This window comes from Veillonella montpellierensis, assembly GCF_947090115.1.
GTDB classification, from domain to species: domain Bacteria; phylum Bacillota; class Negativicutes; order Veillonellales; family Veillonellaceae; genus Veillonella; species Veillonella montpellierensis.
Genome location: NZ_CAMUMS010000009.1, coordinates 1 through 115,343, shown reverse-complemented (window position 1 = coordinate 115,343; position 115,343 = coordinate 1). Strand labels below are relative to the sequence as shown.

Below are 115,343 nucleotides of genomic sequence, written 5' to 3'. Positions count from 1 at the left end.
CACCCCATCACTGCCTTCGATGGCAATGCGTTTCGTTTCACCATCTACACCTGTTGCTTGTGCTTCTACCTTGGTATACGTCTCTCCATTTTTAACCGCAAGACCCCATTGATCGGCTTGTTTTGCCAAGGCACTGTCATCGAATTTCAAGGTGACATCAGTGCCTTTCGCCGAAGTGGTGATGTACGTATCATCGCCTTTGATGTTGAACTTAACATTCCCATCTTTTAGCGATTGTGCCGTTGTACTCTGATTGCTATCGGCACCAAGAGCAATGGTATGTGCCACTTGTCCTTGTATGGTAGTTACATCCGAAGCTTTTGCTACCCCTGCTATGGTTACCGTTTGTGCATGCGATGCATCCGTATCGGCAGGATTTTTTACAATCAACTTAACTGTATTGTCATCATTTACCGCATAGCTACCATCTGTATTGTTATTCGGATTTGCCACAAGTCGATAGTCTGTACTAGATTTGTTTGCAATTTCAGCGGATATCGTTTTCAACTGATCTTCTGTGACGGCACGACCTGATACAAAGGTTGGACTTGTTACATTCCAGTCTTTGTTATCTAATCCTGTGACAAAGTTACCAGGGGTTTCCTTTGCTCCCTGTGCTGGTGTGGTGCCATTGGCACTAGGGGTAACGGATTGATGACCTACAACTACACCAGCTGCATCAACTTTACCTGGCGTAATCGTAGTAGTCGTATCTCCTTGTTTAACTTCTACCTTTGATAAGTCTGTAACTTCATCATGCAAACTGTAGGTAAAGTTTTTTCCATCTTGCTTAATGGCAAGATTTTTACCAGCTTTAAAGGTTACCGTATTATCATTAGTAACACGCTCAACAGTAGCTTGTGTATCCGTAACACGTGTGCCACCATCCACATCGGACGTAACATTCCAACCTAAGTTTTCTTTTAAATCTTTGGCAGTCATGTTCAAATCATATACATTGACCACACCAGTTGGAGCTATTTTTGCCGCCTCTTTTAGTTTATCTGTATAGGTAGCATTGCCGCCACTAGAAGCTGGTACTTTATTGATACTCGATCCTACATTCGATAATGTAGGAGCCGTCGCCATAGACGAGGTCGTACTTCCCGCTCCATCTACAAGGCGTGTCCGTACATCAGTAACTGGTTTATCTACACCAGTCTGTGGATGTTCATTTGTATAAAATTTGCCATCTGTATGTTTATACACACGATTACCACTAGCATCAGTATACACTACGGGAATGGTATTAATAATTTCTTTACCACTAATCGTTACTGTACTACCCTTAGCAGTAACAGAAATTCCATCAGCCCCTACAAGATCAACGCGTTTATTGGTTGTGCTTGGCGTCACACTATGTATAGTGTCGCTAGAGTCTTTAGCCCCCAAATTCCATGTAATAGCATCTAGCTGCGATTTATTAACTGCATCGCTACCGTTTACCCCGGCCTTCAGATTCGTAATCGGCTTATTATTCATATCAATGTTGGCATAAGAAATAGACGGACCTGCCTCATCAGTTGCAGTATCACCATTATATTTATAAGTGTTAAAGCTTCTAGATTTTAAATCTGATTTGAGGCCAAGCAATATTTGTTTACCATGAGCTGCATCATCTCTTGCAAAGGTGCCAATATTATTTGTTTCAAATCGACCAGCACCAGCCCCCCATTTTTCATTAACTGCACTACCTACTATCGCCACTTGTGGACTTGCTTTAGTTGGCGTAACTACGCCATTATTATCGCCTTTGAAAGTCGGTGTAAATACATTACTAAGTGTATTTTTCACAGTATCTGTTAAACCTACAGAAAGGGCATTACCATTCGCACTAGTTACAACATAACCAGATTCTCCTGTTATTTTTAACGCATCTCTATGAACTAGTAAATCACCGGAAGTTTTTCCATCCCCTTCAATCTTAAGGTTTAGTCCTTTCAATTGAGCCACGTTCACTGCATCTGTATCTTCTGTACCAGCAGATACATTCGTAATTTGACGTGTTTTACCTTTCGCTCCTACCGACACAGCTCCTAAGCCCGAAGTAGAGGCAATACCGCCCGCTGTGACAGGACTATAGGTATTTGTTCTACCTTTTGCAGGATCCCATCCGACAACACCTTTTTCCGTATTTGCTACCGATTGACTTCCAAGAGCAACGCCATCATTTATTCCTACTGATGTGCCATCACCGATGGCAATCGAACTAGTACCACTGGCATAGGAATTATTGCCAATAGCAACGGAATTAATAGCCCCCGTACCAGCTTGATAACCAATAGCAACCGTATTATTGCCTACACTTCGTGCGTAACCACCAATCGCTACAGAATTACTCCCCACAGCACCCTCATTATGATAGTTCGAGCTAGTTGCTATACCATGAACTACCTGATTAGAGCCTTCACTTCCATTTGTTGACAAGAAATGTACTGTTGCCGCATTAATTTTATCGATCGTATTTTGTGTTAATCCTACAGAAATCGTATTATTTTCTGCGTTTGTAGTGATATATGTACCGTCACCTTTCACAGTTAGTGTTTGGTCAAATAATCGTACATCCGCTTTCTTCTTATCCGTAGTATTACCAGCAATTTTCAAATTAATCGCTTTTACCTGTGCTACATTTACCGCATCTGTATCTTGCGTACCGCCAGCTACATTCGTAATCTGTCGTGTAGAATTTCCACTGCCCACAGATACTGCACCCAATCCAGAAATTGCTGCGGCCCCATTCGTTATTCCTTGATAATTATTGCGTCGCTTCGTTGCCGGATCCCATGCACGTACACCTGCAGGAGTACTAGCTATCGCAGCTGAACCAAGAGCAACCCCATCGTTAGTGGATACCGTTGCACCTTTACCAATAGCCGTTCCTTGGCTATTGTTGATCGTACTGCCTTGACCGATAGCAACACTATGAGCGGCACCATTTTTTATTTCTGCACCTGTACCGATAGCAACACTTTCTTTAGCATTAACTTTTGTGTTAGTACCCATGGCAATCGCTTCTTTTTGATTCGTATAAGCATATCGTCCGATAGCAATACTATTAGCGCGAATTTTTAAATCACTTGGATTCGTACTATTGTCTTCGACCTTTGCACCAGATCCAATGGCGATAGAATTTTCTCCCAATGTGTTCGCACCAGAGCCAAATGCTATCGCATCGCCACCTTTGGCCGTTGCACTTTTACCAATTGCTACATCTTGATCTCGTTTTGCTAGTGCTCCTGCACCAATCGCCACCGCATTATTACCTGACCATGTTCCATTCCAGGTAGTAGCCTTATCATTGTCATCTGCTTTTGCTACAGCGCCATCACCGATAACAACGGAACTACTACTGTTAGCAGTAGCAAGGCGACCAACAGCAACGGATCCCTCCTTTAACGCATTGCTACGAAATCCGACGGATACAGCATCTTTTGCCGTTTTAGCTGTTCTTGCCTGCGTGCCGATTGCCACCGCGTTCGCATTGCCCGTATATGAAGCGCTACCAATGCTAATGCTATCATTACCATATGCACCTGCGCCATAACCTACGCCAACAGCCGTTTCTCCTATCGCTTTTGCAAAAGGACCTAATGCCATTGCCCACTTGCCACTTGCTTGATCATTATTATAGTTAGAAGAGCGGTCTTCAATATCTATGCCATTTTCTGCGTAGCCCGCCTTCATCTTCGTATTTTCATCGGTCTTGTTTTTACCGCCGTTTTCCTTGCGATTATTATCCACCGACAAGAAATGAGCATCGTAAGACTTCCAATCGCGCAATTGTGCTACGGTAACCACATCATTATCTAACGCACCAGGAGCTACATTCGTAATGCGGCGAAGGGTATGTATTGTTCGTTTAACCCCATCTACATCACTGGTAACTTCTTCGCCACCAACAGATACAATGCCACGATTTAAATCATTTAATTCTTTTAACTTGTCATTAAGTCTTGAGCCTTTTGGTAAGTACGCTGGCACCTTAATGCCATCTTGTTCCTCTAATATGACGGCGCCATGTGCATCGTATTCATATAAATTTTTAGGTTCTAGTATAGGATCATAAGGGTCAACGCCCACTTTCAATTTAGGTGCTAATCCACGGTAATAATCGGTCGACCCATAGCCAAGGACCACATTATTATCGCGATCTGCATGGGCCCCTTTACCAATTACCACTGCTCGGTCCACCATTTGATACGCCCCATGGGCTACGCTACCAGAACTTGCACCGTTCCCCATGACCACGTTATCCTCGCCATAAGCTTTCGATTTCGTTCCGATGGCAATTGAATCTTTCCCTTGTACATGCGACGTATTACCGATGGTAATCGCATTTTCTGAAGCAGAACCAATCGTGGAGTATTGACCAACGGCAACGGAATTTTTAGAATGCGTTGTAATACCATTCCCCATAGCAACAGTGTGAAACGAATTCTGATCCACTTGTACATTGGTACCGATACCAACACTGCCCTGTGCCAAGGTTTGTGATTGAGCACCAATCGCTATCGCTCGTTTCGCACCAGTGCCTACTCGCGCCGTACTTCCCAACGAAACACTATCTTCTGCGCCTTCTTCTACGTTTGAACTATCGCCGATAGCGATGGAACGATTCGCATTTTGCTCTACTCTACTTTTATTACCTAAGGCTACGCTATTTTCAGATAATACGAGCGTGTCTACACCAATACCGGAGGAGTTATCTCCTAACACCGCCGCTCGGTTACCTACAGCGATATTATTCTTTCCATACGTACTAGACAATGTGCCTAACGCAAGGGAGTTTTTATTGAACGCTTGCGCCCCTGTACCAATCGCCACCGATTGAGCCGCTTTTTCCGTAGTATGCGCAAGAGATCCTAAGGCAATGCTAGCATCACCTTTGGTAAAGGCACCTACACCCTGTGCAACACTGGCATTCCCACTGGCCGATGTGTAGTTACCAATAGCGATGGCATTGTCGCCCTCTTTCGCCACATTTTCAATAAAATTATCTGCCACATTCGGATTTTGTATGATATCTTTCGCCACGTCTAAATTTAATGCATTGTGTGTAGAGTCTGCCACATAGGCTTGATTGAGTTTTTTATCCAATAATTTGGATACACCGCCCTGTTCTCGTAAGGCCTTTGCTAATATATGATCGCCGCCCTGTTCACCTGCAGCAGAATTTGCATCGCCTACTAGAGCCGCATAGTCTGGCGAATATACCAATGCTTGTTGGTAGGAGCCGATTCTTGCATTCGATACGTTAATGGCGCCTGTTAATTGTTCTACTTTCTTCGTATCACCCTTCTGTGTAGCAGTAAATAAATCGTGTTCAAGTTGTCTCTTGTTTTCTTGTTCTGCAGATAATTTAGAAAAAGTATCAAGAGTATTCGCGTTTAAACGACTACTCATTCCTTCGATTGTCGAAATCAAGTTGTTACGTGGTCCAAACTTGGTATTGGCAAAGGTGTTATAGCCAATTGCCAAGGAGGATTTTCCCGTTGCCTGTGTATTAAATCCGATTGCATTACTACCGTCTTCATTCGCACCAGAGCGGGCCCCTAGGGCTACAGAAAAATTAGATTTAGAGGTAGATTTAAACCCAATGGCAACATTATCATGCGTATCTGGTGCATACACAAACTTACGAAGTTGATTATCCCAACCTATTGCTTTAGACGCTGAATCTGCGTATTGACCTAGTGCAATAGCTCCAACACCAATTGCTTTAGAGTTCCCCCCTAATGCAATCGCCCCAGCTCCTCGTATAATCGTATCCTCACCACCAGTAATATTACTTTCCTGATAGGTAACGTATCCTCGATTGACTGCTAACTCACCTTGTGCATTGCTACCTGAAAAATATGTCGTTTTCGTTGCTAATGGCTCATGATAGAATAGAGCATACAATTGTCCTAGCGTAAGCTTTAATTCGGCTGGCGTCTTACTCAATATGGTTTCTGTCTTTTTCTTCGTTGTATCGCCATATGTGGCGCCAGGTGCCAGTCCAGCTTGTTCAAACGCCAATCCTAGCAATGAAGGTGGGATGACCGCTTGTACCATGGTAGGCACACTGACCCCAATACTCCCCGTAATCAAGAAGGCAATTACCGCCCCTTTGCTATACCGTCCTTTATCCTTTAATGCCCGTTTTAAAAAACGTTCACATTCCAAGAAAATTTGACTCGATTTCATACAACCTCCATACTACTATCTGTTGTTTATTTACAATACATATCTGTATTAGATAATTCCAATTTTAAAATATCTATTTTATTATTATATCGTAATCATCTAATGATTTTCAATTGTATTCATACTATTTTTATGCGATTTTTTCTTAGTTGTCAAACAGTTCTGATACAGACCCGTAATATGGATGTAGTAAGGATTTTCTATCGATTCATAGGATGGATAACAGAGGATACTGTTTGTGCCACCCTAGTATAGCTACGTGCATATCGTTGATGGCCTCTAAGAAAGTATCAATACATATCCTACCTCTAACCTACCTAATACTAAACGCCACCTGTTTTACGTATGCGAATGGCATCTCTAAAATACTGCTGAATGTATCTAAGCGATACGGGGTAGTAATGATTTGCATCTACGCCTACATCATACCGAAGTATACCGTTTGCACGATTTTCCTCATTATATCGTCCGTCAGAATGAATATGTCCATGCAAATGAATGCTACTATTATGACGACTTCGATTCCATTCCATCAAAGGATAATGCATAAGGACATATTTTAATTTTTCATGATTCAATTCTCGATAATCACAAATATCTTCAAACAAGCTCGTATCATTCTCCACATCATGATTACCACGAATCAAAATTTTACGACCTTTTATTTTCCCAATTAACACATTCGCCTCTGATTCTGGTATGCGATGGGTCACATCACCCAATATGTATAACATGTCATTTGCATGCACTACCGAATTAAAATTGTGAATGATTTCTCGATTCATCGATTCCACATCCTGAAAGGGCCTATTTTGAAATTGTATAACACCTCGATGCCCTAAATGTAAATCACTGGTAAAATATATTTCCATAGTTATAACACCACTTCCCCCATACATCTATCTATAACATATTTTTAAATCTGATTTCATATTCCGAGCTTCTTGTAACCACGTTCGAAACTACATCGCAAAGGATCAACGCTATGTATATGTTTCATACGTTCATTTTGATACGGTACATACTGACTGTCTTCTTTGGCTAACAATATCATATATAATATTATTTCTCTATTTCACTTTCCCATGGTTCATCGGGCTTGACTATCACGACTTAAATTTTCTATTTTCTTAACACACAACAATTTCGGCATGTGTAAGGCTAAATGGTCCGCATACTGCAAAAGTGAGTTATAATAGGCCTAGTATGGCGAAAGCTACAAAAATATGCGCTAATAGATGCAAGTCAAAGCTTCCTATCAACGGGAATTCGTCATCGTTTAAGTGACTTTATATATTCTTTTTGTTTCGTTGTAATGCGCTTACTTTCACGTGCTTTCTGTATTGCCTTATTATGAATCCATGTATCTAAGCGCTGTTCTTCAAAATATTGTATAGTCGCATCCCACTCTTTCGCCAAGGCCGTTGCAAAAAACCAGGCGATCATCATCCGAACGTAATATTCCTCACTCTTAACAGAAAGGGATATTTCCAAATAGGCAGGTTTACAATCATCATCAAGAAAGTAAGACATTAACATCTCAATTCCAAAGCGGATAGTATATTCCTTTTCCGATTTAGACCATTCTTTAATTTTTTCCAACAGTGCTGTTGTATTCTTCTTGAATATCTTAGGAGACATACTATCGCAAACAGCCCAATTATCTACATAAGGCAAAAATTCATCAACCGCATCAATACAGGTATCATAGTCTTTTATTCCAGAAATTAGGAGTCCGTGAAGCATATTTTCATCATAGTATGTATGTGGTAAATCCTTAAGAAATTTTGATGTTTCTGGATCCCCTACAATTCTTTTAGCAAGCTTTCTAGCCTCTGGAACTCTAACCCCTATAAATAGGTTTCTCGGAATATTTGGGACCAATTTTGCCTGAAAATCAGCGTATGAACTATCCTGCAATGCCAATAATTCTTCTTTGATATTCACTTCTGTCACGCTCCATTCGATTTCTATTTATCGCTTACCATGGATTGTATAAGATAGATAGTCTTCATCACTTTGTAAGTCTTTTAATATTTCTAGATAGCTTATCATCTTATCTTTATCTGACAATTCATTTTTGACTCCTTGGTGTTTTTTGCTCCAAGGTCAGCAAATTCTTTCACTTTCTTTTTATCAAATTTACCTTCAATAACTCCAAGTTTTTTTAAGATTTCTTCAAACTTTGAGATTATCTCTTTATTTACACTCACTTTTTGTCTAAGTGGTCTTTCAACTGTCACTTGCTAGTAACCAAATTCTTCATTGGCAAATAGTTTACTCTTGTCATTTTCTTGAAAATTTAGATATAAATTCAAAATTACCAACCCCATCAGTAAAAGAGTTGAACCATTATGAACTTCTACAACGCAAAACCCCATTTCTGTATTTTTCATTTTGGATATAGCATTTAATAGAAATAAAAATTGACCCTCAGAAACATCGGATATCTTTCTAAAGTCGGTCTCTTCATTATGAGTCGTGATGAATCATGTCTTTGATATTCTTTTTTAAATCTCTGTCTGCTCCTTGTCCCATCTTTTCAAAATCAGTATATCCATATTAGCAAATAGATAATTATTTCGTAAAACTATTAAGACTTTTATTTAGCGTATAGTTCATACCCATTTTTGTGTCTTCTAATGTTGCTCCTCCAGCTGCAATCAATGCATTAGCTAGTCCACCTTCTACATAATTTTCTTCCATCCCATCATAGTGTTTATTATTATACTCTTAATGCTGAATAATAGGCTATAATTTGAGCTTGAGCATATTTATCGTGAGCATTTGCATACAATAAGCCTCATAAAATTAGTTTGTTGTAAAATGTGTAACTGACACCTCTCTTATTCATAGTGTAACGAATGAGAGAGAACTGTTACAACTTCACTATATCACTATAAATGCCTGACACTATATAAACACACTGTGGAATAAATTTTTAGTGGGTAGCCTTACAAAAACGCTTAAACTCACAATCTATTTTAGCATTCAATTTCATATTACAATTAACCTACTTCGACTGCTTCTATTTCTTTTACATTTATTTCTTTAGTTAGTAAAACACTAATAATTTCGTGTAATGAGGAGAATTTTCTTCCAGAAATCCAACCTCCTTTTTCAATGTAACCATTTATACAGTACTTACAAAGTTCTATATATACTTGATTATCAGATCTATTGTTATTCTCTATCATATTAAAAATAGTATTATCCAGTTCCCTTGCACAAAACATATCTATATTTGATATTTCATAAAATTTACTATCTATTGTAGGGATTTCTTTATTGAATCCATGTATCCTTATATTCTTTCTTATCTCTGAATTATTTCTTAATTTTTCAATATCTTTAATTTTGTTCCATATGATTTCATGTATAATGATCTTATTGCACTTTAACGCACACTCTTTATCGCCGTAAAAATTATAAATGATTTGTTTATCATTAGGTATTCTGACTTTAATTTTGAATAATAATTCATTAAATACATGGTGCGTTTTTTTTAATCTCACTCCATATATGATATCTATGAATTCTTCTATATATTCCTCGACTTGTTCCATAACTAGCATAGGCCGATTTTTAATTATTTTTATATCATCTAAAAACATTATTTTTTATCCTCCACATCCACTTTGTCAACCCATTCAGCATCACCAGAGCCATTTTTAGTCTGTAGTAGTCAAACATTTGTGACACAGGCTCCTAATGATGTACGTAAAAAGTACTCTGCTATATATTCATTAGATGATGGAAACCCCAACACTTTTTATGCTATGTTATTATATCTACTTGCATACCGTCGATGGACGTTTAAGAAGGTATCGATACATAGATTGTTTGCAACCTACCTATACTAAACGCCACCTTTTTCACGTATTCAAATAGCATCTGCGAAATACTGCTGAATGTATCTAAGCGATACGGGATAATAATGATTTGCATCTACGCCTACATAATATCGAAGTATATCGTTAGCACGATTTTCTTCATTATAGTGTCCATCAGGTTGAATATGCCCATGTAAATGAATGCTACTATTATGACGACTCTGATTCCATTCTTCTTGTAAGCACGCTCGCGCCTCCCATCGCAAAGGATCTCTGCATCCATATTTTCACAGTTCATACATCTATATTTTCATAGTTCATTTTTATATCATACATACTGTGTTTCATAATCGTACCAATAAGCATTTCTGTCTATCGACTATACACTAATTTCTTCTTTTTTTCTCTTCAAATAGGAGACCTCATTTACTATTGCAAACTTTATTCTGCCTGTGCATCAAAGGATTGTTTCACAATTTCCATGATTTGATCTAGTTCATCCTGATGCTCCATAAACAATTCTACATCGCCATTTCCCCAACGTCCTAAACCGGTAATATCCTTACAAATACCGTTAGGATCATTAATCTCTGAAAACTTCATATTAATCGAGATGCGCAATCTTTGTTTCTGAAAAACAATATCAACAAAATTGGTGTCCAGTTTATAGGCAACATACAACTTTTTGTATTCCTTCTTTACCGCTGGAGATAAGTTCATAATGCGCTTATCTAACGACTCGAACAGCATTCTTGTAAAAGCATTCACATCATATGTTTTTAAGGAATATTTCTGCACTATTTTTTCTTCTACTTGATAGGGCACAAGTTCCGCAACTGTTAAAGTTGGATATGGCCAGATAACTTCTGCTTTCTTTGCTAATTCGTTTGCTCTCTCTTGGATATGTTTTTCATTCCACGTATTTTGCAAGACCACATATTTATTAAGTCTAAGTGCACTTTCTTTGAAACCACCCGGCATATCCATCTTTTCCAAGAAAGGCCTGTCACTCATTTCAGAATTATATGCAGTCAAAGTAAGATTGCCAATTGTATGTAAATACTTTTTCTGAACCTTCTGCCACTCGGCGCCAAGATCAGCTTGCCACTCTAACGGAAGATGTTTGTTCTGCGGCATAATATGCTCAATCGTATAATTTTCTATTACAATTGGCGCTTTATTTTCAAAATTTTCCAAACGACTAAGAATATAATTTCTAGCACGCATATTATAAATATCACGGCTTGTAAATGCGCTTTCAAACTTATCGTTATCCGGAAATTCTTTATATGTATCCTGCATCACGAAAAATGCCTTAACAGAATTCATATAATCATCTGGTCTAATATAATTCTTCAGTGTTACAAATGTTTTGTTCATTGAGTTGGTCGGAATCTCACAAATTGCACGTCTCAGAACATAGCTAATGCAAAGCTTCAAAATTTTCTTCAGTTCATCTGATGAAATTAGTTCTTCTACGCAATCATGATGAATTTTCAGCAAGAACGGGTAAGATACTTCCATTCTTAAATCGATAATGTCCTCATACAACTTCTTTAAATCCGTGTCAATATTTCGCTTGAATACAATGTTTGTATAATATTTTGCATATTCAAGCAAATCTTGACATAATTCTCTGATAGTTCCAAATTCACAATTTAAATGATACAATTTAAATTCTTCATATACACGTCCTTGCTTTGGAATACGAGAAAGTTTCATAGTCAAGTAGTGACGGAAGAACCCATCCATTACTGTTCCTTGTGTCTCATACATAAACAACTGTTCCATAGGTCGCCAAAAATGTTCATACACATAGGTTTGTTCCGATGGATCTAATCCCATCAAAACATAGTTACGAATCAAATCAGATGCAGAAAGTTCCTTACCGGTGGAGTTCAAACTTTCAAAAATTGCCTGTGCATCGTCAACAGCACGATCTAATGTGATATTAACAATTTGTAATTTTCCAATTGACTCATATACCTCTGCAAGCTGAATTTCTTTATCAGCCAACTTGCTAGCAAAAAAGCTGTAATTTTCAATCAATCTTGATCTAGTGCCTTCTGCAATTGGCTTTTCCTCAACAAGGCTTATAAGAATATCTCTATCTATTTCAGTCAGCAGTAACTTATATCGTTCATCACCACTTTCATACTCGTTTTTTAGAAGCATATTATCTATACGACGAGCATTGATTGTTGTGTCATTCGGATTCTTGATTGCATAATCGCGTAAAGCTAGAAGAAGCAGTGTTAAGGTAGTCATTCGCTGTTGGCCGTCAATAATCATATATTTCTGAACACCTGTTGGCATTGCCTGTTCAGCAATATTAACAATCGAACCTACAAAATGGCCCACTTTACCTTTTCTCTGCATTTCTACAATATCGTTCCAAAGTCGTTTACACTGATCTATATCCCAGCTGTAGAATCTCTGATACACAGGAATCAAGAATTGCTTATTTCCGTTCAATATCTCATAAATATTGCCTTTACGTGCATCCATATCGCACCTCCATTACTTCTTTTCTCCATAAGAAACCGTATCTTCTGCTACTTTGCTTAGTTCTATTTCAAATACATATGCATAGAGTTTTTCCTCTTTTCGTGATTCCACATTATCCGTCCAAAGCTCACGCTGACTAATTACTGTGCTTATTGCAAAATCATAGTCTCCCAGCGGATACTTATATTTCTTAAGGAGTCGCTTAACCATCTTACGCATCTGCGCTCTAGCAGTTTCTTTCTTCTACCAATCGATAGTGCAATTCTTACGAAGCATTTCTGTAAGTTCTCTTGTCAGAGCAATTAATGCATCATTCTTATAAAAGCCATTTAATTTTTATTTACCGCTTACTGTAGATTTTTCTCATCAATGCCACACACTCCACATGTATGGAGCTCCCCAGTAATATATCTAATGCACGGCATGGATATAGGAACCTCTTTTAACGATAGGAGCAGCTATCCCCAAAATACTTATGATTGGCTATTTACTATTTTTTTTGTTGTACTAATCACTTTGTCTTTATACTTAACTACATCGGCAATCGTTAGCTTTTCAATAGCTCGAATGTAGCGTTCCATATAATCAAAATCAGGTTCGCCATCGGCAGTGACGGGGAGAGTGATTTCACATGTCTTTACTCGTTCCCATGTTGCTTTTTTATCATAAGAAAACTGCTCTCTCGTGATTTTTTCAATACATTTTGTCAAATACAAAAGTATTTCCTCCGAACAAACATCTTTAATAGGTTTTATTAAATATGCATCCCATAAAACAGCTACTGAATGAGGTTGTGCATAGACTTTTCCTGTTGCAACTGCACCATTCTGAATAACATCAATGCACATTTCTTGCGTATTCCATTCAGATTTACGACCATAAAACATAATCCCGTTATCACCTAACTTGGCATTAACTAATGGAACACAAAATTCCTGATTAAAAACAGTTGACGTATCTTTTCGCTTATTAAAATTATCTTTTTTACACTTTGCAAACACACGTTTAAAAATGCTACTAACTACAAATTTCTTAAACCTTAGCGTCCCATTTTCACAATTAGTTTCCAAAGATCCGTTTTCATTACGTGCCGATTTTCTAGAGAGAGAGAGTACTTTCTTGTCTTCATCTGTCAGTTCATAATCATCAAGGTTAGTTACTTTTAGATAAGCCTCCAGCTCCTTGATGCGATCTTCCTCCAGCTCCTTGATGCGATCTTCCATATACTGCCAGTCAATATCATCTACCGTGTATTCGTGATTAGGGTCGGAATGCTCGATGACCGGGAGTTCTACCATCAATTCACGCACTAAAGCTCGATTAAATTTGACAGCATAACTCCATCCAGTACCAGATGCTTTTCTAATGGATGAAATCACATATAAATACCTTTTTTCATTCCAAACTTCATAATTATGTGGGTACATCCCTTGAACATGAGGATAACCAATAAAAGGTTTTGCTTGATAGAACATCGTATCTGCACCTGTTGTGGTATCAGAAAATGTAATTATCTTTCCTTCTTCCGTTGGTTCAAGTCCACAATAGCCACCAATGCCATTATCAGAAGAAGAATTAGACAAAACAGGAGTAACACCTTGAGTTGCAAATAAATCATAATTTTTCAGTTTATATGCCTTTGTTGGATGAATGTCAAACAAATCACCAATTCTAAACTCCTTATTCATCCCACTTCACCTCACCTTTTAGTATGGCACTCACTTTCCACGCTAAATAATCGGCTACTGTTTTCTTGAAATCTTCTTCCGTAGGTGTCGTATCAATCTTTTTATGCTGATTAAATGTCCAATCATCACCATTAAGTGTAATGGTATCTTTTATTACAAGTTCATTTGCTTCGGTATAATAATCAGTTTTTGCCCTTTTACCAAGGCAAATCGCCACAATTTCGTCGTATCTCTCTAGAGCATGGTCAACATTTCGCAAATTCACTTTTTGTGTTGACTTTTTGCGATTTTGTCTTGCATACCCATCTTCACTAAAATCAATGAACGTCACTATGTCATCTGCTTCATGTGGACGATTTACCTGAAATAAATAGATAGCGGTTTGCACAGAAGACTTACCGTTAAATAAATCGGTCGGCATATGGATACTTGTAAGCAATGTATTTTTTTCTAATATTCGTTTAGCATACACATCACCTTGACCGCTACCTGCATTTTCTTGAATTAAAACAGCACCGTAACCTGTTTCCATTTTTGATAAGGCTTCGTCTACAAAGTTAAGGCCTTTACCCGGTGCAGAGTAAGGCGGATTTAATAAGAATACGTTCGCTGGAAAGTTATGCGATTTCATGAAATCAGGTGCTTCCTTATGTGAGTCACCACAAATAATTTGTGAGGAACCATCCCCCATAAGAATCATATTCAGCACGGCTAAAATATAAATATTTCCAAGAATCTCAATACCTAACAGTTGATTTTGCTTAATATTTTGAATCTTACAGTCTAACGCCGTATTATCTTTGATAGTGTTCTTTGCATCATCAATCATTAGTTCCATAGCAGATACAAGAAATCCAGAAGAACCCATACAGGTATCCCATACGAACGAGTCTTTATTGGTTCTGGTAATTCGTGCCATTAAGTTTGTGACAAAACGCGGAGTTAAAACGACATCGTTTTTTTTGTCGTTATCAATCGAAACCCAGTCATTGAGTGAGTTTAGAATTTTACCTGTAAAATCTAAATGAATGTGACTTTCAAGTAGTGGTAAGATCTCTTCTTTCACCTGTTTGTAGACGGATTTAATTACACTTTCGCCATTCACAGGCTTCCAAAGATCCTGCTTTTTAAATACAGGCTTTAAGTAATTATTAACCATCTCAATCTTATCGCTTGGGCATTGCTTTTTTCGTAAGAATGAATTAGTACGATCAAGGATTTTTTTACCATCATTCTCAAACTCATCGTCATTACTATGAAAATCAGTCACCTCAAGCGATTTTACACCTTCTGTCGTAAGTCCTACCATAATCAAACCACAGAAGAAATAAAGTTTATCATTGGTAGAAAGTAAATTTTTAATCGTCGCATCATCATAAATTCTTTGATGAATGTTTTTAATGCTTTGTTCCAGCAACTCTTCTTTATCGCGTTTCAGTTTTTCAAGCTCTTTATCAGTAAGTAAGAGCCTATCCAACAAGTTATATAAAGAATCTATATTTTCACTTTTCATTTGGGAAAATTCAAAATTAAGAATTTCTTTAGGCACTTTACCGTTCTTTTGAGAGACATAATAAGCTTTAAGCTCAGGATTTGCAAGCCTCCCATCTTTTAGTTCCCAGCCATTAATGCCGATTATGATAACTTCGTTATAAGTGCCCTCATCAAGAATCGCCAGTCCATAATGTAAAGCACCATTTACAGCATATTGCTGTACCACACTATGAGGATTTTTCCCTTTACTTATAAGCTCAATATCGCCATCTTTAGTAAGCTTTTCAAGTTTATTTTTAGTCCCTTTGGCTTCAATCATCACTGGAATATCACGACGTGTTCTATTTTGTAAAAGCAATTGTATATCGGGATAATTATTACCAGAGCCACCAGACTTACTGTCTGCCTCTTTTAGTGCTTTAGTAATAGAAGGATTTATTTCTTCGGTCTTACCATAATGTCTAATATTCAATGTATCAAGCTGTGCTTTATAATATTCTTCAACTTTTTCTTCAATACTTGCCATAATTACCTCCTTATATCCATCCTGTACATTCAATCTGTCTCGTCACTACACTTAGACATTAGGCAAACACACTCTACATGACTCGTCATAGGGAACATATCCACTGGTTGAATGAGTTTTGTTACATAGCCGTATTCTTTTAAAATCGCTATATCACGCACCATAGACGCAGGATTACAGGACACATATACCAATCTACTAGGCTGCATGGCTACGGCTGCTAGCAAGACTGGTTCTTTACAGCCTGCCCGAATGGGGTCAAAGACAATCACATCTGGGCGAACGCCTTTTTTATACAGTTGTGGCATTACATCTGCCGCATCACCAACAATAAATTCACAGTTAGAAAAGCCATTCGCCTTGGCATTTGCTCTCGCATCAATAATGGCTGGCTCTACAATTTCAATACCAATAACACGCTTTGCCTGTTTAGCCAATAGTAACGATATCGTTCCCGTTCCACAGTACGCATCGATAACCGTTTCATTACCAGTTAAGTCCGCCAATTCTAAGGCTGTTTGATATAGGACGCGTGTTTGTTCTGGATTCACTTGAAAGAACGAATGAGGTGACAAGGTAAATGTTAAATTATCGATAGTATCCTCAATGGTTTCATTGCCATATAATAAGGTGTTTGTGGGCCCCATAATCACATTTGTCCGTTTAGGATTATAGTTCTGCACAATCGATGTAACCTTTGGCAATCGCTTCCGAATCATCGATACCCATGTATCTGCTTGAGGCAATGTGCTAGTAGCCGTTACTAGTATAATCATCCATGCATCATGACCAATACGTCCAACAATATGTCGCAAAACACCTGTTCCCGTAGTTTCATTATACGGTTCTATCTCTAATTGACATGCAATATCATAGCAAACCTGTGCAATCTGATTATTTTCTTCTCTTTGAATATGACACGACGTACCTTGCACGATATCGTGTGAGCCCGTTGCATAGAATCCCATACGAATTGCATCGATTGTACCGCCTACAGGCATTTGCATTTTATTCCGATAATGCCATGGGCTAGTAGGTCCCAATGTAGGTTGCACTACGTCAGGACACATATGTCCCATACGTTCCACCATATCCTTTACTTTTTGTGTCTTCAAGTCTAATTGGCCATGATAGGAAATATGTTGCAATTGACAGCCCCCACAATTGCCATATATGTCACACATAGGCTCTACTCGTTCTTTACTAGGTTCTATGACACGAATTAACCTCGCCGTGGCATAGTTCTTTTTCACCACTTGAATTTGGCATTCCACCACTTCATGTGGTAAGGCAAACGGTATAAATATAGTAAAGTTATCAATTCTACCTACTCCTTCACCACTAGTCCCCATGCCATGAACAGATACGATATAGGTATGGCCAACAAGCACTGGAGCTGGCAAGTAATTCACCGCCCCAGTGCTTGTACATGTAGATTTACTTTTTTTTGTTTTTTTACGTACTTTCATATGCTTAGTCATGACTTTCACCAATTCTATTTTTATACTTAACAATAGAAGCGAGTAGTAATACTATAATGATGCAAAGCACCTTAATCCATATTTCATACCCCATAATGTAGGGTTGTAACAAAGCATCTTCTATAATCATTTCGCCTGCCACCCAACCTAATAAAGCACCACCGGCATACAGAATAATTGGGAACCGATTAATAATCTTAGCAAATAAAGCGGAACTAAAAATAATGATGGGTACGGTAATCAACATACCTACAATAACAAGTTCTAAATGCCCTTGTGCCGCCGCCACAACGGCTAACACATTATCAATACTCATCATCGCATCAGCCATAACAATTGTGATAATAGCACCACGCAACGAATTTCTAGCTTTAATATCTTTGGTTTCATCGCTATCTGCTAACAGTTGTATAGCAATCCATAACAGTACGAGTCCACCAATAATATGTAGAGCAGGAATAATATGTAAGGCTTCTACTAATACAGTCGCCATCAACAATCGTAAGGCAATGGCACCAAAGGTCCCCCAAAAGATAGCTTTTTTCTGTAAATCTGGATGCAATTTTCCAGCAGCCATACCGATAACAACCGCATTATCTCCTGCTAACAAAATATCAATAATAATGATTTTACCAATAACTAACCACGTGGCGATTTCTAAAAATTCAGTCATACTCTTTCCTCTCTATTCTATCCACTTGTCGCTGTAACATCCACTTACCATAGCCTCGTAAAGAAAGCGTTACACATGTAGTATATATTTATTATATACCATTACGCATAGTATCACTATACGCACAATCTAATGAGCGATGTACTTCTATCGATTATGTCACCTATAGATAGGTATTTATGCTTTTTTCAAACGATTGGTGATGATGGCAGCACCGACCACTAGGATAACACAAGCAATGCTAATGATGGTTTGATACGCCGATAGCATGCTTTCTACAATTGGGTCTTCTAACATCATACCTGCTCCAACCCAAGCTAATATAGCGCCACCTACATATAAAATAACAGGGTACCGTTCAATAAGATCTACAAATAAGGTACTACCCCATACAATGATAGGTACGGTAATCAACATGCCAATGGCTACAAAGGTCATGTGTCCATCCGCAGCGCCTACAACGCCTAGCACATTATCAACACCCATAATACCATCAGCAATAATAATCGTTGTAATAGCTCCTAATAAACTATCTTTTGCTTGTACTGTATGTTCTGAGTTTTGATCTAATAATAGTTTATAGGCTATCCAAAGTAACAACACACCGCCGATCAATCGCAATGCAGGAATCGTATTAATTGCTTCTATAAAAAGAAATGCCATTACCAAGCGCAATAGGATGGCACCAACAGTGCCCCAAAAAATAGCACGTTTTTGATATTTGGGTTGTAAATTTTTAGCCGCCATACCGATAACAATCGCATTATCGCCGGCCAATAAAATATCAATGATTAAAATTTGCAATAATACTAATAACCCGGTTAACGAAAACATTTCCATGTTATATCCTCCATCCATAACTGTGGCGTATCCACTCCCCTACATCGAACATCATCGATAATTTTATTATACCATGATTCATCATGCATCACATATAAAAATGGTATGCCTACAGTAGTTATCCCCTTATCTGTACGGATAAGGGCATCAACATACCCATAGGCATACCTATATATTATTGGTACTGCATTGCTACTCGTTAACGCGCTATGACTGCATACGACAAGACGTTATCATATAATACTTATAGCACCTACGTTAGATGTAAATATCTCCATGCCATACGCTACCTATACGATTCTACTTTTTATGAGCAGTATATTTAATTTCAAAGGCTGTTAAAATACGAGTTAATCGTTCATCAAGAAATGTACCTGCTTGTTGTCTAATAGCATCTGGTACACCATAATAGGCCTCTGCTATACTACCCGTAATAGCTGCAATCGTATCGCTATCACCACCGATAGAAATAGCATTACGAATGGCATCCTCAAAATTTTTGGATTCAAAAAAGGCTGCGAATGCTTGTGGTACACTGCCTTGACAAGAAACATCAAACTTATAGGTATCTCGTATCGCATCTAATGTAAAATCGATAGGATAATAAGCATCATTAATATATGTATATATTTCATCCATACTCTTGCCCGTACGCGCTAAAAATACGGCAACCGCTACCGCTTTGGCCGCTTTAATGCCTTCTGGATGATCGTGCGTCACAGCCGTCACTGTCTGTGCCAGATCCATTACTTCTTCTATCGACTCCCCTACATAACCGCATCCACCGACACGCATAGCTGCACCATTCCCCCAACTATTATACGGCTCTGGTGTTTTACTTTTTAACCATGCTTTAAAACGTTTCCCATAACCTGCACGTGGATATGCGTTACCAAGTTCTTGCATGCTCTTAATGGCATACGATGATAATTCATCATAGTTTTCACAAGCCATTAATGCGTCACAGACAGCTAAGGTCATCACTGTATCATCAGTAAATCGACATCGTTTACCAAAAAAATCAAATTCTTTCGTTTTGATATTGTGCCATTCAAAACGTGACCCCACAATATCACCAATAATTGCACCAATCATAGTATCCCCTCCTTAACATGTAACTAGTATATGAAAAATATGTAAATACTATTATATAAAAACTACTATACTATGTAAATACTAAAACGATACTATATAATTCTTACTTTCAATGCATCATTGAACTTACTAGAATACTTCTCCATATGCCATATGTATTGATAGTAACATGTGTCATACATGTTTGACTACTACAGAGAAAGACACTGTATCAGCATATCAATTCATTGCAGAAATAATTATTTTTTGTTACAATAATATGTATTGTAAGGACTTACTATTGTCATCATTTCTATGTAACAATGTGACAACTAAGTCCTTTTCTTGTTTTTCTATTATCAATCTATTAGAAAGGACTGTATAGCCATAGACTATACAAAATACTTATATATGAAACAAACCTATACGTATCTACAAAAGATCATTCAGTTTTTAAAACTATTTACGCCTATGGCGATTACACAGTTTTCCTTATTGGCTGGATCTTTCGTAGCTTTATTTTTAAGTGGTCAATATAGTACAGCTGATTTAGCCGGTGTATCCATTGGCTATAATATTTGGATTTCTATTTATACAGGGTGCATGGGAATTCTCTTAGGGATTACTCCTATTATATCTCATCTATTAGGAGCTAATAAGTTACAATCTATGCGCACGATTATTCAGCACGGTTTATATGTAGCTACTGCTATGGGAATTTTCCTATTGCTTGTTTGTGGCTTATGTATGGATAATTTTCTAACCTTTTTACATATGGAATATGATGCCTATGTGGTCGCTCTAAAATATTTAGGTGGTATCGCGATTGCTATTCTTCCTTTGCTATGGGTATGTGTTCTTAGAAACACGGTAGATTCTCATGGATACACACACTACTCTATGTATGTCACTGTATTCACTTGTATTATTAATATCATATTTAACTATATTTTTATTGCCGGTCGATTTGGGTTACCTGCACTAGGCGGAATGGGTGCCGGTTTTGCAACCGCTCTTTCCGTATGGCTTAATTTTCTTATCTACTGCGCTATTCTTACATACAATAAAGCCTTTCGCCATTATAAAATTTTCACACACTGGAGCTCACCACAATGGACCTATATTCGAGAACAATTAAAAATGGGTATCCCCATCGGCATATCTATTTTCATGGAAGTAAGTATTTTTTCTATTGCTGGTCTCCTCATGGTTCATTTTGGCACTAATTATGTTGCTGCTCATCAAGCTGCGTTAGGATTTACTAATTTATTTTACTGTTTTCCTTTAAGTATTAGCATGGCTTCTACGATTGCCGTTGCCTTTGAATTAGGCGCCAATCGGCCTAAAGACGCCTTGCACTACTCCTATGTAGCTCGTGGATTAGCCATTGTCATTGCCATCGCTATATGTTCTTATACATTTACCCATATGGAAAGTATCGCCCATATGTTTACCAATGATAGTACCGTAGCCACATTAATCATTAGTTTCTTAAGTTATGCCGTATTCTTTGCCGTCATCGATGCATTCGGCACCCCATTACAAGGCATTTTACGAGGCTATAAAGATGTGAAAATCATTTCCTATATTGCCATTTTCTCCTATTATGGAGTAGGCTTACCAATTGCTTATTTTCTTAGTCGCACTCCATCATTTGGTCCCTATGGTATTTGGGTAGGTCTATTGAGCAGTGTCATCATAGCAGGTGTTTTATTCACGTTCCGTACCTACTATATTCAACACAAGATTTCCCCTCTATCTCATAAAAACAGAGTACAATAATCGTTTCTATACCCCAAAATTATACTCTTACAATACTGTAGATTTTATAATCACCTATCTAATTTGTATACTACGACTCATACACCGCTAGTATACTGGGATAGGTGATTTTTATGTCACTTATTGCCATTTTTCTAGTCAATGACCTAGTCGCCCTTTCATCCTCTATTAGTGCCAGATATATATAAATTACATATTTTTATGAGACAAGATTACTCCGTTAGCGACACTTTCATTTCTCTATTAATGCAGATATATAAAAGACCACTGTATGATGCAATGATAATACTAATTGCATCATACGGTGGTCATGTAGTATGTGACTTAGAACTTGCCACATGGAAAATAGGTACATGCTCATACTACGGTCATACATCATATTACTGTGATAGTAAGTATGTAAAACCTATCCGTCTATAGCCGTCATGTCTTAGCATTTGTAGCTAACACGTCTTGTTTATCCACTTTTGATAAGCGAAAGAACTGATATACTTTTTCCGCACTAGCCTTATTCATTCCTTCTGCCTGTGCCAATTCTTCTACACTAGCTTCTCGCATAGCTTGCAAGGTAGGAAACGCCTTATGCAATCCTTTCCGACGTTTTGGTCCAATTCCCTCAATATGGTCTAACACAGAAACTAAATTTCTCTTACCTCGCAATTTTCTATGATAGGTGATAGCAAATCGATGCGCTTCATCTCGTATTTGTTGTAACAGCTGTAATTCAGGAGAATGATGTGATAAGATGATACTTTCTGATTGTCCTTCTACAAAGACTTCTTCAATGCGCTTAGCCAGTGAAATAACTGGTACATCGGTAATGCCGACTTGACGAATTAATGATATGGATGCATGTAATTGTCCTTTACCTCCATCAATGATAATTAAATCTGGTTTGGGCCAATCCACCTCATTGCCATATCTGCGTTCCATAATTTCTGCCATCGACTTAAAATCATCTGGTTTTCCTTGTACCGTTTTCAGTTTAAATCGCCGATATTCTTTCTTCGCTGGTTTGCCCCCTTCAAATACTACCATAGAGGCCACCGTTTCAGCTCCCTGCGTATGAGAAATATCAAAGCACTCCATCCGCTCTGGCAAACGCGGTAAATCTAGCACTTGTGCTAACCGTTTTACAGCGCCTTCCGTTTTATCAATCTGATGTTGCCACTGTCGCCTTCTTTCCTGTAAAAATGACTGCGCATTCGCCGCTGCCATTTGCAATACATCTTTTTTATAGCCTCGTTGCGGTACTGATACTTCTACTTGTTGCCCTTTTCTATGAGAAAACCATTCACTCAATAACGCTTGTTCAGAACTCATCATAGGTAATAATAATTCTTTCGGAATAAATGTAGACGCCCCGTAATATTGTTTAATGAATTCTGTCATAATCACTTCTTCACTATCGCCATTCGTATGAGTAAAATAATTTTGTCTACCCAATACGCGTCCAGCCCGTATAAAAAATAACTGTACGCATACTAAATGATCATCAGAAGCGATTCCTAGCACATCCATATCACCGCGTTGTGTAACCATTCTTTGTTTCTCTTGTATTTTTTGAATTCTTTGCCACTGATTTCTATATACAGCGGCTGTTTCAAAATCTAATTCTTCTGCAGCCTGTTCCATCTTTTTTCGTATATCATCTACTAAAGAAATTGATTTTCCTTCAAAGAGTTGTATGATTTGATCAATATAGGTTCTATACGTATCAGCCGTAACATACTTTGCACAGGGAGCCTTACAATATCCCATATGGTACTGCAAACAAGGTCTATCTACTTGCATCGATTTACAGGTGCGAATGGGAAACGTTTGATGAATGATTTTTAATGTTTGATGTACGGCGGTAACATCTGTAAAGGGGCCAAAATATTTAGCCCCATCCCGCTTCATCTGCCGTGTCATAAACACACGAGGAAATTCTTCCTCTACCGTGACTTTTATATACGGATAGGTCTTATCGTCTCGCAGCATAATATTATATTTAGGCTGATGTTCTTTAATTAAGGTACATTCTAAAATTAATGCTTCCATCTCTGTTTTTGTTTGTATAATTTCCACATCCACAGCATGCTTCATCATAGCTGCCACTTTAGGAGAGCGATTACTATCTTGCCGAATATAGGAACGTACACGATTGCGTATATTAATCGCTTTTCCCACATATATAATGCGCTTATACGCATCATGCCATAAATACACTCCCGGCGTTGTCGGTAAATGACGTACCTTTTCTAATAATTCATTCGTTATCATCGCTTCCCTCCTTTCATGAAAGCTACGGCTACTGTCTAATAACAGGTATGCCTATCGATTGATGCAAGGCAACATGCCCTATAGATAGTACTAGATTGTAATCCACCATCGTAAAATAATACATAGATAATTATCTACTCGTTAGCATTTTCTTTCATATACGCCTTAGTTCGTTCTAATACAGGGCCTAAAAATCTCCCTGTATAACTTTCTTTTACCATAGCAATTTCTTCTGGTGTACCAGTGGCCACAATTTTGCCACCACGGCTTCCCCCCTCTGGCCCTAAGTCAATAATATGATCTGCTGTTTTAATCACATCCAGGTTATGCTCAATAACAATGACTGTATCCCCTGCATCAACTAATTGTTGCAATACATATAAAAGCTTTCTAATATCTTCTGCATGAAGCCCCGTCGTTGGCTCATCTAAAATATATACGGTCTTTCCTGTACTACGGCGTGCTAATTCTGTAGCCAATTTAACACGTTGTGCTTCGCCTCCCGACAAAGTAGTGGCTGGTTGTCCTAATCGAATATAACCTAACCCTACCTCTTGTAATGTCACTAATTTACGATAAATTTTAGGAATTGAGGCAAAAAACTCTACTGCATCATCTACGGTCATATCTAACACATCGGCAATGGACTTGCCTTTATACGTCACTTCTAAGGTTTCTCTATTATAACGAGCCCCTTTGCAGACTTCACAAGGTACATACACATCTGGTAAAAAATGCATTTCAATCTTTATAATGCCATCGCCTCGACAAGCTTCACAACGACCACCTTTTACATTAAAACTAAATCGTCCTTGCTTATAGCCACGCATTTTAGCTTCTGGCGTTTGACTATATAATTCGCGAATGGCATCAAAAACACCCGTATACGTAGCAGGGTTTGATCGTGGTGTACGCCCAATAGGACTTTGGTCAATATTAATCACTTTATCTACATAGTCTATTCCTCTAATGTCTTTATAGGATCCTACAGGATGATATGTTCTATGTAAACGATTTGATAAGGCTTTATATAATATATCGTTAACCAACGTCGATTTACCTGACCCACTAACGCCCGTAACAACAGTCAACACGCCTATAGGAAATTTAACCGTCATATTCTGTAAGTTATTCTCTTTAGCTCCACGAATTTCAATACATTCCTTGCCAACTTTTCGCCTAGTTTCTGGTAATGCAATATACCGATGACCACATAAATATTGACCTGTAATAGAATTCTTACAGTTCATCACTTCTGTTACCGTACCTGCTGCTACTACTTGTCCACCATGTTCTCCTGCACCTGGCCCAATGTCCACTAAATAATCTGCTGCACGCATAGTATCTTCATCATGCTCAACAACTAATACAGTATTACCTAAATCACGCAGACCTTGTAAAGTAGCAATTAAGCGATCATTATCACGTTGATGTAGCCCGATAGAAGGTTCATCCAAGATATATAATACTCCCACTAGTCCAGACCCAATCTGTGTAGCCAACCGAATGCGTTGTGCCTCACCACCAGACAAAGTACCTGCACTACGGCTAAGTGTTAAATAATCTAATCCCACATTATTTAAAAAGCCTAACCGTGCTTTAATTTCTTTTAAAATCTGTTCTCCAATCACTAATTCGCGATCGGTTAATACTAATTGATCAAAAAAAGCGACCGCTTCTTGAATGGTAAAATTCGTTACTTCTTCAATCGTCTTATGCCCTACTAAAATGGATAGTGCTTCTGATTTCAATCGCGCTCCATGACAAGTAGTACAAGGTTTCACAGACATAAATTTTTCAAATTCTTCACGAAGAGAATCACTTGTAGCCTCACTGTGACGACGTTTTATCATCGGCAAAATACCTTCGTACTCTGTATGAAAGCTCTTTACTTCACCACGCATATTTTCATAGTCAAACGTAACTTTTTCTGTAGATCCATGCATAACTTGTTTCTGCAATGATTTTGAAAGGTCTTGAAATGAATTATCTAAGCTATACCCATGTTGTACTAACAAGCCTTCTAATTGACGCATAAACCAAGCATTAGGATTGGCACTTAACGCAACTACCGCCCCATCTCTAAATGGTATTGTCTTATCTGGTATGACGCGCTGTTCATCAACTTCCATAGTACTTCCCAATCCAGAGCAAGCAGGACAAGCACCAAAAGGACTATTGAAGGAAAACATGCGTGGTTCAATCTTAGGCATCGAAATATGACAATCGGGACATGCAAAATGTTGACTATACATATGCTGCAATCCATCTACCTCTTGCACTAATACGAGTCCATCGCCCCATTGTGCAGCGGTTTCCATCGAGTCGGCTAAGCGAGTTTCAATACCTGGTTTCACCACAAGACGGTCAATGACTACTTCTATATCATGTTTTTTATTTTTATCTAATTGAATATCCTCATCCAAAGTGAATACGGTACCATCAATACAAACACGGGCAAAGCCCTCTTTACGCATACGCTCCAATAAGGCTTTATGCTCTCCTTTTTTGCCACGAATCAAGGGTGCCTCTACAATAATTTTTGTCCGTTCTGGTAAACTCATTACATCATCTGTCATTTGTTGTATCGTCTGCGATGTGATTGGCTTACCACAACTTGGACAGTGAGCATGTCCAATACGCGCAAATAATAATCGTAAATAATCATAAATTTCTGTCACAGTACCCACAGTAGATCGCGGATTACGACTCGTCGTTTTTTGATCAATCGAAATAGCTGGAGATAAGCCTTCAATATAATCCACATCTGGTTTATCCATTTGTCCTAAAAATTGTCGTGCATAAGCCGATAAGGACTCCACATATCGCCGTTGACCTTCTGCATAAATCGTGTCGAATGCTAACGATGACTTACCCGATCCAGACAAGCCAGTCAATACAATCAACGCATTGCGAGGTAATGAAATATCTATGTTCTTTAAATTATGTTGTCTTGCTCCTTTTATAATTAATTCGTCTCTCATGACTGATATAATGATGTATACATACATCATGTCCTTTCTCTACTAATCTTTACATCGTTATATACCTAGTAACCTACATAGGGATAACTATATTCCTATAGGGATATACTACTCTTTCTTAGGTGACTTTCTACGCTTAGAAGGTTTATGAATCCGACTATCCTTGGCTTCATGCATATGGGCCCACTGTTGGCGTAATACACTCAACTGATCGCGCAACATAGCTGCCCGTTCAAATTCTAACCTCTTCGCCGCATCGCGCATATCCTGATTGACTTTTTCAATTTGATTATACAAATCCTCTGGTGATATATCTGGCAGTGCTACTCTATCAGATGCTTCATATGGCTCAGCATCCACTTGATCCGTATGTACCGTAGATGTGTCATGTGATTGTGCCTTCTGTTTTATTGGTTGTCCCAGTTTCGATGTACCATCTGCATAGGTTGCCTCTTCATCAAATTTAGTCAGTTCAATTAAATCTTTAACATCCTTACGAATGGAAGTAGGCACAATGCCATGTTCTTCATTATACGCCTCTTGTATATGACGGCGGCGTTCTGTTTCTGTCATCGCCCGTTTCATCGACCCCGTAACACGATCTGCATACATAATCACTCGCCCATGCTCATTACGAGCAGCGCGTCCAATCGTTTGAATCATAGCTGTATCGGACCGTAAAAAACCTTCCTTATCTGCATCTAAAATCGCCACGAGAGCCACTTCCGGCATATCAAGTCCTTCTCGCAATAAATTAATGCCTACTAGCACATCAAATACGCCTGCTCGCAAATCGCGAATGATATCAGCCCGTTCAATCGTGGCAATATCTGAATGAAGATAGCGAACACGAATATCCATTTCTTTTAAATAATCTGTTAAGTCTTCCGCCATTTTTTTAGTCAACGTAGTAATGAGAACCCGTTCATCACGTTTAACAGAAGCTTTAATTTCTCCTAACAAATCATCCATTTGCCCTTGTATCGGCCTAATCTCAATAGATGGATCTAATAATCCTGTAGGCCTAATAATTTGTTCCGCCACATTTGTTTCTACTTCCATTTCATAAGGTCCCGGCGTAGCCGATACATAGATAATTTGATTGATTCTCTGAACAAATTCATCAAATTTGAGAGGTCTATTATCGAGTGCCGAAGGCAATCTAAATCCATATTCAATGAGCGATTCTTTTCTAGCTCGATCCCCATTATACATAGCACGTATTTGAGGAACCGTTACATGCGATTCATCAACGATAATCAAAAAATCATCGGGGAAATAGTCAATTAATGTATACGGCGCATCACCAGCCTGTCGCGTTGACATATGGCGTGAATAATTTTCAATGCCCGAACAATAGCCCATTTCTTGCATCATTTCTATATCATAGCGTGTTCTCTGTTCTAATCGTTGTGCTTCTAATAGGCGATCGGCTTTTTTTAACATGGCGAGTTGTGCATCTAATTCATCTTCAATTCTTTGAATCGCCGTATGTAGCTTATCTTTCGTTGTTACATAATGCGATGCAGGATAGATAGCAATGTGCTTTCGTTCTGTAATGATGGCTCCTGTAAGTGCATCAATTTCTAAGAGTCGATCAATTTCATCACCAAACAGCTCTACACGCACGACTCGCTCACTATAGGCGGCGGGAAAAATCTCAATCGTATCCCCTTTTACACGGAACGTACCGCGCGTAAAATTGATATCATTGCGTGTATATTGAATATCTACCAGCTTATGTAAGATTTCCTCTCTACTTTTTTCTTGCCCCAACCGCAATGACAACACTAATTCGCTATAATCCTCTGGATTTCCTAACCCGTAAATGCAACTAACCGATGCGACAATAATCACATCTTGGCGTTCAAATAAACTCATAGTAGCACTATGGCGTAGTTTATCAATTTCATCATTAATGGAAGCATCTTTTTCAATATATGTATCACTAGATGGGATATACGCTTCTGGTTGATAAAAGTCATAGTAGGAAACGAAATATTCTACTGCATTATTGGGAAAGAAGCTTTTAAATTCACTGCATAGTTGAGCTGCTAATGTTTTATTATGCGCGATGATTAACGTAGGTTTTTGCACCGCTTCAATCACCTTTGCCATAGTATAGGTTTTACCCGTACCTGTAGCGCCTAATAACACTTGCGCCCAATCGCCACGATTGATGCCCTTCACCAATGAATCAATCGCCGCTGGCTGATCGCCCATGGGTTCAAAGGGTGCTACTACTTTAAAAGGATTGATTTTTTCTATATCTTGTTGATTCATACTATCCATCTTTATGTATATTTCTAATATACGCCAATTGTTCTTCTACCGTTGATGATGTTTGACTTTCATATTGCTGTCGTGTATCATCACCATCAAACACTTCTAAGAGAATGGCAATGGAAACTCGATCGAGTTTCTTGTGTATTTCTTCTTCAATTTGCTCGATTGAGTACCACTGTTTATCAGTATATCTGGCAAGGCGTTCACTAATCTCATGCCAATTACACAACAATAAGCGCGTCATCGGTCTATATAGGTTCACATCAAAATATTCAATGATGGCCACGATACGCTGAATGTTTTCATCAGTAATATGCCACTTATGATGTGTATTTTCTCGGCTCACATAGTCTAACAAAAAGGTGTGATTGATGGTATGTGTAGGTTGACTCATAGTAGTTACACCTTATCAAATAATGCGTTTGTAAAATCTTTTGCATTGAAAGGATGTAAATCATCCATACCTTCACCTACGCCAATCCATCGAACGGGTACGCCTAATTCTTCTTTAATAGAAATCACAACACCGCCTTTCGCAGTGCCATCAAGTTTCGTAACTACGATGCCGTTCACAGGGACCGCTTGCCCGAACAATTTAGCTTGACTTACCGCATTTTGACCCGTTGTACCGTCCAATACTAATAACGTCTGATGAGGAGCTCCTTCTACATGATGGCTGGCAACACGACCAATTTTTTTAAGTTCTTCCATCAAATTAACTTTTGTATGCAAGCGGCCAGCCGTATCTACAATCACGATGTCCGCATTACGAGCTAGGGCCGATTCCATCGCATCATAGACAACGGCAGCTGGATCTGCCCCCTCTTTATGTTTAATAACAGGAACACCTACTCGTTCTCCCCATACACATAATTGTTCCGCTGCGGCCGCACGAAATGTATCCGCTGCAGCAATAACAACTTTTTTCCCTTGTTTTGTATAGTAATGTGCTAGCTTAGCAATGGTAGTCGTTTTACCTACCCCATTAACGCCTACTACCAAAATAACTTCTGGATGATGTAGAGGTAATTCTTCTTCTTGACTATCTAATATTTCCGAAATGCGTGCTTCCATAAATGGCATAACATCACGAGTATCATTAATAATACCTTCTGTAACGCCACGGCGAATTTCTTTCATTAAATATTCCGTTGTCTTAACTCCTAGATCACCTGTCAACATAACAGCTTCTAAGTCATCTAAAAATTCATCGTCAATTTGTGCGTATCCAATAATCACATGTTCTACATTACTCACAAACTGTTTCCTTGTTTTTTCTAATCCTTCTTTTATACTATTCAAAAATCCAAATGCCATTATGTTAAATCCTCCTTAACATCTTCAAAGGCCACTGTTAACAATCGTGATATACCTTGTTCTACCATAGTAACACCTTGTAAGACTTCGGCTGCTTCCATCGTTGTTTTACGATGGGAAACAACGATAAATTGTGTTGCCTGATCCAATTGCCGCAAATACTGACTAAATCGTTCCACATTAGCTTCATCAAGTGCCGCATCCACTTCGTCCAATACGCAAAATGGAGCTGGCCGATAGAAAAGAAATGAGAATAATAAGGCAATCACCGTTAATGCCCGTTCTCCACCAGAAAGTAATGTCAATTGTTGCCGTTTTTTCCCTGGTGGCTGAATGTAAAAATCAATGCCGCTGGTCAAAATATTATCTGGATCCGTTTGTACAATTTGTGCTGTACCACCATTGAAAAGTTGACTAAACACACGTTGAAATTGCTCACCTACTACATGTAACACGTCCACTAGTTGCGTACTCATAGCCGTATCCATTTCAACAATAACATCTTCTAACTGATGTTTAGCTGTATCCAGATCATCCAACTGGGTTTGTAAAAAGTGATGTCTTTCCTTAGCTTCTTCAAATTCTTCTATGGCCGCTGGATTAATAGGTCCTAATTCTGTAATACGAGCCAATAAATCAGCTTGACTTGCTTTCCATTCACTAACCGATCCACTCATCGTAATCGCTTGTGCCTCTTCTAAGGTAAACCCTAATTCATCCAGCGATGCAACCGATCGTTCACAATCTAGCTTATAGCGCGTTAGGCGACTTTCCATGTCTAATAATTGTTGTTGCACGCGCTTATATCGTTTATCTAACGTCTGCTGCTTTTCTATCATCTCTTCCATAGAAGCTTGTCTATTGGTAGCCATAGTATAGGCATCTTGGCGTCCTATTGCCAATCGTTTCGTTTCAGAAGCTACTTGTTCTAATTGTTTTTGTAATTCTTCCATCTGTTGTGGCAATACCTCTATCATACGATGTTCTAAGGATGATACTTCGTTAGCTAAGGGTGCCATGCGATCTGCTAAAGAAACAAGAGTTTCTTCCTTTTGTTGCATTTCTTTCTCTCGATCATGTATCGTTTTTTCTAACGTTTCACAAGATATGCGCATCGTTGTAAATGATTCATAGGCTGATTGCTGTATAGCTTGTAATTCCTCTACCTTAGCCATCATCTGTTGCGACATGTCTTGCTCCCGATTAGAAGAGAGTATATCATCTATTTCACCTTGACAATGATCGACGGTTTCTTGCAATTGTTTGATTGTCTTAGTATATACCTTACATTTCTCGCGTTGTGCTTCTAAGGTTTCTTTGTTTCTCTTTCTCTGTTGCATCAACGTATCGATCTTTGTTTCACCCGATGTATATACTAAATGCAACTGTTGAAGTTTATCATCTATCTCTTTGCGGTCTTGTTGCAATGCCTCCTGTTCCCTTTCAGAAGCAGCTAGCGTTTCTACTAATTGTGCTTGCTGTTCTTGTAGGGATGTCATCGTTTGTTCTAAGTGACGCATTTCTTCTTTACGAGCCACCACGGATCCTTTTCTTTTTTTACTAGTACCGCCTGTTAAAGAACCACCGGGAGAAAATTGTTCCCCCGTTAAGGTGACAATTCGCAATTGTTGGTGATACTTTTTTTGAATCTCAATCGCTCGTGTCATAGAATCTACCACGAGAATACGTCCCAATAAATAGGTAAAAATGCCTCTGTATGCTTCATCAAAGTGAATACAATCAACGGCTAACCCTTTAACATCTTCTTCTTGTAACGCTTCTGTATGTATCACACGACCGTGCACCGTTTCCATAGGAAGCAATGTAATGCGTCCACCTTGTGTATCTTTTAGGTAGCGTACACAATCCGCCGCCACTGATGAGGAGGTAGTAACAATATGATTTATACTACCGCCTAATGCTATTTCAATCGCCATAGCATAGGATTCTTGCACCGTAAACAACTCGCCCACAGCACCTTTAACCTGATTTCTCCACGGTGCCGTTGCTTTTAAAATATTTTTAGTTCCTTCTACATAGCCTTCATGTTGTTCTTCCCATTGTGTCAATAATTCTAAACGACCTTCTATTTTTTGTAGCGTTCGCCGTATCGTTTGCAATTGTTGATTCATATCTTTCATACGGCTAGTCAGTTCTTTATCTTGTTCTATATAGCTGCTTCTATTTGCTTTACTCGACTCATATTGTTCTGTAATCTGTTCATGTTCCGCTCTCGCCTTAGTCAACTTAATTTCTAAGTCTTTCATTTCAGCTATTATATTTTTTTCTAATTCTTTACTTTCTTCGATACGAGTTACAAGCGATTTCATATCAGATTTATTCGTTTCCATAGCCGCCACAAGTTCAATGTGTTGTTGATGACGAGAATCTGATGTTTCTTGATATTGTCGTAGATTTTCTTGTGCTTCTTGCAAGGTAATAGACGCTTCTCGATACTTATTTTCCAGCATTACCGTCTCATTTTGCTGTCTTTCTAAGGTCTGTCGTTCATCGGTCAACATATGTTGTAAAATGAGAATTTGCTGTTCTTCTGCTTTTCTTGTAGCTTCTAATTCACTAATACGATGCTCACAATTCGTCTTATCTCGTTCTACCGTTTTACATTGTTCCTCTAGTAACTTACGTTCTCCCGCTAAGCGTGCTTCTTCTCGTTGCTGAGAGGCAAACGATGCTTCCCATTCTTTCAGTTGCTCCTGCCCCCGACTCATCTCACTTTGTAAGTCTTGTCGATCCGCATCTAGCCGCGTTTTTTCTGCTTCTAATTCATTTATTTCTGCAATATATGATAAATTATCATTTTCAAACCGTGTGTATAAGCGATCTGCGGTCTTGTAATTATGAAATGCGAGTGCTCCATCAATCAATCGTTTTTCGCGGCTCCAAGCCATGTATTGTCTTGTCTTGTCTGCCTTTTCACGTAATGGATCCAATTGTTCTTCTAAGGTAATCAGAATATCTTGTATCCGTTCCATATTCCGTTCAGTCCCATGAATCCGTCGCAATGCATCTTCTTTATTAAGTTTAAATCTAGATATGCCGGCTACATCTTCAAAAATAAGTCGTCTTTCTTCTGGTTTACTATTTAAAATAGCATCAATCCGATTCTGACCAATAATCGCCATGGAATCTTTCCCCAAACCAGTATCGGCCAACAATAAGTGAATATCTTTTAGTCGACAAGCTCGTTTATTAATAAAAAATTCACTTTCTCCTGTACGATAAATACGCCTACACAGAGCGACTTCTGCCAGTTCTTCACCCAATTGCCCATCTGTATTATCAAATACTAGTGTTACTTCCGCTGCACCTAGGGACCGCCGTCGTTCAGTACCAGAAAAAATAATATCTTCTGCTTTCTGACCGCGTAAATTTCTAATATTTGATTCTCCTAGTACCCAGCGTATGGCATCGGTAATATTACTTTTACCGCTACCATTAGGGCCTACAATGGCAGTCATGCCTGGTGAAAATGTGACTACAGTTTTATCAGCAAAGGATTTAAACCCTTTCATCTCTAACCGCAGAAGTTGCATACCCTACCATTCCTCCAAATCAATCTTATTATAATGAATACTTTCTATCCTTTAATTATAGCATAAAACGATGCAATATATAGGTACTCCCATCAATCGTACAGGTAATCATACGATCCAAGTGACACACATCTGTTTCTCGCCACACCCATTGTACGGTTGGATATTTGGCTTGTAATTCTATCATATTCTTCCGTCCTACACCACGAACTTGCGATGTCAATCGACTCGGATACCCGATAGTAATAGTACGTGGTCTATCATTATATACCTCCATATACTGGTCTATACATTGTAACAGTCTCTCTTTCCATTGCTGATTAATCACTAATTCACCCATGGCTGGTTCATAGGGTCCTGCTACTAAATGAGTTCCTGCATCCAAGTCTTCCGTGCTTTGTAATCCTGTTCTAATTACTCGAATGTGATGCATTTCAAACCAAGACTTTAAAAAAGCACTATAGGCCACTGCTTCTTTTATAGATAGTGGTGTATAGGATCCTGCTCTATACATATCTGCCAATTCTGTATGTTCAATGACTAACACGGGATATATTCTCACAAAATCTGGTTGTAATGCGGAAATGGCAACGGCTGTACGAATGAGCGTAGTCCACGTTTCTCCAGGTAGTCCTGGTAATAATTGCAATCCTACTTGAAATCCTCGTTGCCGTAGCCGTTGTACTGCCTCTTTTACTTGTTCACTCGTATGCCCACGTTTTGACCGTACTAATATCTCATCATCCATCGACTGTACACCTAGTTCGACAGTCCTCAATCCATGCATATATAAAAAATCAAGTTCTTCATCATCTACTGCATCAGGACGGGTAGAGCAACGAATGGCATCAATCAAGCCTTCTTTCCAAGCAGCGTATGCAGGTGTTAACAATTCTTTTTGTATCGACCGCGGAATGGCAGAAAAACTCCCTCCGAAAAAGGCCACTTCCCAATGCGTATCCGTCTTTATTGATGTGACATATTCTTCTATCACTTGTGCGATCATAGACGCCTTAACTGGCATAGATTGTCCTGTAATATGAGGCTGATTGCAAAACACACAAATGTATGGACATCCAATATGAGGAATAAAAAACGGAATAATTTTATGCTTATTTTTCTTATTTCTTACACTATTCTTTTCTACTATAGGTTGACTCCTATCAAAGTCCTTTACTATATCTTTCATTATCGACTACTACTTTCATAATTCATCTATCCCCTATCTATACACTGATCCCTATATCGCTACACGCCATATAGAGCATCTAGCCTAATAGAGGCCTACAATAAAAAATGAGGTAACATGATACGTATGCCACCTCATATATTTTCTCTATACTATTGTACTTATTCTATGAAATATCCATAATATACATGCAAATTGTATGATTTACTACTATATGGTTGAGTTTTTTATATGCTCTAATGCTTCTTGTGCTGCATGTTGCTCAGCTTCTTTTTTATTTTTACCAGATCCACTACCGTAAGAAATGCCATCAATGCACACTTCCATTAGAAATACTTTATCATGATCCGGTCCTGATTCTCCAACTAGGGAATACTGAATATGTTTCTCCCCATCTTGTTGTACAAATTCTTGCAATAATGTTTTGAAATCTTTTCCTAAATTGCCTAATATGGCTTGTTTAATATATCCTTGCAAATGACTCAAAACAAACTCGGTAGCTACTTTATAGGATGTGTGTAAATATAAGGCCCCAACTACAGATTCAAAGGTATCTGCTAATATAGAGGCCCGTTGTCTGCCACCAGACGTAGCTTCCCCTTTTCCTAACAACAAATACTCGCCAAAGCCTAGAGCACCACTACAAGATGCTAGTGATGACTCACAAACAATAGCCGCTTTTGTTTTTGTTAGTTCACCCTCAGTCATTTGAGGATATGTTTTAAACAAGTATTCTCCAATAATTAAATCAAGTACCGCATCTCCTAAGAATTCAAGCCGTTCATTATGTTGAACTGACCGTTCCTTATGTTCATTCGCATAAGACGTATGAGTAAACGCTCGATCCAATAAACCAACATCTGTAACAGGAAGATTCAAACGCACTACAAGCTCATGAAGAGCAGCTTCACGAGCTCGAGCTATCATCGCCTTATGGTTTCTCCGGGCCTTCAATTAGTCCTCATAGCGACGTACACAAAGTGTCGCATTATGACCACCAAATCCGAAAGAATTTGAAAGAGCACAGGTTACTTCTAAATCACGAGCACCTTCTGTTACATAATCTAAGTCTAATTCAGGATCTGGATTTTCTAAATTGATAGTAGGATGTACTTTGCCTGTTTCAATTGCCATAGCAACTACTACAGTTTCAATTGCGCCAGCAGCACCTAGTAAATGACCAGTCATAGATTTAGTAGAGTTAACCGCGATATGGTACGCATGGTCACCAAATAAATCTTTAATAGCTAATGTTTCATTCTTATCATTCAAACCAGTAGATGTGCCGTGTGCGTTAATATAGTTAACATCTTCAAGTGCTATTCCCGCATCTTTGATGGCCATAGCCATACATTTTTTAGCTTGCACTCCGCCTGGTGCTGGTGCTGTAATGTGATAAGCATCTGCATTGCTACCATAGCCAACCACTTCCGCATAAATATGAGCGCCTCGTGCTTTTGCATGTTCTAATTCTTCAAGAACTACGATACCAGAACCTTCCCCCATAACAAATCCATCACGATCTGCTGAGAATGGACGAGATGCTTTTTCTGGTTCATCATTACGTGTTGACATGGCTTTCATAGAAGCAAAGCCAGCTACAGCGCCTTCTTCCACAGCTGCTTCTGTACCACCAGCTATCATAATATCTGCATCACCATAGGCAATGACACGGAATGCATCACCAATCGAGTTAGTACCTGATGCACAAGCAGTTACATCGGTAATACATGGACCGTTTAATCCCAAGCGAATGGATACACGACCAGAAACCATATTGGCAATCATCATTGGTACCGCAAATGGACTAACACGACTTGGTCCTTTATCAAATAATGTTTTATATACTTCATGAATGGAGTTAATACCGCCAATACCAGTACCCACAACGGTACCACAACGATCGCGGTCTTCTCGTTCTAAATCAAGTCCTGCATCTTCAACAGCCATAACCGCAGCACCAACAGCCAATGCTGTGCAACGGTCCATTCGACGAGCTTCTTTTTTATCAATGCCATAGTCAGTGACATCAAAATCTTTAACTTCCCCTGCAATTTGTGTCGCAAAATTTGTCGGATCAAATCGAGTAATGCGACCAATGCCAGATTTACCAGCTAATAGAGCATTATAAAATGCTTCTTTACCATTACCTACAGGTGTAATTGCACCTAAACCAGTAATTACAACGCGTTTTTTCACTTCTTCCACCTCTTAATTAGGAATTATTGCCATATATTAATCAATTTCAGCAACTTCTTTTAATAATTTTGCAAAAATATCTTTCACTGATAATATTTTCTCTACTTTACGCATATTATTACCAGAAAATACTAGACCCGTTTCAACATCACCTTGTTGTGCACGAGATAAAGCACGAATAATACAAAATTTATGTGAACAATGTTTTAAACAGTTATCGCACACTGTAGGTGGCGGTACTGTACCATCTAAAACAGATTGAGCAAATTTATTGTTAATGGCTTGTCCAGGTAATCCCACAGGACTCTGAATTAACACTATATCTTCTGGTTCTGTAGCACGTACATACATCTTTTTTAATTCATCCGATGCATTACATTCTTCACTAGCAGCAAAACGACTACCCATTTGTACACCGTTTGCTCCCAATTTCATCATTTCTACAATGTCTTTACCTTCTAGTACGCCACCAGCACCAATAACTGGAATTTTTTTCACTGCTGCCACTACTTCTGGCACAATATCTCTTGAGGAGCGGTCAGTACCTAAATGACCACCCGCTTCGCTGCCCTCTACAATCACTGCAGAAGCACCCAATCCTTCAGAAATTCTTGCCAATTTAGCAGAGGAAACAATTGGCACAATTGGTGTACCAGATTCTCTACCCATTGCAAACATATCTCTGGAGAAGCCTGCACCAGCTACTACCAAATCAATGCCTTCTTCGATGGCGGTTTTAACGAGCCCTGCAAATTGAGTGGCTGCTACCATCGCATTTATACCAATAATCCCCGTAGGTGATAATTTTCTAGCTAATTGTATTTCATATCGTAATTCATCAAACGGCATACCAGATGCCGCAATAAGGCCAATACCGCCTTCATTAGCAACAGCTGCTGCCAAGCGAGCTGTAGATAATCTAATCGCCATACCGCCTTGAATAATAGGCACTTTCGCAATTAAATTACCAATGCGAAGTTCAGGGAGCTTCACTATCAATTCCTCCTGTTAACTAAACCTTTTGGGAGGCCGAAACCTCCCATCCAGTATATGAGTAAGCTACTAAGCTTATTTAGCAGAATCAATGTATTCTACTGTATCTTTAACGGTTTTAATTTTTTCAGCAACATCATCAGGGATTTCAACGTTGAATTCTTCTTCAAATGCCATAATTAATTCAACGATATCCAAGGAGTCAGCGCCTAAATCATCGATAAATGTAGAATCTATTGTAACTTCAGCTTCATCAACGCCTAATTGTTCCACAACGATCGCTTTAACTTTATCAAAAGTGTTCATTGGTGGTTCACCTCCTTTCAAATAGGAATGTATCTATATGATGGAATTACATAACCATGCCACCATCAACATTAATCACTTGTCCAGTTACATAGCCTGCTAAGTCACTGGCAAGGAATATGACTACATTAGCCACTTCATCGGCTTCAGCCATGCGTTTTAATGGAATTTCATGAATCATAGCTTCACGTACTTTATCAGATAATACGTCTGTCATATCAGTATGAATAAAACCCGGTGCAATAGCGTTTACACGAATACCACGTGACGCCATTTCTTTCGCACAGGCTTTTGTAAATCCAATAACGCCTGCTTTAGAAGCAGCATAATTAGTCTGCCCCGCATTACCCATGACGCCAACTACTGATGTCATATTGACAATCGAACCGGAGCGTTGTTTCATCATGATCTTAGAAACTGCTTTAGTAACTAAATAAACACCTTTCAAATTAATATCGATAACATCGTCAAAATCTTCATCTTTCATACGCATAAGCAAGCCGTCACGAGTAATTCCTGCATTGTTTACGAGTATATCAATATGGCCAAACTCTGTATGACCCATTTCAACCATAGCTGCTACTTCTTCAGGATTCGCCACATTAGCCTTAATCATAAGTGCCTTGCGTCCTAGTGCTGTAATCGCATCCACTGTTTCTTGAGCAGCTTCTACATTCCCACTATAGTTGACAATCACATCGGCTCCATTTCTAGCCATACCAATGGCTACGGCACGACCTATACCACGAGATGCTCCTGTAACAAGAGCTACTTTACCTTCTAAATGCATTTTATCGAACCCCTTCTAAAAATTCAAGAGTTTTATCTAATGATGCAATATCTTCCACATTGGATAGTTGCATAGCTTTATTAATTTTCTTAGTGAAACCAGTTAACACCTTGCCTGGTCCTACTTCTACGAACACTTCCACACCATAGTTAACCATCTGCATTACACAATCTTCCCACAATACAGGATGTGCAGCTTGCACTACCAAAGACTTCTTAATATCAGCGCCTTTTGTCAAAATAGAGGCTGTCACATTAGCCACAACAGGTATCTGTGCATCATGTATTGTAATTGTATTTAATTCTTCTTCTAAACGAAGTGCTGCTGGTTCCATTAATCGACTATGGAATGGTGCACTGACTGGTAGAATAACGGCGCGTTTAGCACCGGCAGCTTTCATTTTTTCTGCTGCTATTTCTACAGCTTTCGTTGCGCCCGCAATAACAATTTGACCAGGGCAATTAAAGTTAACTGCTTGTACCGATCCTACTGTTGCATCAACTTCAGCACATATAGCAATAACTTTTTCCCGAGGCAATGCTAAAATTGCAGCCATGGAACCTTCTCCTAATGGTACCGCTTCCTGCATATATTGACCACGTTTATGAACTAAATATACGGCATCTTTAAAATCTAGTACGCCTGCTGCTACTAGGGCACTATATTCGCCCAAGCTATGTCCCCCGACAATATCAGGTGTATAGCCTTTCTCTTTTAACACTTCATAACAGGCTACACTCGCTGTTAAAATAGCTGGTTGTGTATTAGCAGTCTTCACAAGTTCTGTGTCCGGTCCTTCAAAGCATAGCTTTGTAATAGAATAACCTAATGCTTCATCAGCTTCTTCAAATCGTTGTTTTACAATCGGATACGCATTATATAAGTCCTGCATCATACCAACTTTTTGGGATCCCTGTCCTGGAAACACAAATGCTGTTTTCATAATATAACTCCTTTATAGCGATTATCGTATTAATGATTGTGCCTTAGAAAGAACCATTTCTGTTTCTCTCATAATATCTTGAATAATTGCCTTACATGGTTTAATATCTTGCAACATGCCAGAAATTTGACCAATCATCACAGAACCATCTTTAACATTGCCATCAATAGCCGCTGCGCGAAGTGTGCCTGTTCCCAAATTTTCTAATGCTTCTTTAGGCGCACCACTGAATTCTAAGCTTTGATATTGATGTGCTAAGGCATTTTGTAAAATACGTACAGGATGACCTGTTGTTAATCCGGTAACAATGGTAGAACGATCTTTTGCTTTCAACACGGCTTCTTTATAGTTACTATGAGCAATACATTCTTCTGAAAGTACAAAACGCGTTCCCATTTGTACAGCTTGAGCACCAATTGTCAAAGCTGCTGCCATACCTCGTCCATCAGCAATACCGCCAGCTGCTATAACAGGTACATTCACTGCATCTAATACTTGTGGTAACAAACACATAGTGGTAATTTCTCCTACGTGTCCGCCCGATTCAGTACCTTCTGCAATAACTGCATCAATACCACCACGCAACAAACGCTTTGCTAATAGAGGCGATGCCACAACAGGTATAACTTTACTACCAATATCTTTTAAAGCTGGTACATAGGTACTCGGATTGCCTGCACCAGTAGTTACTACTGGAACTCGTTCATCCAATACAACTTGCATAACTTCCTTTACAAAAGGGGACATCAACATGATGTTACAACCAAATGGTTTGCTCGTACGTTCTTTTAATTTATGGATTTCATTACGAAACACGTCAGGAGGCATATGACCGGCACCGATAATGCCAAGACCACCTGCTTCAGAGACAGCTGCTGCTAATTCCGCTGTGCCAATCCAAGCCATACCGCCTTGCAATATAGGATATTCTATTTGTAATAAATCACAAATATCAGTTTTAATCATTATTGTTCCTCCTTAACACCATTTCATAACTAAACTAGCCCATGTTAATCCAGCACCAAAGCCAGCTAATGCCACATTATCACCTGTTTTTATTAATCCACTCCGTACCGCTTCGTCAAGAGCAATCCCCACCGATGCGCCAGATGTATTTCCATACTTAGGCAAATTTACAAATACCTTATCTGCTGGTAATTTTAGTTTGTGCGCAGCAGAGTCGATAATTCGTTTATTCGCTTGATGTGGAATAAAATAATCAAGTTCTTCCAATGCCATCCCTGCTTTATCTAACGACGTCAACACTGTTTTTCCCATTGTTTTAACGGCAAATTTATAAACTTCAGGGCCTTCCATATGAATAAACGTTAAGCCTTCCTCAATTCGTTGATCATTAGGCATCAGTTTAGTACCACTTGAAGGGATGCATAAAGCCATACCACCAGCGCCATCAGCACCAAAATCGACGCCTTTAATTCCATAGCCTTCATCAACAGCAGATACCACCGCAGCACCAGCGCCATCACCAAAGAGAACGCATGTACTTCGATCTTTCCAATTCACTACACGCGATAGAATTTCGGCACCAATGATCAATACATTTTTACAAACGCCTGTATTGATATAACTAGCAGCTGTAATCAATCCATATACAAAGCCAGAACATGCTGCATGTAAATCATAGGCAGCCGCTTTTGTAGCTCCTAAATTAGCCTGTACTAAACAAGCACAAGAAGGAATCGACATGTCACTCGTCAGTGTAGCTACAATAATCATATCTAAATCGTCCGCTGTCATATGGGCACGTTCTAACGCACGCTTTGCAGCCTCTGTAGCCATATCCGATGTATTCATTCCTTCAGGAGCAATACGTCGTTCTTTAATGCCTGTACGTGTACGAATCCATTCATCCGTCGTATCTACCATTTTTTCTAAATCAAAATTTGTCACTACATTATCAGGCACAAAATGGCCCGTTCCTATAATGCCAATTGATTTACTCAGCATACTCATTATCATTTGCTCCTTCTTTACCGATACGATCAGCGATATGCTCAATAATTTTACGTTTTACTAAATCATTACCAATCGTTATAGCCGTTTTAATTTCTTTCGCTTTCGAACTACCATGAGAGATTAGGAAAACGCCATTAACGCCTAACAAAGGAGCTCCGCCATTTTCTGTATAATCTAATCGTTTCGCTAGTTTTTTTAAAGCCGGCTTAACCATCAATGCGCCCAATTTAGCAAAAATACCACCAGACATAATAGCATCTTTAATCAATTCCACACATTGCGTAATTAAGCCTTCTGCAAATTTAAGGACTACATTTCCCACAAAGCCATCGCATACAACTACATCAACAGTGCCTTTTGGAATGTCCCGTCCTTCCACATTGCCATAGAAATTAATACTCTTCATATTTTCTAACACAGGATAGGTACTTAACACCACATCATTGCCTTTAGTAGATTCTTCTCCTATATTTAATAGTCCTACAGTGGGATTATCTTTACCAAGCAATAATTTAGCATATTCGGTACCCATAATAGCCCCTTGAATTAAATGTTTAGGTTTGCTATTCGCATTAGCACCAGAATCTAACATAACGGTAATGCCCTTCCTCGTAGGAATCGGTGTAGCAATTGTAGGTCTATCAATGCCTTTAATGCGTCCTAATCCAAACAGTGCTGCTGCTACAGCAGCTCCAGTACTTCCAGGTGCCACCACCGCATCACACACTTTATTTTTAACCAACGATGTAGCCACTACTATTGAAGAATCTTTTTTCTTACGCAATGCGACTCCAGGATGCTCGTCCATTTCTATAACTTCGCTAGCATGATGTACTGACAATCTGCTATTATTTCGTTCGCCTTCTGCTTCTAAGATTTCGAAAATCTGTTTTTCATTCCCCACGAGGACCACATGAATATCATCCTGTTCACTCACTGCTGCAATAGCACCTCGTACGGTTTCTAAGGGTGCAAAATCTCCACCCATTGCATCTACTGCTATTTTCATATTCTTACACCTTAATTTCTACGGACTCCATAATAAATTTAGCTCTAAAGACTTCTTTCACTCGATTTTTAATGGTAACCCATATAAAGTATTTAGTACCTCGTCGCCGAACCACTTCTGCTTTAGCTACTAAATTACAATTTGCTTTCACAAGCGTTTTTTGCTTAATATTACCTACGCCTGCTACAGCAGATGGCACTCCCATTACCACTTTAGCCAACGAATTAGCCTGAGCAAACAAGTATTGAGGATCAATATAGCCTGATTGATCTAGCATACTGTCTGTTGTTCTTAATATGGATAATCCTTGTTCGCCTTCTATCAAGTCTACAAGATCACCAACCACTTCTGCATGGTTAGCCAACGTTGAACCGACGGTATGTTCCTGAGCCATAGCTTTAATCCGCTCACGCAATTCGGGAATCCCTAATTCCAATCGGTCCAAACGAATTGTTGGCACACTGACGTTAAATGTATTTGCTAACTCTTCATCTGTAACAAAAGGCACTGTATTTAGTTTTTCAATTAACAGCTGTTGTCGCTCTTGTTTTTTTAACCGACTCATGAGACCACCTTTTATGACCTAGTAATAATACTTCCTACTTACTATAACAAAATTTTGAGAATAAGGCAAGTCACAAGAATTGTACTATAATAAATTTTTTATATCTCTAAATTAATAAAAGAATATAATACGTATCAACAAGTTTTTATTTAAGCCTATCAAAAAATTGGACTTATATATAGTCTACCTCAATCTATATGTAAATTAATTTAACTTTTCTTTTCACTTACTAGATACTATTTTACTTTTATAATTTTTAATATTTTCTATATATTTCAGTAAGATATACATTGATCATGCCCTATTAATAATCAATATAACAAAATCTAGACATATTCCTCATATTAAAATATAATTATCTGTAAATGATAAAAATTATCATTATTTAATTCTATTTCCAATACTCACAGGAGCCTATTATGAATCAGCAAATGCTTTGTTTAGCTATCCTCACCTTTTTTTTAGGCCTTTGTTCTCTATATTATCAAAATATAAGTCATTCTAATTCTCAGAGCAAAACAAATGCAACTACAATTACGACTATTTCGGACAACTATAATGGATCCATTACAGTTAATATTCCTACTAAACGTATAGTGGCTATTTCTTCATCAGATAGTGAATTATTGCTTGCTTTAGGTATCGAACCTGTAGGACTAGTTAACTCTAAAGAATTACCTAATTCTGTGCAAAAAGAAATTAATAAGCGAAATGTCATGAATACGGCTATAACTCCCAATATAGAAAAAATTATCCAATCAGATCCAGATTTATTACTAGGAGTTAACCTTCCATTTCAAACAGCAGCAAAACCCATTTTTCAAGCCAACAATATTCCTACTATCTTCCATGTGTCTAATAGTTTAAATGACAGTTTTAATCATATTCTCACCGTAGGATACATAACGGGATATACGGAAAAAGCACAATCATTAGTTACGCATTATCAGAAAGTTTTAAAGAATATTCAGAGTAAACACAAAGATACACCAAAGAAAAAAATAATAATTGTTTTTGGTAGCCCTACTAGTTATCAATTAGCAACATCTAATACATATATAGGTGATTTATTTAAGCAAATTGGTGCCGAAAATGTGGCTGATCAATTTATACTCAATAAAAATAAACCCTCCCAATCCAACGATATCATGTCTGGATTCATTCCTTTAAACTTAGAAACGATGGCATTATTAGATTGTGATGAAGTGTATCTAGTTGTTTACGGGAACTCTAAACAGGAAATTGACAACTTTAAAAATGCATTTCGCACTCCTGCGTGGAATAATATTCCAGCAGTTCAAAAAGGAAATTTCAAAGTACTCCCAAGCAACTTATTTACATTTGTTACAACCGCAAGAATGGATGAAGTAATGTGGGCAGCAGAAAAGGTATTGTATGAAAAATAATAATATATATGACACTAAAAGATCTAAGAAAAAACAATCTTATAAAAAGAGGGCTACTTGCTATGTTGACTATGGCCTTAGCACAAAGAAAACTTCTGTACTTATGTTTCCTATATTAATTTTTCTTTTTATGCTAGGCTTAATTTTAAGTATAAAATTAGGTGCTATTTCTATTTCATGGACCGATCTATATAACATAATAATATATGGAGATTCTCCAAAAACTGCACAGGTTCTCTATAATATACGACTACCTCGCATCATTATCGGATTTTTAACAGGCATGAATTTAGCATTAGCAGGATGTATTTTACAAGGTATTTTAAGAAACCCACTTGCTGATCCAGGAATCATTGGAATTACTTCGGGCGCTGGTTTAGCTGCTATGGTTATTATGATTCTATTTCCTTCTTTTGTATCCTTAGTCCCCATAGGTGCTTTTTTAGGTGCTATACTAGCAGCTTTTTTAGTATATGGTATTTCTTGGCAAGGTGGTTTAAATCCATTACGCTTAATTTTAGCTGGTGTTGCAGTCGCCACATTTTTAGGGGGATTTAATACAATTCTAGCTGTATTTTTCCCGGATCGTATTCAGGGTACTGTTAGTTGGATGGCTGGTGGTTTTGTAGGCCGAAGTTGGAATGATATTTGGCTAATCTTACCCTATACTATTATTGGTATTATTGCTTCTATGTTCTCTATTCAATCATTAACGCTACTAAATCTTGGTGACGAAGTATCAAAAACATTAGGGTTACATGTGGAGCGTGCTAGGCTCATATTGCTCATATTAGCAGGACTGTTATCCGCCTCTGCAGTCAGTGTGGCTGGAATGCTAGGATTTGTTGGGTTAATTGTCCCACATGTAACGAGATTACTAGTTGGTTCAGACTATCGTTATCTTTTACCCACCACTACAATATTAGGCGGTGTATTAATTATTTTTGCTGATACTTTTGCAAGATTAATCATGCCTCCTGCAGAAATTCCAGTTGGCATATTAATGAGTTTTCTAGGGGCCCCCTTTTTCTTATATTTACTAAAAGGAGTAGGAAAACGATGAGTACAAAACTAGAAATTAACGAACTAATTGCTACCTACAACAAAAAAGTAGTACTCCAGAATTTAACACTAACATTTACTAAGCCAGAAATCGTTTCAATTATTGGTCCTAACGGTTCAGGAAAATCCACTCTTTTAAAATCAATGGCACGGTTACTAAAACCTCACAGTGGTACTGTCTTACTGGACGAAAGAGACATTTATCGAGAATCTTCTAAACAAGTAGCAAGAAAAATTGCATTGCTACCACAAATAACACTAGCACCTGAAGATATGACAGTAGAGCAATTAGTAACCATGGGACGCAATCCATATAAACCCTTTTTCAAAAATATAAATGATGCAGATATAGAGATTATCTATAATGCCATGCGTGCAACAGATGTATTTCAGTATCGCCACACTCCTCTATACTCATTATCTGGTGGCGAACGACAAAGAGTATGGCTAGCCCTAAGTTTAGCTCAAGAACCTCAGATACTGTTACTAGATGAACCTACTACATATTTAGATGGATATCATCAACTAGCACTAATGAAACTAATCGAATCAACCTATAAAAAGAGAAACATTTCCATTATCATGGTCTTACACGACTTAAACTTAGCATGTAAATATAGTCATCGCATTATTGCTATCAAGGATGGCACAATCGTTGGAGATGGTCCTCCCTCCACACTCATAACAGAAGATGCCATTGCCAAGTGGTTTGGGTTGCGAGTAGATATTCTATGGCGACAGCAAAAAGATATATCCTATCCAGTTTGTATTCCTTATGAAATTATATAAATTGCCTATCCAAATCAGGTATTTACAAACTATAAAAAAATCTTCTTATAATATAATCTATCTCGAAAGTATACCATAAGGTGACAACTATATAATAAGCATTACTATCAACTATACTAATAAGTATTTAACAAAACAAGATTAAAGTATGTAGTATATATAGAAAATTGCAATATTGTAAGTATTCACTATCACAGTTCCAATCTATGTTTATAAGTATAGACATTCCATAACTTATTTTTCTATCATAGAAAGGATGTAAAAAATGAATTATTTATCTTATAAGTCTAAAAAAAGAATACTTCACGCTGGCATTTTTATGGCCCTTGGTACTTCCATTTGTTATACATCTTCAGTATCTGCTATGGATAGTGTTACACCAAACAACCATCAATTAAATAGTATTGTTGTAACCGCTAATAGAACAGAACAATTAGCCAAAATCGTTCCGCAAGCTGTAGAAACAATCGACCAAGAGAAAATTCATACATTTTCAGCCACCGACGTAAGGCAAGCATTACGTATGGCTGATAACATTAGTGTCACAAAAGCAGGGATGACCGGTAATCAAGTAATGATTCGTGGACTTGACACCAGGCATACGCTACTATTAGTAGATGGTAAACGTATTGCTGGCGAAGATAGCGGCTCTACCACCAATGTATACGCCTTGAATCGCAATAATATAGATATCATTGATCGCATCGAAATTGTACGTGGACCTTCCAGTTCTCTCTATGGTTCAGATGCAATGGGTGGTGTTATTAATATAATCACTAAAATCCCACATACAGAACAAACGCGGTTTAATATTTCTACCGGGTCAGACAATCAGAATCTAGCGTTTGGTTATACTACAGGAAAGGTTGGACCTTGGCAACTTTCTTTCAATACGCGTCTGACTAATGTTAGACCTCAAAAACATGATGCATCTGGAGAAGTAGAAGAAGCACATGGACCTATGAAAACAATCAAAGTATTTGAAGGTTATGATCAACATTATTTTGGACAACAACGTTATTATAATCTAGATCTCATTTATGACTTACAAAACACTAATAAAAATAAGTTGCGAGTTGGATATAATTATTTTACAGAGCGAATGAAAACCACATTTGCTGACGTTAAAACAAAATCTACCAACAAATACTCTAAGAAGAATTACGCTAATATCTTCCATAATAATGGTTATAGTTTTGATGTCACTTATACAGGAAAAACTAAAAATAACGATTATCAGATTCAAACTTATTTTAATCAAATGGATAAAGAAACTAAATATACGAATGATATAAAAAAAGATATTTTCTATCCTAACGATATTGATTATGCCAATTATTATACTTGGGCTTTAGAAGGAAAAAATACATCCTATGTAAACGATAAGCATACGATTACTGCAGGTGGAAATATTCAAACTAGTACTTACAAAGGTACCCGTGTTTCAAAAATACGAGGCTTGCTAAAAAAACATACTATTACTACATTAGCAGCCTATATTGAAGATATGTGGCACATTAACTCTAAATTATTTGTGACTCCATCTGTTCGTTTTGATTACAATAGTCAATTTGGTAGCAACGCTACCTCCAAATTAGGCATCACATATACTATAACTCCTCACACGCGATTCAAAGCAAATTATGGCTATGGCTATAAGGCTCCAAGCATTAGTGAACTATATATGAATTGGGATCATGGATTTGTTACTATTCTTGGAAACGAAAATTTAAATCCTGAAAAATCTCGTAGCTTTGATTTCAGCATTGAAGAAGATCGTGGGAAAAGCTTTGGTAAGATTACCTATTACAACAATTTAATAACTAATCTAATCGCAGCACAACCAGACTCTTCTTCTGCTCATCCTTCAACAGGAATGCCTCACGGGGCTCCAAGTCACTCTTCCTCCGCTCCTGTGTCTTCTCCAGCAGTAATGCCTCATGTTACTCCAAATCAACCTTCCTCACCTGCTCGTCCTCCAATGAGACGGCCTCATCTTGTTTATCAATATCAAAATATTGAAAAAGCTCAAATAAACGGCTTAGAATTTATGGTTGGTCGCCACTTAAATCCACATTGGACCATAAAATTCACTCATAACTTTATTGACGCTATCAATAAAAATACGCACGAGCGACTAGATAACCGTGTACGTCATCTAACAAAAATTATGCTAGAGTACGATAATCTAAAAAAACAAGGAACACATGCCGTATTGTGGAATGAAATCTATAGCAACTATATTTATAACAATAATCAATATAGCTATAATACCTTAAATCTATCCGTATACAAAAAATTCAATACTAATTTTTCTATGTATGCTGGCATTGATAATATCTTAAACAAAAAAGTGAAAGATATTTATTTAGATGGATATCAATGGAATATTGGTGCTGAATGGAAGTTCTGATAAAACATCCGTATTAGAAAAATTGACTCAATCCACACATTCTTTCTATAAATCTTGAAATTACTAGCTATCTTCATCAATAGAATCTCTTACGATCTATTATCAGTTGATATGTTCCTACTAATCTTCCCACTTGATAAATAGTACACAGGGTTAATAGATAAATCATATAAAAATCTATTAATTAAAATACATATATCTCATACCCATACATCAATAATAAAAAAATACTAATCTCATTTACAAAACATACAAAAGCCTACCTGGTGCAATGCACCAAGTAGGCTTTTTATTAGAATTGTTTCACAAGTCGTAGAGATTGCTTATTTGTAGTTTATACAATAAAAATGGTCGAATCACACTATGCTGTCCAATCCAATCATATAAATGCATTATATATTCAAAGTCACAATGATAAAGTACCATGAATATTTATTATCTATCGCTAACTTTCTTCAGTTATCAAGTATAACATATTTTTCTCTTTCTCATATGTTGAATATATTTTACTGTAAAATCCAATTTCATTAAAATGTAATAAAACTATGTAAAATAACTTAATGTCATCCATTCCCCAAAGTATAACGAATGTGCATGCTGTGAAAATGCTACTTTCATAATTCTCTGGTACCTTATAGAGTAACGAGAAGTACTATGATTTATACAATGATAGTATGCAAAAAATCCTTGTAAGCACTATGCTTACAAGGATTATACATATCGGCGTATTACGCTTTAGCAACTACTTGAGTTCCTTTATAATAGCCACATGTAGGGCAAACTCGATGAGGCATCATTGGTTCGTGGCATTGTGGACAAGCTACGTAACCAGGAGCTTCCAATTTCCAGTTAGCACGACGACGGTCGCGACGGCATTTTGATAATCTACGTTTTGGTACTGCCATTATCTGCACCTCCTTAACATAATCATTAGGTTAAATTAATCATCATCTGTATCAAGCAATGTTCGTAACACTGCCAATCGAGGATCTACCACAAAGGATTCACAAGAACAAGGTGAAACATTTAAATTTGCTCCGCAATGAACGCACAATCCTTTGCAATCATCCTGACATAACACTTGAGAGGGTTCATTGATGATTAATGTATCCCGTATGAGTTCTGTTAAATCAATGCATTCTCCATCAAATGAAGTGGCCTCTACATCAGTACTAATATCTCTTGTTTCTTTTGAAAAAGGAACAAATACTTCTTCATAAGGAACTGTAGCTCTATGTTCCACCGGCGTTAAACAGCGAGTGCATTCATAAGTGCCAACAGTGCCTACTGTACCAGTAACAATATAGTTCTGACCATCATACCAAAACTCACCACTAATGGTTATATCATGACCGCTCCAAGGAAAAGCAGTTACATCCCCAAGCTCAGTAGCTGGTTCTGTATAACTATAAGGAAATTTCTTTCCCATATGTTCTTTTGCTTGCTCTACTTGCAGTTTCATAATTTTTACCTCGACTATGATATTATATCGATTAAGCGTCTATTTGTCAATATACGCCATTAAAAAGCTGCTAGAGAAAATCTCTAGCAGCTTTTTCGATTACATTTCTTCAAATTGATCTTTGCCAACCCCGCATAATGGGCAAACATAATCATCTGGTTGATCTTCAAAAGCCATACCTTCTACTTCTGGATCATATACCCAACCACATACGACACATACGTACTTTTTCATAATAGGAACTCCCTTCATCCATATAACATATCCCAAAGATACTTATCTAAGTATTTTTATAAACTATTTACTATCTAACCTTAGTATAACAATAATATCGAAATTTTCCAATACTTTATACATATATTTATATGAATTTGAATATGCCTTTTACGAATATTCTATTCTATCCACCTCTTATACGGGCAATCATTGGTTATATATACCCATATTAATGTTTTTTCACATTCTATTCTGTATGCCTGGTGCAAAATAATCTATCATGATTACCAACCACGACCAGCGCCACCACCGCCACCGGATCCGCCACCAAAGCCTCGACCAGACCCGCGATTAGATCCACCGCCTCTACCAGATAGTATGAGGGAAATAATTAAATACGTTATGGTGCCGCCAAAGAATTTAAAGTCAACCACTACTAGGCACCCAACAACGAGTCCACCTATCAGCAGTTCCCATATGGAAAGAGGCTGTGCCTGTGACGATGCCATATATTTCTTATTAACTTTTACATGGCCCGTCAAATCAACGCCTTTATCTTGAGCAATCACTGACATCAATACTTTTGATACGGCTAACGTGCCTGCATCAAATTTATTGTTTTTAAATAAAGCTAGCCCGTAGTCATCGATAATTTGTCCAGCCTTCGCATCATTGAGTATTCCTTCTAATCCATATCCAACGCTAATATACACGCGTTTATCCTTAGGCGCTAACAAGAATACTAACCCGTTGTTATCTTTCTTAGTGCCTACGCCCCAATCACGCAATATAGACAGTGCATAATCATCTGCTGTATGTCCGTCCAATGAGTCAACTGTAACAACGGCCACTTGTGCCGACGTTTTCTCATCAAGTTCAGCCGCCATGGCATTGATAGTTTGTTTCGTTGTTTCTGATAGCACTTGTGCTTGATCGACCACATAAGTACCCGCACTAGGTTTAGCAGGAATTGCCGCTTGTCCCATGCCGTGACAACAAGAAAAAATTACTACCAATAGAGCAATACATCCCCACCAACGCCACTTCTTATTTGTTAGTATCATATAACGCTCTCCTCATAGTTAGAAAGATACCTTTGGAGCCGCGTTAGCATTTTGCTCAGCTTGGAAATAATCTTTTTGTGTAAAGCCCATTATACCTGCATAAATGGATTTAGGAAATGTACGAATTGCTTGATTATACTCTTTAACAGAACTATTATAATCTTTACGTGCCACCGCAATTCTATTTTCTGTACCAGCTAATTCATCTTGTAAGGCACGGAAGTTTTGATCCGCTTTCAAATTCGGATAATTTTCGCTTACCATCAACAATCGACTCAACGCACTAGATAATTCACCATCAGCTTGTGCCATTTCATCAACTGTTTTCGCCCCTCCTAATTTAGCACGCGCATCGGCTACGGCTTGAATACTTTTTTCTTCATGCGCAGCATATCCTTTTACGGTGCTTACCAAATTAGGAATTAAATCATTACGTCGTTGCAACTGTGTTTGCACTTGAGAAAACTGATTATTAGTAGCTTCATCCATAGCGACTAACCCATTGTAGCCACTAACTAACCAAATACCAACTAATACAATGACACCAATAATAATTAGCCATGTTTTTTTCATATATACCAACCTACTTTCTTATACAATTATACTACGAGAAATGGTATAGACTATATGCTAGAGTAATTCATACCTAGTATACTAAGTCCAATAAAATAGTATCTATTCAGGATTACTTCACTACTTAGTAAACACCCTGCACTAAAGATATAACTTATAATATACTACTCTATCATTCTATCCATATCATATATAGTATCGCAATCTTTCATATTAGATTTATTATATCACATTGCTTCAATAAGTTCCCATCCGCTCATTATATGTATCGCATCATATTAGGCCAGTAAAAGTAAGGTCTTGCAGCTGTTTTTCAACACATTGGTTTACCTTTTACGGTCACTAAAAAGACAAAATGCCGATAGAACTAGGTGTTTCCTAGTTTTATTGGCATTAAAAACAACACGTTTTATCCTATAGCCTATTTTCTCCCCCATTGAAAGTTAGTCTACTGTGGCAGCATAGAATTAACACTAACAATTACGCCAAGAGTAATAAAAGGGCAACGCCACTCACCAGTAGCGTCACCCTCGAATCGTCAATATCCAGTAACAATGATACAGACTATGCTATCTCTTATATTGTTGTAGGAATCGTGCCATTTTACTTTGTACCTGTGATAATTCTTCTACAGTTGGCAAATAGACAATGCGGAAATGATCTGGATCTTTCCAATTGAACCCACGTCCATGAACGAGCATAACTTTTTCTTGTTTCAAAAAGTTTAATACAAATTGTTCATCATCTTGCACATCGTACATGGTCAAATCAATTTTAGGGAAAATATAGAGCCCTGCTTTCGGTTTCATAGCCGATAAACCAGGAATCGCATTCACCGCTTCATAGATAAAGTTACGCTGTTCATAAATGCGTCCTCCCGGCAACAAGAGCTTGTCAATAGATTGAGTCCCACCCAAGGATGTTTGCACAATTTGCTGGGCTAGCACATTAGAACACAAGCGCATATTAGCGAGCATATTAATGCCTTCAATGTACCCTTTTACATGTGTTTTAGGACCAGATAGAACCATCCAACCTACACGAAACCCAGCTACGCGATGTGATTTCGACAAACCATTGATCGATACGACAAACAAATCCGGAGCTAAGCTGGCCAATGCAATATGTTCATGTCCATCCATAACTAATCGGTCATAAATTTCATCCACCAATAAAATAAGGCCATGTTCTCTAGCAATTTGTATAATCTCTTCTAACACTTCTTTCGAGTATAAAGCACCCGTTGGATTATTAGGATTAATGACAACAATAGCTTTTGTCCGATCTGTCACCTTGCTACGCATATCTTCAATATCAGGATTCCATTCCGCTTGTTCATCGCAAAGATAGTGAACCGCATTACCGCCAGCCAAGCTAACACAGGCAGTCCATAATGGATAATCTGGCATAGGCACTAACACTTCATCGCCATTATCTAGCAAGGCCTGCAACGATAAGGAAATTAATTCAGATGCGCCATTTCCCATATAAATATCATCTACATCAACATGAGGAAACCCTTTAAGCTGACAGTATTGCATAACGGCTTTACGAGCAGAAAATAAACCCTTTGAATCAGAATATCCTTCACTTTCACGAGCATGAAGAATTAAATCGCGAATCACTTCATCTGGTGCTTCAAAACCAAATTCTGCGGGATTTCCTGTATTCAAACGTAATATGCTTTCTCCATTAGCACGCATGCGATTGGCTTCTTCTAACACGGGGCCACGAATATCATAGGCTACATGTTCCAACTTCTGCGATTTATTAAATTCTTTCACGAATATCAGTCCTAACTTCACAATGGGTAATCGATTGGCACTAAAACAAATCATACCTTAACAAACTATAATAAATTATCTCTTATTATACACTATTTACCAAAAATAGTTTATCATTCTTTCAAAACCATTTGCCTTTGTACCATACTACTAAGCAACACTACGCATAGTCTATCATGAAAAAATCTAAGAATCGTCAAAACAAAAATATAGTTTTATTTGTTATACATATACCCATAGGTCATTGGCATATCATTATTAGTACCTTTGGTATATAAGATTTGATAAATATCAATATTTCCCATTCTAAATGCAGAAGCACAGCCTGACAAATATAGTCCCCACATACGGCTAAATTCTTTACCATATGTTTGGATAACCTTTTCTTCTACTTGTTTATAATTTTCATACCACTTATCCAAGGTTTTAGCATAATGGCGGCGCAAGTTTTCGATATGTTGTACTTGATACCCCATGTTAGATCCAGCCGTCAATGTTTCGCTTAAGCTTGGAATATATCCGCCCGGGAAAATATAGTTAACAATCCATGGATTACTTTCACTTTCCATTTGGCACATAATAGCATGAAGTAAAAATACACCTTTATCTTTTAACATTAAGTTAACTTTAGCTAAATAGGCAGCCAATCGTTTTTTACCTACATGTTCAAACATACCAATACTGATAATTTTATCAAACTGTTCTTTAGTATGATCAATTTCAATATAATTCTGTAATCTAATATCGACTAAGTCTTCTAGGCCTAATTTTTTAATTCGTTCAGTGGCACCAGCATATTGTTCCTCACTAAGAGTAATCCCCGTAGCCTTAACTCCGTATTTTTGTGCAGCGCGAATAACTAGCCAGCCCCAACCACAACCAATATCCAATAAATGCTCACCTGGTTTTAAGTTAAGTTTGCCTAAACTATGATCAATTTTCTGTAATTGTGCTGTTTCCAACGTATCTGTATCGTTTTCAAAATATGCACACGAATAAGACATAGTTGGGTCTAACCATAAACGATAGAAATCATTTCCTAAATCATAATGACTATGAATATTATCTTTTTCTGCTTTTATTTCCTGTTTTTCATCTACTGCAAATAGCTTTAACTTGTCTTCTAACTCTTTTATAGTAAGCGTACTATGATTATTATCATACATAGTTTTAATAATATCATCCATGCTACCTTCAAAATCGACGATGCCTTTCATATACGCTTCCCCGATTGTAAGAACTAAATCTGTATGCAAATCTTCTGTAGATGGTTCTTGATTAAATATCACTGTAAACTTAGGGTTGTCTCCATAGGATACTAATTCTCCATCCCAATATTTTACGTTGAAATTAGCCTTTTTCCATAATTTTAATGCATTTTTCAGTATTGCTTTCTTTAACATATATAGGTCACCTTCTCATTATCTGATAATTAATTTTAGTCTATCAATATAATAAAACTATTTTTAATAAATGAATAGGCAGAATAAAATTATATATTTATTAAAAATTTTTATATGTTTATATACTCAAATAAAGATTAAAAAATATCAACTAACTATAAATCATAATCGCATATATGACAACACTAAAATTTCATATATATTAAATTTATCATATATATTACGGTCGTCAAATTTCATATCAATTATCACTACAATCACTAATCGATTAGATATATCATCTATTCTATTTTTCTATTTTATGATATCAATTTTCATTTACACAAACTATTATACAACCGCTATTTTAAAATTGCTAGGTATCAGCAATTATGTGTAAATTAGGAAACTATCGAATACTAACTAGTCCCAATCATTGTACATCGTCAAATTTACACATGCTTATAGCTACATGCATATGAACCTACAAAAAGGGCTGTAAGGAAATGTGATTGAAATCTCCTTACAGCCCCTAAGCAATATGTTTTATAAAGGACGAGTACTTCGCTTAATAGTACCTATCGTATTATAGTATCTATTATTCAAATTCGAACCCTGTTAATAAATAATAGGCCTCTTTGTATTTATTAATTGTTTTATCGATAATTTCCTGTGGTAAAGTATCCGATGGATGTGCCTTCAAATAATCGCGAACAAATTGTTTATCATACGACGGTTGACCATGTCCCACTTCATAGCCTTTTAGTGGCCAAAATCTACTATTATCAGGTGTTAAAATCTCGTCGCCCAATGTGATTTCTCCATGTTCATCAAGGCCAAATTCAAATTTAGTATCCGCAATAATAATGCCTCGTGTTAAAGCATAGTCCGCACATTTATAATAAAGCAATAGAGATAATTTCGCCAACTTATCCATGTATTCCTTACCCTTGCCAGGGAAAAATTGATTAATCCACGCTTCTCCTTCTTCCATAGAAATATTCATATCATGCTCACCGACGGGTGCCTTCGTAGAAGGTGTAAAAATAGGTTCAGGTAATTTTTCGCACTCTTGTAAATTACTAGGAAGAGAAATTCCACAAACATGTCCATCTTTTTGATAACTTTCCCATGCACTACCAGTAATATAACCGCGTACAATACATTCTACAGGAATCATTTCTAATTTTTTTACTAACATGGTCTTGTCTTTAAATTCAGGCCTTTGAAAGTATTCTGGCATATCGTCAAGATTCACGCTAATCATATGATTTGGTACTGTATCCCTTGTAAAATCCAACCAAAATAATGACATTTTATTAAGAATTGCTCCTTTTTGAGGGATTGTATCTTTTAAAATAGTATCAAATGCAGAAATGCGATCGGTACAAACAATCAGTAAACTATCATCTAAGTCATATAATTCACGCACTTTACCAGATTTAAAAGGAACATATTCTTTCATTTTTTAGACCTCCTAATAAAAAGATTTCTATTAATTAATTATTATTATATATCAATTTTCTATTAGATTCAATACGCAATCATACTATGTGGGATATAAAAAAAGGTGAGTCTATAGACTCACCTTTTTTCTAATAAGTTTCCCACTTCTTCAATGATCAATCGTGCCAATTCACGCTTTGTCATATTCGGTATTCTTTTTGTGTTTCCGTTTGGATATAAAAAATAGCCTTCATTCGTATCTACATTAAATCCTGCATTAGATTGACTCACATCATTAGCAACTAACATATCTAACTGTTTCTTTTTCACTTTGCCAAAACCATATTCTAATAAGTTTTTAGTTTCTGCTGCAAAGCCCACCAACACTTGATGTTTCTTAGTAGCACCAAGTCCTGCCAAAATATCTGGATTTTTAACTAATTTCAAGGTCATAGTTTCCATTTTTTTGATCTTATGTTCTTCTACTTGTGCCACGCAAAAATCAGCTACTGCTGCTGCCATAATAACTGCATCTACTTGAGGATACTGCTCATCTACCACTTCTTTCATAGACATAGCAGAATCCACTGGTATATACGTTACGTGCCTAGGCACCTCTAATGATGTAGGAGCACTCACAAGAATGGTCTTAGCCCCATACATAGCCGCTTGTTCTGCAATGGCATAGCCCATTTTTCCACTAGATCGATTGCTAATATACCTGACAGGATCAATCGCTTCTTGTGTACCACCTGCTGTTACCAATATTGTTTTATTTGCCAATCGTGTAGGATCTATTGTTTCATGTAATTGTAGCTCTAACCAATTGACAATATCTTCTGGCTCAGGTAATCGACCAATTCCCTCTGTATGACATGCTAATTGTCCTACAGCTGGTTCCATAATGGCATATCCTAATTCTTCTAAATATGCTAAATTACGTTGAGTAATAGGATTTTTATACATGGCAGAGTTCATGGCTGGGCATATTAATTTTTTACCTTCTGTAGCCATAATCGTCGTGGTTAGCATATCATCCGCAATACCATTAGCAATTTTACCTATCACATTAGCTGTAGCAGGCACGACGATATAAGCATCTGCCCATGTGGCCAATGCGATATGTTCTACATCCCAATTATGGATTTCATCCCACATACTAACCGCTACAGGATATCCACTAATTTCGCCAAAGGTCAATGGAGATGCAATACGTGTGGCATTTTGCGTCATAATCACTTTAACTTCAGCACCGGCTTTCCGTAAGCGGCTCACTACTTCAATCGCCTTATAGGCAGCTATGCCACCAGATACAGCTACAATAATATGTTTACCTTTTAATACTGCCATCATGAGTTCAACTCCAAGCCAATTTATTTAATGCCTTCTTTAGTACGAACAAAGCCAATCTTTTTATTTGCAATTTCATGAAACGCTAAGGATACTGCTTTATCTGTATCCAAGCCTTTTTCATCTACCAATACAGGATCTCCATCTGTCAACTCTCTTGCCCGTTTCGCAGCAAGGGTTACCAATGTATATTTGCTGTCCACTTCTTCTTCTAATTTTAATAATGGTGGTGTTACCATCATATTCAATCACTCCTTTGTCATGTATTGCTTATAAATATCTTGAATTTTTTCTTTATTGCGACTAATTTTACAAGCTTCTGCTCGCAAAATAGAAGCTACTTTTTCTACTGCTTCATCTAGTATATCATTTACTACAATATAATCATACCGATGAGCTAACGCTAATTCTGATGAGGCTAAGGACAATCGCTTATTGATAACATCTTGTGCATCTGTCCCCCGCCCATTTAAGCGATTTGAAAGCACGCTCAAAGATGGTGGCACAATATAAATAAATACGCCATCGCTGAAGGCATCTTTAACTTGCATTGCCCCTTGAATATCAATTTCCAAAATCACATGTTTGCCTTCATCTAACAAGTCCATAACATGTGCTTTCGGTGTACCATAATAATTATCATATACCTTAGCATATTCTAAAAAATCACCTTGTGCCAATAATTCTTCAAATTGCTCTTTTGTTCTAAAGAAATAGTTAATGCCTTCTTTTTCACCTACTCGTGGATCTCGTGTCGTCATAGATACAGAGTACACTAAGTTAGGCATTTCTTTTCGTAATTCGGAGCAAATGGTTCCTTTACCTGCACCAGATGGACCAGATATGACTATTAATAAACCTCGTTCTTTCATCATCTGCTTATGCCTCTGTAGTTTCTTCTACTGCATCTTGTTGTATAATGCGATGCGATACTGTTTCTGGTTGTATGGCCGATAATACCACATGTCCACTGTCCATAACTAAGACAGCCCGTGTTTTACGCCCATAGGTAGCATCAATTAACAAGCCCTTATCTTTTGCATCTTGTATCATACGCTTAATAGGTGCCGATTCTGGACTAATAATGGCAATCGCCCGATTAGCGGCTATCATATTACCAAAACCTATATTCAACAGTTTAATGCCCATACGCTACACTCCTTGCCATCACTCAATATTTTGGATTTGCTCTCTAATCTTCTCCAATTCACATTTTAATTGTAGAACTCTATCGGTAACTATCAGTTCTGTACATTTTGACCCCATCGTATTAACTTCTCGATTCATCTCTTGTAATAGAAAGTCTAATTTTCTTCCTATAGCATTAGTATCTGTTAAAGTATTTTTTAATTGTACCACATGTGCACTAAATCTTACAATCTCTTCTGTAATATCTGTCTTATCTGCCACAATAGCAACTTCTTCTAATATACGTTCTTTCGTACTTTCCAGTTTCATAGTGTCTATTATAGAAAGAATTTTATGCGTAATCCGCTCTTGATACTTAGCCACCACATCATCCTTATGGCATTCAATATCAGACAACAGATGTTCAATATACTCAATCCGTTTTAACAAGTCCTTCGCTATGCAAGTTCCCTCCACTTGCCGCATATGTACTAAATTCATGAGTGCCTCTTCCATGGCATTTTCTATCAATGTTACCATAGTAGATTCATCTATCTTTATAGCATCCACACATATCCACTCTCTCGATACACTAGTAACAGCTTCAAATGGCACGTCTTCGATAGATGTAAAAAATCCTTCTTCCACTAGCATAGTTTGAATCTTTTCTTTTAACGAACGATCGATCACAATATTCTTTCCATCTGCACGATCATCTACTAGAGTAATCGCTACATCTACTTTGCCTCGCTGGATAGATGTTTGTATCATATTGCGAATCCTCTATTCCATAGCTCCTATGGGCCGATCGGTTTTAATAAAAATATCACAATACCTTGCATTGACAGTTTTTAATTCTACAATGCATTGTATGTCACCCATAACAGCACTACCACGACCAAAGCCGGTCATACTTTTCATTAGAGAGCCTCCTCATTCATGGGCCATATAGCCTATATTTTCTAATTCGCCTATTGCATTACGATATTACATATATTTCTATATAAGCTTATCATAACACGTTATAGACTTTCATAACATACTACCTAATAACTAGCAATAATTGACATGCAACACATCCATTCATTGTATTCGATGCTAGCCAGCAATTCCTAGTATAAGCGAATATTTGTACGTCGCACTGAGATCATTTATAAAATTTCTTTGAATATATGTTTATTTACTATTATACTATGTAAATAGAAAGGATGATATATATGAACCTAGATGGCTTAACTATGTCCGTTCTGACTAGAGAATTATCACAGGCTTTATTAGACGGTCAATTACAACGGATCTATCAAATAGATAAAACAACCTTAGTGTGTAAAATTCATACTGACAAGGAAAATCATGACCTAGTAATCACTGTTGGCAACAAGCCGGCTATATATCTAAGCCCGCCCCTACAAGATTTGCCAAAAGAACCTACCTCGCTTTGTATGTTTTTACGCAAACATATAGAGGGAAGTCGCATCACTACAGTAGAGCAGATTCATTCAGACAGAATTATCTGTATCCACATGGATAAACTCGAACTAAATGGTACCATATTGAGGACTAACCTCTATATTGAACTCATGGGAAAATATTCAAACTGTATTTTTGTGCAAAATAGCATTATATTAGATGCACTCATTCATGTAACACCACTAATGAATCGTGAAAGAACAATTATGCCCAAAGCGTCTTACGAATTACCGCCTAATGCAAATCGGGTCAGCCTATTCGACTTTAGTGCCACAGAAATTGAAAATTTACTTCATACATTTCATCAAGATACGCTAAGCAATACGATTCGTTCTATTTTTAATGGATTTGGTACGCCTTTACTGAAAGAAGTACTCTATCGAAGTCAATTATCTAAGTCCATCGCTTTTGATGAAATCACCCAGGAACAGTGTCAAGCATTAGCTAGTAACCTCTATGAGCTAGGAAAAGAAATTAATAGTTCTCACCAACTGTATGAATATACATTTATGAATAAAGCAGTGATTTCTCCCATTCCCTTGCAATACGACACATTCGATGAACCTATCATGTATGATACTCTATCGAAAGCTATCGCTACTGCTATTCAAAAAAGTGGAGCCATTGCTACGGCAGATAAAGAACTCGAAAAAAAGCTTTTACAGTCCATCAAAAAAGAAGAATTACGGCATAGCAAAATTCAACAAGAATTAGATGATACATCTCACATGGATCAATATAAAGAATACGGTGATTTACTCATGATTTATGCGTACTTACCTGTCCATTACAAAGAAGAAATCACGGTCGATAATTTACTTGTATCACCTACAAGACCTATAACGATACCTTTAGATCCTCAATTAACCGTATCTGGAAATGCTCAGCGCTATTATAAATTATATACGAAATTGAAAAACCGTATCCAAAGTGGTCGCTTTCAGTTAGAACAAAGTAGCCGCAAGTTAGACTATCTCCAATCTATCGTATATAGTCTGTCTCTCTGCCAAGATAAAATGACATTACAAGAAATTTATAATGAATGTATGGATTTAGGCATTATAAAAAAATCTAAAAAGCCTCTTTCCTATAAGTTAAAGAAAGAAAACTTTATACACCTCACCTTAGATGATGGTGACGTATATATTGGTAAAAATAATAAGCAAAATGACTATTTAACCCATACATTTGCTAAACCTACTGATCTATGGTTTCACACAACTAACATACAAGGTTCCCATGTAATTTTACGATCCAGTCACGAACCAAGCGAGGATACCATTATTAAAGTGGCCTGTTATGCAGCTTTTTATAGCAAGGCAAAAGATTCTTCAAAAGTACCTGTTGATTATGTACGCGTTCGTTATATCAAAAAGCCGCCTGCTTCTCCATTAGGATTTGTTACGTTTACGAATCAAAAAACGCTATATGTAGACCCATTGGAACCAGAACTAGAATTGATTGCCAAGGGCTAACATCTCATTCATGACTAAAAAAAGTACGTATACAACCTGTCATCATGGATTTCTATGACACTCTTGTATACGTACTCTTTTATTATATTATGGTATATTATTTGGCTTGCTCATTGCGGCCAGAATTTTTCAAACTTTCCCTGTTTTGGCGCAAGCTTTCTAAGGTCTTTTCTAGATTACTTTCCACATATTTTAATACATCACCAGCATATTGAATGGAACTACTTTTTAATTCTTCAGAGGATTGATTTGCATAGGTAATGATTTCATTCGCATGTTCTTGTGCCTGTTTCACCAATTCACTTTCTTCTGTTAGTTTCGCAATATAATCCTTAGCTTGGGCGATTAGCGTATCCGCTTGACGTTGTGCATCGGCTAAAATTTTATCTTTTTCATTAACAATTCGACGTGATTCTTCTAATTCCAATGGCAACGATTCGTTAATAGAGTCAAGAATGTGCATGATATCATCTTCTTCAATCATCTTTTTTGTCGTCATTGGAATACGACCACTTGTTTCAATTAAATTTTCTAAATCTTCAAGTAATTTTTCAGTTTTCATTCTATTCACTCCTATTATTCTCACCATTAAATTTAGATTCTAAAGCAAGTTTAACTTCCTCTGGTACTAACCCATCCAATGAACCGCCGAATTTAGCTAATTCTCGAATACCTGTAGAACTTACAAAAGAATATTTATTATTCGTCATAATAAACATCATTTCAATATCATCATCCAAATATTTAGCAAATAAGGCCCGTTGAAATTCATACTCAAAGTCACTTAATGCACGAAGGCCTCTAATGATGATATGACTATTTTTAGATTTCACATAATCATTTAATAGGCCTGTGGCAAAGTCCACTTCAATATTCGGTATATGCGTAACCGATCGACGAATTAGCTCTGCCCGTGTTTCCATCGAAAACAAAGAATGTTTAGCCGGATTTTCGCAAACAGCTACAATTAATTTATCCACCAATTTGCTGGATCTCTCAAAAATATCTATATGACCTTGTGTAACAGGATCAAAACTTCCTGGGCAAACACCTATGCGCACAAAAGCAACTCCTTCCAAGCTTATTTTTTAACACAATAAGATACCATGGTATAGCCAAATTTTTGTTCTTTTATACAAACCCAATCTTCTGGCAATATAGGAATTTCTTTTTCATGTCGTTCTAAAATAAGCATTCCATCTAGTGCTAATATATTACAACCCACTACCATTTCTATTGTAGCATTAATATAATTTTTCTCATATGGTGGATCAGAAAAAATATAATCAAATTGTTGTCCTTCTAAAAATTGACTCACGCGAGCTAAGGAACATGATACAACATGTAGTCTATCTTCTAAATGGCAATGCTTTGCATTTTCTACTATCAACGGTTTAGTCACTCGATCTACCGCTATTGCATGACTAGCGCCCCGACTTAATGCTTCAAGTGCCATGGCACCTGTCCCTGAAAATAAATCTAATATTCGTTTTCCCGGTATCCCGTAATTCGCCACTACATTAAATATACTTTCTCGCACCCGATCTAATGTAGGTCTTGTAGTAACCCCCTTAGGTGCTTTCAATGTATGTCCTTTTGCAATACCTGAAATAATTCTCATAACTTCCTCACTCTGACGATATTATTAATTATAGTATATAACTATATAAAATAAAAGTCTTATCTTTTATAAATATGATTCAACTTTCATTTCTCGTTGCATTAATTCTGCTAATGCCTCCAATGGTGTTTTATGATTATATAATATATCATATAAAGCTTGTGTGATTGGCATATCAACATCATGTTCCATCGCCATACGATGTACAATTTCCACCGCATAAAAGCCTTCTACCACCATATTGGTTTGGCTCATAATATCATTCATAGATTGTCCCATAGCAAGTTGCTGTCCTGCAGCTCGATTTCGACTATGTTGACTCATACACGTAGCAATTAAATCTCCTATACCAGCCAACCCAGCATAGGTTTCTTTTTTAGCGCCAAAAGCAACGCCAAACTTTGTCATTTCATAAAGTCCTCTTGTTAACAAAGTGGCCTTTGTGTTGTCCCCTAGCTGCAATTCATCCACAATGCCTGCTGCCAAGGCAATAATATTTTTAGTGGCTGCTGCTAGCTCTAATCCTATATAATCATCATTCACATAGACTCTAAAATTACTAGAATTTAATGCGCCTTGTACTTGTTTAGCAATCGTCATATCTTTAGCCGCTACGACTGTAGCCGCAGGTAGTCCCCGACCTATTTCTTCTGCATGGTTAGGTCCTGATAGAATGGCTAAGTGACAATCATCACCTAGTTCTTCCTCGATGACTTTCAACAATAGGGTCCCTGATGAGCGATCAATACCTTTCGAGCATAACACTAACACAGCATTGTTAGGAATTTGCTTTTTTATAGACTGTAATGTAGTTCGTACATATACAGATGGCGTTACCAATAACACAATCTGCACATCTCGTAATGCCTCTTCACTAGATGAAGTAATGGATAACGCAGTAGGCAACATAACACCTGGTAAGTATTCTGTATTTTCTCTTCTGTTCGTTAATAGATTCGCAAATTCTGGACGACGACAATATAAATACGTATCGTTGCCTGCTTCCACCGATTTAATGGACAAGGCTGTCCCCCAACTTCCAGAACCGATAATTGCAACTTTCATATTATTCACCACGTTTCACTCGTTCTACTTTTAATTCTTTACCTTGTAATAATCTCACTATATTTTCACGATGACGAAAGATAACAAATATAGCCGCAATAGCACCGAATATAATGTATTCTACGGGCTCATCAAAAGCATACATCAATATAGGAATTGATGCGGCCGCCACAATAGAGCCTAGTGATACAAATTTAAATAGTAAAACTAATATACCCCAAATAACAAACGCAATACCTGCTACTGCTGGAGATAAGGCAATGATAACACCTAATCCAGTAGCTACACCACGACCGCCTTTTCCTTTTAAAAAGATGGACCAATTATGACCAATCATCGCCATAATGCCACCTAATATCATGTATAGTGGTGAGGTACCCATCATCAGCCATACACCAATACTGCCTTTTATAGCATCACAGAAAAAAACCGGTAATGCTGCACGCCAGCCCAGTACACGATAGGTATTAGTAGCACCAATATTTTTGCTGCCAAATTGACGTACATCCGTGTGAAAGCAAAGTTTGCCAATGAGTAATCCACTAGGGATCGAGCCTAATAGATAGGCTAGTATAAATTTTCCTATAAGCATAGTCTCATCCATTACTCATCGTCCCTTCGTTTACCACGCAATATAAGACGAATCGGTGTCCCTTCAAATCCAAAGGATTCACGCAATCGATTTTCTAAAAAGCGCATATAAGAAAAATGTATCAATGTCGGATCGTTAACAAACAAGATAAATGTAGGCGGTTTCACGCTTGCTTGTGTCATATAGTAGATTTTAGGCGTTTTACCATTTCGTGATGGCACAGGATTGACCGTTTGTGCATCTGCTAATAATTGATTCAATGTACCTGTAGCAACACGTCGATACTGTTGTTCGGATACAAATTTCAGCATATCTGCTAACCGATGAATACGCTGTTTCGTCAATGCAGATGCAAATAGAATGGGTGCGTATTGTAAAAAACCTAGTTCATCATAAATATCTTCTATATAGCGAATTGTTGTTTTACTATCTTTTTCTACCAAATCCCATTTATTAACAACAATAATCATGCCCTTTCCAGCTTCATGCGCATAACCAGCAATTTTTTTATCTTGCTCTGTAACTCCATCAACGCCATCAATCACAAGCACAACTATATCAGCCCTATCTACAGAGCGCAAGGAACGTACAATACTGTAGCGCTCTACGGCTTCTTCTATTTTTGATTTTCTCCGCATGCCAGCTGTATCAATCAATACAAACTTCTGTCCTTCATGCATCCAATGGGTGTCGATAGAATCTCGTGTAGTACCTGCTACATCACTAACAATCACCCGCTCCTGTCCCAATAGAGCATTCGTTAAGGACGACTTTCCTACATTAGGACGCCCAATTAACGCCACATGAATTGTGTCTTCTTCATCTTGCTCATTAGTCCCATCAGGAAAGTAACTAACTACCTGATCTAGTAAATCTCCTAAATTCATTAAATTTTTAGCAGAAATACCAATAGGATCGCCAACACCCAGATTATAGAATTCATAAATATTCGGTTCTTGGTTGATACTATCAATTTTATTGACCACGAGTATCACCGGTTTGCCACTAGTACGCAAAATAGTAGCCACTTCTTCATCTGCATGTACAATGCCTTGTTTACCATCTACAACAAACAAAATTACATCTGCTTCTTCTATGGCTAACTCGGCTTGCAAGCGCATCATTTTAGGAATCACATGGCTATCTTCATTAATGAATTCAATGCCCCCTGTATCAATCATCGTGAATTCACGATTTAACCATTCCCCATCAAAATAAATTCTGTCACGAGTGACACCAGGAATGTCTTCTACTATAGAAATGCGTTTATTTACGATAGCGTTAAATAGTGTAGACTTTCCCACATTAGGTCTCCCTACTACTGCCACTAAAGGTTTTGCCATATATTCATCACCTCTGTCCTTGTCATATTAATTCATTATATATTTTACCATACAATGACTGGTTACACTAATAATAAAAGGCTACAGCAATACGTACCGAAGTACATACTGTGTAGCCTTATATAATTTACCGATCAACTGAATGGTAAGATCAAATTATTCAGCTTCTTCAGCAACTTCTTTAGATTCCATTAATTCAGTTAATGCCAATCCTAATTTCTTAGCATCTTTATCTAAAGAAATAATTTTAACTTCTATATCTTGACCACGAGTCAAGTAATCTTCTACTTTAGCATTTCGTTGTTTAGTGATTTGTGAAATGTGTAATAAACCTTGAATGTCATCATTAACAGCTACAAATGCACCGTAAGCAACTAAGCGAACTACTTTACCTGTAATAACATCGCCTACATGCAATGTTTCTTCCGCTACATCCCAAGGAGATTTGCTTAATGCTTTTAATGATAAGGATAATTTGTTAGTTTCTGGTTCAAACGATTGTAATTTCACTTCAATTTCTTGACCTACAGTTAACACATCTTCAACTTTTTTAATTTTTTGCCAAGAAATATCGGAAATGTGAAGTAATCCTTCAATGCCACCAATATCAACAAATGCACCATATGGCATAATCTTACGAACAATACCTTTGTAAGTTTCGCCAACAGTAATATTTTTCAAAGCTTCTTCTAATTTAGCTTGTCGTTCTACTTCAAGTACAGCTCGACGAGAAAGAACTAAACGATTTTTCTTTTCATCGATTTCTAATACTTTCGCTTCAAATTCAGTATTTACTAAGCTGTCAAGCGATTTAACAAAATGTACATCACCTTGGCTCAATGGGATAAAACCACGTAAAGATTTAACAGTAACCACTAAACCTGCAGGAATAGCGTCGATACCTTTACATACGATTGGTTCATCTTTTTCTTGTGCTTCGATGACATATTGCCAATCTTCGTCTTTAGCCAAACGAGTAATAGAAAGATATACAGGATTATCTTCTTTAATATGGTTCATAATAACAGCTTTAATTTCATCGCCATCATGAAGAACATCTTTAGCAGATGCAGGTGCAGGATATGCAATTTCAGATTTATTCAAAACTGCTTCTGTCTTTAAACCAAAAATAGATACATAAGCACGTTCATCTTCAATCTGTACAACTGTACCTTCAACTACGCAACCTTTTTTTAGATCCTCTGCTTTCGCAGACTCAGCTGCTAATAATTCTTCAAATTCTTTCATTGTCTTAATGACCTCCTTAATTATCCAGTCAGGAGTTGATGCTCCGGCTGTGACCCCTACTGTCTGTGTGTCTTTAAACCACGCCAGTTGTAATTCAGTAGCGGTTTCTATGTGATATGTAGTACAGCCAACATCGCGACAGACCTCTGCAAGTCTAGTCGTGTTGCCCGAGTTTTTACCACCTATCACAATCATAAGGTCCACCTCTTTAGCAAGTGCTACTGCTGAACTTTGTCGTTCCTGTGTAGCCGTGCATATAGTTTTGAAAACCTTAAGATTTTTAGACTTAGTCTCTAATATGTCTATTATACTTTGAAATTTAAATTGTGAAAAGGTGGTTTGTACAACAACTCCCATTTTTTCCACGATTGGTAGATTTTTGGCGTTTTCTTCCGTTTCAACGATTATAGCTTTGTTTCCAGACCATAAGTTAATACTTTTGACCTCAGGATGGTCTTTTTCACCCAAAATCACCAACGTCATACCTTCTTCAACAACGGAAGCTGCGTCACGTTGTGCTTTTTTCACGTGAGGACACGTTGCATCGATCACATCGAGGCCTCGACATTTTGCTTCTTCATACACAGCAGGTCCCACTCCATGAGATCGAATAATAACGGTCCCTTCTGGAATATCCTGCAACGTATCAACGCTCCCCACCCCTTTATCAGCTAATTTCCCCACTACTTGAGGATTATGAATAATCGGGCCCAAGGTATAACTTTCTCTATCACTATCAGCTGCTTCTAGAGCCATTTGCACTGCTCGTTTAACGCCAAAGCAAAAGCCACAATTCTCTGCTATTTTAATTTCCATATAGCATAACCTTTCTACTGTATTTTACTATTGTGCATGATGTAGCACTATTATGTGTTATAGTATGCCTAATAATTCCCTTATATATTTAGATATATACTGTAATCTGCTAGCACACATCACTCTACATAAACTATTCTAATTTCTAGTATAGTTCTTTCCTATTCAATGATACTCTACTCCCACTAACTGAAAACACAGGAGTTAAAAAGTCTAACATTTACTATTCAATACTAACCTAGTTTTACCAATACTCTTATGATGAATAGAAATGCTTCTAATCGTACTGATTATTGTACATACGGTTATAACATAAATCCACTGCGATATGGTGTATGTTCATAACGTCCGCTTTCATAATCATCTATCATCCGCTGAATAGCACTTTTTACCGTCTCATTAACGGCCTTTATATTTTCAGCTGTTGCTTTATCTTTACGTACAGGAATCAAATCGCCAATAATAATAGCCACACCATGTCGTTGTATATCATAGGTTCCTATCGTAGCAATCGGTACAATGCCAACACCTGTACGTAGTGCTATAGATGCAGCACCATCATGAAACCTGCCTAATTTACCAGGTTTTTGTCTAGATCCTTCAGCAAAAATTCCCAACACTTCTTTATGTTTCAATAACCCCATCGCATGACGTATAGCAATTTTATCAACTGTACCTCGATGCACAGGAAATGCGCCTAACCAAGTACAAAAAAATCGTGAAATGGGATTAACGAATAGTTCCGCCTTAGCCATAAAATGTGCATGACGCGGAATGGCATACCCTAATACAGGCGGATCAAAATTGCTCAAATGATTCGGAACAACGATAACAGGGCCCTCTTTAGGGAACTCATCACGACCATAGACTTTTGTTTTATAATACCAACCAAACACAATGCTAAATGCACTGCGCCATAAAAAATTACCAAATTTATTCATCTTTGATTCGCTCCTGTACTAATGATAAAATACGCTTCACCGTTTCATCAAAAGACAAATGACTAGAATCTACCACGATTGCATCGTCTACACACATCAATGGAGATTCATCACGATGTTTATCCATATAATCTCGTTTTTCTACGCTTTCTTTTATCGTCTCTAATGACACGGACTGATCCACTGCATGCACTTCTATCCAGCGACGTGTAGCCCTTGTTTCTACAGAAGCGGTTAAATATATTTTTAATTCTGCCTGAGGTAACACAATAGATCCTATATCGCGTCCATCCAAAATAACACCACCAGAGCGTGCCATAAATCGTTGGCGTTCCACTAAATATTGGCGAACACCTTTATAAGAAGCTACTGTGGACACTGTATCATTAATCTCTTGTGTTCTAATTAAAGGCGTAATGTCAACACCTTTCACTTCAATCCGAAATGTATCGTCCACTGGTTTCATAATCAACTGTAATTCTGGCAACAAGGCCTCTACGGCAGCTTGATTAGATGGATCAACGCCTGCATCTAATACAGCCCATGTAACGGCACGATACATAGCGCCTGTATCAATATATAAATAATGTAGTTTCTTAGCTACTTCTTTGGAAACACTGCTTTTACCAGCTCCTGCTGGTCCATCAATAGCAATGCTGATTTTTGGATGTTCCACTGCATACGTCCTTTCTTTCTAAAAATAGCAATCTACTAATCGTGTTATAAGTATGTGTAATCAACAGTTTCTCTGTCCTACCTATATGATGCACTAGTGTGTACTTTTTAAAAAAGCACATCCTACATCATGAAAGTTTCTCATACGCTGAACATAGTTAGTTCTCACATTGCATCCCCATGCGTAATATGCATAGCTGCTACATAGGCGGTAGAAAAAGCGGCTTGTAAATTATAACCGCCTGTGAAAGCATCAATATCGAGTACTTCACCAGCACCATACAATCCTGTGACCAACTTAGACTCCATCGTCTTAGGATTAAACTCTTTTAAGGATAAACCACCTGCCGTTACAATAGCTTCCTCAATGGGACGCATCTTTTTAAAGGTAATTCGCATATGCTGTAACACATGAACTAAAGTCAACCGCTCTTCTTTTGTGATTTGATTAATGAACTTACGTTCATCTAGTCCTGCTAACGATATGACAATAGGGATTAAATGACTTGGCAATATATCTTTCATACCATTTACCAATTGTTTCTTTGAATATAGGGAAAAATCTTTTTGTAGTCGTTTATCCAATACATCTGCTGAAAGAGCTGGTTTTAAATTAATCTCCAAGTAGATGGGCTGTATGTGTTTTTTATCTAATTTACCAATTGTATGGCTCAATGACAATATAATAGGACCCGTAACGCCAAAATGAGTAAACATCATTTCTCCAAATTGTTTGGCTTGTACTTTACCTTTTCCTATGACAGATACTTCCACATTGCGAAGACTAAGTCCCATAACAGTGCGAACCCATGGTTCTTCTATCTCAATGGGTACTAATGATGGTCGTAACGGTGTTACGCTATGCCCTACAGCATTAGCCATAGCATATCCATCTCCCGTAGAACCTGTTAGCGGATAGGATTTTCCACCCGTCGCTATAATCACCGCATCACAGTAATATGTGTCACGCTCTGTTATAACGCCTACTACCCTATTATTTTCTACTTTAATAGACGTAGCCCGTTCTCCCAAATGCACATGAGCACCATATTGTCGCAACACTTTCATAAACATATTGCGCACTTCAATAGCAGAATCGCTAACGGGAAACACGCGGCCACCCCGTTCAACTTTCGTTACTAAGCCCCAACTATGCAATAAATCCAATAAATCTTGATTTGTAAATCGCTCATAAGCACCATGTAAAAATTTACCATTACCTGGCGTATGTTTTATAAATTCACTCATAGGAGCGGCATTCGTAATATTGCAACGGCCTTTTCCTGTGATTCCCATTTTCATGCCCACTTTATTCATTTTTTCTATCACATGAACGAGTGCACCTTCACGGGCAGCAATAGCCGCCGCCATTAAACCTGCAGCGCCACCACCAATTACAACGACACGTTTCATAGGTCTAACACCGTTCCATTCTGTTTTAATAAGCGCACTTCCGTGTCTGTCAATTCTCTAAAAGATCCACGTTTCACGCCAGATAAGGTCAAGCCTGCATACATGGTCCTTTTTAAATTATGTATCTTATAGCCAAAATGCTCAAACATACGACGAACTTGTCGATTACGTCCCTCATGAATGGTAATCAAAATTTCTGTTATATTCCGCCGTGCATCATAGCCCATATCTATCACAACCGCCGGCGATGTCATGCCTTCTTCTAAAGGAATACCTTGACTTAACATCAATATATGCTCATCTGTCATAGGCCCTTTAACTTTAACTTCATATGTTTTTTCTACTCCTTTCGACGGATGTGTTAACTCTTGCGCTAACTGTCCATCATTAGTAAGAAGTAATAATCCCTCTGTATTATAATCCAGTCGCCCGATTGGATAAATCCGAAAACGACATCCTTTCATATAATCCATAACAGTCGTGCGCCCTTCTGGGTCACCAACAGAAGTAATAACACCTTTCGGTTTATTAAATAAATAATATACAAATGGTTCTGTAGCTAATAATTTACCATCTACTTTCACACGATCACGGGCGGGATTAATTTTCACACCCAATTCAGTTATATACTTACCATTAACTTGAACGTGGCCTTCTTTAATCAATTCTTCCGCTTTCCGTCTAGAAGCGATGCCACAACTAGCAATAAATTTTTGTAATCGTTCCATGTCGATCCATAATCCTTTCAAATTCTATGTATCCTTTGTATGTTTAGTTACAATCTCAGCCATTTCTTCTTGTAAATCATCTAATGAAGAAATTCCCACACTGCGCAGGAATTCATCTGTAGTGCCATATAATATAGGTCGCCCTATTGTATCTTTGTGTCCCAACTCTGCTATAAGTTGTCGTGATACCAATTGTTTAATCACTTTTTCACTATTTACTCCGCGAATTTCTTCAATATCTGCTTTTGTAACAGGTTGCTTAAATGCTACAATCGCTAACGTTTCAACAGCTGCTGATGATAAGGTATCTTCTTTCTTTCTAATTTTATTAATGTATTTGTGACATGCACTGGCACTAATTAGTTCCACTCCTGCTCCAGATATTCTAATTCTAAGCCCTCGATCAGCTGCTATTAGCTCCTCAGATAACACTTGCACTTTCTCTTTTATATCATCTAAAGAACAAGAAAATATATCTGCTAACATTTCTAATGATATAGGCTTAGCTGCCGAAAACAATACGCCTTCTATATAAGCACTTCTAATTTCTTCGTCTTTCATCATGGTGCTCATTATCTAACTCCTTATCATCTACTGCTCGAATGAATATACTATCTTGGTCTTTCTCATCACTATACAGTGTTATATAGTGCTGCCTAAGTAACTCTAATATGGCTAAAAACATAGTAACCATTTCACTACGTGAATTGACCTCTTGTAAAAGTATAGAAAATAGTATCTCTTCTTCTTGTTGAACTCGCATCCTAACTAATTGCATCATTTCATCAAGGCTTAACGCTTCTTTTTCTACGCGCACTTTGGGAGAGGTCTCTACCACCTCTGGTTTTCTTGTATACGCCGCCGTAAACAATTCGTATAAATGTGCTAGTTCTAATCGATACACTTTGTCTTTGCCAATAACACTTACTTCTTCAGGACGCGTAAAAGAATAGCCATATCTGTCACTTTTATCGATTAATAAAGCCGTTAATTCCTTAATATGCTTAAATTCAACTAATCGTGATACTAATTCATCTCGAGGGTCCTCTTCTTCACAAGTAGTGACTAGTTTAGGTAATAACATGCGCGATTTAATTTGTAATAAAGTGGACGCCATAACAAGAAATTCACTACTATAGTCAATGTCAAAGTGATTCCAATTATCTAAGTACGATATATACTGAGATGTAATTTCTACGATAGGAATATCACAAATTTCAATTTTATGTTTTTCAATGAGGTGTAACAATAATTCTAACGGGCCTTCAAAAACATCTAATTTATAACTATAATCACTCATACGCTCCTACGCCAACTCATATATCACATATATTCTATACATTCTATCTAATTATAAAGTAATTTACTAGAAAACTCTAGTAGTATAAATAATGCTCCCCATATTGTTTTTTTTTATTTCATCTGCTATCTTTAAATATAGTGAAAATATATATCAAATCTCTACACAATATTTCTGTTTTAGTTATGAAAGAAAGGCGTCCTATTATGTCGAACATATTAAGGCAACTGCGTCATAACCCATTATTCGGGTATGGAGTTATCGGTATTATTATTTACTGTATATTAACAATCATTTATACTCCTATCACACTAGGGTTAGACGTAGAAGATATTACTATTCTAGCCGTACCAACTATTGTAGGCTTGTTTTTATTTCAATATTTTCTTGGTCACACACTGTTACATCGTTCCTTTATAGGTCATGGAATTGTGGCTATTCTTTGGGCTGTTACGTTTCCTGTTCTCTTTCATTGGTCCTATATTAAGCCCTTGTATTTTTATGAATTTGCCAATGATTTTCTCTTTGGCTTAGTTCTCTTTATTGGTATGTTTTTATTACAATATATTTTCACTATTCCTCAACGCTATCCGCGTATCATTGCCGCTATATTTGCAATTATCAGTCTTATATTATCAGAAATTCCTTTACTTCAAATTGGCTATTACGTGTCTACTTGGCATTGCTTAACACCTGCCAGTTTAATGGCCCTATATATGACCAACCCTGAAGAAGCCTGGGGATTCTTAAAAAATACAGCAGGTATATTAGGTTTAGTTGGCATCGGTATATTCCAAATCGTCTACCTTCTATTCTTATACTGGTGTCATAAACAAGTGATACACATTGTCGATTTACACACCACACGACCTATCCGTACTGCGATAGCAACTATTCTCAGTGTACTATTTATTATTTGCGCCCCTATCTTCCTATTCCCTAACACATGCATTATTTCTAATTGGGGTCAAGTAATCGATTATGTAAAACAAATGCAACAATATAACACGAACCATCATCAGATTTTTGATTCATTCCAATTAAGCACTAAAACCACTGCTGCACAAACAGTGCCTGGCACAGTCATTCTAGTCATCGGCGAATCTGGTTCTCGTGATTATATGAAAGTCTATAATCCAAACTTCCCTTACGAAGATACACCTTGGCAAAGTGAAATGAATCATAATCCTAATTTTACATTTTTTGACAAAGCTTACTCATCATATCCTCAAACAGTACCAAGTTTAGAAAGAGCATTAACTGAACGCAACCAATACGATGATAAACCATTCTTAGAATCTGTTAGCATTTTAGATGTGGCTAAAAAAGCTGGTTACACTACAACCTGGTTTAGCAACCAAGGTGTATACGGCGAATATGATACGGCTATTTCATTAATTGCTAAAACATCGGATACTGCAAAATGGGCTCATGAATCCTATGCTTTTTCTGATCGCTATGATGGTTATTTATTACCTTTATTAAAGGAAGTAGATCCTACTAAAAATAACTTTATTGTAATTCATATTATGGGCAGTCATATTTACTATAACGATCGCTATCCATCAGAATTTAGCAAATGGAAAAAAGGGCCTGTCCCAGAAGGCTTAGAAGCCTATGCTAATAGCCAATTATATACAGACTGGTTATTACAAAGTATCTATACTTATGCACAAAACAATTTGAATCTACAAGCGATGATTTATTTTTCTGATCATGGTGAAAGTGTAGATAAATCCCATAATCCAGATAATTTCGACTTTACAATGGTACGGATTCCATTCTGGATGTATTTATCTCCAGCTTATCGAGCAAACTATCCGAATACAATCGCTGCATTGAATGCACATCAACATGAATATTTCACAAATGATTTGCTCTATGATGCCTTGGTAGGTATATTACATGCTCCAAGTGATCATTATGATAAAACACGAGATTTTTCAGATCCATCATATCGATTTAATCTATATAATCTAACTACCTTATTGGGAACACAACCATTAACTAATGATCCTAATTAACTAACAATTCCATTACATGTAAAGTTCACTAAAAAGATAAAATGCCGATGGAGCTAGATATTTCCTAGTTCTATCGGCATTTAAAACAACACGTTTTGTCCTATAACTCTAACTCACATTCAGCGAATCGTATAATAAAAAGCGTATACCCTATCGTACATAGGAAACACCCTATGTACAAGGTATACGCTTTTTATAGTATATACTGTGAATAAATAGATAGTAACTGATACGCTATTACACCAATGGTAAGCGAAGGTGTACAACAGTTGTCACTTTTTGAGGACTTAATTTATCTACATTTTTCTTAAAGCCTAATGCATTATACAATTCTACCGCACTTTCCATACTAGGCAAGCTATCAAGTAACAATTCTTTGTAGCCTAACTCTTTAGCTTCTTCCACGACAATCTTAGCCAAACTCATGCCTAATCCTGTTCTTCTAAACTCTGGTCGTACAAATAAACGTTTCATTTCAGCATGCGCTGCATCAATTTTTCGAATCGCTACGCAACCAGCAGGCTTTCCATCCATATAAGCGATATAGAGTCGTTCTCTTTCAGATTTATACTTATCACCTAGATCATTGAATTCTTTACTATCACACCCTACGCCTAGGGATCGAACATATTCTGTAAACAATTGCTTGGTTTCTTCTAAATGTTCATGACCATCACGTAATTCAAAATTCATACATATGCCTCCTATCACACCATTCCCCATATGTACAATTATATATGGAGCCATATTAATAATAGAATCTATTACTAAATTCATCATACCATATAATTAAATAAATCTATAATATAATATTTCTCCATTTCTACTATAAACTCCTGCTTTACAAAGAATATTTATAATAGTTTTTCAATTTCTTTTTCTGTAAACACATGAATTCCTTCATCTTTTAGTGCTTCTGTTAACAGACCATCACCAACGATTAAGGTATGTGTGAAAGTACCATCATAAATAAAACCGCATCCACAACTTGGGCTATTCGCTTTCAAAAGTGCTACTTTGCAGCCATATTGTTTAGCTAATTGTACCGACTGATAGACGCCTCTTTGAAATTCTCTAGTGACTACTACCCCCTTACGAGTAATAACATCTCTACCCCTTCTCTCAGCTGGCGTTCTAGGTGTAGGCAATCCGCCCATCACTTCAGGACAACAAGGTATCAATGTATATCGCTGTTGCAATAACTCTATATAGGAAATCCGATTATCCTTTCCATCATAACGGCAAGCAATACCATATAGACACGCGCTAATAAGTAAGGGTTCTTTCATAATGATGCCTTTCTAGTCTATTAACTACACTGATACTCTACAATTACAATAGATTAGCAGTTAGCCCTATAATCACTTTTTGTATATAATGCACATTGAGCTACTTTACTATTCTAGTATACAACTAATTATTGCTACTATCACAGCAGCAATCGATTATTTTGTATGTTAAAAAAATTCCACCAATGTAATAATGATAAAAAAATAGACTAACCTTTGTTAGTCTATACATGGTGCCGAGGACCGGAATCGAACCGGTACGATTGTCTCCAATCGACGGATTTTAAGTCCGTTGCGTCTGCCTGTTCCGCCACCCCGGCATGGGTATTGAGCGGTATAGTTTTTATTTGAATGTGGAGGCGGCACCCAGAATCGAACTGGGGAATAAAGGTTTTGCAGACCTCTGCCTTACCGCTTGGCTATGCCGCCACATTATTGGAGCGGGAAACGAGATTCGAACTCGCGACCCCCGCCTTGGCAAGGCGGTGCTCTACCACTGAGCTATTCCCGCATATACATGGTGCCTCAGGACAGAATCGAACTGTCGACACACGGATTTTCAGTCCGTTGCTCTACCGACTGAGCTACCGAGGCAACTTGGCGACCCCGATCAGATTTGAACTGACGATCTTCGCCGTGACAGGGCGACATGTTAACCGCTACACCACGGGGCCACTTACTTATTACCGCCTAGCTGTCAGCTAAGTGGTACTCTGTAAGTATATATGGTTTAAGGTGTTTTGTCAACAAAATTTTTAATGTTTTTTTTCTCCTCTCCTAGCACACTATTTTCTGAATGACCTGGTAAAATGCAAAGTCTATCATCCCAATTCAGCACACGTTGTAGTGTAGTTTTCAGTTCTTTTTGATTTCCATTGTAATTATCAAAATTACCTATCTGATTACGAAATATGGTATCCCCTGTGAATAAGTATCCTTCGATTTCAATCATCACAGATCCTGCACTATGTCCAGGTGTTTCATGTATAAAAAAATGAAACGGTCCTATGACTAACTCTCCCTTATCAAGCTCCTTACAAGCCGTAGTAATCAATTTTTTATACGCTGATGGGCGCCGTCTAATCACGTGCAACAATTCATGATCGCGCTTATGCAAATAGGCCGGAATCTGATAATACCCACATATATCATCTAATGCGGCTATATGATCACAATGTCCATGTGTTAATAACACTGCTAGTGGTGTCGTATCGCCTACCATTGCTTTAATCTGTTCCCCATGAAAGCCAGGATCAATAATAATCGATACAGATCCTTTTTTGAGTACATAACAATTCGCTTTATATAGTCCTAATGGACGTTTCACAATAGAAATGATAGAAATCACCTCTCATCAATATTTCTACCCACAAACCAATCATATGCTTTCCCCTAATGAAAGTCATCGATGATGGCAAACAATCATCATTGAAGGCAGCCCATTAATGACGTCGTTTCCAAACCACTTTATACCGTTGTGTCCGCGTTTTCGTAAAATATCCTTCCCAAAATGTAGGGTGAAACATAACAAAAAATGTAAATAATTCTAAACGCCCTAGGAGCATATCAACAATGCCTATGCATTTAGCGACACCTGACAAACTTTCAAAGGAATCGGTAGGCCCAAACTCGCCAAAGGCAAGACCCACATTACCTAATAGTCCGGCTACGCATTGAATAGACTCACCTACAGAAATCCCCGTAGCCGTCATGCCCAATATAGATAATGCAAATACCCATAAATAAAGAAAAAAGAATTGATGGGTCATAGCCAACCACTTTTCGGGCATGGGCTTACCATTTACACGAATCGTTTGGACCATATCCGGATGGATTGCTTTTCGCAAATACAGAATGCCACTTTTAAAGAGGAGTATAATGCGAATAATTTTCATGCCCCCCGTTGTGGAGCCACTACAACCGCCAAAAAATGTAGACAACAATAACATAGTTTGCGCTAACGGTGGCCACTTATCATAATCAACTACGGCAAAACCAGATCCCGTTTGCATCGATATGAGTGTAAAAACCGAGTCATTCACAGCGCGGAATAAAGTACTATTCGTTTGAAAATATACTGATATAAATATAACGGAAATGCTCAACGATAAAATAAGAAGATACATTTTATACTCAAAGTCATTCCAAACCGCCTTAACTCCTTTTTTCAAAACACTATAGTAAACGGTAAAATTACCTCCAGCTAACACCATAAATATGATGAAAATATAGCGAACTAGATAATTATCGGTATATAAAAATGCACCATTTTGATTGGGGGCAAATCCCCCTGTTGATACTAATGACATGGCTAAATTAACCGCATCAAATGCACTCAAACCTGCTAACATCAGTAATATGGCACAAATAACTGAGAAAAATACGTAAATGCTCCATAATTTACCAGCCATCGACTGAATGCGCGGCAACACCACACCAGGTCGTGGCACAGACGCTTCTGCATTAAATAGATGTGCCGAGTCAGCTCCTAAATTTTTCAAAAATGCTAATACAAGGACAATAATCCCCATGCCCCCCATCCAATGGAGAAGACTTCGCCACAACACAAATGTTTTTGGTAGGTCATCAACATTGCTAATAATACTGGCACCTGTAGCTGTAATGCCCGATACAGATTCAAATAATGCATTCACTCCTGTATCGATAATGCCACTAAGCAGAAATGGAAGAGCGCCCAGCAACGAGGTTATGACCCATGTGGCTCCTACCACTAAAAAACCATCTCGCAAACTAAACGCTTTCGATGATATACCATAATAATATAAACAACCACCGATACAACCAGCCAAAACAGCAGTTATTAAAAATGATAGATACGGTACTTCAAATATGATACTATACCCGAAAGGAATCAGGAGTAATGCGGAAAATATCAATATTAAGTAACCTAACAATTTCATAACAATTTGAATACGCATAATGATTCTCACTTAATTTATTGCAAATATTTCAATAATTTATTGACGAATTCTGGTAATGTAAAAATAATAATATGATCCCCTTCAAAAACAACAGTAGCCCCTGTAGGAACAATCGTTTTATTGTCACGCACAATAGCTCCTACCAAGCCTTTGCCTGGCAATTTCACATCTTTTAATGCTTTTCCTACGACGGGAGACGTAGGACTAATTTTAATTTCCACTGCCTCTGCCTTAGCACCTTCAAACGTGGATATACTAATCAATCCTTCTCCTTTACGAACAAATCGAAGAATTTCTCCAGATGTTAATAATCGTGGTGAGAACACAACATCAATTCCTACTTGCTCCATAAGAGTAATATATTCAGGTCGTCCTACACGAACTAGTGTTTTAGGAATTCCTAAATGCTTTCCTAATAAGGCCACTAATAAATTTAATTTATCATCATTGGTTAAACAAATCATGACATCGCAGTCTGAAATTTCTTCTGCTACGAGCAAGTCCGCATCCGTGCCATCGCCACAGATGACCATAGCATCCGTCACTTCCATTGCTAACTGTTCACATCGAGCCATATCTTTTTCAATGACTTTAACTTTATAGCCCGCTTTCTCTAACAGTTTTGTTAAATTTCTCCCTATCAAGCTAGCGCCTACAATACATACACGATTGACTAAGGTGCGCGACTCTACAAATAAGGTGCTTTCTAATTCTTCAATGCCTTCTGTGGAACCTAAGAAAAAGACACTATCATTAGGATATAGGCAACTTTCTCCGTGAGGAATAATCATCTCTCCTCCACGCAAGATACCTACCACCAGTACACTCCCAGGAAATTGAATATTTTTTAATGGTTCACCTAAAATAGGCAAGTCATCGCGTACTTTAAATTCCATAAGACGTACAGCACCTTTAGCAAAATCTTCTACGTCCAAAGCAGCTGGTGTTTCCAATATTTGAAATAATTCTTGGGCCGTTACCATCTCAGGATTAATAAATAAATCAACGCCTAGTTGTTCATGAATTAATTCATTTTCTTTAGTTAAATAGTCATTATCACGTATACGTGCAATCGTTTTTGGAATGCCACCAATCTTAGCAATGGCACAGGCTAGCATATTAACTTCATCCGAATCAGTCACAGCAATCAGCATGCCTACATCATCCATCCCGATTTCTTGTAATAGTGATAAACTAGCTCCATTTCCTTGGACAATATTTACATCCAACGTAGTTTTTAATGTGTAAATCCGCTCTTTTGATTTTTCAATAATATAGACATCATGTTCATCTTGTATTAGTCTTTGTGCCAATGAATAGCCAACTTTACCAGCACCAACTACAATAATTTTCATCTACATATCCTCTAATCTCAATTAGTATCTCTATGCGTCATAGTTTCTTTTAAAAAGTTAGATCCTATTTCTGTTAAGAATGTCCATCCATCCTTTTGAACCACTTTCTGTTCTTTCATAAGATGACCTAAGGCACGTTTAAAAGCCGCTTTGCTAATATGAAACGTATCATTAATAATATCGGCTGCCGATTTGTCACTATAGGGCATCTTACCATTACGTATATATAAATAATGCATAATGGTATCTCCATCAGTTACTAAGGCTTTTTCTTTAACTGGTCTCATCGATACATTCACACGTCCATCGTGGCGCTTAAATGTAATGCGTGCAGAGATCATTTCTCCTACTTTAATAGAACCTATCATTTCAGATCGATGCAAAAAAGCAATCCATCGTTCCGGAGTGATAAAAAAAGCCCCATCACTGGTTATATTATACACAGCTCCTTGTACAGTTTGACCGATTTCTGCTTCTGTAGCTGGTTTAGAGGCCCGTCGCATCGCATCATCTACATCCATGGATACGGCTAATCGTCCTGATTTATCTTCATACAGACGTACCCAAACTTTTTCCCCAATTTGTGGCCTACCACGCATTTCTGCATGGGGCATAAAAATTCCCCGTTCTGTCCCCACTTCTACAAAGGCACCAAAATTAGTCGTATTAATCACGTGAGTGTAACCAATTTGTCCTATTTTCATAGCAGGCAATCTCATACTCGCCGTAAGGCGTCCCTTAGGATCCTTATATAAGAATACTTCTACCATATCACCAATAGATACTGGGTGCACTTGTTGATCCTTATGCAATAAAATGTCGTCATTAGTATTGCCCGTCTTTCCATCAAGAAAGGCCCCTTGTTCACTAGTACGCAATACTTGTAATGTGGCAATCGTATTTTCTAATAAAGCACTCGCCATAGATTAAACCCCCTCAAATTCTACTTCTATAGCATCGCTCCAAAGTTGTTCTAATCCATAAAATCTACGCGATTCATCATTCCCAAAAACATGACAAATAATATCGCCAAAATCTAGTAAAATCCACTCTCCTTCACGGTATCCTTCACGATGTAGAACCGTAAGGCCTTCTAATGCAGCCTTATCTTCTATTTCATCAGCAATACTTTGTGATTGTTTACTATTACTTGCTGTGGCAATTAAAAAATAATCACTCATAAATGAAACTGTCTCCATATCGAGTATTTTTATATCAGTCCCTTTTTTATCAAATGCTGCTTGTGCTAAATTTAATGCACTATCTTGGATATCTAATTTGTTTTTCATTATTATATCGTATAGTTACGCACGCTCGTCACTATACGTCTCCTTTCTATGTGTTATCAATAATTATTACTACTATATGCCTTGTTCCTTAGTAAGATCCGTATCCACATCATCTACTTTTTTATTTTTAGAAGAATGAACCACTTCCATTTCATCAGTATTTTCATCTGGAGATACAGTGCCCATCGTAATGCCAATCAACCGTTGTGCATCAGTAGGATTAATGGTCCATACTTCCTGTTCTGATGGCAATACTTCTTTAGTACCTGCCAAAATATAGTAGTGAATATTATCTTGAGGCAATGTACGCAAAGAAAATGCTAAACGCAACATATCAAATGTGCTAATATTAGTTTCATAATGATCCCATATACGCCATATATGCCATAGTTTAGTAATCGTATAGGATGCATCATAGGAATTTAATATGGCTTTCATAAATCGTTCTTGTCGTTGCATACGACCTAACATATCATTGCCATCATCGGCATAGCGCATATAGCCATAGGCACTATCCGCTGACAAAGCCTGATATCCTTTAGCAATTTGAATATCTTGTATGCCACTAGTAGCATCTGTATGGTACATATCCGTTTCCACGAAGAAATCTGGTGTTCCTAATACTTGTAAAGATTGTTTAAAAGAATCTTCATCTACAATCATATAGTATGGAATGGTAATATGAAAAATGTCTTCTACAACAGCCTTTGTAAGATCTATGCCTCCGGTACTATAAATAGTATTAATTGTTTCTGCCGTTTTCTTATCGCGACTTTCAATTTTACTATTTGATGGAATCCCTATAATATCTACATTGTTCTGTTCTTTATTGACAGATACTAAAAATAAAGTATCACCTTGAGTTGGATGTTCATTGTCACGCCCCACAACTAATATATACATGGGCTTATCTAAGGCTTGTTGTTTTAATGGTGTAGTACTCATCGAGGTCTGTGTCTCTGTAGTAGAGGTCGTCTCATTTTTATCAGTAAATAGGGATACCACATGGTTAACACCTGCTATCGTAACACCACAAATAATCAACAAGGCCAATATAATTCCAAATAACCGTTTCCAACGAAACGATGTGGAGCGTCGCTGTCTACGTCGCCGTTTTCGTCGTCGTTGTTGGTCCTTTTCTATTTCTTGTTCTTCCTTATTCATAGAATGCACCCTCACTCACATGACAATGATGAAGTCTGAAAATAATATCATTGCGGCCTAATATAGTGGTGCTATAAATTTCTTTTTTTTGTTGTATTAAAAAAGAAATCGTATTATCATAGCCCCCTAATACAGCTTGATCTAGATCAGTGTTAGCCAATTCTCGCAATCTATCTACCCCGTCAAAATCACGATTCACTTCAATATAATCTGCTACAAATATAATTTTATCTAAGGTTGACATACCTACTTTTCCTGTGGTGTGCACGCGAATAGCTTCGAGTATCTCTGTATCTGTCACATGATAAACATAATTCGCCACAATAGCGCCTACAACACCATGTAGTAAGGCCCCATCTTTCATCATCTGTGAATCGACCACTTCATTCGCCACTTGTAACCATCTATGCATCTCTGCTAATGAAAGTTCTTTAGCACAATCATGTAACAAGCCTGCCAATCTAGCTTGTGTAGGATCCGCACCATAGCGCTTAGCTAGTGTTTCAGCCATATCAGTCACACCTATACTATGTGTAAAGCGTTTCGGTGTGAGTTTTCTCGATAAATCTTGATAAATTTCTTCAAATGTCACTGTCCTAGAACCTTTCTGTTTTCATAGGTAGATGATGCATCACACTAATCTAGATATATCATACACCTATAATAAGTAATATCACTCATACTATTAGATACGCTAAGTCTTCTATACAACAGTCTACGCATAGAATCATTGTATTCACACTTATAATTGATACTCCACTGTATACACAAAACTTGTCTAATCTTCATAGGCCACTAATACGTACTATATTCATACTACGTAATGCCCTATATCTCATATCTAGCAATGTATACATGCCCATACTAGAATACATACGGTCAACAAGACTATGTGCCTATAGATTTTACTAAGTTATATGGTACTGTGCCTATTTCTATATATACAAGTACAGCATAGATAAGAATACTAATAATTAGCACCATTAAGATTGCTTGTCCATACGATATCCACTCATAACGACCTTTATCTGTTTGTATGTATTTATAATATGCTTCTAGCATAGCTATGAATCGCTGTATCACCGTATTTGCCCCTTGCCATGTACATAATATTTATAGGATGTTAAGGCCTGTAATCCCATAGGTCCACGGCTATGCAGCTTCTGCGTACTAATACCAATTTCTGCACCAAAGCCAAACTCAAATCCATCAGTAAAACGTGTAGACGCATTCACATATACCACCGCCGCATCAACAGAGTTCATAAATACTGTCGCTCCTGTTTCATCTTCTGTAATAATGCATTCTGAATGATGTGTGCCATATGTGTTAATGTGTTCGATGGCCTGTGCAAGTGAGTCGACCACTTTGATATTAATCATCAAATCATTATATTCTGTAGACCATGCTATATCACTGGCCAAATTACTTTTATCATAGTAACTGCATACAGTAGTATCACCATAAATAATGACACCCTGTTCTCCTAAGGCCTCGCAAATAGGTAGCAAGCAATCTTCCACTCTATCACGGTGTATCAACAAGGTTTCTACCGCATTACACACCGATGGACGCTGCACTTTTGCATTGATAATAATCGGCAATACTTTCTTATAATCCGCCTGTTCATCTACATAAATATGACATACTCCACTTCCCGTTTCAATGACAGGCACGGTACTTGAGGCCACCACACGTTGAATCAAGCCAGCACCCCCACGAGGTATAGCCACATCAATATATTCCCGTTGTTTTAATAGTATAGGCACCACAGCTCTATCTGTTATAGGTACTAATTGAACCGCTTTTTGGGGAAGTCCTACGTCCACTAATGTTTTTTGAATGAATGCGACAATGGCCTTATTTGTTTCCATCGCTTCTTTTCCACCACGAAGGATAGCTGCATTTCCACTTTTCAAGCATAATACGGCCGCATCTACCGTCACATTGGGTCTTGCTTCATAAATCATAGCTACTACCCCTAATGGTACAGCTTTCTTTTCAATCATTAGTCCATTCGGACGATGAATAGTTTCTAATATACCACCGATAGGATCCTCCAAGGCAGCTACTTGACGTACGCCTTCCACCATCTCTGAAATTCGTTTTTCATCGACCCGCAGGCGATCGAGCATCGTCGTACTTATGCCAGCTAACTTAGCACGCTTCATATCAAGCTCATTCGCCTTAACTATATCACCACTATATCGTTTCAATGTATCGGCTATCGCCAAGACAATGCCATTCCTATCCTCGGTAGACAAGAGTTGCAGTGTGGCGGCGGCTTGTTTTGCTGCTTGTCCCATAGAAGTACAAATAGCAGTATATTCTTTCATTACATCTGTTTCTATGTCCATACTGACTCTACCTCAATATCACTAAATTATCACGATGAATTACTTCATCATATACCGTATTCACTTGCAAAAGTTGAGGAATCATTTTAGTTTGTGCCCCTTTAATCGCATTAATATCATGACACGAATAATTAACAATTCCTCGCGCAATTTCTCTATCCTTATGATAGATGTTAACTGTTTCGCCTTCACTAAAAGTACCTGTCGTACCGATAATACCTGCTGGTAAAATACTCGATCCTTTGTCAAGAACAGCCTTGGCACATCCTTCATCAATGGTAATAGACCCTTTTAATCGGGCCCCAAATGCCATCCATCGCTTTTTAGTATGTGGATGCGTATCGATAGGTAAAAAGTGAGTACCTACCGGTTTGCCTAGTACAATATCACGAATATTTTCTTCTCGTTCGCCAGAAGCGATGACCATGTGAATGCCCGAATTAGTAGCAATATGTGCAGCTTGTATTTTAGTATACATGCCTCCCGTTCCTAATCCAGAGCCGGCACCGCCAGCAATATCATACAAATGAGGTGTAATTGTTTCAACAGTTTCTATGATGGTAGCCGTTCTATCCTTCTGAGGATTCGCCGTATACAATCCATCTATATCTGATAAAACAATTAACAAGTCTGCTTCCACAATGCTAGCTACATGTGCCGATAACTGATCATTATCACCAATCTTAAATTCATCAATGGCTACCACATCATTTTCATTAATAATCGGAATAACACCTAAATTTAACAAGGCCATCAAGGTATTACGCAAATTTAAATAGTGACGATGTGATACGCTATCTTCTCTAGTTAATAATACTTGGCCTACCGTTCTACCATATTCACGAAATAGCTTTTCATACATATGCAATAAAACGCCTTGCCCCACAGCAGCGGCAGCTTGTTTTAAAATCATATCTGTCGGTTTTTTATCAAACCCTAATGGTGCTAGTCCTGCACCTACGGCGCCCGAAGAAACGAGGATCATCTCTTTACCTTGATTGGCTAAATCTGAAATCTCTTTTACCAAGGCTTCCATACGATGTAAATTCAAATGGCCACTCGGATATGTTAATGTACTACTTCCTACTTTAACAACAATACGTTTAGCCTGCTGCAATGCGCCTCTCATATATACACCTCAAATGCTCTACCAGTAACTACTAATTAGGAAGAATAATCTTAGGCTCTTGTTTTGCCTTATAGATAACCCCATTATTGCCAATGACTTGTACTAATTCTGCACCTAGCATATCTGCTAGCGTTTGAAATACATCCTTATCCTCTGGACTATTTGACAAGTTTTTTACTTTAATCAGTTCTCGTGCTAACAAAGCAGCTCTAGCACTATCAATTACGGAATTTTCCAAACCATTCTTTCCAATCATAACAACTGGTGCCATCGTACTTGCCAACGCCCGTAAAAATCTTTTTTGTTTACCTTTCATCATATCTCCTTTACTCTTGGAACGTAAATACTTCATCGCCAATTCGCACTTCATCGCCTTCTTTACAGCCTTTTTCTTTCAATTTTTTATCCAATTCCATATATCGCCAAATGCGTTGGAATCGTCGAAGTGATTGTTCGTCGTCCATATTTGTCATAGCCACAAGTCGTTCAATACGCTTACCAGTGATAACAAATGCTGCATCATCACCTCGTGTAATCACAAATTCCACTTCTGGTTTTGGCTCGTACACAACTACATCCTCATTCGATTCTGGATCCGGCACAAAGTTTTCTACCCAATAATACGCGCGTTCCATTAATTCTGTTAGCCCTTCTCCAGATAGGGCGTTAATAAGAAATACTTCATACCCTTTATGTTCAAAGTATTCTCGTACAGCAGTAATCTGTTTTTCATCTTCAACTAAGTCAATTTTATTCAACGCAATAATTTGCATTTTATGACTTAATTTTTCAGAGTATTTTTTTAATTCCTCATTAATAGCTGCAAAATCAGCTTTAGGATCACGGCCTTCCATCCCCGATACATCAAGGACATGGATTAAAATATTCGTACGTTCTATATGACGTAAAAAATTATGCCCCAATCCAACACCTTCACTGGCGCCTTCAATTAATCCAGGAATATCCGCCATAACAAAACTGCGATGATCTACTAGGTTCACAACACCTAACACCGGTGTCAATGTCGTGAAATGATAGGCCGCCACTTCAGGTTGTGCAGCTGACACTTTTCGCAAAATGCTGGATTTGCCTACGCTCGGATACCCCAATAAGCCTACATCGGCCAATACTTTTAACTCCAATTGTAACCAAAACTCTTCACCTGGTTCACCTTTTTCTGCAAATGTAGGGGCCCGATTCGCACTGGTTTGAAAGTGAATATTGCCTCGACCACCTCGACCACCTTTAGCAATCACAAAGGTTTGTCCATCTTCTGTTAGATCACAAAAAATCTTACCCATTTCTTCTTCCTTAACGACTGTACCCAAGGGAACGGGGATAACCATAGGTTCTGCACCACGCCCATACTTACCTGCACTTTGTCCATTTTCTCCAGCTGGTGCTTTAAATAACCGTTTGTATCGAAAGTCTACCAAGGTATTAATATTTTTATCGGCTTGTAAAATGATATCGGCACCTCTGCCTCCATCACCACCACTAGGGCCTCCATTAGGCACATATTTTTCACGGCGAAAACTACTCATACCATCGCCGCCATCGCCAGCTTTTACAAAAATTCTAGCACGGTCTATAAACATATTGTATTTCCTTTTCTATTCATGTACTAAGTAGGCGGTCAAGCCTATATCCTGTATTCGATAAACCTTAACCGCCTATTACTATTTCTTATCTAAAATTTCTAAACATTTCTGTATTTGACTATCCAATACATCTTTATAACTTGGTCGTTCTCCTTCTGGTAGAGGAAATTCTACATCTGGTTGAATCCCGATTCCATCAATCACTCTATCATTAGGTGTATGATATTTAGCAATGGTTACTTTAATACCTTCACCGCCAACACTAGGCAATACGGTCTGTACCGTACCTTTACCATAACTAGTAGTGCCAACGATAGTTCCCACTTGACGGTCTTGCACCGCACCAGCAATAATTTCTGATGCACTAGCAGATCCTTTATTAATTAATACCGTCATAGGAATGGATGGTTCTACCCCTTCAGATTCATAGTAATCAATCGTACCCGTCCGACTTTGCACCGTTACTAATATGCCTTTAGGAATGATATAATTAGATACTTCTTGTGCTACATTAAGTAATCCACCTGGATTGTTTCGTAAATCCAATACTAATTTTTTCATTCCTTGTTTTTGTAATTCTTCATAGGTACGTGCAAAATCTTTGCCCGTATCTTCTGCAAATTGACTAATTCGTATATAACCTACATCAGGTGTTAACATTTTACCTTTTACAGTAGGTAATTTTATTTGTTCTCGAATTAAATCAATATCTTCCATACCACCATTATGAACAACCGTTAACGTTACATGCGTATTAGCCTCACCACGGATTAAGCTAGCCGCTTCATTAAGTGGCATTGACGTAATATCTTTGCCATCAATTTTAATAATTTTATCGCCACTTACAATCCCGGCTCGATCCGCTGGTTGGTCTTCAATAACACTCATAGCCTCAAGTCCACCTGATTCAGCAGCTCCCAAAACTATACCAACGCCACTATATGTACCAGATGTGGCCGATAACAATTCATGAAATTCCTCTCGATTCATATACATACTATGTGGCTCATTTAGTGATTCCATCATACCTTTTAAAGCACCCGTAAATAAGGCATCTTTAGTTACTGGTGTCATAAAAAACTGACTTGCTGTATAGTAGGTAAAGAAGAATTTCACCGCTCCCAATGGAGAGCCCGATATATACCAAAAAGTAAGCCACATCACGACTATACCCGATATGAGAACTTTTAATACTCTATATATCCAAATTCTACATTGTTGTAAATATTTCCTATTCATATTATAAATATCCCATAGGATCCACAGCATCGCCATTTACACGCACTTCAAAGTGAACATGCGGCCCTGTAGAGTTTCCTGTACTACCTGCGTATGCAATAACTTGACCTTTAGACACTGTTTGTCCTGCTGATACAGCCAATTCAGAATTATGACCATATAATGTAGATAGACCATTGCCATGATCTATAACAACGGCATAGCCATATCCGCCATACCATTCAGCGGCAATAACTGTACCACCATCGGCTGCATGAACTGGTGTTCCTTCATCCACACCAATATCAATACCGGAATGATAAATACGTGTTCCCCAAATAGGATGAATACGATATCCATACGGTGATGTAATTTCGCCGTTAACAGGCCAACTAAATGTGCCCGTACCTTGTACATAGCCAGCACTACCAGACCCCTGTGCAGAGGAAGCGGCTGCAGCACGTTCTTGTTGTCGTTGTTTGATCAATGCACTGATTTGTGCTGACGAAGCCTTTAATTCTTCAATCGCCGCCATAGCCGTAGCTTTATCATTTTGTGCTCGTTCTAAAACAGCATTTCGTTCCGCCTTTTTCTTTTCTATGAGTGCCTGTTTTGCTTGTGCATCTTTTTCTAATTCTACAATCTTTGCTTTATCAGCTTCTAATGTTTTCTTATGTTCCTCAATTTCTGCCCGTTCTTGCTTGATTGATTTTAATAAGTTAATATCAGAATCAATAATACGCTTTAAAATTTCTAAGCGATTCGCAAAATCACTAAAGTCTTTGGAACCAATCACAACATCTAAATAACTCAATCGACCATTAATATAAATATCGCGAACACGCTTATAGAATACAGCTTCACGACCTTTTAAACGCTTTTGTGCTTCTTCCATTTTTTTCTGTGTCACCGTAATTTCATTTTCAGTGGCTACACGTTGTTTTTGGATAGCAGCCAAGGCCGTCTTTGCTTGATTCAATTCTTCTTCAATGGCTTTTAACTGTTCAGACACCGTACCTATTACAGTTTCTGCATCTGCTTTTTTGCTATTTTGTGCATCCATTTGTTGTTGAATGCCTGTCAATTGATTGGTTAAGTCTTCATCGTCTGCATAAATGTAAAGAGGTGTCATAAGAATGGCCCCGCAAAGTGCCATTGCCACTAAGCGAGATGTAAGTTTACCTTGTTTCATGTGTACCCCTTTATCTATACTTTCATGTATTGTTTTAGAGATATCGTACTACCAATAGCTCCTACAACAATGCCCACGCCCAATAGAACGCCCATAAGTTGATAGAAGAATGGGTACATTGGAATCAATGGGAAAAAGGCTAATGATTCAGATACTTCTACGGTAATAAAATGGTAGAATTCCCATACGCAGGCAATGGCAATCAATCCACCGATAGCCCCTAACAGCATGCCTTCAATCAAAAATGGCCAACGAATAAAACTATTGGTAGCGCCTACATATTTCATAATCGCAATTTCTTTACGACGAGCAAATACGGTTAAACGAATCGTATTAGAGATAATAAATAAAGTTGCTGCTGCTAAGAAGGCGATTAGAATAATGCCCCCAATGCGGATAACTTGTGTAACTTTGAATAATTCTTCCACCACATCTTGTCCATAATGAGAACTTTCTACCCCAGGGAATTGAGCTACCATTTTAGCGGTAGTTTTTACATCTTCTGGATTTTCAAAGGTCAATACGTAGGAATTAGGTAATGGGTTAACACCATTTAAGGCATTGACGAGTTGTTGTTGATCACCTAAACGTTCTTTAAACTCTTTCATAGCTTCTTCTTTATTAACGAATTTAATTTCCTTAATTCGTGGAATTGCCTTAATCTTTTTGCCGACTGCCATAATTTGGTCTGTTGATAGATCGTCTTTCAAATAGATGCTAATTTGCACCTCATTTTCAAGACTGGCTGCCATATTATTTAGATTAACAACGCCACAAATAAATACGCCTAGCATAAATAATGATAATGCTACGGTAGAGATGGAAGCTAATGTCATAAGTCCATTTCGTTTCATCGACTTAATGGCTTCTTTAATAAAATAGTTACTTGTTCTAATTTTCATTGAATTCAGCACCTCTCAAATTATCACTAATAATACGGCCTTCACTCAATGCAATTACTCGTTTATTCAAATAGGTCACTAAGTCCATATTATGTGTCACCATTACCACTGTTGTACCTAGATTGTTAATTTCCTTAAACAAATCAACAATTTCTTTACTAGTAGCAGGATCGAGGTTACCTGTAGGTTCATCAGCAATTAATACTAATGGTTTATTCACAATCGCACGAGCTACTGCTACCCGTTGTTGTTCACCGCCGCTCAAATCTTCTGGCAAGTCGTCGGATTTATGTAACAATCCAACCATATCCAACACTTCATTTACCTTTTGTTTAATAATTGATGGTTTTTCCTCAATTACCTCTAACGCAAATGCCACATTTTCAAAGACCGTTTTATTAGGTAGTAAGCGAAAGTCTTGGAACACGATACCTAACTTGCGACGCAAGTAGGGTATCTTGCGTTTTTTGATACGACTCACATCAATATCATTAACCACAACTGTACCCGTATCAGGTAATACTTCATGGGATAAAAGTTTTATAAATGTAGACTTACCAGCGCCACTCGCCCCAACGATAAGTACAAATTCTCCCTTATCAATGTGAATGGATACATTGTCTAAAGCCAATGACCCATTATCATAGACTTTATTGACATTCTTAAATTCAATCATAGGTAACTTCCTTTTCTATTTTTTAGCAATAACAGCTTCTACAGCTGCTACAATATGTTCAGCAGTCAATCCATATTTTGCCATAAGTTCTTTCGGTGTGCCCGATTCGCCAAATGTATCTTGTACGCCAACGAATTGCATTGGTACTGGAGCTTCAGTTACTACTACTTCGGCAACGGCTGCACTAAGGCCTCCTATACGATTATGTTCTTCCGCAGTAACAATAGCACCTGTTTCACGAGCAGCTCGTATAATGGCTTCTTTATCAATTGGCTTAATGGAAGCCATATTAATAACGCGAACACTAATGTTTTTATTAGCTAATTGACGACTTGCTTCCATCGCTGGTCCAACTAAGGCGCCACAAGCAATAATAGTAGCCATAGTCCCATCTATTAATTGTTGACTTTTTCCTGGTACAAATTGATAATTATCTGGCGTTGTATCATCTACACTAGCACGACCAAGCCGTACATATACAGGTCCTTCATAGGTAGCCGCCCATCGAATCACAGATTCTGTTTCTTTTTCATCAGCAGGTACAACTACCGTCATATTAGGTAAAACTCGCATACAAGCAATGTCTTCTAAACTTTGATGTGTAGCCCCGTCTTCTCCTACGGTAATACCTGCGTGAGTGGCACAAATCTTCACGTTTAATTTAGGATAACATACGGCATTACGAATCTGCTCAAAAGCACGACCTGTGGCAAACATGGCAAACGACGATACAAATGGTACTTTGCCAGCTGCTGCCAAACCTGCGCCAACACTAATCAAATTTTGTTCGGCTATGCCCACATTAAAAAATCGTTCTGGAAATTCTTGTTTAAATACATCTGTTTTAGTGGATTTAGATAAATCAGCATCTAAAACAATAATATTGGTATTTTCTTTACCGATTTTTGCTAACGCCTGTCCATACGCTTCACGAGTTGCCTTTCCCATTATTCTGCCTCCAAAATTTCTTTCACAAATACTACAGCTTGTTCTTCACTTGGTGCTTTACCATGCCAACCAGCTTGACCTTCCATCTCAGAAATGCCTTTACCTTTTACAGTGTGCATAACGATAGCAGTTGGTTTCGTTGTACATGCTTTCGCTTTCTCTATGGCATCATGTAATTGTTCTATATCATGACCATTTACTTCTAACACATTCCACTGAAAGGCCGCAAATTTTTCTGGTATTGGTAATGGCGACAATACTTTCGTCACATCTCCATCAATTTGTAATCCATTAAAATCTATGAAAGCTGTTAAGTTATTAAGTTTATAATGACCTGCAAACATAGCCGCTTCCCACACTTGGCCTTCTTCTAATTCACCATCGCCTAAAATACTATATACACGATAGTTTGCATGGTCAATTTTACCAGCTAATGCCATACCACATGCCGCACTGATTCCTTGTCCTAAAGAACCAGTAGACATATCAACACCTGGTGTATGTTTCATATCGGGGTGTCCTTGTAACATATGATTGATTTTACGAAGATACAATAATTCTTCTTTAGGGAAAAAGCCTTTTTCTGCTAACGTAGCATATAAAGCAGGTGCTGCATGTCCTTTAGAAAGTACAAGCCTATCACGGTTGGGCATTTTTGGATGTTCTACATCTACATTCATTTCTTTAAAATATAGTAATGCCATAAGATCTGCAATAGATAAAGAGCCACCAGGATGACCGGATTTAGCTGCCGTAACAGCCTTTACAATACTAGCACGAATTTGTTTTGCTTTTTCTTGAACTAATTGTTTTTCTTCAACTGTTAGCATAGTCAAAGGACCTCCATTCTAAAATAGCTGTGATAGATACTTTTCTAATCTAATAACGACAATGCAATATGTGCAGTTTTTAATGACTCTTCTTGCAAAGTTTCAATCTGTTTAAAAGACTGCTCATATACCGATTTATCAAGTAATAATTGCTTCACCCGCTCCACTAATAAGGTTTCATCTAGCGAGTCTAACGTACCTATGGGGGCTTGTCCTATCATATCTAAAAAATTAATAATTTTAGGATCGTAGGAAATCCCCACTACTGGTTTTTTCATAAGCGATGCAAATACCAACGCATGTAATCTAACGCCAATCATCACATCTACACATCCAGACAACGCCAATAATTCTGTAGTTGTATAGGTTCTATCCAATAGTATCGGTCTATGTTTCATAAGTTCACTTATTTTCTGTGCTTCTAGAGTATCTTCTGGATGCGACATGGGAATAAAAAGAACCTCCGCATTCATTTCTTCTTGTAAAGTAGTCAAGGCCTTAGCTAATGAATGTCTATACCTCGTTGCCTGTTTCCACGAACGCACACTCACGCCAATACGATACTTTACACCTGATAAATTATACGCTTTCAACAAGCGTTTGCCAATCGTCGTATCTACTGCATGCATAGATAATACTGCATCTGCTGTAACTTTGATAGGTGGTTTGTGAACGCCTAACTCTAACAATTCGTCTTTCGATATTTGGTCGCGTACAGTAATCATCGTTACATGATTTAACACGTTTGCCACGGCCCTTTTCGCCAATTGTCTTGTGAGTGGTCCTATCCCCTGTGCATAAATCATAATCTTTTTATGCAATACAGTAGCAAGAAAAATAATACTTAAATAATAGTATAAGCTGCGGTGACTCGTTACGTCTTGCAACAGACTGCCACCGCCACTAATGAGCAAATCGCAAGACCATAAAGAGCGTATAATTGATAGCAACGAAAATCTGCCTATCGATGTAACACCATGTTTGGTGGCTGTATCTCTTGGATTACCTGAAATAACAGTAATTCTTGCATCGGGAATTACTTCTAATATAGCTTCTAAAATAGCAGATAACATAGCTTCATCGCCAGCATTCCCAAAGCCATAATAACCAGAAATCACAATTCTATTCATTATGAGACTCCTCTTTTTGATACCAGTGAATGCTATACATGATAAAGCGAATGACTATGATGGCGATAATACCAATCACAATACCCATCCACAAGCCATCCAAGCCACGCATAATAGACATATAAACAGGTGTCCGTATATGACAGAAAGTTTCTACCATAGACGCAATACCAATAACGCCAGCTACTGTAGCAATAAAATGTACGATAACCGGCCATTTTTGTAAGCATGCTACAACAGCGATAAGGAAAGCAGGATGTCCAATCAAAAATTCTTTTTCTCGTGGTCGTGCATATAAAGTGTTTTCCAAGAACCTTCTCAATGCCACTTCAATACCTGGCACAGGTACGCCAGCTGTATGTCCACTACGCCCCACAAAAATCCATGCAATACCAGCTAATATAGCTACCAAAACGAGTACATATAATTTAATATCTATGGTGAAAAATTCTACCAAAAATTTCTTACCTTCATCTACCGTAGTAATCGTATTACCTTTCCATAGTGGAAAGCGTTGTAAGAAAGCAATGGCGGTCAATATAATTGGTAACACAAATGTTAGTTTCACACCTCTAAAGATTGAAAACTCCATAAAAAATCTTGTATTACCTAGCATACCTGCAATGAACATACCACCAATAGCGGATAGACATGCAGCAACCACTAAATAAATGACCGCACGAATCGTTGCTTGTTTCCAACCACCTTGATATGAACTCTGTTTCTGTTTCATATGATCCATCGCAGCCGTAATCGCCACTACTGGAGCTGCCACTGCTGCTGCCAACGCCCATAATTGTGTAATCACCGTACCATTCGTGACTACATATAAAACCACAGATAGTAATAATAATGTACATAACAACACTACCTGTTGTCGTTGTCCGATAACAACTAACATAGACAACATGAATACAGATAAGGCAATCGATCCAGCCATAACAAGTACTACTAGAATAGGACTCGGATTATATGGTGGATATATAGATGGTGCACCAAAAACAAAGTCGCGTTCTTCTAACTTATCTTTCACCGTTTTCATATATCCAATACTCGTCGCTAAGGCAGTCTGATTGCCGACGCCCTCTTCGTAAATTGGATATAAATTAAAACGAATATTACGTTCAATATCACTAATATAAAACCATTGCGCTACTTCATTAGGCGATAACTTTTTCATTTCTTCTTTAGTAACAGTATACAGTCTACCTACACTATACTGATTACCTACGGCTAACTCATGAAACCCCATTTGTGGATCATACTGCAATTGATTAACAGCTTCAATTCCTACTACAGGAATTTGATGCTGTTGTAACAGTGTCTGCATCACATCTAAATGATTAGGATATCCTAATACTTCTTTACCAACAAACACAATCCCATCTATACGAGATAATCCGTCAATCCGTTTAAAGACTAACTCTACGTCACTTCGTGTTTCATTTTTAAAGTTCGATGGTCGCACCACCACATTAAAATCATGAGCAATCACTTCTTCCGCTTGCAAGCGAGAAATACTTAACTTCATTTTCTTCAATGAGTCAAAAGGTATTCCCTTAATTTCTATAACAGGACCATATACACTATTCAATATAACCACACGATTAGCCCCTAGTCGATGTTCTAGATCCTCGCGGATTTCTTTAAAATAGCCTTCTTTTCCTGCAACGGGGAATATATATGTGGCCCCATCAGCAACTTGAGCGCCAATAAACTCAACATGACTAGCATCGATGGCATTCATAACGCGTACTTGCCCTGCATCATTTGCTTTTTCTAACGTACGATCATAGATGGCCATTGCCGTAACGCCAGCCTCTTTCAAATCTTTAAAGGCCTCACTAGCTGGTCTTTTCTCATAGGAAGATGCACGAAGTACTGCATCATAGTCTACAATATTTTCAATATGATTTTGTGCATGTTCCAAATGATGACGCTCATACACAAGATATAACGCTGAAAGTAAGCCTATTACAATGATTAGGAATAGTATAGGCGAATATAGTTTTCGTCGTTTCTGAATATTTTTCACAACAATTCCTTCCTAGTTAGCACCTGGTGTAACAAATACATGAATTTCACCATTCTCTAACACAACCCGTTCGGCTTGTGCGGCGATAGGGAAATTCGAGAAATCATAAATCGCTACATCTTTTAATAAAGCTGAATTAAGTCCACCTACATTGATGCCATTAATCGCAAATCGTTGAGGCACAAAATAAAGTTGGTTTTCTTTGATTGCCAACACGCCCGCAATCGTAGCTTTTCCTCGCAAGAATCCACCTACATCAATATTGCCAGTCAATTCAATCGTATCATCATGTACAGTAACACGAGCATTATCTAGGCCTTTAACGGATGACTCCATGAACGATTCTAGATCTTGTGATGTAATCGTTCCTTCAATCTCACCAGTTCCTAGCCCCGTTAAGACTACGCGTTGCGATATAATAAGTTGAATCGGATCAACCGATGCATGGTTCACATGCACCCGCACTTCTGCAAAATTTAGCTTTCCTAATTTTGCATTTTCAAATTCACCTACAAACGAATCAATCTGTCCTGATGCCATTTTAATAGCTGGAGAAGATTGTATGTCTACATACCGTGACTCTGCATGTAGTTTATCTCCCAGTAAGGATTCCATTTGATGACTAACAAATGTTGGCAATACCACTTGTGCTATCGCTGTTACTATGGCTGCCACCACTACAAGAAAAACAATTAACTTTTTCATTTATCTTCTCCTCAATAGTAATTATACTATTAAATTAGCTTCTTTCTTTAAATAGCCTTCCATGAACATATCAAGATTGCCATCCATTACCGCTTGTATGTTACCTGTTTCTACACTAGTTCGATGATCTTTCACTAGATTGTACGGATGGAATACATAGGAACGGATTTGACTGCCCCATTCAATAGCTTGATAATTTCCGCCAATTTTAGCTTTTAACTCGGCTTGTTTTTCTAATTCAATTTCGAATAATTTAGCTCGCAATAATTTTAAACAAGTTTCTCTATTTTGCAACTGAGAGCGCTGTGTTTGGCATTGAACAACAATGCCTGTGGGTCTATGTGTCATACGCACCGCTGAGCTGGTCTTATTAATATGCTGTCCGCCTGCTCCGCTAGCACGAAATGTATCTACATCAACATCTTTCATATCAATATTAATATCTACTGTATCATCAATTTCAGGCATAACATCAACTGCTGCAAATGAAGTATGTCGTCGTGCAGCCGCGTCAAATGGAGAGATCCGTACCAATCGATGGACTCCTTTTTCTGATTTCAAATACCCAAAGGCATTTTCTCCTGACACCATGAAAGTAGCACTTTTAATCCCCGCTTCATCACCAGGTAGTTCATCCATCATGGTAACTGAAAAGCCTGCTTTTTCTGCCCATCGCAAGTACATTCGAATCAACATAGATACCCAATCTTGTGCTTCAGTACCACCAGCACCAGCATGGAATGTTAAAATGGCATTATTATGATCATATTCGCCACTTAACAATAATAATATCTCTTGTTTATCTACCAACTCTGCAATATGTTCAAGATGTAGAGAAATTTCTTTTTCCATCGATGGCTCATCTTCTTCAATCGCCATATCTAACATCAACTTTGCATCGTCAATATCATTAACCAATGTTTTATAATTATCTACTACCGTTTTCAACGCAGTCGCTTCTTGAGAAATTTCTTTAGCTTTTTCTGGATCATTCCAAAATTCAGGATCACTCATTTTTACATCTAATGTAAAAATTCTATCTTCTTTTTGAGCAATGTTAAAGTGAATCCCTCATTCCATAAATACGCTCCTCCAAATTGCCAATGACACCTTTTAAATCTTCTAACAATTGGTTCACCCACTTTCTATTTATCTTTTACTCAATACATTATCAACTTTAGCCGCATCATATCATGATACATACAGAAAATGGCACTTGCAAGAAGATGTTTCTCCTTGGCAATGTGCCATTCACACAAGTCTTAATCTATGTTTTGTGGCTCCAACACATCGTCATGGTGGGTCTGTGCATCATGTAAATAATCAACAGGTTTTTCTTCTTCTACGTTTTCAATAAATTGAGCACGAATACGGAATAAATACATAACTGTTTCGTCTTGAATTGATTCAATCATATTTTGGAACATGTCATAGGCTTCAAATTTATATTCCACCAATGGATTTTTTTGTCCATACGCACGAAGGCCAATACCTTCGCGTAACATATCCATATTATCTAAATGTTCCATCCATTTTCTATCCACAACGCGCAACATAATCGCTTTTTCTAGCTGGCGCATCATAGATTCACCGAGTAAAGATTCCCGTTCTTCATATTCTACATGAGCAATATCTAATAATTTTTCCTCTAATTCACCGCGGCCTAATTCTTCCATATGCGCAACAGTGAACGTTTTCGTATCAAGGAAATAATTGCTTAAATGCTTTGAAAGTCCTTCATAATCCCATTCTTCTGGATATAACTTTTCATCGGCAAACCGATCCATCGCTCCAAATACAATTTTATCAACCATTCCAATAATTGTATCCTTCAACGATTCATTTTGTAAAATCTTGTGACGTTGTTCATAAAGCACTTCACGCTGTTGATTCATAACATCGTCATATTCAAGAATTTGTTTACGAATTTCATAATTTCGATTTTCAACTTTTTTCTGGGCTTTTTCAATGGAGCGAGTAATCAAAGCATGTTCAATCGGTTCATCTTCTTCCATGCCCAATTTATCCATCATGCCCGCAATATTATCGGCGCCAAAAATACGCATCAAATCATCTTCTAAGGATAAGAAGAATTGTGAAGATCCTGGGTCGCCTTGACGACCGGAACGACCACGCAACTGATTATCGATGCGACGACTTTCATGTCGTTCTGTCCCTAAAATAGCCAAGCCCCCTAATTCAGGAACACCTTCACCTAAGGCAATATCGGTACCACGACCAGCCATATTAGTAGCAATGGTAACCATTCCTTTTTGTCCCGCTTGTGCAATAATTTCTGCTTCCTTTTCATGATGTTTTGCATTTAGCACATTATGTGGCACACCACTGCGTTTTAACATATCGCTCAGTTCTTCTGATTGAACGATAGAAGTAGTACCAATCAAAATTGGTTGTCCTGCTTTATGTCGTTTTACTGCATCACGTACAACGGCTCTATATTTAGCTGCTTTCGTTTTAAAGATTAAGTCTGGTAAATCAAGTCGTATTAATGGTTTATTAGACGGAATAGGCCACACTGCTAAACCATAGATATTACTAAATTCAGTTTCTTCAGTTTTAGCTGTCCCTGTCATGCCTGCTAATTTATCGTACATGCGAAAATAGTTTTGGAACGTAATCGATGCTAATGTTTGACTTTCCCGTTCTACTTTCAATCCTTCTTTTGCTTCAATGGCTTGATGCAATCCATCAGAGTAACGACGGCCAAACATCAATCGTCCTGTAAATTCATCTACGATAACTACTTCGCCATCTTTAACGACATAGTCTGTATCACGATGCATCATCGCATAAGCTCGTAAGGAACACCCTAATAAATGATTAAGCTCAAGATTTTCTTGATCATATAAGTTCTCAATGCCTAACATTTTTTCTACCTTCGCAATCCCTTTTTCTGTAGGCGCTATGGTTTTTTGTTTTTCATCAATTACATAATCTTCATCTTCGCCGGCTTTTAAACGAGGCACAATCTTAGCCAATGTGTAATAATTATCGGTAGACCGCTCACCTGGGCCAGAAATAATCAATGGCGTACGAGCTTCATCAATCAAGATAGAATCCACTTCATCCACAATGGCATAGTGCAATGGTCGTTGTACCATTTGGCTCACATCACTAACCATATTATCTCTCAAATAGTCAAAGCCAAATTCATTGTTGGTTCCATACGTAATATCTGCGGCATAGGCGATTTTACGCTGTTGATAATCCAAGTTAGATATAATCAAACCAGTTGATAGTCCCAAGAAATTATATAGTTTACCCATTTGTTCACAGTCACGAGATGCTAAGTAATCATTTACCGTAACCACATGAACACCTTTACCAGTCAAGGCATTTAAATATACAGGCAATGTGGCAACTAAGGTTTTACCTTCCCCAGTTCTCATTTCTGCAATATTGCCTTTATGTAATGTAATACCACCAATTAATTGGACATCGAAGTGTCTCATTCCCAATACGCGTTTAGAAGCTTCACGAACAACAGCAAACGCTTCTGGTAATAAGTCATCCAGTGTTTCCCCTTTTTCTAAACGCTCTTTAAATTCAGTTGTTTTAGCAACTAAAGAAGCATCACTCAATGCAATATATGTATTTTCTAGCGCATTAATTTCATCTACAATTTTACGCATCTTTTTTATTTCTTTAGCACTATTATTGCCTAACAGTTTTTCAATAAAACCGAACAAAAAAAATCAACTCCTTAATGAGTATAACGACATATGTATCTAATTAATTCTATCAAAAAAGCCTAGAATAGTCAAAACAAAGAAGCTGATTGATTAGGAATATATAGTATGTATTCCTAATCAACCAGCTATATCACAAATTTACTCTATGTATCTTATAATTCTGGCTCTAATAAACCATATTTACCATCATTACGACGGTATACAACATTCATAATTTCAGTTTCTGCATTAAAGAACATAAAGAAATTATGTCCTACTAAATTCATTTGCATAATCGCTTCTTCTACATCCATAGGACGCACTGCAAAATGTTTGCGTTTTACTACTTCTAACGAATCTTCTTCGATCGATGCATCACTAGCAGCGGCAATGAACGTCTTTTGTTTCTTAAAGCGTCTTGCTAAGCGCGTTTTATGTTTATGAATTTGTCGTACAATTTTATCCACTACCAAATCGATGGCTGCATACATATCATTATTTTTTTCAACGCCTCGCAAGACAACGCCCTCTACGAAGCAAGTCAATTCAATAACATTTTCACCTTTTATGCTAGATAACACCGCATTTACATCAAAAGGACCATCAAAATAACGCCCCAATTTATCGGCACGCTTTTCCACGTATTCCCGTAAAGCTACTGTAATTTCAATGTTTTTTCCTCGTACTGATACTTTCATAATAAACACCCTTTCTTTTATATATATGAGATTTCTCTCATTATTATAATGTTTATATATTATATATATTCTATAAGTAACTACTAAACTCCTCTTTTTTGTTTATATTTTTCATAGTTTCAGTGTAAATTCTTACATCACTGCCACTAACGATACTCTCTAACATACTATTGAATCTATGTTGATTGCCTTTAATTCTCCATATAGATGACTAGCAATTCTACTAAATTTCTCATACATATTCTTATAAGAATATATGTTAGTATCAGTAACCAATAATTTCTTTCCATATTAGTTGTATGAATCAATTCACTGTTCATTCCATATAGGAAAACGTCTGGCGAGAAACTATCTCACCAGACGTCTGATTGTAAGTATTATATTTATGCTTTAACTACGTTCGCAGCTTGAGGGCCACGATCACCGTCGATAATATCAAAATTAACTTCTTGACCTTCAGTTAAAGATTTGAATCCTTCATCTTGAATTGCAGAGAAATGAACGAATACATCGCCACCATCTTCTCTTTCAATAAATCCATATCCTTTTTCCGCACTAAACCATTTAACTTTACCTAACATGAAAATTCCTCCTAAAACTACACAATCATAATTACGATTGTAATTATAGATTCATATTATCATAGACAGTGATAAATATCAATCAAAATATATATGACTATCTGTTATAAGATTTTCGATAAAAATGATTGTGTCCGTTCATGTTTAGGATGGTCAAAAATTTCTGATGGCGTTCCTTCTTCTAGAATTTGTCCATCATCAACAAATAAAACCCGTGTAGCTACTTCTTTGGCAAATCCCATTTCATGCGTTACCACCACCATTGTCATACCTTCACGAGCCAAATTTTTCATAACATCTAGTACTTCATGAACCATTTCTGGATCTAGTGCCGATGTAGGCTCATCAAAAAGCATAACTTCTGGTTTCATTGCTAATGCACGGGCAATCGCCACACGTTGTTGTTGACCGCCAGATAAACTTTCAGGATATGCATCAGCCTTATCCGCTAAACCAACACGTTTCAATAGAGCTAACCCAGTTGCTTCTGCTTCCGCTTTAGGTATTTTTCTTACCTTTCGCTGTGCCAATGTTAAGTTATCCATAACGGTCATATGAGGGAACAAATTAAATCGTTGAAACACCATGCCCACTTCAGTACGCACTCGATTCAAATTGTTTTTATCATTAAGATTCAGCCCATCAACAAGAACATCTCCACTGGTAGGCACTTCTAAATAATTCATGCAGCGTAGTACTGTACTTTTCCCTGATCCGGAAGGGCCAATAATAACAACTACTTCGCCTTTTTCTACATGAAGATTAATTCCTTTTAATACTTCGTTTTTGCCAAAGTTTTTATGTATATTTTGTAATTTTATCATTTTATTTTATATTTCCTTTCAAGGTATCCTACTAATTGGCTAATCGTCATGGTCATAATTAAATAAATGATAGCTACGGTTGTCCAAATTTCAAAAGAACCATAGGTTTTGGCTATAATTAATTGACCTCGCCGTGTCAATTCTTCAAACCCAATGACAGAAACAAGAGAGGAATCTTTCAACATTGCAATAAACTCGTTCCCCAATGGTGGAATAATTCGTTTAAACGCTTGTGGCATGATAATATAACGCATTGTTTGCATCCAGTTAAGTCCTAAAGAGCGACCTGCTTCCATTTGTCCTTTATCAATCGATTGAATACCTGCGCGAAAGATTTCAGAGACATAGGCACCAGAATTAATACTACAAGCAGTCACCGCTGCTACAAAAGGATTAATCTTGGTATGAATAATCATAGGTAGTGCAAAATAAATCAAGAAAATTTGTACCAATAGTGGTGTACCACGAATAATATCTACATATAATTTAGCAAGTAATCGAACAAGTCTAAACTTAGATAAATTAGCTAATGAAGCAACCATCCCAATAAAGAAGCCACACCCTACGCTCATGGCCGTAATTTCCACTGTTACCAATGCGCCTTTCAACAAGAGTGGTAAATTATCAATAATTAATGACCAATCAAAATTCATACGCCGATCCCTATCTTTCTATTTACATCGTACAATCTTTAATAACTACCACACAAAGGAGTAGCTTTATTCACTAAATCATTATATATTGTATGAATATACAAGTCAACAACTTATATCATCACTTTAGTATAACCAGATTTCATAGGAAGTAACTATCAATCACTCTGTTTACATATATTTTATCACCATCATAAAGATTTAATTTATATGCAACTTTTATCATGAATCGTATCATAAATATATACCGATACTACCTAACGATTAAGCACTGCATCTACCACACATTTGTATAGGCTCCATACTACGCATACGATGCAGCTACCCTCTCATTTTCTAGAATCATATATGTACCACCTAAAAGTGTATGCATATACACGTACAAGAAATGATTCACAAACTATGAGTAGACTCATACTATAAAATCCTTCTCACTGAGTAAAGTAACACCATTTCTTCAGTCATATCACCATAATCTATATACTTTTAAATGATTGACCCAATACATAAAAATGGCACACGAGAAAATTCTCATGTGCCTTCTATACGACTGACCTGGTTTTTGCCCCCACACTCGCCTGCTGGGAGGTTCGCTCATAAGTCTATTGCTCCCCACTACTGCTCCTCTCGGTTATTCCGGCAGGACTTACATCTAAGACGCACCATGCTCACAAGTCATTCACTTGCTTATGTGGATCGTTTTGCCTGCGTCTGGCATCGACTTTCAACCACAGACTCGTATGCACATATTATATGTAATAAAAAGTTCTTTGTCTATGTATATGTAATATTTTTATGCACACGCCTATATGCTCATCTATTGATTCTTTGCCATCAATCATATTTTTCTTATGAAGAATAAATCACATTTTTATATACTATATCATTATATACTAATCGTTCCCTTTGTATATCACGAAAGTTAATTATGTATCTCTTATCAAAGGATGAGTACACAAAAATATAATAAAAATCACCTAGAAAAAATCTAGGTGATAAAAATTGAATTCATATATGTGGCGGAGAGGGTGGGATTCGAACCCACGGTACGTTGCCGTATCACTGGTTTTCAAGACCAGCTCCTTAAACCGCTCGGACACCTCTCCAAAACTATATGTATTTTATCAAAAATTTTAGTCTTTAGCAAGCTTTTTATAAGTAGGTTTCTACTTGATAGAAGGTCCGTCACATAAAGTATCCACTCACCATACATAGATATAGTCAATCTGCTATGCACAATTCTCTACCTATCAACGATTGGACGTTACCAGATATCGCGCCTATGATAGCGTGCGTGTACTATACATCACTGTCCCTAGAAAAAGTAATCGTACTAAATTCCCCCATGACGTACCATGCAAAATAACTACAACACCACGCACAGAAAAGAAGTCACGCATATACTAATGTACTACGTATAGAAAGGAAATCATTGGGCGGAACTGCTCCCCTTACAGGTACCCTATTTGCGATACGTTTGCAACCATTTTTCTAACCCTTTATACACAACGAAAATCAAGGCTACTTCTAAAGGAAAACAAATAATATTTTTAATCAATCGACTCATAAATATAGCCGATATGGCTTTATTATAATAAATTACAAGCCACAATGTATTTAACCCCAAATGTAAACACACAGTTACTATCAATTCGGGAATGCAAATGCGACGTATCGTAATAGGTCGATTGTATAACCAATAACCGTAGACACATCCCACCAAAAATTCTGTTACCATAAACCCTGGGAAAAATACACCTCGTCCAAACAGTGTCATTCCAATCAAACACGCAATGGCTGCCATAATGCCTGCACGAATTGGTCCGTACATGATTGCAAATATAGCCGTTGGTATAAAACCAAATGTAATATGTACAAAGGTTGTATGAATTGCCAATATATATGACATAATAACTGTCAATGCTACAAATAAACCCGTTCTTGCTAATTCTTTAATCCCTCTATTTGTCATCATAATTCCTTTCACTGCAAAGGTCTAGAAATATTCCATAATGGAAAATGACCCCTCTATAAACACACGCCTCATATTCCTTATTGGGCTAGTATTATCAGCCTTTTCACAAGAAGACTTGAAAATACTTTTCTATTATACAAAATACTATATACTATGTCTACTCACTATGAACGTTACTAACCTTCACAAGTATGCCAATATAATATATTGTATGTCTTCTACACATAGCCCAATATGTTCTTCCTCTACTCACAATTCTCTATACCTTCTAATTGCCTATTTTTCGCATATATCTGTATCAACATAAATATTTCAAAAAAATTTGATATACCCCCTTTACAAATTTTAAATTTAATATATAATAGAAGTATAGACGATACCCATACGGGTATATGTTAATAATTAAAAGTTAATTTTATTTTATTTATACTAGGAGGTATATTATTATGGCATCTTGTGGAGAAATGAAAAAAGGTCAAGTGTACGTTTGTGCAGATTGTGGTTTTGAAATCGAAGTAATTAAAGAATGTACTTGCGATCATGATAGCGCTTGTCAACCAAACCATGATCACTGCTGCGACTTCCAATGCTGTGGTCAACCAATGAAATTAAAATAATCATTCTATACATACATGCAAACAGAAACAGCCCCCCGTGTACTCCTATCCACGGGGGGCTGTTAGTATTATAAACTAGGTCTATATAATTTCCATCCATGCCCTACTAGCATGAATGAATCTCTATCACGCTAGTAAGAAGCAATACTGGTATACATCTACGCTAGTATACATCCATCCTAAAACAAATCTTTTTTCCACATAACAACAATAGCTATCGCCATAGCCACCACAGCAATTAAAATAATTTCAAGGAATCCATATATATCATGTTGAAAAGGGAGCCCTACATTAGTACCCCACAAACTAAAAATAATCGTTGGTACTGCTAATGTAATCGTTAAGGCTGCCAACATTTTCATGACATTATTTACATTATTAGAAATAATGGATGTAAACGCATTCATCATGTTCATTAAAATATTAGAATACATTTCTACCATTTCCATAGCCTGCTTGTTTTCGATAATAACATCTTCCAGCAAATCTTCATCTTCCTCATACATTTTGAGCAAATGTGTTAATGCCGTATGCCGCCGCATGCGGAGCAATCGTTCCATCACAGTTCCATTTGTGCGTAAGGCTGATGAAAAATAGGTCATGGATTTTTGCAATTCTAACAACTGGAAGAAATCTTTGTTTTTAGTCGTATGACGTAATTGTATTTCAATATCATCCGTACGTCGATTAATTTGTTGCAAATAACGCAAAAACAATACTGCTGTACGATATAAAACTTGAAATAAAAATCGTGTCTTTTTATACGTATAAAATGTAGAAACTTGATTATTAATAAATGGATATAGTACATCCGATTCTTCTAAACAAACAGTAATAATAAAATCTGGAGTTAAAAATATACCTAATGGCACCGTATCATATTCATCATTACCGCGCAAAGCAGGAATATTAATAACAACAAATATATAATTATCTTCGATCTCAACGTGAGAACGTTCTTCCATATCTAAGGCTGTTTTTAATACGTCTGTCGGAATTTCTGTAAGGATATTGATTAATGCTAACTCATCGGGGTCTGGGTTCACCAAATTAACCCAAGATCCTTTTGTTGCATCAGCAACGGTTGTATCAGAAACTAGTTCTTCATCTACATGTTTATATACCGTAAGCATATCGCACCTCCTCATTCATCTATATCTATTGAATTATACCCCATTTCATTACACTTTTACAAGATATAATGATATATTACTGTAAAGAACTAGTTTATTAAAATGTAATAAAACTAGGTAAAATAACCTACTGCAAAAATCCAATATATAAAATTCATTTACTAACTATGCGGTAGTTAACGTCTTGCTGTAGTGGCAATTGCCGCTTTTAACTTTCTAAGCTACCTATGCGGTAGTTAACTTTAAAATTGCCGAGGGGAGAAACCGCTAAATTTTCTAAGCTACCTATGCAGCAGTTAACCTCTATTAACCCAATACGAACATTTCTTATTGTTTCTAAGCTACCTATTAATAAAATATAATTAGTTTTTGCCATCATAAGAAAAGGACTACCATATTCGATATTCCTTACTAGAAACACGATTTTTCTAATCTCCCAAATCGTTCCATGCCCGCACGTGTTACAAGCCACATTCTACCTAACTTTCTGCACTCTTCATTTAATATCAATCGTGGTGGACGTTCTTTCTCCCGTAATAGCCCCTTCACTGTACTAGTTGACAGATTACACCGCTCTCCAGCTTCTTCTGTTGTCATACTATCTTCTATTTTCATTTTTTCATAACCTTTATAACTACCAGCAACACTAATATAGTTGCTAATACACCTATTACAATTGATAAAACAAGTAAGCCTTACATATTGCCTCCTTATATTTAAAATATTATAAAAAAGGTGGAAGGTCTTTCACTTTCCTCGCTTTTATCTTTTTTAATCGCCTTGAAAGCAAGCATTGCAACGGTCAAATTGATTATGCTTGTAATCATGGCATTATTTCTATTACTAACTCCATTTTACAAATAAAACAGAGGAGCGTTGATACGATTGATCAACGCTCCTCTACGGTATTAGAGCTATATCATATAGTAAATTTTCTAGAACTAGTTACTCAATGTAATCACATCGATATGCTATATCAACCACAAATATGTGGCTTGGCAAGCACAAGTACACTACGAAGGTAGTTATTTTTTGTATAAAATACGAACTGAATTCAAGATACAAAGGATTGATACACCTGTATCACCAAATACAGCCCACCACATAGATGCATAACCAGCCAAACCTAATGCCATGATAATAATTTTAATAGCGATTGCAAACGCAACATTTTGCCATGCTATACGTACTGTATGTTTTGAAATCCCCATAACATCAGAAATCGCACTTAATGACGATCTCATAAATACCACATCAGAAGCCTCAATCGCTGCATCGGCACCAGAACCCATAGCCCCACCTACATCAGCACCAGCCAATACAGGCGCATCATTGATACCGTCACCAACAAACATAGTTTCTCCATATTGTTGACGAATTTCTTTAACTGCTGATAATTTGTCTTGTGGTAATAATTGCGCTTTTACAGCGGAAATGCCAATTTGGGAAGCAATATAATCTGCACTTCGTTGATTATCGCCAGTTAACATAACGCTTTCAATACCTTTAGATTTCAACGTGCGAATTGCCTCTGCCGAATCTTCACGAAGGCTATCAGCAATGCGAATATTGCCTATGTATTGACCATCTACACCAACCAACACTTCACTGCAATACGGTGCTAATTCGCTAGGATGATTTGCTACTTGATAACGTTCCATCAAACGCACATTACCAACGCATACTTGTTTACCATCAACTATACCAACCAGACCTTCTCCAGGAATTTCTTCAGTATCGGTCGCTTTGCTAATAAAAATATTACGATCTTTTGCCGCTTTTGTAACACTAATCGCAATAGGGTGATTAGAAATGACTTCCAAGGCGGCTGCATAGGTTAATACTTTTAATTCATCTGATTCTGGTACAGGATTAATTGACTGTACTGCAAATTCACCAGTTGTAATCGTACCAGTTTTATCTAATGCTACCGCTTTAATATTTGATAGGGCTTCAATCACTAAGCCACCTTTTAATAAAATACCTCGTTTTGATGCCGCCCCAATACCCGAGAAAAAGGCCAATGGTACGCTTAATACCAATGCACAAGGGCAACTAATAACCAAGAATGTCAAGGCTGTATAAATCCAATGATCCCACGTACCGAATCCCAATAGTGGAGGAATGATTCCTGTAATTAATGCAACTACTACAACAATTGGCGTATATACACGGGCAAAGCGAGTAATAAATCTATCAATCTTAGGCTTAGAGGCTGCCGCATTTTCTACAGAATCTAAAATTTTAGTAACCATTGAGTCATTCAATGCATTATCGACGCGCAATACAATGCGACCAGATTCATTAACACACCCTGACAATAATGAGGTTCCTGGTTCAGCAGCGATTGGTACCGGTTCTCCTGTAACTGGCGCCGTATTAACACGAGTCGTTCCTTCTATGATTGTTCCATCCAATGGAATTAAATCGCCAGGACGGACTTCGATAATTTGTCCTACTTCCACTTCTTCTGGATTCACAATCACTACATTTCCAGCATCTGTTAACACGCGTACTTCTTGTGGACGCATGTCAACGGCAGTCATAATTTCATTACGACTCCGTTCTGTAGCACGGTGTTCAAACATTTCACCAATACGATAAAAGAAGATAACACCCACCGCTTCTGGAAATTCGCCAATCAATAGAGCCCCTATCGTTGCAATCCCCATGAGCAAGTTTTCGTCAAAAATTTGACCTCGACCGATATTCTTAATGGCTGTCCACAATATTTTATAGGCCAAAATAATATAGGTAATAACGAGTATAATATCTTCCAACTGTTTAGGAAGTGCCCAAGCTGAAACAAATTCTGTAATTGATACAAAGAGTAGGATAATACCACCAATGATAAGTGTCCATAGACCATCGTCACTTTTTTTAGTCTCTTGTCGATTCTTTTCTGTTTCCGCTTTCGTAAGTCGTTTATAAGCTTCTACTGTCACGCCTTCTTCTATGGCATCGCAGATACCTTGTAATTCCACACACAACATCGAGGTAGTGTGATTCGATGTCAACCGTAATTGTTGCGTACTAAAGGCATACGTCACATCACTTACATGGGGTAATGTTTTAATTTTTTCTTCAATTTTACCGGCACAATTGGCACAAGTAAGCCCTTTCAATAAAAAAGTGTGTTCCTTCTTGTCTTCCCCTATTGCCTTACGGCGAAACGGTTTTACTGTAACCCCTTCTTCTATGGCATCACAAATGCTTTGAAATTTACTGGTTAGTTCTTCCATGTTTTCTATATCAGTAACAATATGCATTTTTTGTGTACCCACTGAATAGTTGGCCTCTTGAATGCCTTCCATCTGGCGAATGCGGTCTTCAATTTTAGCAGCACAATTAGCACAGGTAAGCCCTTCCATTAGATAAACTTGCTTCATGTTTGTATATCTCCTTTGATATATGATAAAATCATTTCTATCTACTATATAATACACATCTTGTACTATATAATCATTACTTCTGCATGCAATCACTCTTCATTATTAACATATGAATAACCATTCATATGTTAATAATATAGCAATTTATCTAATTCGTCAAGAGCATTGTATAAAATATATACAATCTATCAATCAGACACAGCACACACCGATAGAAAATTCATATCTATACTATCACTTTTACTGCAAACTTTCAATACATCTAGTAAAATTGTAGGAATTATATATAGCAATGTATCTAATTCGTCAACGTCATCATATACACGGCAACATCTATCACACACCATGCTCGTACGTTTACAAATACATTATTATACTCTCTCCTTTTACTGTACGTGTTCCATGCCTCTATTACCATTATAGAAAGTATATAGGTAATGTATCTACTTCACCAACGTCATCGTATACACTATATACATCTATCAAGCACACATGTGAACACACTTGTAAAAAACTTATTTATAGTCACTTCTTTTACTATAACCCCTCAATACATTGAACAATATTATAGAAAATATCGTGTATGAAAGCAAAAAAAAGCTACTATGAACCAAGTACTTGGTCCATAGTAGCTTTTTTGTATGAGGAGTGTATTTAAACAATCATATAGAAATATACTAATTAATTATAATTTGCCCACTAAATCCAAACCAGGTTTTAATGTATCTTCCCCTTTTTTCCATTTAGCTGGGCAAACACGATCGCCATGTTCAGCTACGAATTGAGCGGCGTCTACTTTACGCACTAATTCATCAGCAGAACGACCAATCGGCATATCATGAATTTCAGCTGTTACAACTTCACCTTCTGGATTAATGACAAACGATCCGCGATATGCACGACCTTCTGCTTCACAGAAGCAACCAAAGAAATCAGCTAATTCATGACGTTGGTCTGAAATCATAGGGTATTGAATTTTCGCAATATTAGGAGATGCATCAGCCCATGCTTTATGGACAAATTCAGAATCTACTGATACGGAATACACTTCAACACCACGTTCTTGTAAATAAGCGTATTTAGTTTGTAAATCTTCTAATTCTGTAGGGCAAACAAATGTAAAATCTGCAGGATAAAAGCAGAATACAGCCCACTTACCAATAATATCAGCTTTTGTTACTGTTTCAATATTCGGATTTCTAAATGCTTGTACGGAAAATTCCGGAATTTCTTTACCAATAATTGACATACTTGATACCTCACTATACTATCATCTAATGATTAAAATTCTTTATAATGAAAATATTTTTCATTTACAATTACATAATACACTATATCGATAAATTTAGCAAGTAATTAGTAATAATTTTTATTCTTATTAATGTATCTTCATCACTTGGTACTCTGTCCCCCAATTTTCGTACTTCACTACCAGATTACAAGTAACATCATCACTTATCTCTTTCGCTTCGTCAAACGACAAACCAACGATGCACCTGCTATCGTTGTTCTATAAAGCAATGGCTATCTGCTTATCTATAATAACCTTATGGTAGATATTCTATTTTCATTGGTCACACAACAATAATCTAGTGGCACAGTCTATTTCTATCGAGCAAAATCACCATTTATATACGATTACTTCATTACTCATATAAAAATAAATCCTCATACATCGATAGAAACTATATCCCTATCCTATTTAAATCATACCCACCCGTAGAACGGGTGGTTTGCTCTGACCCTATAAGGGTCTTTCTCTAGTGGT

99 protein-coding genes, 6 tRNA genes and 2 pseudogenes (1 of these 107 running past the window's edge) are annotated in these 115,343 nt (G+C 37.4%); 8 read left to right on the top strand and 99 right to left on the bottom strand.

Translation table 11 applies throughout. The annotated features are described in order from the left end of the window. The 15 genes and pseudogenes from P6940_RS06165 to P6940_RS06095 all read right to left on the bottom strand — a co-directional run. Positions 1-6,186, bottom strand: part of the annotated coding region (locus tag P6940_RS06165; protein WP_277293493.1) for a hypothetical protein (this coding region is incomplete at its 3' end). The annotated region extends 1,474 nt beyond the left edge of the window; 6,186 of its 7,660 annotated nt are in view. A gap of 323 nt (positions 6,187-6,509) precedes the next feature. Continuing rightward, complete coding sequence (locus P6940_RS06160) at positions 6,510-7,058, bottom strand: metallophosphoesterase (RefSeq protein WP_277293492.1); 549 nt, start codon at positions 7,056-7,058, stop codon at positions 6,510-6,512. 400 nt (positions 7,059-7,458) lie between these two features. Further along, positions 7,459-8,142 (bottom strand): DNA alkylation repair protein, encoded by a 684-nt coding sequence (locus tag P6940_RS06155; protein ID WP_277293491.1) that lies wholly within the window; start codon positions 8,140-8,142, stop codon positions 7,459-7,461. 95 nt (positions 8,143-8,237) lie between these two features. After that, entirely contained in the window at positions 8,238-8,429 is a 192-nt protein-coding gene (locus P6940_RS06150; protein WP_038152345.1) for a hypothetical protein, read from the bottom strand. A gap of 334 nt (positions 8,430-8,763) precedes the next feature. Beyond that, a complete protein-coding gene (locus tag P6940_RS06145) occupies positions 8,764-8,892 on the bottom strand; it encodes a hypothetical protein (RefSeq protein WP_277293490.1) in 129 nt (42 codons plus the stop codon). Between the two features lie 302 nt (positions 8,893-9,194). Further along, positions 9,195-9,800: a hypothetical protein gene (locus P6940_RS06140; RefSeq protein ID WP_277293489.1), complete on the bottom strand. Its 606-nt coding sequence runs from the start codon at positions 9,798-9,800 to the stop codon at positions 9,195-9,197. A 269-nt stretch (positions 9,801-10,069) separates the two neighbouring features. Further along, on the bottom strand, positions 10,070-10,285 hold the full coding sequence (locus tag P6940_RS06135) for a hypothetical protein (RefSeq protein WP_277293488.1): 216 nt from the start codon (positions 10,283-10,285) through the stop codon (positions 10,070-10,072). A 175-nt stretch (positions 10,286-10,460) separates the two neighbouring features. Beyond that, positions 10,461-12,527, bottom strand: a complete 2,067-nt coding sequence (locus tag P6940_RS06130) for a DUF262 and DUF1524 domain-containing protein (protein ID WP_277293487.1) — start codon at positions 12,525-12,527, stop codon at positions 10,461-10,463. 12 nt (positions 12,528-12,539) lie between these two features. Further along, positions 12,540-12,758 (bottom strand): annotated as a pseudogene (locus tag P6940_RS06125) (type I restriction enzyme endonuclease domain-containing protein); the annotation flags it as partial. 242 nt (positions 12,759-13,000) lie between these two features. Continuing rightward, positions 13,001-14,215, bottom strand: a complete 1,215-nt coding sequence (locus P6940_RS06120) for a restriction endonuclease subunit S (protein ID WP_277293486.1) — start codon at positions 14,213-14,215, stop codon at positions 13,001-13,003. Beyond that, positions 14,208-16,235 (bottom strand): HsdM family class I SAM-dependent methyltransferase, encoded by a 2,028-nt coding sequence (locus P6940_RS06115; protein WP_277293485.1) that lies wholly within the window; start codon positions 16,233-16,235, stop codon positions 14,208-14,210. The genes P6940_RS06120 and P6940_RS06115 overlap by 8 nt, the downstream gene beginning before the upstream one ends. A 29-nt stretch (positions 16,236-16,264) precedes the next feature. Further along, entirely contained in the window at positions 16,265-17,704 is a 1,440-nt protein-coding gene (rlmD, locus tag P6940_RS06110; RefSeq protein WP_277293484.1) for a 23S rRNA (uracil(1939)-C(5))-methyltransferase RlmD, read from the bottom strand. 4 nt (positions 17,705-17,708) lie between these two features. Beyond that, entirely contained in the window at positions 17,709-18,389 is a 681-nt protein-coding gene (locus P6940_RS06105; protein ID WP_038152379.1) for a TerC family protein, read from the bottom strand. Between the two features lie 177 nt (positions 18,390-18,566). Next, positions 18,567-19,229 carry a TerC family protein gene (locus P6940_RS06100; RefSeq protein WP_277293483.1) on the bottom strand — a complete coding sequence of 221 codons (663 nt, stop codon included), beginning with the start codon at positions 19,227-19,229 and terminating at the stop codon, positions 18,567-18,569. Between the two features lie 300 nt (positions 19,230-19,529). Next, positions 19,530-20,324: an ADP-ribosylglycohydrolase family protein gene (locus tag P6940_RS06095; protein ID WP_038152385.1), complete on the bottom strand. Its 795-nt coding sequence runs from the start codon at positions 20,322-20,324 to the stop codon at positions 19,530-19,532. Positions 20,325-20,714: 390 nt separating this feature from the next. On the opposite strand from P6940_RS06095, the gene P6940_RS06090 reads away from it, so the two are divergent. Beyond that, complete coding sequence (locus P6940_RS06090) at positions 20,715-22,085, top strand: MATE family efflux transporter (RefSeq protein ID WP_038152389.1); 1,371 nt, start codon at positions 20,715-20,717, stop codon at positions 22,083-22,085. A gap of 423 nt (positions 22,086-22,508) precedes the next feature. On the opposite strand, the gene uvrC is transcribed toward P6940_RS06090, so the two are convergent. From uvrC to fapR, 17 genes are all read right to left on the bottom strand, one after another. Beyond that, the gene (gene uvrC, locus P6940_RS06085; RefSeq protein WP_038152392.1) at positions 22,509-24,350 is read right to left on the bottom strand and encodes an excinuclease ABC subunit UvrC; all 1,842 of its coding nucleotides are present in this window, start codon (positions 24,348-24,350) and stop codon (positions 22,509-22,511) included. A gap of 134 nt (positions 24,351-24,484) precedes the next feature. Beyond that, a complete protein-coding gene (gene uvrA, locus P6940_RS06080; protein WP_277293482.1) occupies positions 24,485-27,334 on the bottom strand; it encodes an excinuclease ABC subunit UvrA in 2,850 nt (949 codons plus the stop codon). Between the two features lie 108 nt (positions 27,335-27,442). Then, positions 27,443-29,617, bottom strand: a complete 2,175-nt coding sequence (gene uvrB, locus P6940_RS06075) for an excinuclease ABC subunit UvrB (RefSeq protein ID WP_423839120.1) — start codon at positions 29,615-29,617, stop codon at positions 27,443-27,445. Position 29,618: 1 nt separating this feature from the next. Next, complete coding sequence (locus P6940_RS06070; protein WP_277293480.1) at positions 29,619-30,014, bottom strand: hypothetical protein; 396 nt, start codon at positions 30,012-30,014, stop codon at positions 29,619-29,621. 5 nt (positions 30,015-30,019) lie between these two features. Continuing rightward, complete coding sequence (ftsY, locus tag P6940_RS06065; protein WP_038152399.1) at positions 30,020-30,937, bottom strand: signal recognition particle-docking protein FtsY; 918 nt, start codon at positions 30,935-30,937, stop codon at positions 30,020-30,022. Continuing rightward, entirely contained in the window at positions 30,937-34,491 is a 3,555-nt protein-coding gene (smc, locus tag P6940_RS06060) for a chromosome segregation protein SMC (protein ID WP_277293479.1), read from the bottom strand. The genes ftsY and smc overlap by 1 nt, the downstream gene beginning before the upstream one ends. A gap of 55 nt (positions 34,492-34,546) precedes the next feature. Beyond that, on the bottom strand, positions 34,547-35,680 hold the full coding sequence (locus P6940_RS06055; protein WP_277293478.1) for an elongator complex protein 3: 1,134 nt from the start codon (positions 35,678-35,680) through the stop codon (positions 34,547-34,549). Positions 35,681-35,890: 210 nt separating this feature from the next. Then, positions 35,891-36,607 (bottom strand): ribonuclease III, encoded by a 717-nt coding sequence (gene rnc, locus P6940_RS06050; RefSeq protein ID WP_277293496.1) that lies wholly within the window; start codon positions 36,605-36,607, stop codon positions 35,891-35,893. Positions 36,608-36,634: 27 nt separating this feature from the next. Then, the gene (gene fabF / locus P6940_RS06045) at positions 36,635-37,879 is read right to left on the bottom strand and encodes a beta-ketoacyl-ACP synthase II (RefSeq protein ID WP_277293477.1); all 1,245 of its coding nucleotides are present in this window, start codon (positions 37,877-37,879) and stop codon (positions 36,635-36,637) included. Between the two features lie 36 nt (positions 37,880-37,915). Then, positions 37,916-38,872: an NAD(P)H-dependent flavin oxidoreductase gene (locus tag P6940_RS06040; RefSeq protein WP_028257487.1), complete on the bottom strand. Its 957-nt coding sequence runs from the start codon at positions 38,870-38,872 to the stop codon at positions 37,916-37,918. A 75-nt stretch (positions 38,873-38,947) separates the two neighbouring features. Then, entirely contained in the window at positions 38,948-39,178 is a 231-nt protein-coding gene (locus tag P6940_RS06035) for an acyl carrier protein (RefSeq protein WP_004693441.1), read from the bottom strand. Positions 39,179-39,224: 46 nt separating this feature from the next. Beyond that, entirely contained in the window at positions 39,225-39,968 is a 744-nt protein-coding gene (gene fabG, locus P6940_RS06030; protein ID WP_028257486.1) for a 3-oxoacyl-[acyl-carrier-protein] reductase, read from the bottom strand. 1 nt (position 39,969) lies between these two features. Then, on the bottom strand, positions 39,970-40,911 hold the full coding sequence (gene fabD / locus P6940_RS06025; protein WP_028257485.1) for an ACP S-malonyltransferase: 942 nt from the start codon (positions 40,909-40,911) through the stop codon (positions 39,970-39,972). Between the two features lie 21 nt (positions 40,912-40,932). Beyond that, positions 40,933-41,877 carry an enoyl-[acyl-carrier-protein] reductase FabK gene (gene fabK / locus P6940_RS06020; protein WP_028257484.1) on the bottom strand — a complete coding sequence of 315 codons (945 nt, stop codon included), beginning with the start codon at positions 41,875-41,877 and terminating at the stop codon, positions 40,933-40,935. 12 nt (positions 41,878-41,889) lie between these two features. Continuing rightward, positions 41,890-42,885: a beta-ketoacyl-ACP synthase III gene (locus P6940_RS06015; protein ID WP_277293476.1), complete on the bottom strand. Its 996-nt coding sequence runs from the start codon at positions 42,883-42,885 to the stop codon at positions 41,890-41,892. Next, on the bottom strand, positions 42,869-43,897 hold the full coding sequence (gene plsX, locus P6940_RS06010) for a phosphate acyltransferase PlsX (protein ID WP_028257482.1): 1,029 nt from the start codon (positions 43,895-43,897) through the stop codon (positions 42,869-42,871). The genes P6940_RS06015 and plsX overlap by 17 nt, the downstream gene beginning before the upstream one ends. Before the next feature lie 4 nt (positions 43,898-43,901). After that, entirely contained in the window at positions 43,902-44,462 is a 561-nt protein-coding gene (gene fapR, locus P6940_RS06005; protein WP_028257481.1) for a transcription factor FapR, read from the bottom strand. A 419-nt stretch (positions 44,463-44,881) separates the two neighbouring features. On the opposite strand from fapR, the gene P6940_RS06000 reads away from it, so the two are divergent. The 4 genes from P6940_RS06000 to P6940_RS05985 all read left to right on the top strand — a co-directional run bounded on the left by P6940_RS06000 (position 44,882) and on the right by P6940_RS05985 (position 50,132). Beyond that, positions 44,882-45,868 carry an ABC transporter substrate-binding protein gene (locus tag P6940_RS06000; protein ID WP_051212053.1) on the top strand — a complete coding sequence of 329 codons (987 nt, stop codon included), beginning with the start codon at positions 44,882-44,884 and terminating at the stop codon, positions 45,866-45,868. Next, the gene (locus tag P6940_RS05995; protein ID WP_081658389.1) at positions 45,858-46,931 is read left to right on the top strand and encodes a FecCD family ABC transporter permease; all 1,074 of its coding nucleotides are present in this window, start codon (positions 45,858-45,860) and stop codon (positions 46,929-46,931) included. The genes P6940_RS06000 and P6940_RS05995 overlap by 11 nt, the downstream gene beginning before the upstream one ends. Beyond that, positions 46,928-47,719, top strand: coding sequence for an ABC transporter ATP-binding protein (locus tag P6940_RS05990; RefSeq protein WP_028257480.1), 792 nt, complete (start codon positions 46,928-46,930; stop codon positions 47,717-47,719). Before P6940_RS05995 ends, P6940_RS05990 begins: the two co-directional genes overlap by 4 nt. A gap of 265 nt (positions 47,720-47,984) precedes the next feature. Beyond that, complete coding sequence (locus tag P6940_RS05985; protein WP_277288265.1) at positions 47,985-50,132, top strand: TonB-dependent receptor plug domain-containing protein; 2,148 nt, start codon at positions 47,985-47,987, stop codon at positions 50,130-50,132. Between the two features lie 728 nt (positions 50,133-50,860). Here the strand turns inward: P6940_RS05985 and rpmF are convergent. The 14 genes and pseudogenes from rpmF to P6940_RS05915 all read right to left on the bottom strand — a co-directional run. Next, positions 50,861-51,037 carry a 50S ribosomal protein L32 gene (gene rpmF / locus P6940_RS05980; protein WP_028257478.1) on the bottom strand — a complete coding sequence of 59 codons (177 nt, stop codon included), beginning with the start codon at positions 51,035-51,037 and terminating at the stop codon, positions 50,861-50,863. A gap of 35 nt (positions 51,038-51,072) precedes the next feature. Then, on the bottom strand, positions 51,073-51,594 hold the full coding sequence (locus P6940_RS05975; protein WP_277288266.1) for a YceD family protein: 522 nt from the start codon (positions 51,592-51,594) through the stop codon (positions 51,073-51,075). Positions 51,595-51,693: 99 nt separating this feature from the next. Beyond that, positions 51,694-51,828 (bottom strand): rubredoxin, encoded by a 135-nt coding sequence (locus P6940_RS05970; protein WP_028257476.1) that lies wholly within the window; start codon positions 51,826-51,828, stop codon positions 51,694-51,696. A 266-nt stretch (positions 51,829-52,094) separates the two neighbouring features. Continuing rightward, positions 52,095-52,874 (bottom strand): TPM domain-containing protein, encoded by a 780-nt coding sequence (locus P6940_RS05965; protein WP_277288267.1) that lies wholly within the window; start codon positions 52,872-52,874, stop codon positions 52,095-52,097. Between the two features lie 18 nt (positions 52,875-52,892). Beyond that, positions 52,893-53,447 (bottom strand): LemA family protein, encoded by a 555-nt coding sequence (locus P6940_RS05960; RefSeq protein WP_028257474.1) that lies wholly within the window; start codon positions 53,445-53,447, stop codon positions 52,893-52,895. Between the two features lie 569 nt (positions 53,448-54,016). Next, complete coding sequence (locus P6940_RS05955) at positions 54,017-55,285, bottom strand: pyridoxal phosphate-dependent aminotransferase (RefSeq protein WP_197049774.1); 1,269 nt, start codon at positions 55,283-55,285, stop codon at positions 54,017-54,019. A 161-nt stretch (positions 55,286-55,446) separates the two neighbouring features. After that, positions 55,447-56,634 (bottom strand): SAM-dependent methyltransferase, encoded by a 1,188-nt coding sequence (locus tag P6940_RS05950; protein ID WP_028257472.1) that lies wholly within the window; start codon positions 56,632-56,634, stop codon positions 55,447-55,449. A gap of 577 nt (positions 56,635-57,211) precedes the next feature. Beyond that, on the bottom strand, positions 57,212-58,078 hold the full coding sequence (locus P6940_RS05945; RefSeq protein ID WP_277288582.1) for a phosphoribosylaminoimidazolesuccinocarboxamide synthase: 867 nt from the start codon (positions 58,076-58,078) through the stop codon (positions 57,212-57,214). Positions 58,079-58,197: 119 nt separating this feature from the next. Beyond that, complete coding sequence (coaBC, locus tag P6940_RS05940) at positions 58,198-59,412, bottom strand: bifunctional phosphopantothenoylcysteine decarboxylase/phosphopantothenate--cysteine ligase CoaBC (RefSeq protein WP_028257470.1); 1,215 nt, start codon at positions 59,410-59,412, stop codon at positions 58,198-58,200. 20 nt (positions 59,413-59,432) lie between these two features. Beyond that, positions 59,433-59,651 carry a DNA-directed RNA polymerase subunit omega gene (rpoZ, locus tag P6940_RS05935; RefSeq protein WP_028257469.1) on the bottom strand — a complete coding sequence of 73 codons (219 nt, stop codon included), beginning with the start codon at positions 59,649-59,651 and terminating at the stop codon, positions 59,433-59,435. A gap of 6 nt (positions 59,652-59,657) precedes the next feature. Continuing rightward, on the bottom strand, positions 59,658-60,281 hold the full coding sequence (gene gmk, locus P6940_RS05930; RefSeq protein ID WP_028257468.1) for a guanylate kinase: 624 nt from the start codon (positions 60,279-60,281) through the stop codon (positions 59,658-59,660). A gap of 7 nt (positions 60,282-60,288) precedes the next feature. Further along, positions 60,289-60,558, bottom strand: a complete 270-nt coding sequence (gene remA / locus P6940_RS05925; protein ID WP_028257467.1) for an extracellular matrix/biofilm regulator RemA — start codon at positions 60,556-60,558, stop codon at positions 60,289-60,291. Between the two features lie 18 nt (positions 60,559-60,576). Further along, positions 60,577-61,023: an endoribonuclease YicC domain-containing protein gene (locus P6940_RS05920; RefSeq protein WP_423839122.1), complete on the bottom strand. Its 447-nt coding sequence runs from the start codon at positions 61,021-61,023 to the stop codon at positions 60,577-60,579. After that, positions 61,009-61,449 (bottom strand): annotated as a pseudogene (locus tag P6940_RS05915) (YicC/YloC family endoribonuclease); the annotation flags it as partial. The gene P6940_RS05920 and the pseudogene P6940_RS05915, both read right to left, overlap by 15 nt. Positions 61,450-61,754: 305 nt before the next feature. On the opposite strand from P6940_RS05915, the gene P6940_RS05910 reads away from it, so the two are divergent. After that, positions 61,755-63,482, top strand: coding sequence for an Rqc2 family fibronectin-binding protein (locus P6940_RS05910; protein ID WP_277293475.1), 1,728 nt, complete (start codon positions 61,755-61,757; stop codon positions 63,480-63,482). A gap of 97 nt (positions 63,483-63,579) precedes the next feature. On the opposite strand, the gene P6940_RS05905 is transcribed toward P6940_RS05910, so the two are convergent. The 13 genes from P6940_RS05905 to P6940_RS05845 all read right to left on the bottom strand — a co-directional run bounded on the left by P6940_RS05905 (position 63,580) and on the right by P6940_RS05845 (position 75,224). After that, positions 63,580-64,044: a hypothetical protein gene (locus P6940_RS05905; protein ID WP_028257464.1), complete on the bottom strand. Its 465-nt coding sequence runs from the start codon at positions 64,042-64,044 to the stop codon at positions 63,580-63,582. A 1-nt stretch (position 64,045) separates the two neighbouring features. After that, positions 64,046-64,543, bottom strand: coding sequence for a pantetheine-phosphate adenylyltransferase (coaD, locus tag P6940_RS05900; protein ID WP_277293474.1), 498 nt, complete (start codon positions 64,541-64,543; stop codon positions 64,046-64,048). Positions 64,544-64,563: 20 nt separating this feature from the next. Then, positions 64,564-65,103: a 16S rRNA (guanine(966)-N(2))-methyltransferase RsmD gene (gene rsmD / locus P6940_RS05895; protein ID WP_277293473.1), complete on the bottom strand. Its 540-nt coding sequence runs from the start codon at positions 65,101-65,103 to the stop codon at positions 64,564-64,566. A 66-nt stretch (positions 65,104-65,169) separates the two neighbouring features. Continuing rightward, positions 65,170-66,168 (bottom strand): NAD(P)H-dependent glycerol-3-phosphate dehydrogenase, encoded by a 999-nt coding sequence (locus tag P6940_RS05890; RefSeq protein ID WP_028257461.1) that lies wholly within the window; start codon positions 66,166-66,168, stop codon positions 65,170-65,172. Position 66,169: 1 nt separating this feature from the next. Further along, positions 66,170-66,760, bottom strand: a complete 591-nt coding sequence (gene plsY, locus P6940_RS05885) for a glycerol-3-phosphate 1-O-acyltransferase PlsY (RefSeq protein WP_414625602.1) — start codon at positions 66,758-66,760, stop codon at positions 66,170-66,172. Between the two features lie 11 nt (positions 66,761-66,771). After that, positions 66,772-68,103 carry a ribosome biogenesis GTPase Der gene (gene der, locus P6940_RS05880; protein ID WP_277293472.1) on the bottom strand — a complete coding sequence of 444 codons (1,332 nt, stop codon included), beginning with the start codon at positions 68,101-68,103 and terminating at the stop codon, positions 66,772-66,774. A gap of 156 nt (positions 68,104-68,259) precedes the next feature. Beyond that, a complete protein-coding gene (locus tag P6940_RS05875) occupies positions 68,260-70,167 on the bottom strand; it encodes a bifunctional 4-hydroxy-3-methylbut-2-enyl diphosphate reductase/30S ribosomal protein S1 (protein ID WP_277288524.1) in 1,908 nt (635 codons plus the stop codon). A 305-nt stretch (positions 70,168-70,472) separates the two neighbouring features. After that, on the bottom strand, positions 70,473-71,108 hold the full coding sequence (locus P6940_RS05870; RefSeq protein WP_028257457.1) for a lysophospholipid acyltransferase family protein: 636 nt from the start codon (positions 71,106-71,108) through the stop codon (positions 70,473-70,475). Further along, positions 71,101-71,784, bottom strand: coding sequence for a (d)CMP kinase (cmk, locus tag P6940_RS05865; RefSeq protein ID WP_028257456.1), 684 nt, complete (start codon positions 71,782-71,784; stop codon positions 71,101-71,103). The genes P6940_RS05870 and cmk overlap by 8 nt, the downstream gene beginning before the upstream one ends. 164 nt (positions 71,785-71,948) lie before the next feature. After that, entirely contained in the window at positions 71,949-73,196 is a 1,248-nt protein-coding gene (locus P6940_RS05860) for an NAD(P)/FAD-dependent oxidoreductase (RefSeq protein WP_038152434.1), read from the bottom strand. Continuing rightward, on the bottom strand, positions 73,193-73,924 hold the full coding sequence (locus tag P6940_RS05855; RefSeq protein ID WP_038152494.1) for a pseudouridine synthase: 732 nt from the start codon (positions 73,922-73,924) through the stop codon (positions 73,193-73,195). The genes P6940_RS05860 and P6940_RS05855 overlap by 4 nt, the downstream gene beginning before the upstream one ends. 24 nt (positions 73,925-73,948) lie before the next feature. Continuing rightward, entirely contained in the window at positions 73,949-74,497 is a 549-nt protein-coding gene (gene scpB / locus P6940_RS05850) for an SMC-Scp complex subunit ScpB (protein ID WP_231562185.1), read from the bottom strand. Next, a complete protein-coding gene (locus P6940_RS05845) occupies positions 74,466-75,224 on the bottom strand; it encodes a segregation and condensation protein A (RefSeq protein ID WP_277288525.1) in 759 nt (252 codons plus the stop codon). Before P6940_RS05845 ends, scpB begins: the two co-directional genes overlap by 32 nt. A 206-nt stretch (positions 75,225-75,430) precedes the next feature. Here P6940_RS05845 and P6940_RS05840 point away from each other — a divergent pair, with 206 nt between their 5' ends. Further along, a complete protein-coding gene (locus P6940_RS05840) occupies positions 75,431-77,248 on the top strand; it encodes a phosphoethanolamine transferase (RefSeq protein WP_277293471.1) in 1,818 nt (605 codons plus the stop codon). 237 nt (positions 77,249-77,485) lie between these two features. Here P6940_RS05840 and P6940_RS05835 read toward each other — a convergent pair whose 3' ends face one another. The 35 genes from P6940_RS05835 to P6940_RS05665 form a co-directional block, all read right to left on the bottom strand. Further along, positions 77,486-77,941 carry a GNAT family N-acetyltransferase gene (locus P6940_RS05835; protein ID WP_028257451.1) on the bottom strand — a complete coding sequence of 152 codons (456 nt, stop codon included), beginning with the start codon at positions 77,939-77,941 and terminating at the stop codon, positions 77,486-77,488. 161 nt (positions 77,942-78,102) lie between these two features. Then, complete coding sequence (locus P6940_RS05830; RefSeq protein ID WP_277288671.1) at positions 78,103-78,537, bottom strand: DUF523 domain-containing protein; 435 nt, start codon at positions 78,535-78,537, stop codon at positions 78,103-78,105. A 231-nt stretch (positions 78,538-78,768) separates the two neighbouring features. Then, a tRNA-Leu gene (locus P6940_RS05825) sits at positions 78,769-78,857 on the bottom strand. A 34-nt stretch (positions 78,858-78,891) separates the two neighbouring features. Continuing rightward, positions 78,892-78,966, bottom strand: a tRNA-Cys gene (locus tag P6940_RS05820). Between the two features lie 7 nt (positions 78,967-78,973). Next, positions 78,974-79,048: transfer RNA gene (locus P6940_RS05815), tRNA-Gly, on the bottom strand. A 7-nt stretch (positions 79,049-79,055) separates the two neighbouring features. Beyond that, positions 79,056-79,131: transfer RNA gene (locus tag P6940_RS05810), tRNA-Phe, on the bottom strand. Between the two features lie 4 nt (positions 79,132-79,135). Beyond that, positions 79,136-79,211 (bottom strand) — tRNA-Asp (locus P6940_RS05805). A 56-nt stretch (positions 79,212-79,267) separates the two neighbouring features. After that, a complete protein-coding gene (locus P6940_RS05800; protein ID WP_277293470.1) occupies positions 79,268-79,864 on the bottom strand; it encodes an MBL fold metallo-hydrolase in 597 nt (198 codons plus the stop codon). 115 nt (positions 79,865-79,979) lie between these two features. Then, positions 79,980-81,476: a TrkH family potassium uptake protein gene (locus P6940_RS05795; RefSeq protein ID WP_277288488.1), complete on the bottom strand. Its 1,497-nt coding sequence runs from the start codon at positions 81,474-81,476 to the stop codon at positions 79,980-79,982. Between the two features lie 17 nt (positions 81,477-81,493). Continuing rightward, positions 81,494-82,834, bottom strand: a complete 1,341-nt coding sequence (gene trkA, locus P6940_RS05790; RefSeq protein ID WP_038152443.1) for a Trk system potassium transporter TrkA — start codon at positions 82,832-82,834, stop codon at positions 81,494-81,496. 17 nt (positions 82,835-82,851) lie between these two features. Continuing rightward, positions 82,852-83,757, bottom strand: a complete 906-nt coding sequence (locus P6940_RS05785) for a CvfB family protein (RefSeq protein ID WP_038152446.1) — start codon at positions 83,755-83,757, stop codon at positions 82,852-82,854. Positions 83,758-83,760: 3 nt separating this feature from the next. Beyond that, on the bottom strand, positions 83,761-84,123 hold the full coding sequence (gene rsfS, locus P6940_RS05780; protein WP_038152447.1) for a ribosome silencing factor: 363 nt from the start codon (positions 84,121-84,123) through the stop codon (positions 83,761-83,763). Between the two features lie 72 nt (positions 84,124-84,195). After that, the gene (locus P6940_RS05775; protein ID WP_038152449.1) at positions 84,196-85,287 is read right to left on the bottom strand and encodes an LCP family protein; all 1,092 of its coding nucleotides are present in this window, start codon (positions 85,285-85,287) and stop codon (positions 84,196-84,198) included. Continuing rightward, positions 85,280-85,879, bottom strand: coding sequence for a bis(5'-nucleosyl)-tetraphosphatase (symmetrical) YqeK (yqeK, locus tag P6940_RS05770; RefSeq protein WP_038152451.1), 600 nt, complete (start codon positions 85,877-85,879; stop codon positions 85,280-85,282). The genes P6940_RS05775 and yqeK overlap by 8 nt, the downstream gene beginning before the upstream one ends. A 487-nt stretch (positions 85,880-86,366) precedes the next feature. Further along, positions 86,367-87,623: a glutamate-5-semialdehyde dehydrogenase gene (locus tag P6940_RS05765; RefSeq protein ID WP_038152497.1), complete on the bottom strand. Its 1,257-nt coding sequence runs from the start codon at positions 87,621-87,623 to the stop codon at positions 86,367-86,369. Positions 87,624-87,651: 28 nt separating this feature from the next. Next, entirely contained in the window at positions 87,652-88,773 is a 1,122-nt protein-coding gene (gene proB / locus P6940_RS05760) for a glutamate 5-kinase (RefSeq protein WP_277293469.1), read from the bottom strand. Positions 88,774-88,804: 31 nt separating this feature from the next. Continuing rightward, positions 88,805-89,089: a ribosome assembly RNA-binding protein YhbY gene (gene yhbY, locus P6940_RS05755; RefSeq protein ID WP_028257441.1), complete on the bottom strand. Its 285-nt coding sequence runs from the start codon at positions 89,087-89,089 to the stop codon at positions 88,805-88,807. A 10-nt stretch (positions 89,090-89,099) separates the two neighbouring features. After that, the gene (obgE, locus tag P6940_RS05750) at positions 89,100-90,371 is read right to left on the bottom strand and encodes a GTPase ObgE (RefSeq protein ID WP_028257440.1); all 1,272 of its coding nucleotides are present in this window, start codon (positions 90,369-90,371) and stop codon (positions 89,100-89,102) included. 81 nt (positions 90,372-90,452) lie between these two features. Next, positions 90,453-91,613, bottom strand: a complete 1,161-nt coding sequence (locus P6940_RS05745) for a S41 family peptidase (protein ID WP_028257439.1) — start codon at positions 91,611-91,613, stop codon at positions 90,453-90,455. 1 nt (position 91,614) lies between these two features. Continuing rightward, positions 91,615-92,784: a murein hydrolase activator EnvC family protein gene (locus P6940_RS05740; RefSeq protein ID WP_028257438.1), complete on the bottom strand. Its 1,170-nt coding sequence runs from the start codon at positions 92,782-92,784 to the stop codon at positions 91,615-91,617. A 14-nt stretch (positions 92,785-92,798) separates the two neighbouring features. Beyond that, positions 92,799-93,686 carry a permease-like cell division protein FtsX gene (ftsX, locus tag P6940_RS05735; RefSeq protein ID WP_028257437.1) on the bottom strand — a complete coding sequence of 296 codons (888 nt, stop codon included), beginning with the start codon at positions 93,684-93,686 and terminating at the stop codon, positions 92,799-92,801. After that, a complete protein-coding gene (gene ftsE, locus P6940_RS05730; protein ID WP_028257436.1) occupies positions 93,676-94,362 on the bottom strand; it encodes a cell division ATP-binding protein FtsE in 687 nt (228 codons plus the stop codon). The genes ftsX and ftsE overlap by 11 nt, the downstream gene beginning before the upstream one ends. A 15-nt stretch (positions 94,363-94,377) precedes the next feature. Continuing rightward, the gene (locus tag P6940_RS05725) at positions 94,378-95,310 is read right to left on the bottom strand and encodes a transketolase family protein (RefSeq protein ID WP_277293468.1); all 933 of its coding nucleotides are present in this window, start codon (positions 95,308-95,310) and stop codon (positions 94,378-94,380) included. Then, a complete protein-coding gene (locus P6940_RS05720; RefSeq protein WP_038152460.1) occupies positions 95,310-96,140 on the bottom strand; it encodes a transketolase in 831 nt (276 codons plus the stop codon). The genes P6940_RS05725 and P6940_RS05720 overlap by 1 nt, the downstream gene beginning before the upstream one ends. A gap of 44 nt (positions 96,141-96,184) precedes the next feature. Further along, on the bottom strand, positions 96,185-97,270 hold the full coding sequence (csaB, locus tag P6940_RS05715; RefSeq protein ID WP_038152463.1) for a polysaccharide pyruvyl transferase CsaB: 1,086 nt from the start codon (positions 97,268-97,270) through the stop codon (positions 96,185-96,187). Beyond that, entirely contained in the window at positions 97,263-99,305 is a 2,043-nt protein-coding gene (locus P6940_RS05710) for a DUF5693 family protein (RefSeq protein WP_038152465.1), read from the bottom strand. Before P6940_RS05710 ends, csaB begins: the two co-directional genes overlap by 8 nt. 12 nt (positions 99,306-99,317) lie before the next feature. After that, a complete protein-coding gene (locus tag P6940_RS05705; RefSeq protein WP_028257431.1) occupies positions 99,318-100,010 on the bottom strand; it encodes an LmeA family phospholipid-binding protein in 693 nt (230 codons plus the stop codon). Between the two features lie 21 nt (positions 100,011-100,031). Next, a protein-coding gene (gene prfB, locus P6940_RS05700) for a peptide chain release factor 2 (protein WP_277293494.1) occupies positions 100,032-101,139 on the bottom strand; the annotation gives its coding sequence in 2 pieces (ribosomal slippage) (positions 100,032-101,081 and positions 101,083-101,139; 1,107 coding nt in all). A gap of 133 nt (positions 101,140-101,272) precedes the next feature. Further along, positions 101,273-103,663 (bottom strand): preprotein translocase subunit SecA, encoded by a 2,391-nt coding sequence (gene secA / locus P6940_RS05695; protein ID WP_423839121.1) that lies wholly within the window; start codon positions 103,661-103,663, stop codon positions 101,273-101,275. 212 nt (positions 103,664-103,875) lie between these two features. Further along, positions 103,876-104,400: a ribosome hibernation-promoting factor, HPF/YfiA family gene (gene hpf, locus P6940_RS05690; protein ID WP_277288435.1), complete on the bottom strand. Its 525-nt coding sequence runs from the start codon at positions 104,398-104,400 to the stop codon at positions 103,876-103,878. A gap of 383 nt (positions 104,401-104,783) precedes the next feature. After that, positions 104,784-104,981, bottom strand: a complete 198-nt coding sequence (locus P6940_RS05685; RefSeq protein ID WP_038152473.1) for a cold shock domain-containing protein — start codon at positions 104,979-104,981, stop codon at positions 104,784-104,786. A gap of 104 nt (positions 104,982-105,085) precedes the next feature. Beyond that, entirely contained in the window at positions 105,086-105,805 is a 720-nt protein-coding gene (locus P6940_RS05680; RefSeq protein WP_038152474.1) for an amino acid ABC transporter ATP-binding protein, read from the bottom strand. Continuing rightward, complete coding sequence (locus tag P6940_RS05675; RefSeq protein WP_028257425.1) at positions 105,802-106,458, bottom strand: amino acid ABC transporter permease; 657 nt, start codon at positions 106,456-106,458, stop codon at positions 105,802-105,804. The genes P6940_RS05680 and P6940_RS05675 overlap by 4 nt, the downstream gene beginning before the upstream one ends. Before the next feature lie 1,017 nt (positions 106,459-107,475). Continuing rightward, positions 107,476-107,564: transfer RNA gene (locus tag P6940_RS05670), tRNA-Ser, on the bottom strand. A gap of 356 nt (positions 107,565-107,920) precedes the next feature. Beyond that, complete coding sequence (locus tag P6940_RS05665) at positions 107,921-108,433, bottom strand: folate family ECF transporter S component (protein ID WP_028257424.1); 513 nt, start codon at positions 108,431-108,433, stop codon at positions 107,921-107,923. Positions 108,434-108,879: 446 nt separating this feature from the next. Here P6940_RS05665 and P6940_RS05660 point away from each other — a divergent pair, with 446 nt between their 5' ends. Then, positions 108,880-109,050, top strand: coding sequence for a hypothetical protein (locus P6940_RS05660; RefSeq protein ID WP_169712403.1), 171 nt, complete (start codon positions 108,880-108,882; stop codon positions 109,048-109,050). A gap of 179 nt (positions 109,051-109,229) precedes the next feature. On the opposite strand, the gene P6940_RS05655 is transcribed toward P6940_RS05660, so the two are convergent. The 5 genes from P6940_RS05655 to ahpC form a co-directional block, all read right to left on the bottom strand. Next, on the bottom strand, positions 109,230-110,183 hold the full coding sequence (locus P6940_RS05655; RefSeq protein WP_028257423.1) for a magnesium transporter CorA family protein: 954 nt from the start codon (positions 110,181-110,183) through the stop codon (positions 109,230-109,232). Positions 110,184-110,391: 208 nt separating this feature from the next. Next, positions 110,392-110,562, bottom strand: coding sequence for a hypothetical protein (locus P6940_RS05650; protein ID WP_277293466.1), 171 nt, complete (start codon positions 110,560-110,562; stop codon positions 110,392-110,394). A 32-nt stretch (positions 110,563-110,594) separates the two neighbouring features. Next, positions 110,595-110,798 carry a helix-turn-helix domain-containing protein gene (locus P6940_RS05645; RefSeq protein ID WP_277293465.1) on the bottom strand — a complete coding sequence of 68 codons (204 nt, stop codon included), beginning with the start codon at positions 110,796-110,798 and terminating at the stop codon, positions 110,595-110,597. Positions 110,799-111,208: 410 nt separating this feature from the next. Then, entirely contained in the window at positions 111,209-113,572 is a 2,364-nt protein-coding gene (locus P6940_RS05640) for a heavy metal translocating P-type ATPase (protein WP_277293464.1), read from the bottom strand. Positions 113,573-114,260: 688 nt separating this feature from the next. Next, on the bottom strand, positions 114,261-114,824 hold the full coding sequence (ahpC, locus tag P6940_RS05635; RefSeq protein WP_277293463.1) for an alkyl hydroperoxide reductase subunit C: 564 nt from the start codon (positions 114,822-114,824) through the stop codon (positions 114,261-114,263). Positions 114,825-115,343: the final 519 nt, after the last annotated feature.

Excerpts from the sequence above, each read along its gene's own strand:
- P6940_RS06160 (WP_277293492.1), bottom strand. The coding sequence starts at position 7,058 with ATGGAAATATATTTTACCAGTGATTTACATTTAGGGCATCGAGGTGTT.
- P6940_RS06145 (WP_277293490.1), bottom strand. The coding sequence starts at position 8,892 with ATGGAAGAAAATTATGTAGAAGGTGGACTAGCTAATGCATTGATTGCA.
- P6940_RS06140 (WP_277293489.1), bottom strand. The coding sequence starts at position 9,800 with ATGTTTTTAGATGATATAAAAATAATTAAAAATCGGCCTATGCTAGTT.
- P6940_RS06130 (WP_277293487.1), bottom strand. The coding sequence starts at position 12,527 with ATGGATGCACGTAAAGGCAATATTTATGAGATATTGAACGGAAATAAG.
- P6940_RS06120 (WP_277293486.1), bottom strand. The coding sequence starts at position 14,215 with ATGAATAAGGAGTTTAGAATTGGTGATTTGTTTGACATTCATCCAACA.
- P6940_RS06115 (WP_277293485.1), bottom strand. The coding sequence starts at position 16,235 with ATGGCAAGTATTGAAGAAAAAGTTGAAGAATATTATAAAGCACAGCTT.
- rlmD (WP_277293484.1), bottom strand. The coding sequence starts at position 17,704 with ATGAAAGTACGTAAAAAAACAAAAAAAAGTAAATCTACATGTACAAGC.
- P6940_RS06105 (WP_038152379.1), bottom strand. The coding sequence starts at position 18,389 with ATGACTGAATTTTTAGAAATCGCCACGTGGTTAGTTATTGGTAAAATC.
- P6940_RS06100 (WP_277293483.1), bottom strand. The coding sequence starts at position 19,229 with ATGGAAATGTTTTCGTTAACCGGGTTATTAGTATTATTGCAAATTTTA.
- P6940_RS06095 (WP_038152385.1), bottom strand. The coding sequence starts at position 20,324 with ATGATTGGTGCAATTATTGGTGATATTGTGGGGTCACGTTTTGAATGG.
- P6940_RS06090 (WP_038152389.1), top strand. The coding sequence starts at position 20,715 with ATGAAACAAACCTATACGTATCTACAAAAGATCATTCAGTTTTTAAAA.
- uvrC (WP_038152392.1), bottom strand. The coding sequence starts at position 24,350 with ATGATAACGAATGAATTATTAGAAAAGGTACGTCATTTACCGACAACG.
- uvrA (WP_277293482.1), bottom strand. The coding sequence starts at position 27,334 with ATGAGAGACGAATTAATTATAAAAGGAGCAAGACAACATAATTTAAAG.
- uvrB (WP_423839120.1), bottom strand. The coding sequence starts at position 29,617 with ATGAATCAACAAGATATAGAAAAAATCAATCCTTTTAAAGTAGTAGCA.
- P6940_RS06070 (WP_277293480.1), bottom strand. The coding sequence starts at position 30,014 with ATGAGTCAACCTACACATACCATCAATCACACCTTTTTGTTAGACTAT.
- ftsY (WP_038152399.1), bottom strand. The coding sequence starts at position 30,937 with ATGGCATTTGGATTTTTGAATAGTATAAAAGAAGGATTAGAAAAAACA.
- smc (WP_277293479.1), bottom strand. The coding sequence starts at position 34,491 with ATGCAACTTCTGCGGTTAGAGATGAAAGGGTTTAAATCCTTTGCTGAT.
- P6940_RS06055 (WP_277293478.1), bottom strand. The coding sequence starts at position 35,680 with ATGAAAGATATAGTAAAGGACTTTGATAGGAGTCAACCTATAGTAGAA.
- rnc (WP_277293496.1), bottom strand. The coding sequence starts at position 36,607 with ATGATAGCTCGAGCTCGTGAAGCTGCTCTTCATGAGCTTGTAGTGCGT.
- P6940_RS06035 (WP_004693441.1), bottom strand. The coding sequence starts at position 39,178 with ATGAACACTTTTGATAAAGTTAAAGCGATCGTTGTGGAACAATTAGGC.
- fabG (WP_028257486.1), bottom strand. The coding sequence starts at position 39,968 with ATGCATTTAGAAGGTAAAGTAGCTCTTGTTACAGGAGCATCTCGTGGT.
- fabD (WP_028257485.1), bottom strand. The coding sequence starts at position 40,911 with ATGAAAACAGCATTTGTGTTTCCAGGACAGGGATCCCAAAAAGTTGGT.
- fabK (WP_028257484.1), bottom strand. The coding sequence starts at position 41,877 with ATGATTAAAACTGATATTTGTGATTTATTACAAATAGAATATCCTATA.
- P6940_RS06015 (WP_277293476.1), bottom strand. The coding sequence starts at position 42,885 with ATGAGTATGCTGAGTAAATCAATTGGCATTATAGGAACGGGCCATTTT.
- plsX (WP_028257482.1), bottom strand. The coding sequence starts at position 43,897 with ATGAAAATAGCAGTAGATGCAATGGGTGGAGATTTTGCACCCTTAGAA.
- fapR (WP_028257481.1), bottom strand. The coding sequence starts at position 44,462 with ATGAGTCGGTTAAAAAAACAAGAGCGACAACAGCTGTTAATTGAAAAA.
- P6940_RS06000 (WP_051212053.1), top strand. The coding sequence starts at position 44,882 with ATGAATCAGCAAATGCTTTGTTTAGCTATCCTCACCTTTTTTTTAGGC.
- P6940_RS05995 (WP_081658389.1), top strand. The coding sequence starts at position 45,858 with ATGAAAAATAATAATATATATGACACTAAAAGATCTAAGAAAAAACAA.
- P6940_RS05990 (WP_028257480.1), top strand. The coding sequence starts at position 46,928 with ATGAGTACAAAACTAGAAATTAACGAACTAATTGCTACCTACAACAAA.
- P6940_RS05985 (WP_277288265.1), top strand. The coding sequence starts at position 47,985 with ATGAATTATTTATCTTATAAGTCTAAAAAAAGAATACTTCACGCTGGC.
- rpmF (WP_028257478.1), bottom strand. The coding sequence starts at position 51,037 with ATGGCAGTACCAAAACGTAGATTATCAAAATGCCGTCGCGACCGTCGT.
- P6940_RS05975 (WP_277288266.1), bottom strand. The coding sequence starts at position 51,594 with ATGAAACTGCAAGTAGAGCAAGCAAAAGAACATATGGGAAAGAAATTT.
- P6940_RS05970 (WP_028257476.1), bottom strand. The coding sequence starts at position 51,828 with ATGAAAAAGTACGTATGTGTCGTATGTGGTTGGGTATATGATCCAGAA.
- P6940_RS05965 (WP_277288267.1), bottom strand. The coding sequence starts at position 52,874 with ATGATACTAACAAATAAGAAGTGGCGTTGGTGGGGATGTATTGCTCTA.
- P6940_RS05960 (WP_028257474.1), bottom strand. The coding sequence starts at position 53,447 with ATGAAAAAAACATGGCTAATTATTATTGGTGTCATTGTATTAGTTGGT.
- P6940_RS05955 (WP_197049774.1), bottom strand. The coding sequence starts at position 55,285 with ATGATTTGTTTTAGTGCCAATCGATTACCCATTGTGAAGTTAGGACTG.
- P6940_RS05950 (WP_028257472.1), bottom strand. The coding sequence starts at position 56,634 with ATGTTAAAGAAAGCAATACTGAAAAATGCATTAAAATTATGGAAAAAG.
- P6940_RS05945 (WP_277288582.1), bottom strand. The coding sequence starts at position 58,078 with ATGAAAGAATATGTTCCTTTTAAATCTGGTAAAGTGCGTGAATTATAT.
- coaBC (WP_028257470.1), bottom strand. The coding sequence starts at position 59,412 with ATGATGGCAGTATTAAAAGGTAAACATATTATTGTAGCTGTATCTGGT.
- rpoZ (WP_028257469.1), bottom strand. The coding sequence starts at position 59,651 with ATGATGGTAACACCACCATTATTAAAATTAGAAGAAGAAGTGGACAGC.
- gmk (WP_028257468.1), bottom strand. The coding sequence starts at position 60,281 with ATGAAAGAACGAGGTTTATTAATAGTCATATCTGGTCCATCTGGTGCA.
- remA (WP_028257467.1), bottom strand. The coding sequence starts at position 60,558 with ATGGGCATTAAACTGTTGAATATAGGTTTTGGTAATATGATAGCCGCT.
- P6940_RS05920 (WP_423839122.1), bottom strand. The coding sequence starts at position 61,023 with ATGCGGCAAGTGGAGGGAACTTGCATAGCGAAGGACTTGTTAAAACGG.
- P6940_RS05910 (WP_277293475.1), top strand. The coding sequence starts at position 61,755 with ATGAACCTAGATGGCTTAACTATGTCCGTTCTGACTAGAGAATTATCA.
- P6940_RS05905 (WP_028257464.1), bottom strand. The coding sequence starts at position 64,044 with ATGAAAACTGAAAAATTACTTGAAGATTTAGAAAATTTAATTGAAACA.
- rsmD (WP_277293473.1), bottom strand. The coding sequence starts at position 65,103 with ATGAGAATTATTTCAGGTATTGCAAAAGGACATACATTGAAAGCACCT.
- P6940_RS05890 (WP_028257461.1), bottom strand. The coding sequence starts at position 66,168 with ATGAAAGTTGCAATTATCGGTTCTGGAAGTTGGGGGACAGCCTTGTCC.
- plsY (WP_414625602.1), bottom strand. The coding sequence starts at position 66,760 with ATGCTTATAGGAAAATTTATACTAGCCTATCTATTAGGCTCGATCCCT.
- der (WP_277293472.1), bottom strand. The coding sequence starts at position 68,103 with ATGGCAAAACCTTTAGTGGCAGTAGTAGGGAGACCTAATGTGGGAAAG.
- P6940_RS05875 (WP_277288524.1), bottom strand. The coding sequence starts at position 70,167 with ATGGAAATTAAAATAGCAGAGAATTGTGGCTTTTGCTTTGGCGTTAAA.
- P6940_RS05870 (WP_028257457.1), bottom strand. The coding sequence starts at position 71,108 with ATGAATAAATTTGGTAATTTTTTATGGCGCAGTGCATTTAGCATTGTG.
- P6940_RS05860 (WP_038152434.1), bottom strand. The coding sequence starts at position 73,196 with ATGAAACGTGTCGTTGTAATTGGTGGTGGCGCTGCAGGTTTAATGGCG.
- P6940_RS05855 (WP_038152494.1), bottom strand. The coding sequence starts at position 73,924 with ATGGAACGATTACAAAAATTTATTGCTAGTTGTGGCATCGCTTCTAGA.
- scpB (WP_231562185.1), bottom strand. The coding sequence starts at position 74,497 with ATGAGCACCATGATGAAAGACGAAGAAATTAGAAGTGCTTATATAGAA.
- P6940_RS05845 (WP_277288525.1), bottom strand. The coding sequence starts at position 75,224 with ATGAGTGATTATAGTTATAAATTAGATGTTTTTGAAGGCCCGTTAGAA.
- P6940_RS05840 (WP_277293471.1), top strand. The coding sequence starts at position 75,431 with ATGTCGAACATATTAAGGCAACTGCGTCATAACCCATTATTCGGGTAT.
- P6940_RS05835 (WP_028257451.1), bottom strand. The coding sequence starts at position 77,941 with ATGAATTTTGAATTACGTGATGGTCATGAACATTTAGAAGAAACCAAG.
- P6940_RS05830 (WP_277288671.1), bottom strand. The coding sequence starts at position 78,537 with ATGAAAGAACCCTTACTTATTAGCGCGTGTCTATATGGTATTGCTTGC.
- P6940_RS05795 (WP_277288488.1), bottom strand. The coding sequence starts at position 81,476 with ATGCGTATTCAAATTGTTATGAAATTGTTAGGTTACTTAATATTGATA.
- trkA (WP_038152443.1), bottom strand. The coding sequence starts at position 82,834 with ATGAAAATTATTGTAGTTGGTGCTGGTAAAGTTGGCTATTCATTGGCA.
- P6940_RS05785 (WP_038152446.1), bottom strand. The coding sequence starts at position 83,757 with ATGGCGAGTGCTTTATTAGAAAATACGATTGCCACATTACAAGTATTG.
- rsfS (WP_038152447.1), bottom strand. The coding sequence starts at position 84,123 with ATGAAAAACAAATTAGATATCCAAGATAGTGCATTAAATTTAGCACAA.
- P6940_RS05775 (WP_038152449.1), bottom strand. The coding sequence starts at position 85,287 with ATGAATAAGGAAGAACAAGAAATAGAAAAGGACCAACAACGACGACGA.
- P6940_RS05765 (WP_038152497.1), bottom strand. The coding sequence starts at position 87,623 with ATGAAAGAATATACTGCTATTTGTACTTCTATGGGACAAGCAGCAAAA.
- proB (WP_277293469.1), bottom strand. The coding sequence starts at position 88,773 with ATGAGAGGCGCATTGCAGCAGGCTAAACGTATTGTTGTTAAAGTAGGA.
- yhbY (WP_028257441.1), bottom strand. The coding sequence starts at position 89,089 with ATGAAAGGTAAACAAAAAAGATTTTTACGGGCGTTGGCAAGTACGATG.
- obgE (WP_028257440.1), bottom strand. The coding sequence starts at position 90,371 with ATGTTTATAGACCGTGCTAGAATTTTTGTAAAAGCTGGCGATGGCGGC.
- P6940_RS05745 (WP_028257439.1), bottom strand. The coding sequence starts at position 91,613 with ATGAATAGGAAATATTTACAACAATGTAGAATTTGGATATATAGAGTA.
- P6940_RS05740 (WP_028257438.1), bottom strand. The coding sequence starts at position 92,784 with ATGAAACAAGGTAAACTTACATCTCGCTTAGTGGCAATGGCACTTTGC.
- ftsX (WP_028257437.1), bottom strand. The coding sequence starts at position 93,686 with ATGAAAATTAGAACAAGTAACTATTTTATTAAAGAAGCCATTAAGTCG.
- ftsE (WP_028257436.1), bottom strand. The coding sequence starts at position 94,362 with ATGATTGAATTTAAGAATGTCAATAAAGTCTATGATAATGGGTCATTG.
- P6940_RS05725 (WP_277293468.1), bottom strand. The coding sequence starts at position 95,310 with ATGGGAAAGGCAACTCGTGAAGCGTATGGACAGGCGTTAGCAAAAATC.
- P6940_RS05720 (WP_038152460.1), bottom strand. The coding sequence starts at position 96,140 with ATGCTAACAGTTGAAGAAAAACAATTAGTTCAAGAAAAAGCAAAACAA.
- csaB (WP_038152463.1), bottom strand. The coding sequence starts at position 97,270 with ATGAATAGAATTGTGATTTCTGGTTATTATGGCTTTGGGAATGCTGGC.
- P6940_RS05705 (WP_028257431.1), bottom strand. The coding sequence starts at position 100,010 with ATGAAAAAGTTAATTGTTTTTCTTGTAGTGGTGGCAGCCATAGTAACA.
- secA (WP_423839121.1), bottom strand. The coding sequence starts at position 103,663 with ATGCGTAAAATTGTAGATGAAATTAATGCGCTAGAAAATACATATATT.
- hpf (WP_277288435.1), bottom strand. The coding sequence starts at position 104,400 with ATGAAAGTATCAGTACGAGGAAAAAACATTGAAATTACAGTAGCTTTA.
- P6940_RS05685 (WP_038152473.1), bottom strand. The coding sequence starts at position 104,981 with ATGTTAGGTAAAGTTAAATGGTTTAGTGCGGAAAAAGGATATGGATTT.
- P6940_RS05680 (WP_038152474.1), bottom strand. The coding sequence starts at position 105,805 with ATGATAAAATTACAAAATATACATAAAAACTTTGGCAAAAACGAAGTA.
- P6940_RS05675 (WP_028257425.1), bottom strand. The coding sequence starts at position 106,458 with ATGAATTTTGATTGGTCATTAATTATTGATAATTTACCACTCTTGTTG.
- P6940_RS05665 (WP_028257424.1), bottom strand. The coding sequence starts at position 108,433 with ATGATGACAAATAGAGGGATTAAAGAATTAGCAAGAACGGGTTTATTT.
- P6940_RS05660 (WP_169712403.1), top strand. The coding sequence starts at position 108,880 with ATGGCATCTTGTGGAGAAATGAAAAAAGGTCAAGTGTACGTTTGTGCA.
- P6940_RS05655 (WP_028257423.1), bottom strand. The coding sequence starts at position 110,183 with ATGCTTACGGTATATAAACATGTAGATGAAGAACTAGTTTCTGATACA.
- P6940_RS05650 (WP_277293466.1), bottom strand. The coding sequence starts at position 110,562 with ATGATGGCAAAAACTAATTATATTTTATTAATAGGTAGCTTAGAAACA.
- P6940_RS05645 (WP_277293465.1), bottom strand. The coding sequence starts at position 110,798 with ATGAAAATAGAAGATAGTATGACAACAGAAGAAGCTGGAGAGCGGTGT.
- P6940_RS05640 (WP_277293464.1), bottom strand. The coding sequence starts at position 113,572 with ATGAAGCAAGTTTATCTAATGGAAGGGCTTACCTGTGCTAATTGTGCT.
- ahpC (WP_277293463.1), bottom strand. The coding sequence starts at position 114,824 with ATGTCAATTATTGGTAAAGAAATTCCGGAATTTTCCGTACAAGCATTT.